We start from the raw sequence: 109831 nt of genomic DNA, 5'->3' as shown, positions 1-109831 counted from the left end.
GGGCATCGTCCACGCGAACGAGTCGAGGGTGTCGTCGAACCCGGGGGCGTCCCCGAGCGCCTGGACCGCCGCGAGCAGCGCCTCGGCGGAGAGCCTGGACGGATGGGCCACCATCACGCCCGCCCCGACCAGGCGGCCCAGCGGGCTCCGCGCGGCGGCCAGGGCCCGCTCCGGCGGCGCCGTCCGGGCCGAGGCCCCGGCGGCGCGGGCCGAGGCCCTGGCCGCCCGGAGCACGGCCCGCGCGTAGGCGAGCTCTCCACGGCTCCAGAATCCGGCCGGGGACAGCGCGGTGGCCGAACGGACCGCGCCCCGGGCGGCCAGCTCAAGGGCGACGTATCCCCCCAGGGAGTTGCCCGCCACGTGGGGGGTGTGCAGGCCGAGCATCGCGCAGAACGACTCGATCGCGTCGGCGAGGCTCTCCGCCGTGTACGGCGAGCCGGGCGGCAGCGGCGGGGAGACACCGAAGCCGGGGAAGTCCACGGCGATCACGTCCCGCTCGGCGGCGAGCCGGTCGAGCACCGGCAGCCACGCCTGCCAGTGGTGCCCGATGCCGTGCAGCAGCACCAGCGGCGGGCCGGCCCCGCGCCGTTCGAAGGCCAGTTCCATGCCCCGAGTCAAGCACCGATCGGTGCCTTCTCCTAGCCCCGCCGTGGCCCGGCCGGCCGCGTCGCGGCCGGCCGGGCTCACCCGAGCCGGTGTGCTCAGCGGGACTTGGTGGGGATCTCGAACCAGACGGCCTTGCCCTCCTTGGTGGGACGCGAGCCCCAGCGCTTGGCGAGCTGGTCGACGAGGTAGAGGCCCCGGCCGCCCTCGTCGTTCTCCCCGGCGCTGCGGATGCGGGGCAGCCGCAGGTCCTGGTCGAAGACCTCCACCCAGACGGACTCCCCGCCCCGGCGGAGCCGGAGCGTGAACTCCTTCTCGTTGACGATCTCGTTCTCGAAGCCGGGGAGGTCGTCCCAGGTCTCGTCGAACGGCATCGGGGCGTCCACCATCAGCTCGCGGCGCGGGATGCTGGCGCTGGCGGCGTGCAGCACCACGTTGGTCACCACCTCGGAGACCAGCAGGCAGGCGAGCTCGGCACGCTCCTCGGGGACGTTCCAGCCGGTGAAGGCCTCCGCCGCCATCCGGCGGGCCTCACCGACCATGATCGGCTGAGCCGGGAAGGTGCGCTCCTCGACCTCCAGGTCGGCGGGGGCGGACCTGACCACGAGGATGGCCATGTCGTCGTCGATCTCGCCGGGCACGGCGACCGTCGCGGCCTCGGCGATCTCCTCCACCGAGGAGTCGGAGACCTCGACGAGCTTGCCGGCCAGCAGCGCGAGGGTCTCCTCGTCGCTGGGCGACCTGCCGCCGTCGGCGTCGCGGACGGGACGGCGGTCCACCAGGCCGTCGGTGTAGAGGAGCAGCACCGCGCCCGGGGGCAGCGTCCGCGTCTCCTCCTTGTAGACCAGGTCGGCGTGGAGCCCCTTGGCGCGGACGCCGAGCGGCTGGCCGACCTCCTTGATGTCGAGCTCGGCGCAGACCCCGTCGTTGAGCAGCAGCGGCGGGGCGTGGCCGGCGTTGGCGAAGGACAGCTGCCGCGACCAGGCGTCGTAGACCAGATATTGGCAGGTGACGATCGGCGGGACGCTGATGTCCTCGCCGCTGTCGTCCCGCTCGGGGGTGGCGATGATGCGCGTCCACTCGTCGAGCCGGGCGAGGATCTCCGCGGGCGGCTTGTCGTCCTGGGCGAAGGCCCGCAGTGCGGCCCTCAGCTGGCCCATGACCGCGGCGGCCTTGGCCCCGCGGCCCTCGACGTCGCCGATGACGATGCCGACCCGGCCCGCCGACAGCGGGATGACGTCGTACCAGTCGCCGCCCACCTGGGTCTGGATGCCCTGCCCGTGCGAGGCGAGCGGCGCCGCCGGGTAGTAGCGGACCGCGATCTCCAGCCCGTCGAGCTCGGGCAGCGGAGCGGGCGGCAGCAGGTATTTCTGAAACGACTCGGCGGTGTGCCGCTCCTCCTCGAACAGCAGGGCGTTGTCCACCGCCAGCGCGACCCGGGTGGCGATGGCCCCCACGAAGTCGCGGTCGAAGGCGTCGTAGTGCGGGCTGCGCCGGTCGGTCAGGTTGGACAGCCCCAGGTACATCAGCCCGAGGACCTCGCCGCGCACGCACAGCGGCGCCACGATGGCCGAGGTCATCCCGATCTCGGCTGCCAGGCGGGTGTTGGCCTCGCCGGGGCTGGGATAGTTGGTCTGGGAGAAGTCCTCGACCAGGATCGTCTCCTGGCGGCGCAGCGCGATGTCGGCGTAGTGGCCCACCGGATAGCGGATCTCGGCGCCCAGCGGCGCCCAGGTGTTGGGCGGCGGGCTCCAGCCCTGGACGTGGGTGGAGACCCTCCGGGTCATCCGCTCGCCTTCCATCAGCTCGATGAAGCAGTGGTCGGCGAACTGCGGGACGAGCATCTCGGCGACGCGTTTGAGCGTCTCCTCGACGTAGAGGGAGCCGGCCAGCCGCTCGCCGATCCGCTCCAGCAGACCGAAGCGGTCCTTCTCCCGCTCGTTGCTGCGCATCGCCTCGCGGGCGGTGATGACGATGCCCGTCACCGACCCCGACGGGTGGCGCAGCGGCACGGCCTGGGCGCGGACGTAGACGATCGTCCCGTCACCGCGCCTGACGTCGAACGTGCCCTCCCAGACCCCGCCCTTGAGCACGTGCTTGGCGAGCTCGATGGCGAGCGGATGGTCCTTCTCCATGATCCCCAGGGAGAGCGCCTGGTCGCGCGACCCGGGTATCCCGGGGCGTCCGAACAGCTTCTCCGCGAAGGGGTTCCAGTAGAGCAGGTTGCTGAACCTGTCGGTGACGACCACCGCCATCTCAGCATGATCAAGAACGGAACCCGCCGAAAGGTGGTCGGCGGTGTCCTGGGTCACATCCCCCCACCGCTTCATCCGGTGACCACCCCTCGGGGACGGGTGTGCGCAAAGCGAACCACGGTTGCTCCTGCTGCAGTCTCGGCCGGGGAGTGAAGGGGCTCCCGAGGGGGATCCAACCAAGCAGAGGGGCCCAGGTCAGCGAGTGGAGACGAAGACGTGCGCGGCGATGTCTCGCGGAAGGTCCGCAAGAGTGCTCTCCGCTTCGTCGTCACCTGTCACCCGCACACCGTTGTCGCTCGCCGCGAGCATTACCTCGCGTCCGGGTTGTATCCCAACTTGCTTGAGTTTAAGCATCACAGCCGGATCGCTTTGCACTTGTTCGCTAATTCGCCGCACGACAACGGGTATATCTCTGGGTCCGGCCACGGCGGCCATCGACGGCAGGGACTCCCAGCCGCCGCCCTGGACGCCCTCGACCCCGAGTTCGTCGAGGCCGGGGATGGGGTTGCCGTGCGGGTCCTCGGTCGGGTTGTTCAGCAGCGTGACCAGCCGGGCCTCCACGGACTCGGACATGACGTGCTCCCAGCGGCACGCCTCGATGTGCACCTCCTCCCAGGGGAGGCCGATGACCTGGGTGAGCAGGCATTCGGCGAGGCGGTGCTTGCGCATGACCCGGGTGGCGAGCGTGCGGCCCAGGTCGGTCATGGTCAGGTGCCGGTCGCCCTCGACGCGGACCAGACCGTCGCGCTCCATCCGGGCGACCGTCTGGCTGACGGTGGGACCACTCTGCTGCAGCCGCTCGGCGATGCGCGCACGCAGAGGGACGATCCCCTCTTCTTCCAGCTCGAAGATCGTGCGGAGGTACATCTCCGTGGTGTCGATCAGGCCGTGTGCGGTCAAGGCTCCTCCCGTCCTATCTCGATGCCGTGTCCGTCGCGCGGCGTCCCCGTGAGAGCCGTGCGGGACTGAAGTCTCGGACCTCGACCCTATTGTGAGATCCGCCCACGGTGACAAAGGACGGCAACACCGGGGCTTGCCGAATCCTTCCCGAGCTGCTCAAATGTCGCGCGCGAGGGGACGGTATTTCCTGAACGCCGGTACGGCCAGCCCCACGGCGAGCACCGCGACCGCGCAGGCGACCCCGCCGCCGATCCACGCCCCGGTGGCCCCGAACCAGCTCGCCGTGGCCCCGGCCCGCAGGTCCCCCAGCCGGGGCCCGCCGGCGACCACCACCATGAACACCCCCTGCATCCGCCCGCGCATGTCGTCGGGCGCGTGGGTCTGCAGGATCGTCTGCCGCCATACGGAGGAGACCAGGTCGGCGGCGCCGCCGAGGGCCAGCAGCGCGACCATGGCCCACAGGTGGCCCACCAGCCCGGCGGCGGCGACGCTGATCCCCCAGGCCGCGATCACGAACGTGAGCGCCAGGCCCTGGCGGCGGACCCGGCCCACCCAGCCCGACATCAGGCCGCCGAGCACCGAGCCGATGGCCATGCTGGCCGACAGCCAGCCGAACGCGGTCGGCGAGCCGCCGAACCGCTCGGCCACGATCTCCGGGAACAGCGCCCTGGGCAGCGCGAAGGCCATGGCGATGATGTCCACGACGAACGACATCATCACGATCGGGTGCCCGGCGACGTAGCTGAGGCCGTCGACGACCGACCGGAGGCCGGGGCGGGACACCTCGCCGACCGGTTTGAGCCGCGGCAGCCGTACGGCGGCGTAGAAACCGGCGCCGAACAGCAGCGCGTCGATCAGGTAGGCGGGGGCGTAGCCGCCCTGGGCGAGCACGACCCCGCCGACCAGCGGGCCGGCGACGGTGCCGAGACCGCCCGACAGGTAGTTGAGCGTGTTGGCCGCCGGGACGAGCTCGGCCGGGACCAGCCGGGGGATGATCGCGCCCCGGGTCGGCCCGGTGATGGCGAACCCGGTGGCGTGCACGGCCACGGTGGCCAGCAGCAGGCCCACGTTCGTCATCCCCAGGGCCGCCTGGACCAGCAGCGCGAGCGTGGCGGTCCAGGCGATCAGCGCGCCGACCAGCAGGAGCCTGCGCCGGTCCACCGCGTCGGCGACGGCCCCGCCCCACAGCCCGAAGACCACCAGGGGGACCAGGTTGGCCGGGCCGAGCATGCCGACCCAGAACGACGACTCGGTGATGTCGTAGATCTGGGCGCTGACCGCCACGGAGGTGAGCTGGAAGCCGATGAACGACACGCCCTGGCCGGCCCAGAGCCGCCGGTACGCGGGGACACCCAGCGGACGGGTGTCCACCGCGAGCCGCCGTACGAAATCCCCGAACCCCACACCGCCCCCTACATCCGCCGGACATATGCGGATATATCAGTAAAGGTCGGGTAATAGGGTCAGGGGGCCAGGCGCTCCACGACCCAGGAGGCGCCCGAACGGCGGTATCGGAGGCGGTCGTGCATGCGGTCGAGCTGGCCCTGCCAGAACTCCACCTCCGCCGGCACGACCCGGAACCCGCCCCAGAAGTCCGGCACGGGCGGATCCTCCGGCCAGCGGCCCGCCAGCTCCGTGTAGCGGGCGTCCAGCTCCTCCCTGGAGTGCACGACGGCCGACTGCCGCGACGCCCAGGCGCCGATGCGCGAGCCGTACGGACGGGACCCGAAGTAGGCGGCCGACTCCTCTCGCGGCGTCCGCACCACCGCCCCCTCCACCCGCACCTGGCGGCGGATGGCGTGCCAGGGGAACAGCAGGCTGGCCCGCGGGTTCTCGGCGAGGTCGCGGCCCTTGCGCGACTCGTAGTTGGTGTAGAAGACGAACCCGTTCTCGTCGTAGTCCTTGAGCAGCACGGTCCGGGCCGTCGGCCGGCCGCCCGCGGAGGAGGTCGCGACCACCATCGCGTTCGGCTCGGGGAGCCCGGCGTCCACGGCCTCGCCGAACCAGACGGCGAACTGGGAGATGGGGTCGGGTGCGAGGTCGGCCTCCAGCAACGGCAGGCCCTGATAGGTGCGGCGAAGCCCCGCCAGCGACGGCGGGCGCGATGTGGCATCCACGGGAAGGTATTCTCCCGTGCTTGACGGAGAACGTGCGCACCGCCCCCACCTGGGACGATCGCGTTCCGGCGGGTCCGGCGGCACACCGCTGTGCCCCGCAGGGTTGAATATGACCCGCCGGTATCTCGACATCAAGGCTTTGACTTCAAGAAAGGGAGGCGGCCGAGAATGTCCGACTTCAAACCCGGGCTCGAAGGCGTAGTAGCTTTCGAGACGGAGATCGCGGAACCGGACAAAGAAGGGGGCGCCCTTCGTTATCGGGGCGTCGACATCGAAGAGCTGGTCGGCCGCGTGTCCTTCGGGAACGTGTGGGGCCTGCTGGTCGACAACAAGTTCCAGCCGGGTCTCCCCCCGGCCGAGCCGTACCCCATTCCTGTCCACTCCGGTGACATCCGCGTCGACGTGCAGAGCGCGCTGGCCATCCTGGCCCCCGCGTACGGCTTCAGGCCGCTGCTCGACATCGACGAGGAGCAGGCCCGCGACGACCTGGCCCGCGCCAGCGTGACCGCGCTCAGCTTCGTCGCCCAGTCCTCTCGGGGCCTCGGCAGGCCGATGGTCCCCCAGAGCGAGGTCGACAAGGGCAACAGCATCGTCGAGCGGTTCATGATCCGCTGGCAGGGCGACCCCGACCCCAAGCACGTGAAGGCCATCGACGCCTACTGGACGTCCGCGGCCGAGCACGGCATGAACGCCTCCACCTTCACCGCCCGCGTCATCGCCTCCACCGGCGCCGACGTGGCCGCGGCGCTGAGCGGCGCGGTCGGCGCCATGTCGGGACCGCTGCACGGTGGCGCCCCCGCCCGCGTGCTGCACATGATCGAGGGCGTCGAGCAGGTCGGCGACGCCAAGAAGTATGTCCAGAGCGAGCTGGACAAGGGCCAGCGCCTCATGGGCTTCGGCCACCGCGTCTACCGCGCTGAAGACCCCCGTGCCCGCGTGCTCCGCCGTACCGCCAAGGAGCTCGACGCGCCGCGTTACGAGGTCGCCGCGGCCCTGGAGAAGGCGGCCCTGGACGAACTGCACGCCCGCAAGCCCGACCGGGTGCTCGCCACCAACGTCGAATACTGGGCCGCGGTGATCCTGGATTTCGCCAAGGTCCCCTCCTCCATGTTCACCTCCATGTTCACCTGCGCCCGCACCGCGGGCTGGGCCGCCCACATCCTGGAGCAGAAGCGCACGGGCAGGCTCGTCCGCCCCAGCGCCAACTATGTGGGTCCGGCACAGCGCTCGGTCAACGACGTCCCCGGCGCCGCCGAGGTCCTCGACTCCGTCTGACCGACGTCCCGTACGGCTGTCGCGCGATGTCCGCGCGGCAGCCGTTCCGCGTTCCGCGGCCCGGGGCACCGGGTCCCGGATTCCAGACTCGCCCGTCTCACAATCCGGACTTCGACCTGGGCCGGCCGGAAGGCTCAGTAGGCTGGTCAGGTGGCTGACATCGTGATTCCCTCTGACATCAAGCCCGCCGACGGCCGATTCGGCTGCGGGCCCTCGAAGGTGCGCCCCGAGCAGCTCTCGGCTCTCGCCGCCTCCGGGTCCAGCGTGCTGGGCACCTCCCACCGCCAGAAGCCGGTCAAGTCTCTCGTCGGGCGGGTCCGCGCGGGCCTGTCGGAGCTGTTCTCGCTCCCCGAGGGATACGAGGTCGTCCTCGGCAACGGCGGCACCACCGCCTTCTGGGACATCGCCGCCTTCGGGCTCGTCCGTGAGAAGTCGCAGCACCTGCACTTCGGCGAGTTCTCCTCCAAGTTCGCCTCCGTCGTGGCGAAGGCCCCGTGGCTGGGCGACCCGACCGTGATCAAGTCCGAGGTCGGCAGCCACCCCGAGGCCCGGCTCGAAGAGGGCGTGGACGTCTACGCGCTCACCCACAACGAGACCTCGACCGGCGTCGCGATGCCGATCAGGCGCGTGGGCGAGGACGGCTCGCTCGTCCTGGTCGACGCCACCTCCGGCGCCGGCGGCCTGCCCGTCGACATCAGCGAGACCGACGTCTACTACTTCGCCCCGCAGAAGAGCTTCGCCTCCGACGGCGGCCTGTGGATCGCCCTGATGTCCCCGGCCGCGCTCGCCCGGGTCGAGGAGATCGCCGGCGGCGGCCGCTACATCCCCGAGTTCTTCAGCCTGCCGGTGGCCATCGACAACTCCTCCAAGGACCAGACCTACAACACCCCGTCGGTCTCCACGCTGTTCCTGCTGGCCGACCAGATCGAGTGGATGAACGGCAACGGCGGCCTGGCCTGGACCACCGCCCGCAGCGCCGAGTCGGCCCGCCGGCTCTACACGTGGGCGGAGAAGACCTCCTACACCACGCCGTTCGCCGCTCCGGAGTTCCGCTCCAACGTGGTCGCCACCATCGACTTCGCCGACGGCGTCGACGCCGCGCAGGTCGCCAAGGTGCTGCGCGCCAACGGCATCGTGGACACCGAGCCCTACCGCAAGCTCGGCCGCAACCAGCTCCGCGTCGCGATGTTCCCGGCCATCGACCCCGACGACATCGAGGCCCTGACGGTCTGCATCGACCACGTGGTCGAGCGTCTCTAGCCGGTCCGCCCGTGCCCCGGGGGGAGGCGTACGGCCTGCCCCCGGGCACCGGGAACGGCGAAGATCGTTGCTGAATCCCCGATTCGTCCCCGAGTGATCTATATCCGTAGAGTGTCCCCAAAAGATCGTCAAGGGGAGTTCTGCGCGTGAGTTCGACCTCGGAGACCGCCTCGTCCCAGGCCCGCAGCCTGGGCTATCTGATGTTCGCCAGCCGGTGGCTGCAGGTCCCGCTGTATCTGGGTCTGATCGTGGCCCAGGGCATCTACGTCTACCAGTTCATGGTCGAGCTCTGGCACCTGGTGTCCGAGATCGCACAGGGCGCGCTCCCTCCGGACTACACCCCCGAGGTCGCCGTGATGCTGGCCGTACTCGGCCTCATCGACGTGGTGATGATCTCCAACCTGCTGATCATGGTGATCGTCGGCGGCTACGAGACCTTCGTCTCGCGCATCAACCTCAACGGCCACCCCGACGAGCCCGAGTGGCTCTCCCACGTCAACGCGAACGTGCTCAAGGTCAAGCTGGCCACCGCGATCATCGGCATCTCCTCGGTCCACCTGCTGCAGACCTTCATCAGGGTCAGGGAGACCCCCAACGACAAGATCATGTGGCAGACGCTGATCCACCTGGCCTTCGTCGCCTCCGCCATCGGCCTGGCCTTCATCGACCGCCTGCTGCGGACCTCCCCCGCCGAACGCGTCCACGCCTGACGCCGCCACCGGCCGCCACGCCGGTACGGCCCGCCGCCGGGGCCCCGCGCCGCCGGCCCGGACCCCTGCCCGGCGGGCAGAACCCGTCGCCCGGCGGTCAGAACTCGTCGGCCCCGGTCACCTGGGCGATGGGGAAGACGTGCCGGGAGGCGGCACAGATCGTCTCCAGCGTGTGGACCGGGGTGCCGTCGTCGCCGTAGCCGGCCCGCAGGACCTGCACCACCCATTCGCCCGGGTCGAGCTGGAGGGTGCCGGCCTCGGACCCGGCCGGCGGGCGGGCGACGAGGTGCTCCTCCGCGTGGCCGAACCGGTGGCCGAGGGCCTCGATCCCGGCCTGCAGGCTCGGCCGTACGAAATCGGGGGCGGCGATCGGGGTGCCGCCGAACAGGTCCAGGCGGAAGAAGCTGGTGGCGATCCGCACGGGCACGTCGTCGGCGAGCAGCAGCTTGCGGCGGGCCAGGACCTCGGTGCCGGGCTCGACGCGCAGGGCGGCGGCGACGTGGCCGGAGGCCGGCTCGGGGCCGACGTAGAGCATGCGGCGGCCGGCCCTGATGCCCTGCCGGTCCGCCTCCGTCATGAAGAGCGACGCGGAGCCGCGCACCGCGGGCTCTGTGGGGAGCGCGCGCCGGACCACCACCCTGGGCCCCCGGGGCGGCCCTGCGGGGCCGTCCACGGCCTCTCTGGCGCCCGCCGGCCTCATCTGTGACACCCGGCCGGGGGTGACTCCGAGCCGCCGCGCTATCGCCTCCTGGCGGACCCCCGCGGCCCGTGCCTCGGCGACGGCCTCGCGGCGGAGCCGGGCCAGCCCGGCGACCAGGTCCTGCTGGGCGGCCATGGCCAGACCGGCCGCGTGGGCCCGTTCGACCGGGTCGGCGATCGCGGTGATGTCTTCGAGGGGCATGTCGTCCACAGGTGATCTCCTCCCGGCCGGGCGGCCGTCCCGCCGACTTTAGTCCCCCTAAAGTCATGGGCTGCCTGCTGGGGGGCCATTCCGTTGCGGGCGCCGCGGCACAAGACGATAGTGATACGCCAGATGACCGCGGGTACTTCCGAGAGGAGACGCCCGGGCGGACGGCCGCCCGGCCGCATGGTGGAGACGGCCGGACGTCCGGCCGGACGTGTCGAGAGCTCCGGGCGGGTGCCCGCCCGGCCGCGTCGAGACATGCAGGAGCGCCGGATCGGACGGCCGTCCGGCCGCGACATGACGAGATCCCCTCGCGCTGGGAGAGCCATGACCACGCTTGCCGACAGGACCATCGCGGCCCTGCGCACCAACAACGACGACCTGGCCGCGCTCGTGCGCGGCCTGGACCCCGCCGGCCTCGCCCGGCCCTCGGGCGCGTCGGAGTGGACCGTCGCGCAGGTGCTCAGCCACCTCGGCAGCGGCGCGGAGATCAGCCTGGCGGTCCTGCGGGCCGCGCTGGCCGGCCACGACGCGCCCGGCCAGGACTTCAACGAGTCGGTGTGGAGCCGCTGGAACGCCAAGGCCCCCCGGGAGCAGGCCGAGGACTTCCTGGAGGCCAACGCGGAGCTCGTCGCCGCCTACGAGGGCCTCGACGCCGGCACCCGCGAGCGGCTGGAGATCAGGCTGGGCTTCCTGCCGTCGCCCGCCGACGTCACCCTCGCCGCCGGGATGCGGTTGAACGAGGCCGCCCTGCACGCCTGGGACGTCAAGATCGCCTTCGACCCCCGGGCCACCGTCGCACCGGACGCCGTCGAGGCGCTGACCGACCTGCACGCCGGGCCGCTCGGCTTCATCGTCGGCTTCGTCGGCAAACCCGACGCCCTCGACCCCCGGCAGGCCACCCTCCGCGTCGAGACGAGCGAGCCCGAGCGCGTCCTCGGCCTCACCCTCGGGGAGACCGTCGGCTTCAGCCAGGTGGCCGAGCCGGCGGACATCGTCCTGTCCGCCCCCGCCGAGGCGTGGCTGCGCCTGCTCAGCGGGCGGCTGGCCACCGAGCACACCCCCGCCTCCGTGACCGTCACCGGCGTCACCCTTGACGACCTGCGCCGGGTGTTCCCGGGGATGTGACGCCCGCGCCCGCCGTACCCGCCCGCGCCCGCCGTACCCGCCCGGACCGGCCGTTCGGGACCGCCGCACCCGGGACGGCGAGGCCCGGGACCACCGGGCCCAGGACCACCGGACCCCGGACGGCGAGGCCCGGGACCGCCACATGTGGCGGGGGCGGGATCCCGGGCGTCCCTACCCCGCCGTCCCGAGGAGCACGGCCGCCGCCCCCGCGGCCACCACCAGCGGGTAGGCCCACCACTTGGGCGCCGGGCCGTCCTTCAGCACCTTGACGCCGGACGGCACCAGCGCGACGCACAGGCCGGCCGCGGCGAGGACCGACATCGGGCCCGTGCCCTTGAGGACGCCGAGCGGCATGGCCGACATGAGCCCGAGCGCGACGGACCGCGCGATCCCCGGCACGCCGGCGCCGAACATCTCGGCCCGCCAGGCGCCGACGGCCAGCACGATCCACCCGGCGAGGACGGCGACGTTGAGCGTCTGGAAGACGTGGAAGGACGTGTACTGGTCGCTCACCGCCTGCCGCGCGGCCTCCAGCCCCTGCACCTCCACCAGCTGGGCGGCCAGATGGTTGACCCCCGCGTGGAAGACGCGGGCGAACAGCCCCGCCACGGTCAGCGCCCCGCCCCACAGCGCCCAGCGGGGGTGCGAGGCCCCGATCCGCCTCGTCACGGCCAGGACCGCGGGGCAGAGCAGCACGACCCCGGCGACGAACGCGCTGTAGGAGGCGGTCATCAGCGCCGGGCTCCGGGCGAAGGCCGCGAGCTGGTCGGGGAAGAAGTCGCCGGGCCCCATCTTCAGCAGCACGCCCACCAGGATCAGGACCGGCCCCAGGACCAGCCCGGCCCCCTCCGGCCAGCGGCCGGGGAACCGGAAGGCGGAGGCCGCGCCCCCGGTCGTCGCCGTGTCGGTCGTGGTGCGGGCCGTCGCCGTGTCAGTCGTCGTCATGCCTTCGATCCAACCGGCGCGGCCCGGCCGTCACATTGGCGCTGGAGCGAGGATCCGGGGTAGACCTGGCACTACCCCGGTGGCTCAGTAGGCGGCGACGGCCTGGCGCCTGCGGCGCAGGACCCAGGCGGCCACGACCCCGCCGACCAGCCCGAACAGGTGTCCCTGCCAGGAGATGCCGGCCTCGCCCGGGAGCACGCCCCAGATGATCGAGTAGTAGGCCACGGCGACGCCGATGCCGATCACGATGTCGAGGGCGCGACGGTCGAACAGGCCCCGGGCGACGACGAAGCCGAAGTAGCCGAACACCAGCCCGCTCGCGCCGACCGTGACGGTGGTCGGCGAGCTGGTGAACCAGACGCCCAGCCCGCTGACGACGATGATGATCAGGCTGGCGGCCAGGAAGCGGCCGATCCCGCGCAGCGCGGCGAGGAAGCCGAGGATCAGCAGGGGCAGCGAGTTGGCCATCAGGTGGCCGAAGCCCGCGTGCAGGAAGGGCGCGACGACGACGCCACTCAGACCTTCGAGGTCCCAGGACCGGATGCCGTAGGCGTCGAAGTCGACGGGCAGCACGTAGTCGGCCACCTCGATCGCCCACATGCCCGCGACGAGGACGATGACGAGCATCGCGGCACCGGCCGCGCCGGCTGCCAGGCTGCCGGCCTTGCGCTTGAGGCGCTCACCCGTGGAGGGGGTGGTCGGGGTGATCCGGGTCGCGTGATCGTTCATGCACTCTCCTGGCCTCGGAGCGGTCGCGTGGACGGCAAGTGCCCCCGCCGCACCTGTCCACACCTTTACCGTACGCACTCCCGGCCATGAATGGGCCGGGCGTGACCATCCCGATCACACCCGGCCGCGGACCTGTGACCTCCGGCCGCCGGACCGCCCGCACCCGGTGGCCGGCGCCACCCGGCGGCCGCCGACCACCGGGGGCGCCGGTGACCGGGGGGCCGGTGACCACCGGCCACCGACTACCGATCACCACCCGGTCTACCGATCACCACCCGGTGGCCGCCGATCACCGATCACCGATCACCGGCCGGTGACCACCGGCCACCGGCCGCCGGAGGGCTACTCGCCCTTCCACTCCGGAGCGCGCTTCTCGGCGAAGGCCGCCGCGCCCTCCATCGCGTCCTTGGAGCCGAACACCGGGTTGATGATCTCGCCCTGCTTCCGGAACATCTCCTCCCCGCTCCAGTCGGCGGACTCGACGATCACGCGCTTGGTCGCGGCGAGCGCGAGCGGGGCGTTCGCCGCGATCTTCTTCGCCAGTTCGAGTGCCCTGGCCAGTGCCTCGCCCGCGGGCGTGACGTGGTTGACCAGCCCCACCTCGTACAGCCGGGAGGCCGGGAAGTGGTCGCCGGTCAGGGCGATCTCCATCGCGATGTGGTACGGGATGCGCTGCGGCAGCCTCATGATGCCGCCCGCCCCCGCGACCAGGCCCCGCTTGGGCTCGGGCAGGCCGAACTTGGCCTCCTCGGAGGCCACGATGATGTCGCAGGCCAGCGCCAGCTCGCAGCCTCCGGCCAGGGCGTAGCCCTCGATCGCGGCGATGATCGGCTTCTTCGGCGGCGCCTCGACGATGCCGCCGAAGCCCCGGCCCTCGACGACCGGGAAGTCGCCGGTGAGGAAGCCCTTCAGGTCCATGCCGGCGCAGAAGGTGCCGCCGGCCCCGGTCAGGACGTAGGCGGAGACGTCCTTGCGCTCCTCCAGCTCGTCCAGCGCCGCGGCGATGCCCCGGGCGACCGCGCCGTTGACGGCGTTCCTGGCCTGGGGGCGGTTGATCGTGATGACGGCGACGCCGCCGTCGACGTCGACCAGAACCTCGTCAGACACCGGTGACTCCTACTTGGGCTGGAAGCGGATGCCGCCGTCGAAGCGGATGGTCTCGGCGTTCATGTAGTCGTTCTCGATCAGCGAGCGGACCAGGTGGGCGAACTCCGACGGCTGGCCCATGCGCTTGGGGAAGACCACCGGCGCTACGAGCTTGGCCTTGAACTCCTCGGCGTTGGGCGAGAAGCCGTAGATGGGGGTGTCGATGATGCCCGGGCAGATCGTGTTGACGCGGATGCCGACGGCGGCCAGGTCGCGGGCGGCCGGGACGGTCATGCCGACGATGCCGCCCTTGGACGCCGAGTACGCGACCTGTCCGGTCTGGCCCTCCAGCGCCGCCACGGAGGCGGTGTTGACGACCACGCCGCGCTGGCCGTCCGCGTCGACCGGCTCGGTCTTGGCGACGGCCGCGGCGCCGATGCGCATGAGGTTGAAGGTGCCGATCAGGTTGACCTCGATGACCTTGCGGTAGGACGCCAGGTCGTGCGGCGAGCCGTCGCGGTTCACCGTCCGGGTGGCCCAGCCGATGCCCGCGCTGTTCACCACGATGCGCAGCGGCCTGCCGGTCGCCACGGCCGCGTCCACGGCCGCCTGCACCTGTTCCTCGTCGGAGACGTCGGTCTTGACGAAGACCCCGCCGAGCTCGTCGGCGAGGGACTTGCCGCGCTCCTCGTTGAGGTCGGCGATGACCACGGTGACGCCGTGCGCCGCGAGGTCGCGGGCCGTGGCCTCGCCGAGGCCGCTGGCACCGCCCGAGATGATTGCTGCTGCTCCGTTCAGGTCCATGAGCGGACTTTAACGCGGATACCGAATGAAGTTCTACTCGGGGTGGGCTAAATCTCTCCCACGGCGCTGCCGACGTCGGGGTAGACCTTTATCCGCCGGTCGAGCCCCGTCGTGCGCAGGATCCGCGCCACCGGGCCCTGCGGCGCGGCCAGGCAGACCCCGCCGCCCTCCCCCGTGGCCAGCCGCCATGCCTCGATCAGCACCGACAGGCCGCTGGAGTCCATGAACGACAGCGCGGCCAGGTCGAGGACCAGCCTCGGGCTGTCGAGCTTGATGGCGTCACGGACCTCGTCTCGCAGGAACGGGGCGGTGAACAGATCGAGCTCCCCCTCGACTGCCACCACCACGGCGTCACCAACGGCGCGGCGAGCCAGCCGTAGCTTCATCAGTCCTCCTCGCGCCCATGAGGCAGACCCACTTTACTTCGCCATCACCGTACGCGAGGTCATGCGACCCGCGATCATTGATCCGGATCGGCGTGCCGGGGACGGCCGCCGCGCACCGCCCCGTGCGCCGCGGCCCCGCGCCACGGCCCGGAGGAGCCGGTCAGGGCGGCGCGAAGCCGTACGGCAGCTCAAGCCGGTGGGCGGCGAGCAGCCCGGCGTCGGCGAGGATCTCCCGGGTCGGCCCGTCGGCGGCGATCACGCCTCCGGAGAGGATGAGCGAGCGCTCGCACAGCTCCAGCGCGTAGGGCAGGTCGTGGGTGACCATCAGCACCGTCACGTCCAGGCCCCGCAGGATCTCGGCGAGCTCGCGGCGGGAGGCCGGGTCCAGGTTCGACGACGGCTCGTCCAGCACCAGGATCTCCGGCTCCATGGCCAGCACGGTCGCCACCGCCACCCGCCGGCGCTGGCCGAAGGACAGGTGGTGCGGCGGCCGGTCGATCGCCTCCAACATGCCCACGCGGTCCAGGGCGTCCTTGACCCGGCGCTGCAGCTCCTCGCCGCCGATCCCGAGGTTGGCCGGGCCGAAGGCCACGTCCTCCCGGACGGTCGGCATGAAGAGCTGGTCGTCGGGGTCCTGGAAGACCAGCCCGACCCGCCTGCGGATCTCCTTGAGCGAGCGCTTCTCCACCGGCAGCCCGGCCACCGCCACCGTGCCGTGCCCGGCGGTCAGGATGCCGTTGAGGTGCATCACCAGCGTCGTCTTGCCCGCGCCGTTCGGCCCGAGCAGCGCGACCCGCTCCCCGCGGCCGATCGTGAAGTCGACGCCGAACAGCGCCTGCGTGCCGTCCGGGTAGGCGTAGGCCAGGCGGCTCACCTCAAGAGAGGGCGTCATGCCAGTCCCCAGCCTCCCAGCAGCACCACCAGCGCCGCGCCCGGCAACATGCCGGCGGCGAGCCACTGGCGCGACGAGGCGGACATGTCCTGGATGACCGGCATCGAGCCACTGTAGCCGCGGCTGAGCATCGCCAGGTGCACCCGCTCGCCCCGCTCGTAGGACCGGATGAACAGCGCGCCCGCCGACCTGGCGATGACCGGGATGTGCCGGACGTCTCGGGCCGCGAACCCCCGCGACTCCCTGGCCACCCGCATCCGGCGCATCTCGTCGATGATCACGTCCATGTAGCGGAGCATGAACATGGCGATCTGCACCAGCAGCGGCGGCAGCCTGAGCCGCTGCGCGCCCAGCAGCATCAGCCTGGGCTCGGTGGTGGCCGCCAGCAGGACGCTCGCGACCACCCCCAGGGTGGCCTTGGCCAGGATGTTCCAGGCGGCCCACAGTCCCGCGACGCTGAACGACAGCCCCAGGAAGGACACCCGCTCGCCGATCCCGATGAACGGCAGCGCCACCGCGAACAGCACGAACGGGATCTCGACCGCCATCCGCCGCAGCAGGAAGGGCGGCGGGATCCGCGCCGTCAGCGCCACCGCGGCCAGGAGCAGGGCGTAGAGCCCGAAGGCCCACAGCCACTCGCGCGGAGTGGCCACCACGACCAGGGCGAAGCAGGCCACCGCCGCCAGCTTGCACTGCGGCGGCAGCCGGTGGACGGTCGTGTCGCCCGGCAGGTGGAGCTGGTGGTGGTGGCCGGCGCCCACTAGGCCGAGACCTCCTCGCGCCTGTCGCTGTCGCCCTTGGTACGGCGGCGCACCGCGAAGAACAGCCCGCCCCCGGCCGCGAGGGTCACCCCGACGCCGATCAGGCCGGCCACGCCGACCGGGATGCCGCCCACGTCGCCGTAGTCGGCCAGGGGCTGCTCGCCGAGGGCGTGGTCGGTGGCCTGGCTGATGAAGCCCTTGTCCTCGGCGACCCTCTCCAGGCCGTCGGGTGAGGAGGAGGCATAGAAGCTGACGATCCCGGCCAGCAGCGCCGCGACCACGACGCCGGCGGGCAGGAACCAGCCCGGCCGCCGGGCGGCGGCCGGGGCCGGGGCGCCCTGGGACACCACGGCGTCGCCGTCGGCGCCGCGCAGGACCAGCGGGGCGGCCAGCCCTCGCGCGCCGTAGACCAGGTCGGGCCGGATCGCCAGCACGGTGCTGACGGTGACCGCCGTGATCAGGCCCTCGCCGATGCCGATGAGCACGTGCACGCCGCCCATGGCGGCGGCGACCGTGCCGACCTCGATGGGCGCGGTGCCCCCGAGCCAGAACAGCAGGGTGAAGGCCAGCGCGGAGGCGGGCACCGAGACCAGCGCGGCGGCGAAGGAGGCGGCGACGACGGCGGGCCTGCTCCGCGCGCTCCGGGTGATCAGGCGGAAGACCGCCCAGCCGGCCAGGACGGCGACGATGCCCATGAGGGTGATGTTGACGCCCAGCGCGGTCAGGCCGCCGTCGGCGAAGAAGAAGCCCTGCACGAGCAGGACCACGGCCACGCACAAGACGGCCGTGTAGGGCCCGACGAGGATCGCGGCGAGCGCGCCGCCGAGGAGGTGGCCGCTGGTGCCGGCGGCCACCGGGAAGTTGAGCATCTGCACGGCGAAGACGAAGGCGGCGACCAGGCCCGCCATGGGAGCGGTCCGGTCGTCGAGCTCGCGGCGGGCGCCGCGCAGGCAGACCGCGACGCCGGCGGCCGCGACGGCCCCGGCTGAGAGCGACACGGCTACGTTGAAAAAGCCATCGGGTACGTGCACGACAAGCCTCCGAAGTGCGGAATCGCCCCTTACTTTAGGCCATGGGCTTGTAGTTGCAAGAAGGTGGCATTAGCGCAGTATCCGCTCCATGAACGTGCGGGGCGTGAACGTGCGGACCACCGCGCTGAGCCGCCCCTTGCCCGCCGTGGCGTACGGCCGCACGCTCCGCCGCACCAGCCCCCGCCACCACGTGCGCGGCGGCACGATCGCCTCCGCCTCCGCCTCGATCCGGAACCGGGCGGGCGGACCCCCCAGATCCAGCTCCAGGTAGGCGTCCCAGGTGCCCGGCCCCAGCCGGCCCGCCGCCTGCCGGGCGGCGAACACGCCCCCCGCCCCGGCCGCGACCCGCTCGTGCCGCTCCCGCCCCGACCACCGCTCCCGCCACACCAGACGGCGTACGGCGTGCGCCCCCGGCGCGCCCGTGCCGACGGTGACCTCCCCGTCGAGCATCAGCCGGTGGCCGAGCGACCAGCGGGTCCGGGTCAGCCGCACGCTGGCCGGCACGCTCATCACGTGCCCCCCGACGTCGAGGCTGAGGTTGCCGTGCGGCCGGGTGAAGTAGGGCAGGGCGATGACGTCGCCGACCAGGCGGGGCACCGGCTGGGCGATCCGCCCGTCCCGGCCGGCGCCGAGCCGCGCGAGCCGGGTGATCCCCTCGCACTCGACGGTCACGTGGACGTCCCAGACGCCCGGGGGCAGCTCCCCGACGTCGACGAGACCGGTGAACCCGTCGCAGCCGCCGCTGACGGGGACCACCAGGTCGGCGGCCGGCTCGGCGCCGTCGCGCCGCATCCGCAGCACCAGGGCCAGGCCGCCGACGACGAGCTCCGGGCGGTCGCCCTGCCCCAGCGCGCTCAGCCCGACCCGGCCGGAGATCGCCAGCCGGCCCCGCCCGTCCCAGCGCAGCTCGGTGAGCTCCCGGCGGACCGCGGCCGACTCGATGTGCGCCAGCCGTACCAGGCGGTCGATGTCCTGGAGGGCGGCGATGCGGCTGCGGTCGATGGGCGGGAGCCGGTCGCGGACGCCGTCGGTCAGCCACCGGTCGCACATGTCGGCCACCTCGGCGACGATCTCCTTGCGCTGGACCTCCCCCGCCTCCAGGAAGGGCCTGCCGAGGCTGCCGAAGGCGTCCAGCCGGAAGTGGCGGCGGAGCAGGTGGTCGCGGAGGGCGCCGGGGCGCACGTGGGCGACGACCAGCTCGATCGGCCGCCTGATCATCCGCAGCCAGGAGACCGGGTCGCGGCTCCCCGGCCGCTGCATGATGCTGCTGCCGTCGGGCCGGGCGACCAGGTGGTAGCAGTCGTAGTCGGCGACCACCGAGATCACCCTCGCGTGGCAGTAGGCGTGGGCGGTGAAGACCACGTCCTCCCCCACCAGCAGCGTCTCGTCGAAGCGGATGGCGTGCCGCTCCAGCATCTCCCGGCGGAACAGCTTGAAGCAGCTCAGGCTGTTGTAGACCGAGCTCTCCCCGAGCGGCGCCCGATCGGCGCTCTCGCGGAACATCGAGACCGGCGCCCTGCGGTCATGCCCGACGATCTTCCCGAGGACCATGTCCGAGCCGTTGCGGTCGGCCATCGCGAGCATCCGCTCCAGCGCCTCGGGGCCGAGGTAGTCGTCGGCGTCACAGAAGAACACGTATCTGCCGCGCGCGTGCGCGATCCCGACGTTGCGCGGACGGCCGGCGCCGCCGGAGTGGCGCTGCCGGACGATCCGGATGACGTTGCGGTGGTGGGCGGCGTAGAGGTCGAGCAGATCGGAGCTGCCGTCGGTGGAGCCGTCGTCCACCACGACGATCTCCCTGCTGACCCGCTGGATCAGCAGGGAGGTCAGGCACCTGTCGAGATAGGGACGGCAGTTGTGGACCGGAACGATCACACTGACGTCTATCTCGGACGGCTCGGATATCTCGGGTGGTTCGGATGTCCCGGACCGGCCCGCGCCTTCCTCCGTGCGGACTCGCTGAAGGATCATCCCCGTCACCGCCGCGCCCCTCGTCGGTCACTATCGGCTTGCATGCCGCTTCAGTATGTGACCAAGAGCCCTCCGTGCGCGGCGGATCCAGCGTCTTGGTCACCCCACCTCCACGCCGGGATCGCCGCACCCGGTGGAAAGCGGCCGGTTCGTACGGCTTGCCCCGCGCCACGGCCACGGACGCGCCACGCCCGGGCGTCTTCGGTAAGGTACGGCCGCGTCCTGGAGGAGAATCATGCTGAACGAGTCGACCGAGCTGACCGAGCTGAACGCCCCGGGCGCCGGACTCACCGCGATCCCGGCGCCCGCCGGCGACCCGGCCCCGCTGCGCCGTGTCGACCTGGCCTGGAACGAGCTGACCGAGCTGCCCCCGTGGGTCGGGTGGCTGCCCCGGCTGGAGCACCTCCAGCTGGACGGCAACCGGCTGCGCGACCTGCCCGACCTGCGCGGCCTCACCTCCCTGCGCGACCTCCACCTCGACGGCAACGCGCTGACCCGTTTCCCGGAGAGCGTCCCCGAACTGACCGGGCTGCGGACGCTCTTCCTGTACGGCAACGCGATCGACGAGCTGCCCGAGACCATCGGCCGGCTCCGGAACCTGCGGCACCTGGCCGTCGGCGGCAACGCCCTGACCTCCGTGCCCGCCGCCCTGTGGCGGCTGACCGGCCTGCGCTCCCTGAACCTCGCGGAGAACTCCATCACCGAGGTGCCGGAGGCGATAGGCGGGCTGACCGAGCTGCGCATGCTGGACCTGGGGCACAACGCGCTGACCCGGGTCCCGGAGGCGATCGGCGACCTCCACGGCCTCACCGACTATCTCTACTTGAGCGACAACCGCTTCACCTCGGTCCCGGCGTCCCTGGGCGGGCTCACCCGGCTGACCTACCTGAACCTGACCGACAACCGCCTCACCGCCCTGCCCGCCGCCCTCGGCGGCCTCACCGCCCTGCGGGAGCTGCGGCTCTACGGCAACCGGCTGCGCGAGCTCCCCGAGACCATCGGCCGCCTCCGCGAGCTGCGCGAGCTCCACCTGATGAACAACGCCCTCACCGGCCTGCCCGCCTCGATCGGCGACCTGTCGCGGCTCAGGCAGCTCGACCTCAGGAACAACGCGATCACCTCCCTGCCCGGCTCCCTCGCCGGGCTGCGCGGCCTCACCCACCTGGACCTGCGCAACAACCGGCTCCGCGAGCTCCCCGACAACCTCGCCGACCTGCCCGCGCTGGAGAAGCTCGACCTCCGCTGGAACAAGCTCGACGGCGACCCGGAGGTCCTGCACCGCCTGAGCGGGCGCGGCTGCGCCGTACTGCGCTGACGCCGAGGGCCCGGCGGGCCGCCGGGACGCCGGGCCCACGGGGCGGGGCCGATACCACTGGCTTCCAAGAGATCGACAAGGCGCCTTGACCAAGCTGTCCGGCGAACCTCATCGCCGTTGACAGGGGAGAGCATGCATCGCCTATTCGCCCGGGCCTCGCTGAGCGTCGCGGTCATCGCGGGATCGCTGCTGGCAGGGGGGACCGCGCACGCGGAGCCGGCGCCGATGGTCAGGGTCGTCCTGGAGAGCTTCATCGCCTACAACCTCGAGGAGAGCGGACACGACGAGATCTACGTGCAGACCCAGCGCGACGGGAGGACCCGTCAGCTCTTCCCGACCAACACCGGCGCCCTGTCGGTCGCCGTCAACGACTGCGTCTACATCAGCGGCGACGGCTGCCCTCCGGGGACCAACTACCGGGGCTACTACAACGCCAACAAGCCCAGCTACACGGCCGACGGCAAGCTGCTGATGGTGACCCTCTACGACGACGACATCTCGGGGGACGACCCGCTGGTCAACGTGCCGATCTGGCCCCAGCCGATCAGCGAGAACCAGTACTTCCGCGAGGACGCCGACATCAACGGCTATCACTACGCGCTCAATTTCCGCCTAGAGCCCGCTTACTGACGGAGGATCACGTGCGTACCATCCTGTCCAGAATCGTCACCACCGCCGCCGCGCTGACTCTGGCCGCCGCCCTCGCGCCGCCCGCCCAGGCCGCCGCGGCCGCCGCGGCGCCCATGAAGCTCGTGTTCGGCTCGCTGCAGGCCATCGACCTGGAGGAGAGCGGCGAGGACGAGATCCGCGTCGAGGTCAAGGAGTCGAACGGCGACCACTACTACATCTGGCCCACCAACGGCGACGAGGCCGACACCAAGGTCGGGACCTGCTGGGTGTGGACGAGCGAGGCCTCGGCGTGCTCACCCGGCTCCTCCTCGCGCTCGGCCGGGCCGTACGTCCACCTGACGGTCTACCCCGGCGCGTCGTTCACGATCGAGGTGTGGGAGGACGACCACATCGGTGACGACCTCCTGCTGCGCATCCCGGTGACCCCGACGGAGGGGACCCAGTACATCGACGCCTCCTCCCCGGCCGGCAAGGGGTTCTCCTACCGGCTGGTGGCCCGCCTGGAGCCTGCCTGACGCCGGCGTCCCGGACCGCCGCGGCGCTCCGGGACCGCGCCTGAGCCGGTGATCTCCCTCCCTCCGGCGGGGGAGGGAGATCACCTCAGGGTGGGAGGTCCCGGACGGGACCCGACGTGATCATCGGGGGTATGACGGATTCACAGGTCGACGAGGCGACGGCGGCGCGGTCGCGCCACGCGGCATGGGCGGGGTACGGCGCGGCGGCGTGGGGGTTCCTGTTCGCCCTGCCCAGCTTCTACTGGGCACTGGGAGGCACCGCCGGCGTCACCACGACGATCTCCCCCTCGCTGGCGCGGCTGGCGCAGGACGGGGTCACCTGGTTCATCGTGGTCCTGTGGGTCACCGGCGCGCTCAAGATCGTCGGCGGGGTGCTGGGGCTCGCCCTGGTGCGCCGCTGGGGCACGGGCACGAGCCGGCTCCTGCAGTTCGCCGCCTGGGGCGCCGGGGTGCTGCTGCTGTGGCACGGCGGGCTGTTCGTCGTGCAGGGGCTGCTCCTGCAGCTCGACGGCGCCGGGATCGCGGCGGAGCTGCTGCCGGTGATCCGCTGGTACACCTACCTGTGGGGGCCGTGGTTCATGGCCGGCGGCCTCCTGTTCGTCCTGGCCGCCCGCGTTCAGCGGCGCGGCCTGGCCGACCGGCGCGGCACCGCGGTCGCCGGCGCGGCCGGCGGGGTCGGCGCGCTGGGCCTGTCGGTGGCGATGACGGTCATGGGCATCGGCTGACCGGCCCCACCCGGCGGAGAGCCGCCCACGGACGGCTCCCCCTCCGAGCTTCCCTGATCTGCCGACAGGTCCCCCTATGAGCCCCCTGATCCGCGGACGGGTCCCCTGCGAGCCCCCTGACCCGCGGACGCGCTCTCCGGCTCCGGCGACGGCGCTCCCCGGCCGGAGGGGCGGGCGAGCCGGTTCAGCTCGGCGAGGGCGAGCCCCCACGGATAGGTGTCGGTGCGGTCCTCCCCCGAGTCTGGGTCGTGCGGCTCGAACTCCCCGGGGCCGAGAAGCACCCGCACCCCCTCGGCCCGCAGCCTCTCGACGCTGTGCCGGAACGGGAGGCGGGCGGCGAGCGCGCTGTTGAGGCACGGCAGCACCACGACGGGGATGCCCAGCCCGGTGGCCTCGGAGAGGAGGCCGAGGGCGTAGGTGTCGGCGATGCCCTGGGCGCTCTTGTTGATGGTGTTGTAGGTCGCGGGGGCGACGATGACGGCGTCGGGCCGCGGCGGCTTGGGCTCGCCCGGCTTGCGGTACCTGCTCCGTACGGGGCGGCCGGTCTGCGCCTCCAGCGCGCCGGCGTCGACGAAGTCCAGTGCCTGCGGGGTGGCGACGATCTGAACGGCCCAGCCTTCCTCCTGGGCCATCGTGACGAGACGGCCGACCCCGGCGGCGGGGCCCGCGGCGCACACGATTACGTAGAGGACCTTGCCGGTGGGGCTCACGCGCGCTCCAGACGTCTCGGCGGGCCGGCGGGCTCGGTGGCGGACGCCGGCCGGGGGTTCGGGCGGGAGGTCACGGACGGCCCGGAGGGCGCCGGAGCGGTCGGTGTCCACCCGGCGAGCGTATGCGACACCCGTCCGACCGCCGCCCACGGGTCCGACGGCGGGAATCCGGTGTTTCCCGGGACCCCGGCCGGTGTTTCCCGGCGACCCGGGAGCGCCGCGGACAGCCCCCGTGTGTGGAGGCTCCCCCGGCCGGTGTGTGGAGGCTCCCCCGGCAGGCCGGCCCGCCCGGTCACTCCCGCGCCGGACGCGCGTACCACCGGCGGACGGAACCCAGGACGGCGACACCGCCGAAGTAGGCGGCCAGCACCCGCACGGGCAGGCCCGTCACCCCGTGGTAGTCCAGGCCGGCGAGCGCCAGGGACAGCAGCCCGGCGAGCACGGCGCCGACCCCGGCGATCGTCAGCGCGGCGGGCCACACGCCCCTCACCGCGCCCACGGGATCGGCCCGGGGCCCCGTACGCCGCTCGAACCGCCCGAACACCGCGACGAGCAGGGCGAGGATCAGCGCCAGACAGGCGAGCCAGGGGACGCGCAGGAGCAGCCAGAGCGCCGACCCAGGCGGGGCCTCGGGCATCACCGCCGTCGCGTGGAGCACCAGGACGCCGATCACCACGGCGGTCATGTGCCAGAGGAAAAGCGTCATGATCACCATGTTGACCGCCACCACGACGGTCCACGGGCCCGGCCGCCGCAGCCACCGGTTCCCCGGGTCCCGCGTCCACAGGGCGATTCCCGTCTGGGTGACGGCCAGGGCGAGGAGGGCCAGCGTGGGCGGAGAGGTGTTCTCTATCTTCTCCCCGAACCCCACCATGCTGACCGGATAGGGGCCGACCACCGTGAGGAGCACGAGGATGACGGCCCCGGCCGCCGCCATCGGCAGAGCCACGCTCCGCCGGGACGGCAGGCGCCCGTCCTGCCAGGCGAAGCCGAGCTGGTGCACGGCCAGCCAGCCGAGCAGGTAGTTCGCCTGACCCACATAGGGGACGTTCAGCACCAGACGGGCCAGGTCGCCCACGCCGACCAGGACCGCCAGGACGATCGGCACGGCCAGACCCGCCCGCCGGTGCAGGGCGTACATCGGCGGGGTGAGGACCATCACGGCGAGGTAGGCGACCAGGAACCACAGCGGGATCCCGGCCAGCCAGACCGCCGCGCCGATCAGGGCGGGCGCGGCCCCCAGGAGCCCGGCCGTCACGGCCGCCGCCGTTAGCCCGCCCAGCAAGATCGTCGTCGGGCGCAGCAGCCGGGCGGTCCGGACCAGCACCCAGCCCGTGGCGTTGCCGCCCCGCTCGAGGTGGGAGACGAAGGACGCGGCGTTCGCGAAGCCGCCGACCAGGAAGAACAGGGGCATCACCTGGAACAGCCAGGTCAGCGGACGGGCCCACGGGGCGACCTCGAGGATGTTCCCGCCCTGGAAGCCCGCGCCGTCGCGGGCCACGTAGATCACCAGCCAGTGCCCGACGACGACCACCGTGATCGCGACGGCGCGCAGCAGGTCGACATGGCGCTCCCGCTGCGGCGGCGTCCGCTCGGCCAGCCGCCGCACCCGCCGCGTCATCCGCTGAACGGCCCGGACAGGCTGCGCTGCCATGCCACCGACGCTTGACATGATGAGAGCATTCCTCCATCCACGTCATGTCAAGCGGCTTGCCCGGCTGTCATCCACGTCATGTCGGCTGGTCACCCGCCGTGCCGCCCGCTATCCGCGGGCGGCGCCGTCCCACAGGTCGGCGCTGTGCGCCTCGACGAGAGCGCCGATACGGGTGAGGGCGTCAGCGGCGGGCCGCGGGTCGAGGCGGCGTCCGTCACGCAGGCGCAGGGCGACGTGGCCGTCGGCGGCCTCCCTGGCGCCGATGACGGCCTGGTAGGGCACAAGGCGGGCCTCCCGGATGCGGGCGCCCAGGCTGCCGCGTTCCGGCCCGGCGAGCTCGGCCCGCAGCCCGAGCTCGGCGCATCGCCGGGCGAGCGCCGCGGCGTCCGGCAGCTCGGCCTCGGAGACCGGGAGGATCACCAGCTGGGTGGGGGCGAGCCAGGCGGGGAAGGCGCCGCCGTGCTGTTCGACGAGGTGGGCCACGGCCCGCTCCACGCTGCCGATGATGCTGCGGTGGACCATGACCGGCCGGTGCTTCGCGCCGTCCGCGCCGATGTAGTGCAGGTCGAACCGCTCGGGCTGGTGGAAGTCGACCTGGACGGTGGACAGGGTGGACTCCCGGCCGGCGCCGTCGGCGACCTGGACATCGATCTTGGGGCCGTAGAACGCGGCCTCCCCCTCGGCTGCCTCGTAGGGCAGGCCGGAGCGGTCGAGGACCTCGGTCAGCAGGGCGGTGGAGCGCTGCCACATCTCGGGAGCGGCGACGTACTTCCCGCCGGGGCCCGGGAGGGAGAGCCGGTAGCGGGCCGGGCTGATGCCGAGCGCCTCGTACGCCCGGCGGATCATCTCCAGGGCGGCCCGCGCCTCCTCGGCGACCTGGTCCAGGGTGCAGAAGATGTGCGCGTCGTTGAGCTGGATGGCCCGGACGCGGGTCAGCCCGCCGAGCACGCCCGAGAGTTCGGAGCGGTACATGCCGCCCAGCTCGGCCATGCGCAGGGGCAGCTCGCGGTAGCTGTGGGAGCGGGAGCGGTAGATCACCGCGTGGTGAGGGCACAGGCTCGGCCGCAGGACGACCTGCTCACCGCCGAGGTCCATCGGGGGGAACATGTCGTCGCTGTAGTGCGACCAGTGTCCCGAGATCTCATACAGCTCCCGCTTGCCGAGCACCGGCGAATACACGTGCCGGTAGCCCGCCCGCCGCTCCGCGGTGCGGATGTACTCCTCCAGGGTGTGCCGTACGGCCGCGCCGTCGGGCAGCCAGTACGGCAGCCCCGCGCCGATCAGCGGGTCGGTGTCGAACAGGCCCAGCTCGCGGCCGAGCTTGCGGTGGTCGTGCATTGCGGTCTCCTCGCGTACATCGGGCGAGTGACCGCAAGACGAAGCCCCGGGGCACTCGCCCCGGGGCTTCGGACTAAGTCAGCTGTCAGCGCGCCGGGACACTCTCCGGCGTCGTCGTCATGGCAGCGCGCTTCATGCGGGTAACGGTAACAGAAGCCCGGTGATCTTCACAGGGTCGTTCTCCGGCGGGCCCGGGCGCCGGAAGCGGGACGGGGGCGGGTGCGTCCTCAGGCCCGCCGGGCGATCATGAGGATCACCCGGCTGCCGTCCGTGATCGGCCCGCGCGTCCAGTCCCCGAACTGCTCCTCGACCACGAACCCGGCCTCGTCCAGGAACCCGCGCAGCTCGGGCACGTCCAGAAAGCGCAGGTTGCCCCGATCGACCCAGAGCACCTCGCCGTCCGCCTCGCTGGTCGTCTCGGTCAGGGACACGACGCCCCCGGCCACCGACTCGACGGAGTGCGACACCCGGAGCCTGCGCCCGGCCCCGTCCACCACCTCGGTGGCGTTGCCGGGGTTCCACCCCTCCCAGGCCCTCGCCTGCGGATGGCGCGTCTCGAACACGAACCGCCCGCCCTCCCGCAAGGCCGCCCGGATCGCGACCAGGGACGAGCGCACCTCCTCATCGGTCACGAAGCACTGGAAGGCGTTGCTGGCCATGGTCGCCAGCTCGAACTCCCGGTCCCAGGCCGCGTCCGCCGCGACCCCTTCGACCCATTCGACGTCGGCACGCCGCCGGGCCCGCTCCAGCGCCGCCCGGTCCGGGTCCAGCCCCACCAGCCGCCCGACGTGACCCATCTCCCGGGCCTGGTGCAGCATGCTCCCCGTGCCACATCCCACATCCAGTACGGCCTGCGCGGACATCACCAGGTCGTCGAAGAAGGCGGAGTCCGGCCGTTCGGCGTTCCATGGATTGAGCACGTCATAGAGCGCCGCGACATCAGCATCGGTAAACACCCGCAGCATTATTCAGGCGGCCCCTGTCCGGCCCAACCGGTTTACGGAACGGAGCGCGCTACGTCGCCCGTGTCCGTTCTCCGAGCACCTCAGCCGCTCCGGCCGCCCAGTGGCCCTCCGGGGCGGACGATGCCCGACTCGTACGCGTACCGGACGGCCTGGGCACGGTCGCGCAGGGCGAGTTTGGCCAGCAGGCGGTTGATGTGGGTGCTCACGGTCGCTTCGGTGATGAACAGCGTGCCGGCGATCTCGGCGTTGGACAGTCCTTGCGCCACCAGACGCAGCACCTGCTCCTCCCGGGCGGTGAGCCCGGTGACCCGCGGCGCCGGCGGCGCCGTACGGCGGTAGGCGTCGACGACCCGCCCGGTCACGGCGGGGTCGAGCAGGACGTCCCCCCGCGCGGCGCTGCGGATCGCAGCGAACAGATGTTCGGGCGGGGACGCCTTGAGCAGGAAGCCACCGACCCCGGCGTGCAGGGAGCTGTCGAGGTTCTCGTCGGTGTCGTACGTCGTCAGCATGATCACCCGCGGCGGGCGCGGCATGGCGAGGATCCGGCGGGCCGCCTCCAGCCCGTTCAGCCGGGGCATCTCGATGTCGAGCAGCACGACGTCGGGACGCAGGCTCCGGACGCGCTCCACCGCGTGTTCCCCGTCGGACGCCTCGCCGAGCACGGACAGGTCCGGCTGGGAGTCGATCACCAGCCTCAGCCCGGCTCTGATCATCGCCTGGTCGTCGGCGATCAGGATGCCGATCCCGCCCGCCCCGCCCGCTCCGGCAGCCCCGGCACCGGAGCCCGCCGGAGCCGGCGGGCGAGAAGGGGGTGCGGAGCGTTCCGGGCCGTCTGCGGCGTCCACGGCGTTCACAGGGGGAGCACCGCCCGCACGCCGAAGCCCCCGGAGTCGAGCGGGGCGGCGGTGAACGTGCCCTGGAACAGCGCGACCCGCTCCCGCATGCCGATCAGGCCGTGCCCGCCCTTCCCGGACGTCCCCGCCTGCGCACGCGTCTCCCGCGGACCCCGGTCGAGAATCTCCAGCCGGAGCTGTCCCGGGTCATAGGCGACGCTCACCGTCACCTGCGTGGGGCCGGCGTGCTTGAGCGTGTTGGTCAGCGCCTCCTGGACGATCCGGTACGCCGACAGGTCAAGCCCGGCGGGCAGCGGCACCGAATCGCCCCGCATCTCGAGCGTCACGTCGAGCCCCGCCGACCGCACCTGCTCCAGCAGTTCGTCCAGCCGGCCGAGACCGACCTGCCGCGACGGCTCGTCGGCCTGCGGCCCGCGGAGCAGGCCGAGCATGCGATGCAGTTCCTCCAGCGCCCCCCGGCCGGTCTCCTCCACCGTGGCGAGTATCCGTTTATCCCGTTCCTGGCCCTCGGGCAGCGTCAGCCGTACGCCTGCGGTCTGCAGGGTCATCACGCTGACGCTGTGGGCGACGATGTCGTGCAGTTCGCGGGCGATGCGGGCACGCTCATGCGACACGGCCTCGCGGGCCAGCAGTTCCCCCCGTTCGGCCGCCTGCACGGCGAGCACCCGGTGCCGGCGTACGGCCAGGCCCGCCCCCGCCGCGATCGCGCACATCACCAGGGCCACGGCGACGTCACCCCATCCGGCCGGAGGCGACGAGGTGAGGATCATGAAGGTCACGTACACCCCGGTCGCGGCCAGTCCGGCGGCAGCCTTCGCGCTGCGCGGACCGACCTCCGACAGGAGCGTGAACAGCAGCACGAGCTGGGTGTAGAACTGCCAGGCCGCGCCGTTCTCCCACGACAGGGCGAGCACCGCCACGTTGGCGGCCGAATAGACGGCCAGGATCGCGAAGGGGGCGCGGCGCTGGAACAGCACCCCGGCGGCGGCGACGACCCCGGCGGCGATCCACAGGGAGAAGTGCTCCCTGGAGGGGGTCATCGGGCGTCCGCTGGCCTCCTCCGCGACCGCGAACAGGGCCACGACCGCCGCGACGAGCCAGTCGACGGGCGTGGGGGGACGACGGTAGCGCACCCTCCGAGGGTAACCGCGGCCATGACGTGCGCCATTCCGCCGTCCCTCTCCTGAACGCGTCCCCCGGCCCGGGCATCCGGTTACGACTGTGAGGATGAAATCAGTCCGCAGGGGGACGACACATCAAAGACCGCTTTGACGACGGAACGGAGGACCGGTCCGTACGGTCCACCGCATGCTTTCCAATGCCGGCTCCTTCCGCCGCGTCGCCGCGGGCACGAGCCTCATCCTCGCCCCGCTCTGCCTGCTCCTCGGCATGATCACCGACCCTTCCGAGCCCGGGGTCGACGACCCCCTGGTGTACGCGCACAACCCGGGTGCCGTGGGTGTCAGCGCGACGCTCCTCCACTACGCCTGGGTGCTGTTCGTGCCCGGCGTGATCGGCCTGGTCCACCTCGTACGGGGCAAGGGCGCGGGGCTGGCCAACATCGCGGGCGTGGTCGCGGTCATCGGCCTCATCAACTTCTCGTCCCTGATGATCTCGGACTTCTTCGACATCGTCCTCTTCCAGGCCCTGCCGGTGGCACAGGCCGAGAAGCTCATGCAGGACGCGGCACAGCCCGCGATGATCGCCGCCTGGCAGATGCCCGGACTGATCGGCTCCTTCCTGGGGCTGGTCCTCATCGCGGTCGCGTACGCCCGCTCCGGCCGGGCGGGATGGTGGTTCCCGGCGAGTGTGCTCGTGGGCCTCGTCGTCTGGGTCTTCGGGGCGAGCGCGTGGAACCTCATCCTGGGGCTCGGCGGCCCGGTCATCCTGATGGTCGCCTTCGGCGCCGTCGGTGTCGCGATCATCCGCATGTCCGACACGGAGTGGTCCCCCGCGGACGCGTGATCCACGCCGCCGACGGACCCCGGCGTGCCCCTCGCCCCGGACCGGCGGGTCACAGCACGGCCGAGACGGGGGCGGGACGTCAGCCGAGAGTCGAAAGCCCTGAGGCCGAAAAGTCCCCCTGGCGGATGACATGGAATCAAAGACCGCTTTGACGTCCGGGCAGGGGGACGGCTTCTACCGTTCGGTCCATGACCTTCCATATGAACACGCTCCGCCGCGCAGCCGTGGGCGTCGCCCTCACCTTTGCCACTCTCGCCGCCACCCTCGCCGTCCCCGCCACGGCGCAGGCAGCCACCTACGGTCCCTACTGGGACCTGCGCCAGTGCTCGATGGCGGCCTCAGCGTACGGCGGCGTCCAGAACGGCGCCTACTGCTTCATGCGCAACGGCCGCTGGTATCTGTACGCCCGGTAGTAGCCGACACACACGAGGAGGCCCCGGAGCCCGAGAACGCTCCGGGGCCTCTGACCGCGTCCACGGAGGTGGTGTACGGGTTTCCCCAGCGGGATGACGAGGTCCAGATCGGCCAGCCGTCCAGGACGGTGACGACCTGCACGTTGCCGGGGGTGTGGCGCGGAAAGGCTCAAGGCGCGGTCCTGCCCAAGAGTTCACGCGTTGAAGGTCAAGGAGAGTCGCTCGCTGCGGGTGCGCAGGAATCCGGTCATCGCGTCGACGCCAAGACCGATGGCGCGCTCGTCCACCAGGAAGTCGGAAGCATGCGGAAGCCCCTGCTCGCCCACTCCGAAGAAGAACATCGCTCCCGGCGCCCGCTCCAGGAACAGCCCGAAATCCTCCCCGCTGAAGGGATAGGACGCGTGGAACAGAGTGGCGTTCAGGTGGCGCGCGCCGGCCAGCGCGTGTTTCGGTGAGTTGACCAGGGTCGGATGGCGTTCGAGGAACCGTACGCGTGGCCCGGCCTGCGAGCGGAGCAGCGTCCGGATCTCCTCGTAGCGGCTGTCGGGCCAGGCCCGCACCCAGCCCTGCACGGCGTCCTCCTCGCGGTGGACCTGGGCGTAGACGAAGCTCGCCAGCGGGCCGTCGGGGGTCTGCAGGTCCTCCGCCAGCCGGGCGAGGTCGTCGGGGCTGGTCGCCGGGGTCACCGTCGACAGGCCCTCGATCAGGCTCTCGAATCGCCGCGCCTCCTCGGGCGACAGGCCCTCGATCCGGAAGATGTCCTGGCCCGGATACCCGAACCCGGGCGCCACCCCGAACTTCCCGACGGGCAACGGCCAGGAGTGCAGCGCGTAGACCTCCCGCGGCGGGACCGGATCCAGGGCGCCGTCGCCGATCATGGCGCGGGCACCCTCGCAGGTCTCCTCGGCGGGCTGGAAGAAGAAGACCGCCCGGCCTGAGGTCTGCTCGCGCGCCAGGGCCCGCGCGACGCCCACCCCGATCGCGGTGTGCACGTCGTGCCCGCACAGGTGGGCCGCCCCACCCGGTACGGCGACCGCGTCCAGGTCGGCCCGGTAGCCGATCGCCGGCCCGTCCCCGGCGTCCAGGATCGCCACCACGCCGTGCCCACCCACGTCCGTCCGGACATCCAGGCCCGCTTCGCGCAGGGCATCGGCGACCAGGGCCGCGGTACGTCGCTCCGCACCGGCCAGCTCGGGGTGCCGGTGGATCTCGCGCCGTAATTCGATCAGTCCGTCATGCCTCATGGCTGGATGTTGTCACAGGGAATCCGCCGGCCCCTTCGACGTGCCCTCATCCACCAGCCCACCTCCGGCGAGAGGGGCACACGAGCGGTGAGCCGGACGCGATGACCAAGACCGTGCATTCGGGGTTGGTCGTTGATCGTTCGTGGCTGTGTTCCTCCAACGGCTGGCGCCCGATGACGCGACGCCGACGGCCGACCAAACTCCATGACGACAAGGGCTACGGACACCACACCGATCACTTCGCGTCCTCGGTCGCCATCGCCGCTGCCCTGATCTGCTACCGCCGACTCACCGAATGAGTCACGGTCTTGGCAACAGGAGTCAGCAAGATCGCGAAATGACACCGGCAGAGGAAAGGCTCCCGGCGGCGTGATGCCTGTTCAGGAGCCTTCTTCGCGACGAGCCGACGGGGGAATCGAAGCCCTGGCCTTCTGTTTACGAGTTAGATCACGACCGTCCAGGACCATCCACCTGGTCGAGGGCGCTCGGTATCGATGTGTGACGGACGACCTGAACACCCTCGCAACGGCACTCTAAGTCAAGATCGGCGACGCGCTGAAGGCATCGCCGGACCTGGCCCCCTGGCGCCCGAGGTTCGGCATCTCGCCCACACTCAGCGGCGCTGAACTGGTCACGCCGGCGGTGATGTCGGCGCTGCTGGGCTTCACCTCCGAACGGCGCCGGCTACGCCACGCCCATGCCCGGCTCGGCGGCATGTTCCCGTATCCGCCCGGCCAGTCCGGCTACGGCAGGCGACTACGCAAGGCATCCGGCTCGGCATCAAGCATGATCAGGGTGCTCGCCGCCGACACGTCGCCGTGGAGCGACGATGTGCGGGTGGTCGATTCCACCCCGGTGGAGTGCGGCCGGTCGAGGCAGACGGCCAGGCGCAGCGAGCTGGCCGGGTGGGCCGAGGACGGCTACTGCGCCAGTCACTCCCGGTATTTCCGGAGGTCGCGGCTGCATCTTCTGTGCACGCTGGGAGGACCGCCGGTGGCGTCCGCGCCGAGCGGCGCCAAGGCCGACGAGCGCGGCACGCTGCCCGGATGCTCGACGATGCTCCCGAACTGCCAGCCGGCCGGCCATCCGCATCAGACGATCATCGTTGACAAGAGCCACTACGGCCGCGCGTTCGAGCGGGCTGTCACGGGCCGTGAGCTGACCTTGTTGCGTCCGGCCCGCTGGGCGAGGCCGAGCGGGCCGGAGCACAGCTGTTCAAGCCGTTGCGCCAAGTCATCGAGTCGATCAGTCAAACCTTCAAGGCGCAGCTTGATCTGGAGCGTCACGGCGGTCGCACCCCTCGTGGGGTGGTCATCCGTGTGCTTGCGCGGATCCCCGTACTGACCGCCGCGATCTGGCACAGCGGCAAAACCGGCCAGCCGGTCAAACGATCCCTGATCGCCTACGACCACTGAGCGTGATCGCACCCTTTGGACTCATACATCCAGAGGACCGATGATCGATCACATCCGGGGGCGCGTGCACATCCGGGGGCGCGGGCTTTTACCGTCCTCGCGGTGAACGGCCCGGCTACGGCGGCCGGGGCGGGCGGTGGCGAGCCGGTCAGGCGGCCGCGCCGCTGATCCGGAACGGCAGCACGGCGACGTTCGACGCCACGCCCAGCTCACGCAGGTCACGGGCGTCGATCCGGCCGTCGCCCGTGACGTCCTTGACCACGTCAGGGGCATCGTCGAGCACGCCGTTGCCATCGAGGTCCTTCACGACCGCGACGGTTACCACGCTGTCGACGTCCTTGCCGAACAGCGCCTTGCCGACCAGCCAGGAGTCCCAGATCCTGGTCCCGCTCTGGCCCCGCTGGGCCACCCCGGTGACGTTGAACAGGTTCGCCAGATTGGTTCCGGCACCGGAGAAGCCTGTCGTGGTGGAGAGCAGGACGACAAGGCCCGGCAGCTTGTCGTCCTTGCCGGGCCCGAACGTGCCGGTGCCGCCCTGGGGGCCGGTGACCTGCGGCCCGCTCCATCCCGCCGCCTTGAGGCCGTCGCGGTAGTCGACGGACAGCTCCATCGTCCAGGCCGCCCCCTCCACCCCGGTCGACGCGCCGGCCCTCGGCGACTGGATACGCACGTGGGCGCGCTGCTCGGCCCCGGACGCCGTGTCCGCCAGCGCGGGAACCGCTGACACCGCGGTCACCGACAGTGCCGCCCCGAGCGCCGCCGCCCAAACACCTCTACGCATGTCGTCTCCTCCGTCGGTTGCTGATGTCGCTGATGACGGGAGGGGATACGGTGCCACCGCACGTCGCGTTCACGCGAAAACGGATGAACACCGCAGCGATCCATTCCGTATGCCCCGGAAAACGAGAGGAGGATGCGTGCGGTTGGATGACGAGGCCACATTGCGGGCGGTCTACGACGATCACGGAGGCGAGCTGTTCGCCTTCGCCAGCCGGTCGCTGGGTGATCCCGGGCTGGCAGAGGACGCGGTGCAGGAGACCTTCGTCCGCGCCTGGCGTACCGCGGCCCGGTATGACCACCGGCAGTCGTCCCTGCGCACCTGGCTCTTCGCGATCTGCAGGAATGTGGTGATCGACCTGATACGGGCGCGGTCCGTGCGGCCTCAGCTCGCGGCCGGGCAGGGGGAGGACCGGCCGACGGGCAACGATCTGGAGGGGCTGCTGCTCGGCATGCAGGTGGAGGAGGCGCTACGGCGCCTGTCGCCGCAGCAGCGGCACATCCTGGTGGAGGTCCATCTGCGTGACCGGGCGCCTGCCGAGGTCGCCGCCGAACTGCGCATTCCTCCGGGTACGGTGCGAAGCAGGGTGTTCTACGCGCTCAAGGCGCTCCGCCTGGTCATGGAGGAGATGGGGTGGGACGGTGACTAGCTGCCGCGACTATCAGCCCCTTCTTGGGATGCACGCGCTCGGCCGCCTGCCGAAGACCGAGACCGCCGCGCTGCTCGCGCACACCGACGGCTGCCCGGGCTGCCGGGCCGAGTTGGACGGGCTGCGCGCGATGGCCGGCGCGCTCGGCCATGCCGACCCCGACCGCGTGTCCCCGCCGCCCGCGCCGCCGCCCTGGCTGCGCGAGAGCGTGCTGACCGCCGTCGGCGCCCGGCACGCGCGCAGGCGCCGGCGCGGGCTGGCCTGGGCCGGCGGGCTGGCGGCGGCGGCCGCGATCGCGGGGGTGACGCTGTTCTCCGGGTTGTCCGGCACGGACAGGCCCACGGTGGCGTACGGATCGGGCGGCATGCAGGTCTCCGCCGAGTTGGACGCCCGCCAGTGGGGCACGGCCGTGGACCTGTCGGTCAGCGGCCTGACCACAGGTCAGCGCTACCTTGTCTGGCTGGAGCACCGCGACGGCAGCCGGATCCCGGCGGGGAGCTTCACCGCCAGGGGCATGGGGCTGACCATGGAGCTGTCGGCGGCCGTGCGGGGTGAGGAGGTGGTCGCGCTCGGCCTGAGCACCGTACCCGGCGGTCCGGCCGTGCTCCGCGCACCGATCAGCCGTTGATGGTCCGCGCTCGACGGGACGCGGACCGTCCTCGGCTCAGCGGCACGGCGCCCGGCCCCTGGGCAGGTCCCACTCCGTGCCGCACGCTCGTCGGACGACCTGACGGGCGACCGAGTCACACCCCCCGAGGATCATGCGAAACCAGGAGTCTCGGCCGCCCGCTGTCATGGGCGGGAGGCGAGGCCGATCACTCGGGCCCGGAGTCGGTCGTGGAGGCCGTGTCGTTCTTGGCTCTGCCGAAGCCGATCATGATCATTTCGGTGGCGTCCGTCTTGCCCGGGACACGACCGGTGCTGTCCGGGAAGTTGTTGTCCTGCATGATGAGGATCCGGTTTCCCGGCAGGGGAAGCAGCGCCTCCACGGACTGCAGGGGGAACTTGAAGGGGTTGCCGAGGCCGTAGCCTCCGACCGGGTCGTGCGAGCCGATGAGGGCAGGGTTGCGCAGGTTGAGCAGATCCGCGACCTCGGTCTTGACCAGGAAACCGTCGGCGTCGACATGGCGACGGTCGATGAGGTAGACGCGCTTGAAGGTGGCGGCCGGCCCCTCGTCGTCCTCCCGCTCGATCAGGACGGCCCGGTTGGCGTCAAGAGACTGCATGTCGGCGATGCGATAGTCCTCGCCGTCCGTCCGATACTGCCAGGTGCGACCGGTGTAGCGGTTCGCGCGGGTGTCGAACTCGTGGATGTGGCGCCGGAGCCGGTTGTCGTCGCCCGGCAGGGCTCCTTCCACGGCGGGATAGAGGTAGCGCCCGTCAGGGGAGGAGGCGAGGGCCTCGTAACCGCGGCTGCCCTGCACCGTCGGCGTCTCTCCGGGGGCCAGGTTCGGGTTCGACGGGGTCTTGAGCGCGGGGTGGGCGACCGGTGCCTGCAGCAGTTTGCCGGTGCGGTCGAAGTGCAGGAGGAACGGGCCGAACTCGTCGCCGATCCACATCGATCCGTCGGGCACCCGGGTCACCGACTCGACGTCGAAGTCGCCGCCGGTGAGCAGCCGATCCGCGGTGTTCTCGTTGACGATCGGGAAGGGGATCCGGTGATCCGGGTCGCGGAGCGAGAGGAAGCGGCCCACGTCGATGGTCCCGGCGCCGCCGCGTTCCGTCTCCCAGTGCGGGGTGAAGCGGTAGAGCCGCAGCAGGAAGTCGACGGAGTTGCCCTTCGTGCCGAACCCGTTGTCCGGCATGGCCCAGTAGGAGCCGTGGTCGGCGGGAAGCATGGAGGAGATGCCCAGGACGACCTGGCTGGGGTAGGGCGGGGTCATACCGTTGTTGGGGTCGCTGAAGGCTCCGGAGGCGGGGCCGGGGGCCAGCGTGTAGGCGGGGAGCGTGGCGCGCGCCAGCAGGACCGCGCCGGCGGGGTCACCGGCGGGGGAATGGTGCTTGACCTGAGCGAACGCGGACGGGCCGGCCAGCACGATCGCCGCGGCGGCCAGGAGAGCGAGTGGGCGATATCGCATATTTCCCCTAAAGGGTCGAATCGGCATCAATAAGGTGTGTGTCCGCTGGATCAAATCGGCTGATGATTAACTGCTGTTGCGGGTCAGATGGCGGCCGGCTGTAGCGTCGGCGAAATGCCGTGGTGTCCGCGGGGACCCTCGCCGCCGCCGACGCGCAGTTCCGCGCCGCGTACGGCGAGGGCGGGCCCGTCGAGGCCGGGTTGATTCCGCTGCGGCTGTTCGCCAACCCCGCGCCGCGCGTCGCCCTGCCCGCCACCTCGCTGCTCGGTGGCTCGATCGTCTACCTGCCCACGTATCTGCAGGCCGCTTACGGGATGGGGTCCACCCGGTCCGGCCTCGCGCTCGATCCGTACGTCCTGGCGTTCATGGCGGTGTCGTCTCCGGCCGGTGCCCGCATCGGCGCCGGCGGCCGGTTCAAGCCCTACCTGCCGGCGGGTGACCGAGGGCGGCCGGTCCCGTGTGGTGAGCGTCGACGCCGGGACAGCCGATCTTCTCTGTCGACGCCGTGAACAGCGGCAGGCCGACCGAGACAAGGTCAGGGACCTGGAAGGGGACCGACGACTATGTGTTCACCACCGGATGGGGCGAGCCGGTCTACCCCGACACCGTCAGCTCCCTCATGCCGAAGCCGATCAAGACGCACAACAGGGCGAGGCCGGACGCGCCGCTCCCCCACGCGCGGCTGCACGACCTCCGTCACGTCCACGCGACCACGCTCCTCCTGACCGGCGTCCCCGTTCACGTGGTCGCGGCCCGCCTCGGGTACGCCGATCCGGCCATCACCCTTCGTGTCTACGCCCACGTCATCCACGAGCAGGCCGCCACGGCCGCGGACGTCTTCGCCCAGGCCGTCAGACTCGGACCGAGATCTTCGCCCCCTCAAGGACTCTCCTGCATAGGGAGAGTCCTCGCTCATGTCCGGGTTCCTCCACTACTCCCCGGGCCATGCGGCGAGGATCTCGATGCCGATCACCTTGCCATCCTTGTCCAGATCGAAGTTCACCATCGCGTCGTCCGCCGTGACCGTCCGCACCGCGCCGCCTGAAGGGATCGGGCCGCGCAGGTAGACATAGGTGCCCTCGGCTTCCGGATCATAGGTCCACGTGCCTGGATGCTCCTCCAGAGCCACCGAGCCTCCCGCTGTCAGCAAAGGTGTTGGCAAGATCGGGAAATGATACCGGCAAAAGGAAGGCCCCTGACGGCGTGATGCCTGTTCAGGGGCCTTCTTCGCTGCGAGCCGACGAGGGGAATCGAACCCCTGACCTTCTGTTTACAAGACAGATGCTCTGCCGATTGAGCTACGTCGGCATGGTCGCCTGATGAGTGTAGTCGGCTTATGCCCCGGACGTCACCGAGCTGAGGGGAGGAGTCGGAAAGAACGGGCGAGTTCCGCTGGCGCCTACACCGGCGCCGCCTACTGGTCGACCTCCAGCACCAGCTTCGCCGACCCCGCCGTGACCCTCGGCCGCATAGTCACCGACAGCTTCGCCGGCATCGCCTCGGCCTCGGTGCCCGGCGTCGTCGCCGCCCAGCTCGTTGGCGCCGCGCTCGGCCTGGCCCTGATCCGGCTGTCGTATCCAACCTCGGCCCCGCCACCGGCCGCCGGACCCGAGCACCTGACCGCCGACTCCGCGACGGCCGCCCGGACATGACGAAGGCCCCGTGCCGCCGTTCCAGGCGGCCGGGGCCTTCCACGTGCGTACCGGTGTGCGTGTCGCCTCTCGGCGAAAGGCGCAGCGCGGCTCCAGCCGAACGGTGATCCGCGAAGGCGAAAGGTGAGGCCCGGGACACTGGGCACACCGGTTACGGCAGATGTAACCAGATGGGGCCGCTGGATGTTCCCCGGGCCTTCCGGCTCAGGTTCCGGCCACGCTGCTGCGACGTTCCACCAGTAGTACGTCCCGCCACACACCGTGGTGGCGGCCGGGCCGCTCCCGGGTGCCGACGACGTGGAAGCCGACCGCCTGACGCAGGGCCAAACCGGCGGCGTTCCCGGCGAGGACGCCGGCCTGGACCGTCCAGACGCCGGCGTCCTCGCTGACCGCGATGAACGCGCTCAGCGGGGCGCGGCCGATATCGTGCGCCCGGCAACCGGGGTGGACGTAGACGCTGTGCTCGACGCCCCCGGCATGGACGCACCGGGACAAGCCCGGCGAGGCGGCCACCCAACCGACCACCTGCCCGGTGTCGGCGTCGGCGGCCACGTAACGCAGGTGTGGCAGCCTGCCGGCGGTGAACCCCCCAGCTCGTCGCGGTGGTCTCGAAGCCGGCCTGCCCGGTGCCCAGGCCCGCCTGGTAGACGGCCAGCACCTGTGCCGCGTCCGACTCGCGCATCGCCCGGATCTCCGGACCCGGGCCGACCGCTGATCTCTGTACTCAACCTCCTCGAAGGCCGATCGGTTCGGAGACGGCGGGGCGATGTGACGCTCACTGACGAGTGACTTGGTCGAGGGCGGCGGAGAGCTGTTTGAGCGCCTCGATGATCTGCTTCAGCCCGTCGAGGCCGAGCTCGTCCACCACCCGGTTTGCCAGTGCTTCCAGGTCGGGGTCGATCCGCTCTATCGCGGCCACGCCCTTCGCGGTGGGCCGCAGCAGCTTGGCTCTGCGATGGGCGGGGTTGGGCTCGTACTCGGCCAGGCCCTGGTCCACCAGCAGATCGGCGGTCCGCTGCACGCCCTGCCTGGTCAGCCCACGGAGCCGGGCGATCTCGGCCACGGACATGGGCTTGTCGGGGACCGCGCTCAGTACCTGCCACCAGGCGACGGTCATCCCCGCCGGCCTGGCGAGCGTGTCGCCGGCGCCGAGGAACTGCCCGTTGAGGCGGTAGACGGTGAGCGCGGCCTCCGACAGCAGATCTCCTGTCTTGCTCATACGTCCGATAGTGCCATCAGCGCTTCGAAGGCCGAGGCGTCGTTGTGTGCGAACAGCCGGTACCAGGCGTCCAGCACCTGGGGGGTGTACAGGTCCAGCTTGGCGAAAATCTCGCGGGCGAAGTCGACCGGTGCGGTGGGGGTGCCCGTGATGAGGTCTCCGTCGGTCACGGCGAGCGCTTCGACGTAGCGCTCCGCGCCGCCGTAGCCCTGCTGCGCCTGCAGGTACGGCAGCGCGGCGCTGGTGTGGCCCCGAGTGTCGAAGATCCCTTCGCGGGCCAGCCCTGCCGTCGCGCCGCAGATGGCCGCGACCGACACGCCCGCTTCCAGCAGGTCGCGGGCCTTGCGGGCGAAGGGGGAGAGTTCGTCGCCTTCATCCCAGAGTGCGGCGCCGGGCAGGATGAGCATCGCCGCGTCCTTGATGGAGTCGAGCGAGACGTCGGGGGTGACGCGCAGGCCGCCCATGGTGGTGATCGGGTCGGTCGTGAGGCCGACGGTGACGAGCTCGTAGCGGCCGGGCTCCCTGTGGTAGTGGCCGTTTCTGATGTGGGCGGTGGCGTGCCCGGTCTCCCAGTCCGCCATGGTCTCGTATACCGCGTGGTAGATCTTGTTCATGACAGCATCTTGTCATAATGACAACATACTGTCAAAGGGCCGCCGGAAGACGGGGCCGGCCGAGGGACGGGGGAAGCGGCCACGGATCGCCCCTTGAGCCGCCGAGCCGGGAAAACTGCACGCCCCCACTGGGAGCCGTACAGCCTGGGGGTGTCGTTGACGCCCGTGTCACCAGCCCCGAACGAGCGACCTTGCCGAGGTCAGGCCCTCCGAGTGAGGGCCGGCCGCCGTCCTGAGCGAAGTTCCCGGAGATCGGGGATGCGGCTGTAGAGAGTGCCCACGTTGACGCCGCACAGCTCGGCGATCGAGGCGACCGACCACTCGGGATCGGGCGGCGGGTCGCGGGCGGCCTTGACCTTCACAAGAACAATCCGGCAACCGGCTCATGCTGTCCGCCGGGGAGCGACGCCATGCCGGGATCCGGGTGCGTGCGGGCGCAAAAGGGTGTCGAAGTGCCGTCAGGGACGTAAGTGAATTCATGGCGCGAAAGGGATGAACATCCCCGGCAAGGCTCGATCCCGGCTGATCAACTTGTCTAGCTTTGTGCCATGTCACACACAGAGCATTATTTACCCCGGGCCATGCGTGCCGTCGGCGTGTTCGCCGTGGCGCTGACCGTGACGCTTGGCATCTGCGCTGGTCCCGCGTCCGCCCATCTGACCCGTAGCCATGCCGAGCTGGTCGTCGGCACGACGGCCGGACTAACAAGCGGTCGCTTGGTTGTGCACAAGGACGTCGTTTCCCCCGAGCGCGCCGGAGCCTGGGCGAGGGGCCTTCTGGGAGGTGGATGCCCGGTCAGCGCTCAAGGGGTGTCCGGCGACGCCGGCGGCATCCCCGGCGGTGTGGTCGTCGAGCTCGCGTGGTCGTGCACGGTGGACAGCCTGGACCTGGCCGGGTTGCTGCGCGCAGGCGGGCTGTCGGAGATCGTCACGGAGTTCGACGGTGTCACCTCGAACGCGACGAACGCCCTCCCCGTCGTCGACGCCACCGGTTCGCACGCGCCCGCCTCACCGTGGCCGACGCCGTACCTCGTGGCGATGCTTCTCGGCCTGGTACTGGCCGCCACCGGATTGATGTGGCTGCGTCGCCGTAAGGGATGGTTGGGCGTCGTGGCGGCCGCGGCCGCGATGGCGATGCTCGCGCCGAGCACCGCGCTGGCCGCCGTGGACGATCCGGGGAGCGCCACCGAGGCGGACCCCGCACCCAGCCAGACCACGCAACCGAGCGCCGCTCCGAACGTGGCCGCCCCCACCGGCACGCTTGCGCTCACCACCGTCAGCCCGAAGGCCGGCGAGCCGGTCACCTTCCGCTACACCACCGACAAGCCGAACGCGCTCAACTGGGTGGGCCTTTACGGCACCGCCGACAAGCCCGGCTCTGTCGCGTCGAAGACCTGGGTGAGGGCACCGCTCGCCTCGGGAACCGTCACGCTGGACACCGGTGCCCTCGACGAGGGGTCCTGGACAGCGCACTTCCTGGCCAACGACGGCTACGACCCGCTGAGCACCCCGGTCACGTTCACCCTGACGGGCGCCGGCTCGGACCTCGTGACCGTCGAAGGCACGGTCTTCGCCGACCAGGACGGCGACGGCGTCAGGGATACCGGGGAAAAGGGCCTGCCCAGCGTGTCCGTCACCGACGGTGCGGTCTGGGCGACCACCGCGGCCGACGGCGGCTACACGTTGGCCGTCGACCGCAGGCGCAGGGAGACCGACCTGGTCAGCGTCGTCTCGCCGAACGGCTATACGCCGGTCCTGCGCGACGACTTCGTGCCGGCTTTCTTCCGCGAGGTGCCGGGTGGACAGGGCCCCCTCAAGGGGCTCGACTTCGCGCTGGTTCCGGACGCCAACGCCGTCAACCCGAAGGAGAAGTGGCTGATGGTCTCCGACGTCGAGGTGGGCAACCGCACCGACGCGGAGGCGAAGAACGCGCTGCCGCGCTGGCAGGGCCAGGTCGAGGCGATGTCCGAGGTGCACGGCGCCACGCTGACCATGACCACGGGCGACCTGACCGTGACCGACTACGCGGCCGAGCCTCGCCGCCAGGGCGGCTACGACATCCTGCGCGAGGGCCTGAGCAAGGGCTCGCTCGGCCATCCGTACTATCCGGTCATCGGCAACCACGACGTCGGCGGCACCGCGACCTCCACCGGCTACGGCGGCAGCCTGGAGTACTGGCGCAGGAACATGGGCCCCGAGTGGTACAGCTTCGACCGCAACGGACGACACGTCGTGGTCCTGGAGGACAACTACGACTCCAGAGGCCTGGCCCCGCAGCTGGAGTGGCTGCGTGAGGACCTGCGCAGGCACGCGACCGGCAAGCAGGTGCTGGTCTTCGCGCACCGCTCGCTGTTCACCAAGTGGGGTCCCGGCGCCGGCATGCAACCGACCGTTGACGAACTGGCCAAGTACGACGTGCGGATGTTCGCCGCCGGCCACAACCAGCAGGCCGAGTATCGGCGCGGCGCGTTCGCCAGATCGGTCGAGGTCAACAACATGGGCGTCTACGGCATCGACTCCGCCAGGCCCGACTACAAGATCCTCGACTTCAGCGGCATCACCGACGACCCGAACACCAAGCACAACGAGGACATCGGCTACATCGCCGGCACGCACCGCCAGTTCGAGATCGACGACGACGTCGCACTGGTCAGCCCGGCCCAGGGCAGCGTGCACGGCGCGAAGAGCGGCGTCCCGGTCGAGCTGTACGCCGAGGACGACGGCCGCACCCCCGCCACTGCCGCGCTGACCATCCGCGCCGGCAACGGCAGGGTGGTCCACCAGGACCGCGACCTGGAGTTCGGCCGCGCGGCCAAGCCCACGGGCCGGGTCAACTGCTACACACCCCCGGGCGGTACGGCGGAGCCGTGCCCCGAGGCGCATGTCTCGTGGACCAGGGTCAGCTCCCGCATCACCGGCCTGCACCCGGGCACCTACACCGCGGAAATGGTCGCGGTCGACACCGCGGGCAAGGCCTGGCCGGCGGTCAAGACCACCTTCGAGGTAGTCGCCGACTCCCGCCTCAGCCGACCCGGCCTGGGTCAGGACTGGACCAGGCAGGGCGGTGACGAGGAGTCCCGCTCGTCAGCCAAGGACGACCCGGGCGCCAGGCTCGACCTGCGCTGGGCGGCCAACACCGGCGAGCAGTTCCACCTCAACGGCGCGGCCGTGTCAGGCGGCAAGGTGATCGTCGCCTCGCAGGCGTTCGACTCGCCGTACAGCATGATGCTCGCCTACGACGCGCTGACCGGTGCGGAGCTGTGGCGCACCTACCTGGACGGCGACGCCGAGTCCTTCCCGACCGTGCACGGTGGCAAGGTGTACCTCACCACGGGCGTCGGACGCGTCTACGCCCTCGACGCGGGCACCGGCAAGGTGGTGTGGGAGACGATCGACGACGAGCACGCCACGGGGTCGACCGTGCGCCGCTACGGCCGAGCAGGCGGACCGGTGAGCGTCTTCGACCTGCCCGGCCGCACCGTAGCGGTCTACCAGGCGTGGGACACCGTCCTCTGCCGCGACGCGAAGACCGGCACCCGTCTGCCGGGCGGGTTCGGCGCGCCCGGCGGCTGGGGCGAGTTCCACAGCGTCGCCGTACGGCGGCCCGGTGCCACCACCGCCTATCTGCACTCGGGGTCCAGCCAGACGCTGATCGCGATGGATCTGACCACCTGCGAACAGCAGGCCTCGGTGAACACCGGGGGCGACCTCTTCACCCAGTCCTCGCCCGCCTTCACCGACACGCAGCTGGTGACCGCGACCACCTCCGGCGTCCGCGGTCACGACCCGCAGGCGGGCGCGAAGGTGCTGTGGCACGCCAAGCTCGGTACGGCGAGCGCCTGCGAACCCGGGCCGCCCCCGGCGACCAGCCCGGCGACCCGGGGCGCGATGGCGTACGTCGCGAGCGTCGACGGAGTGGTCAGGGCCTACGACACGGCCTCGGCGGACCCTGCCAAGCCGGTCTGGGAGACGCCCTTGGGTTATCTGCCCGGTGAGAGCCCGATGGATGACAAGTGGCGGGTCGCCGCCGGGTGCGCGGCGGCCGGCCCCGGGTCTCCGGCGATGCACGCGCTGGCGACCGAGACCGTGGTCTACGCCACGACCTGGGACGGGCGTGTGGTGGCGCTCGACCGGGCGACCGGCCGCAAACTGACCGAGTACAACCTGGGCGCGGGCGTGGCGTCGGCGCTGTCGGTGAGCGGCGACCTGCTGTTCGCGCTCAGCGACGACGGTTCGATCCACGCGTTCGCGGCCACGAGGGTCCGCGGCCATGGCGGTTCCGGTCAGTGATCGTGGTTCTGACACGGGTTCTGGTCCGCCTGCTCGCGACCGCGAGCCTGGCGACGCTGATCCTGCTGGGAGCGGCGGGTCCGGGGTGGGCACACCCCTTCGGCCCGCCGCTCGCGGCGAAGGTCACCGCTCTCGGCGACACGGTCGAGGTGACCTGGTCGGCGGCCGCCGACGACCTGGCGAGGCTCGACGAGACGGCCGCGGATCGGGGCGAGCGGGTCGGCGACTACCTCGGCGAGCACGTCGAGGTCGCGCAGGACGGAACGGCATGCGCGCTGGAGGCGGTGCGGGCTGAGGCTCTCGCCGCCTCGGGCGCGGTCCTGCGCTTCCGGTGCCGGACCGAGGTCCGTGCCGTCACGCTCAAGATCACCGCACTGATCGAGGCCGACCGGGCGTACCGGACGGTGTCCACGACGCCGGAAGGCGGGGGCGCGCTGCACACCGCGACGGCCCCCGCGCACGTGCTGCGCTTCGACGGTGAGGCGAACGCGCCCGGTTCGCCGATCGCGTTCGCCGAACTGTGGACGGCCGAGCTGTTCTCGCTGGTGGACAACGACGTCGTGCCGCCCCTTGCGTTGCTGGTCGCACTGGCGGCGGGAGCGGTGCACGCCTGCGCGCCGGGACATGGCAAGACGTTGACGGCCGGATATCTGGTCGGCGGCAACGGCCGGGCTCGTGACGCGGTCCTGCTGGGCGTGGTGGTGGCGGTCATGCACACCGTGTCGGTGGCCGTGCTGGCCGTCGGCTGGTGGCTGGCCGTGGACAGTGCGCCCTCGCTGGGGACCGTGACGAGGTGGCTGCAGCTCGCGGCCTCGCTCGTCGTTCTCGGAGTCGGTGTGGGCCTCCTTCTGCGGCACTTGCGCAACCGCCGCCGAGAGCACGGCCATGGGCACGGGCACGGGCACGGGCACGGCCATGGGCATGGCCACGGGCATGGTCATGGGGACGCCGCCTCGTTGCTGACGTGGCGGGGCATCGTGACGATGGGCGCGTCGGGCGGGCTGCTTCCCTCGCCCTCGGCCTTCCTGCTGCTGCTCACCGGCCTGCTCACCGGTAGGGCCGCGTTCGCCCTCGCCATGGTGGCGGCGTTCGGCGTGGGAATGGCGGGCACCCTCGCCGGGATCGGCGTCGCCGTACTGCGAGGCAGGAACGCGCTGGCGAACGTGACGGGATCGCCGCGGCTGCGGGAGTGGAGCCGGCGCCTGCCACTGATCGCGGCGGCCCTGGTGGTCGCGGGTGGTTTCGTCGCCTCGGTGCTGGCGGCCGTCGCCGTGGCGACCCTGTGAGGGCTCAGCCTGTGTGTCACCGAGGACGCAGGCTCCCCTCCTCTCCACATTGACAGGCAAGTGACGGCTTGCCTATCCTCGCCGCATGGGCGATGTCTTCAAGGCCCTCGCCGACCCCACCCGGCGGACCATCCTCGACGAGCTGACCGAGCGCGACGGCCAGACCCTGTTCGAGCTCTGTGTCCGCCTGACGGGTCGACATCAGCTGAGCCTGACCCGGCAGGCCGTGTCCCAGCATCTGGCGGTGCTGGAGGAGGCCGGGCTGATCACCACGCGCAAGCAGGGGCGGTACAAGTTCCACCACCTCGACACCACTCCCCTGGCCGCCATCTTCGAGCGGTGGCCGGTCACCAGGAAAGGACAGTCATCGTGAAGATCTACGTCACCAGCGTGTTCGTGGACGACCAGCAGAAGGCCCTCGACTTCTACACCGAGGTGCTCGGCTTCACCAAGAAGCACGACATCCCAGTGGGCGGGGCCCGGTGGCTGACGGTCGTCTCACCGGAGGACCCCGAGGGCACGGAGCTGCTGCTGGAGCCGGGCGGACACCCCGCGGTCGGACCGTACAAGAAGGCGCTGGTCGCCGATGGCATTCCGGCCACCTCGTTCCAGGTCGCGGACGTGCAGGCGGAGTACGAGCGGCTGCGCGGGCTGGGGGTGACGTTCACCCAGGAGCCGATGAAGGCAGGGCCGGTGACCATGGCGGTCTTCGACGACACCTGCGGAAACCTGATCCAGATCGTGACCCCGGCCTAGGGATGTCCGGCAAATGATCACAGCGGGTGCGGTTAGTTGATCGTTCGTGGTGCGACGAGGTGAGCTGACCGACAAGGCCTGGCAGACGACAAGCCCTCGGACGCTCCCGAGGGGGACTGACCACCGAACTCCACCTGATCACCGAAACCCGCGGCCGGGCCGTCGCCCTCCACCTGACCGGCGGCAACATCGCAGATCGCACCGCCTTCGAAGCGATGATGGCCGCCCTCCGGCCACGCCGCCCCATCGGGCGCCCGTGCACTCGCCCCGACCGGCTCCTGGGCGACAAGGGGCACTCCTCCAAGGAGGTCCGCCTGCACCTGCGACGGCGTGGCATCCAGGCGGTCGTCCCCGAGCGGAAAGACCAGATCGCCAACCGCAGGCGTAGGGGTGGCCACGGAGGCCGCCCCTTCACCTTCCGATGCGGTTGCCTACAGAGCCCGCAACCTGGTCTAACGGTGCTTCGCCAAGCTCAAGCAGTGGCGAGCCGTCGCCACCCGCTTCGACAGGCTCGCCGGCCGCTACCTCGCGGACGTCACCCTCGCATCCGTCATGCTCGGGCTCCGCCACATCGAATTGTCGGACAGGCCTTAGCGACGGCGGTGGCGGGCCACTTCGTAGAGGGCGACACCGGCGGCGACGCCCGCGTTCAGGGACTCGGCCGCGGCGTTCATGGGGATGCGGACGACCAGGTCGCAGGACTCACGGACCAGGCGGGACAGGCCCTTGCCCTCCGAGCCCACGACGACGACCAGCGGGCCGTCGAGGAGGTTGGCGTCGCCGATGTCGACCGTGCCCTCGCCGTCGAGGCCGATCACGAACAGGCCGGCCTCGCGGTATTCGCGCAGGGTCGCGGTCAGGTTGGCCGCGCGGGCGACCGCCATGTTGGCCAGCGTGCCCGCGGAGGTCTTCCAGGCGCCGCCCGTCACCCCGGCCGAACGGCGGGAGGGGACGACCAGCCCGTGGGCGCCGAAGGCGGTGGCGGAGCGGGCGATGGCACCGAGGTTGCGCGGGTCGGTGACGCCGTCGAGGGCCACGATCAGCGGCACCTCGGCGGCGTCCTGGGCGATGCCGACCAGGTCCTCGGGGTGGGCGTATTCGTAGGGGGGGATCTGCAGGGCCAGCCCCTGGTGGATCGCCCCCTCGGTCAGGCGGTCGAGCTTCTCCCTGCCGACCTCCAGCATCGCGATGCCGCGGTCGGCGGCGATCCGGACGGACTCCTTGACCCGGTCGTCGTTGTCGATGCGCAGGGCGACGTAGAGCGTGCTCGCCGGCACCCCGGCCCGCAGCGCCTCGACGACGGGGTTGCGGCCCCCGATGTATTCGGGGGCGTCCTCGCTCCGCTTGCCGCGGACCGGGGTGCGCGGGGAGGAGGGCCGGCCGCCCCGCTCCTCGCGCTCGATCCGCTCGGTGCGCGCCTTGTCCTTGTGCCAGTGCCGCATGTGCGCCGGCGGGGTCGCCCCCTTGCCTTCCAGGCCACGGCGGACGTTGCCGCCCGTGCCCTTGGTCGGACTCTTCTTCTTCGCGGGTCGCCCGGACCCTCTACCCCCACCAGCCATGCTGTCTAGGGTACGGCCTGCTTTTACCGCGAAAGCTCCCAGCGAGGACCCTGGGGGGTGTCCTCCACGAGGATCCCGGCTCCGGCGAGCCGGTCGCGGATGCTGTCGGCCGCGGCGAAGTCCTTGCGGCTGCGGGCCGCCTGACGCTGCTCCAGGGCCACGCTGACCAGCGCGTCCACCGTCGAGCGCAGGCCCGCGTCCCCGCCCGAGGAGCGCCACTGCTCCGAGCGCGGGTCCAGCCCGAGCACGTCGAGCATGTTCTGCGTCTCGGCCAGCAACCTGGCGACCTGTTCCTTGTTGCCCTGCGCCAGCGCGACGTTGCCCTCGCGGACCACCTCGTGCACCACGGCGAGCGCCTGCGGGGTGCCCAGGTCGTCGTCGAGCGCGTCCACGAACGCCTGGGGCAGCGGCGCGTGCGCGTCGACGTCGTGGATGACCTCGGCCGCACGGGTGACGAAGCCCTCGATGCGCTGGTAGGCCGCGGCGGCCTCGGCCAGCGCCTCCTCGGAGTAGTCGATGGACGAGCGGTAGTGGGGGGCCGCGAGGTAGTAGCGGAGCTCGACCGGGCGGACCTTCTTGGTCACCTCGGGGATCAGCAGGGAGTTGCCGAGCGACTTGCTCATCTTCTCCGCGCCGATCTTGAGCATGCCGTTGTGCATCCAGTAGCGGGCGAAGCCGTCACCGGCGGCCTGCGACTGGGTCAGCTCGTTCTCGTGGTGCGGGAAGATCAGGTCGACGCCGCCGCCGTGGATGTCGAAGGTCCCCCCGAGGTATTTCGTCGCCATGGCGGAGCATTCGAGGTGCCAGCCGGGACGGCCACGGCCCCACGGGGTCGGCCAGGTCGGCTCGCCGGGCTTCTCGCCCTTCCACAGCGCGAAGTCACGCGGGTCCCGCTTGCACGTGTCGGTGTCGGTGTCACCGGCGGCCCGCAGGTTCTCGAGCCGCTGGTTGGACAGCGAGCCGTAGCGGTCGGCGTAGGACATCACGTCGAAGTAGACGTCGCCCTCGGCGGCGTAGGCGTGGCCGGCGGCGATCAGCCGCTCCATCAGCTCGATCATCTCGGGCACGTGGCCGGTGGCCCTCGGCTCGACGGTCGGCGGCAGGCAGCCGAGCACCTCGTAGGCCCAGGTGAAGGCGCGCTGGTTACGCTCGGCGACGACGAACCAGGGCACGCCCTCGTCCGCCGCGACTCTGATGATCTTGTCGTCGATGTCGGTGACGTTCCGGCAGAAGGTCACCTCGTAGCCCGAACGGGTCATCCAGCGGCGCAGCACGTCGAAGTTGACGCCGGAGCGGATGTGCCCGATATGCGGGGGAGCCTGCACGGTCGCGCCACACAGGTAGATCGACGCCCGGCCGGGCTCGACCGGGACGAATTCGCGGACCGTACGTACGCTGGTGTCGTATAGGTGCAGGCTCACGAAGGAAAGGCTAACGCCTTACCTCACCTCATAAGCCGGGTTACGAGACGTTGAAGTTGCCCAGGGGTGTCTTTTGTAGTCATTAACGGCGAATGCCACCCCGGCCTCATGACGGATCAGGCCCCGGCGTCTCGACGGCTCACCCCTGGTCCCTTGACGGATCGGCCGCGTCCGGCGCCCGCGACGGATCATCCGCGCAGGTAGACCCGCTCGGGTATGACGCGCACGATCAGCCGCTCGGCTCCCGGGTGCGCCTCCGCCCAGGACTTGCCGGTGTATTTGTGCGACAGCTCGTCGATGAGCCCGCCGGTGGGGTCCTCGGTCACCGTGACCTTGCCGCGCACCTCCGCGTAACGGTAGGGGTTGGCGTGGTCGACGACCACGATCGTGGTCCGCGGGTCACGCGCGAAATTGCGGTCCTTGCGCCGCCCCCTGACCGTGGAGAACACGATGTCGTCACCATCGGTCTTCACCCAGACCACGCTCGCCTGCGGGCTGCCGTCGGCGTTCAGGCTCGTCACGGTGGCGAAGTTCGCCCCGTCGAAAAGCGTGCGCACATCAGCGGACAGTTCTGGCATGTCTCTCCCCAATCCCAACTTGGCTCCATCGATCATGCCAGGTGCCGATTCTGTAGGCTCGAAGCGCCATGGACGTCAAATCCCCCGCGGCGGCAGGCTCGGTCTCCCGCCCGTCCCCCACCCCGTCCCAGCCCGCCGAGCCGAGCCGGGCCGCCGTGGCCCTGCGCCGCGCCGGGATCGCCGTCGCCGGAGTCGGCGTGGCCGGGCTCACCGCCGCCGCGTGCGTGCTCTCCTTCCAGGACCTGCGCGCCCTCGCCCTCGCCGGCGAGGCCGACCCGCGCTTCGACTACCTCTATCCGGCGGCCTTCGACGCGCTGCTCGCCATCGCGATGATCGGGGTGCTGCTGCTGCGGGGCGGGCGGTGGCTGGTCCGCCTGCAGGCGGGGGTGGTCCTGACGCTGCTGTTCGCCGCCGCGGCCGCCGCCGAGGTGACCACGGCCGTACGGGCCACGGTGGACGCCCGGCAGGCGGCCGTGGTGGTGGCCGTCGCCCCATGGGTGATGCTGCTCCTGGCCCTGTGGCTCTGGCTCCTGCTGATCAAGCACGCCGCCGCCCGGCGGACCGCCGCCGACGCGGCGTCGGCGGGCCACGGCCGTGACATCGTGCCGTTCCCGGAGGCGGACCTGCCGACCGCGGAATACCCGGCCCAGCCGGACCGGTCCGCCCGGACGCGGCCCGCACCGCCGGCCCAGCCGGACCAGTCCGCCCAACCCGCCCGCCCGGTCCAGCCCGGTCAGCATCCCTCGGCCGAGGTCGCGCTCGACCCGCAGGCCGCCCCTCCGCTGGAGTCCGTCCCGCACCACGACCTCCCGCCCACCGAGCCGGTGGTCGGCCCCACCCCCGCGCCGGAGACCCCCGAGGTCGACGAGCTTGCGGAGGCCCCCGGCGTCCCCGCCCCGGCTCCCGGACCCGCCAAGCCCATGCGCTGGGGCGATCTGGTCCGGCCACGCCAGGGAGATCTGCTCGTCCACCCGCCCCGCCCCGCCGTACCGGAGCAGCCCGAGCCCGAGAGCCGGGTCAGCGAGCGGGTGGAGACCTGGGACGCGGGTGTGGAGCCCGCGCGGGAGCCGGAGGCCGAGGTCGGCGACCTCGACGCCGATACCCAGCCGATCCGCGCGATACCCGGAGAGCGGTCCCCTTCCCGATCCTCCGCCCAGTCCTCTGACCCGGACCCGGACCCGGACCCGGACCCAGACCCGGATCCCGCGCACGGCACCGAGGCCGCCGACCATGAGGAGGGCGCCGCGGCGACGGCCGACGTGCCCGGTCCGCACGACGAGGACGACACGGAGACGGCGGCCGGGCACGGAGCAGACGGGAAGAACGAGAAGGACGAGAAGGACGAGAAAGGCGGGAAGGGCGGGGACGCGGCCGCGCCGCCCTCCGGGCGGATGCGCAGCACGCCCACGCCACCGGAGGAGTGAAAACCTGCCCCGACCGTGCTCCACGCCCATGCCACCGGAAGAGTGGGGGCCTGATCCCGGCGGCCCGCACCACCCCCTGACCCCGACGGGGACCAGGCGGGCGCGGGGGTGTCTCGGAGTGCCCGTGGACCGGTACGGCAGGGCGTCTCGGAGTGCCCGCCGGCCGTACGGCAGGGCCTCAGCGGGATACCCGCCGGCCGGTACGGCAGGGCGTCTCGGGATGCCCGCCGGCCGTACGGCAGGGCCTCAGCGGGATACCCGCCGGCCGTACGGCAGGGCCTCAGCGTGGTGTCCGCCGGCCGGTACGGCGGGGCGTCAACGTTGGGCGGTGCGGGGGTGCCGGCCGTGGGGGGGGGGGGGGGGGGGGGGGGGGGGGGGGGGGGGGGGGCCCCCCCCCCCCCCCCCCCCCCACGGCCGGAGACGGCCCGGACAGGGCCACTCCCCGGGATCTCCCGCCGCCCTGCCCGGAGACCGGGTCCGAGGCCGGGCGTCATCGTCGCGGGTGGAGCCGGCCGTGTCCCGGCCGGCGTTCTCCGCCCGGTGCTGGACCGGCCCGCAGCTATTCGCTCACACATCGGTGAGCGGCGCCCCGCTGCGGACCGGCGCTCTGCTCACCTCCGGGCCCGTGCCGGGATCGGCCGGCAGCCGGACCGGCATGTCTCCCGGGCCGACCTGGAACGGCCGGGACCCGCTCGGCATGTCTGACGGGACCGAGCGGGCCTTGCTGGAGGACGGGGACGTCGTGGGCGTCACCGCGTCCGCCTCCGGACCGGAGGGCGTTCAGTTGGGACCTCGGTGAGGTCGTCGGGATGGTTCACCCCGCTGTCTATACCCTGGACCGCTTCAGCCCGGCGACCAGGCCGACACCGACGATCGCCAGGACGACCTGCATGACGAGCTCGATCCAGTCGATGCCGTTGGTGGTCGCGACGCCGAGGACCTGGGCGATCGCGGTACCGATGAGAGCGGCGACGATGCCGACGACGATGGTCAGGATCCATCCGATCGCCTGCCTACCGGGAAGCAGGAGACGACCGATTGCGCCGATGACGGCGCCGATGACGATGGCCCCGAGGATGGACTCGATAGTCATATCAACCTCCCAGTGAAGTGAGGTGAGCCCTTCACTCTCACAAGAAGGTGGCTACCCCCTAGGTCAGGGATATTCCTGGAGACGGCAAAATTTCGGCTCAGCGTGCCTTGCCGGCGCGCATCTGGACGACGAGCAGCACGCCGAGCACCGCCAGCGCGAGCTGGATGATGTGCTCCCACCAGTCGATCCCCCGCGTGTTGGCGATGCCGAGCAGGGCGGCGATGAGCGTGCCGACGAGCGCGGCGACGATTCCGACGACGAGCGTCACCCCTATCGAGAGGTTCTGCCGGCCCGGAATGATAAGACGTGCCAGTGCTCCGACGATGGCCCCGATGACGATCGCGGAAATAATCGATCCAATCATGCCTTGCTCCCCCGGTGACGAGACATGGTCAATAGGGAGCTACCCAGGGCATTCACAGATCATTCGATAAAAAAGGGGTGGCCCGTACCGCGCCAGTAAACGGGCCACCACCTGAATGTGTCGACGAGCATTCCACGCCGCCCGCCGGAACGCTTTCGCGTTCCGTATTAGATGACGCCTGAACCCGGCCGCAGGTTCACCACAATCGCGGTCGCCATGGCCGCCACGCCCTCGCCACGCCCGGTGAGCCCCAGGCCGTCGGTCGTGGTGGCGCTGACGCTCACCGGGGCGCCCACGGCCGCGCTGAGGGCCTTCTCGGCCTCCGTACGGCGGGGCGCCAGCTTCGGCCGGTTCCCGATCACCTGGACGGCCACGTTGCCGATCTCGAAACCGGCGGCGCGGACCTTCCGGGCGGTCTCCTCCAGCAGGGCGGTGCCGGAGGCCCCTGCCCATCGGGGATCGGAGGTGCCGAACAGGCCGCCGAGATCGCCGAGACCCGCCGCCGACAGCAGCGCGTCACAGGCGGCGTGGGCGGCGGCGTCGCCGTCGGAGTGACCGGCGAGGCCCGTCTCGCCGGGCCAGTGCAGGCCCGCGAGATGCAGCTCTCGGCCGGATGCGAACGGGTGGACGTCGACTCCGACGCCCACCCGTGGAAATGTCGTGTTCAGGAGTTGAGAACCTCGTCGAGCAGGGCTTCGGCCTTGTCCTCGTTGGTCTTCTCGGCGAGCGCGAGCTCGCTGACCAGGATCTGCCGGGCCTTGGCCAGCATCCGCTTCTCTCCTGCGGAGAGCCCGCGTTCCTTGTCTCGTCGCCACAGGTCGCGAACGACCTCGGCCACCTTGTTGACGTCACCGGACGCCAGCTTCTCCAGGTTGGCCTTGTAGCGGCGGGACCAGTTCGTGGGCTCTTCGGTGTGAGGCATGCGAAGCACGTCGAAAACGCGCTCAAGGCCTTCTTGGCCGACGACATCGCGAACACCCACGAGTTCGGCGTTGTCAGCCGGCACCTGGACGGTAAGGTCGCCCTTGTCGACCTTGAGAACCAGGTAGGTCCTTTCCTCACCCTTGATGGTCCGGGTCGTGATTGCCTCGATCCGAGCAGCCCCGTGGTGGGGGTAGACGACAGTGTCGCCGACCTGGAAAGTCATGTGACAAGTACCCCTTCCGCTGTACTCAAGAGTACCACGTATCCACAGCCTCCCGGAACAGTGAAATCACCATAACTGCAGGTCAAAGCGGCATTTTAAGGCTTGACAAGCGCTCGCCTGTATGAATCAAGGGTGAGAAAAGCGCCTATGACCTGCGCTCCCCGCCTCCCGACGATCAGGTGGGCCGCCGGAAAACCCGGCAAAGACCACGGATAGGGTTGGCTCTGCCCTACCTCTTGTGTGACAAGGAGAACTCGCACCGTGACCCGCAACAGCCGTCACTGGGCGATCGCCGCCGCCGCGTTCCTCGCAGCCGCCCCGGTCCTGGCCGGCTGTGGGGCCGGATTCGACGCGATTACCAACAAGCCCTACTCCCCGACCGAGGCGCTCACCGTCAAGGTCCAGGGGATCGACATCTCCCAGGCCTTCTTCCTGGGCCCCGACTCCGGCGCGGCACTGCCGGCCGGCGGCACGACGCCGCTCTACCTGTCGGTGGTGAACACCAACCAGGGCCCCGACCGGCTCCTCGGCATCGGCGTCGACCCCGCCCTCGGCACCGCCAAGGTCACCGCGGCGGTCGACCTCCCCGTCGAGCAGCGCGTGAGCGTGGGCAAGCCCGCGCCCACGATCACGATCGAGGGGCTCAAGAAGCCGCTCCGGGGCGGTGAGAGCATCCCGGTGCAGCTGCAGTTCGCCAACGCGGGCCTCATCCCCCTCAACATCCCGGTCATCACCCGCAGCCGTGAGTTCGCCCAGCTCCCGCAGGCTCCGGGCGCCACCGCGGCCCCGACGCCGACGCCGACGCCCTCCGCCACCGAGGAGCACGCCGAGGGCGACCACTGAGCAGCCCGGCACGCCGGGGGCCGGTCCCGAAGGGGGGCCCGCCCGCACGCGCGTGTGAGGGCCTCAGACAAGGCGTGAGGCCCTCGGACAGACAGGAGGGGGGTGTGCGGCCCGCGGGCCGTACACCCCCCTTTTCCATGTCCGGGAGGCCCTCCGTGTCCGGAAGCCCCCCGGCGGAGGCTCTCAGTCCTCGGCGGGGTCGAACTTGTAGCCCAGCCCGCGGACGGTGAGGATGCAGCGCGGGTTGGAAGGGTCGGACTCGACCTTGGCGCGCAGCCGCTTGACGTGCACGTCCAGGGTCTTGGTGTCGCCCACGTAGTCGGCGCCCCAGACCCGGTCGATGAGCTGGCCGCGGGTGAGCACCCGGCCGGCGTTGCGCAGCAGGACCTCCAGCAGCTCGAACTCCTTCAGGGGGAGCTGCACCTGCTGGCCGCGGACCGCGACGATGTGCCGGTCCACGTCCATCCGGACCGGCCCGGCGGCCAGCACGGCCGACTCCACCTCCTCCACGTCCCCCTGACGGCGCAGCACCGCGCGGATGCGGGCCACCAGCTCCCTTGAGGAGAACGGCTTGGTCACGTAGTCGTCGGCGCCGAGCTCCAGCCCGACGACCTTGTCGATCTCGCTGTCCTTCGCGGTGAGCATGATGACGGGGACGTTGGAGCGCTGGCGGAGGGAGCGGCAGACCTCGGTGCCGGGCAGGCCCGGCAGCATCAGGTCGAGCAGCACCAGGTCGGCGCCGTTACGGTCGAAGGTGTCCAACGCCTCGGGGCCGGTGGCCGCGACCGCGACCTCGAAGCCCTCCTTGCGCAGCATGTACGACAGGGCGTCGGAGAACGACTCCTCGTCCTCGACAACAAGCACGCGAGTCACTGCGCGGCCTCCAGGGGGATGGTGGTGGTACCGGGTACGGCTACCGCCATGCCGCCGAATGCGGGCAGGCGGAGAGTGAAGGTGGAGCCCGAGCCTTCCTTGCTCCACACCGTGACCGCGCCGTTGTGGGCGGCGGCGACGTGCTTGACGATGGCCAGGCCGAGGCCCGTGCCGCCGGTGGCGCGCGAGCGGGCGGCGTCGACGCGGAAGAAGCGCTCGAAGATCCGCTCCTGCGCGCTCTCGGGGATGCCGATCCCCTGGTCGCTCACGCTGATCTCGACGGATTCGGTGTGGGCGCCCGCCGCGCGCGCGCTGACCACGACCCGGGTGTGCTCGGGGCTGTAGGCGACCGCGTTGTCGATGAGGTTGCGCAGCGCGGTGACCAGGAGCTCGTCGTCACCCCAGACCTGCAGCCCCTCGGCGCCGCCGGCGACGAGCGTGATGTCCTTGGCCGCCGCCGTGGTGTTGCAGCGGTCGATGGCCTCGTGCACGGCCTCGTCGATCGGGACCGGCCCCGGGGTGGGGATGGGCTCGGCTCCCTGGATCCTGGAGAGCGTGATGAGGTCCTGGACCAGGTAGGTGAGGCGGGCGGCCTCGTGCTGCATGCGCCCGGCGAAGCGGGTGACCGCCTCGGGGTCGTCGGCGGCGTCCTGGATGGTCTCGGCCAGCAGCGACAGCGCGCCCACCGGCGTCTTGAGCTCGTGGCTCACGTTGGCGACGAAGTCGCGGCGGACCGCCTCGACGCGGCGGTGCTCGGTCTGGTCCTCGGCGAGCACGAGCACCTGGCCGTGCGACCCCAGCGGGGCGACCCTGACCGCGAAGTTGGTCGACTCCTGGCCGAACTTGTGCCCGGCCACCTCGATCTCGCTCTCGCGGATCTCGCCGTCCCTGCGCACCTGCCTGGCCAGCGCGAGCAGTTCGGCCGCCATCATGTGGTCACCTCTGACCAGGCCGAACGCCCGCGCGGCCGAACTGGCCCGCAGCACCCGGTCTTCTTTGTCGAGCACGACCGCCGAGGACGGCAGCACGGCCAGCACCGAGGCGACACCCTGGGGCAGCGCACCGGGCTCGACGCCGTCCACCGGCGTCATCACCCGTCGCTGGCCCACGTTATGGCGGACGACCATCACGGCCAGCGCTCCCACGACGAAGCCGGCCAGCGCGGCCAGACTCGCCATCAGCTCACTCACGTGGTCCTCCTGTCGGCTTCACGCCCTTGATGGTAGGCGCGGGTTCAACCGTTCAGGCAGCTCACGAGGGCGCGACCGTCGCCTTTCCCACAAAGTTCACTTTACGGTCGAGGTTCGTTCACTGTCGCGCGCGTACGTTGAGGCTCATGCGCGACGTCTACCACGAAGAACTCGATGCCCTCACAGACCGGCTGGTCGAGATGACCCGTCTGGTGAGGTCGGCGATCTCCCGGGCCACCACCGCCCTGCTCGACTCCGACCTCCAGCTCGCGGAGAGCGTCATCTCCCATGACGAGGAGGTCGACCGGATCTTCGCGGAGATCGAGGCGTCGATCTTCGATCTGATGGCCCGGCAGCAGCCGGTGGCCGTGGACCTCCGGATGATCATCGTGGCCCTGCGGATGGGCACCGACCTGGAGCGGATGGGCGACCTGGCCGAGCACGTCGCCAAGGTCGCCCGGCTGCGCCACCCGGACTCGGCGATCCCCCCGGAGATCCGCTCCACCATCCTGGAGATGGGCCAGATCGCCGAACGCCTGATCACCAAGACGGGCAGCTGCATCGCCTCGCGCGACGTGGAGTCGGCCCTGGAGCTCGAAGGCGACGACGACGCGATGGACAGGCTGCACCGCAGGCTGTTCAAGATCCTGATGGACGAGGACTGGAAGTACGGCGTCGAGCCGGCCATCGACGTGACGCTGATCGGCCGTTACTACGAGCGCTACGCCGACCACGCGGTCCGCGTCGCCCAGGACGTGGTCTACCTGGTGACCGGCTCCCGGACACAGGACCTCGACGCTCTGTGAGCCCCCCGGGGCCGCCTCCCGGAGCCGCGGGGGCCCGCTGAGCCCCGGTGGGAGCCCCCGGGAGACCCGGAAAGCCCCGACCGCTCCTACAGCCCGACCATCCCGAGAAACCGCCCCGAGAACCCCGAGAAGCCCAGAAAAGACAAGAGGAGAAGGGCCCGCCGACCGGCGGGCCCTTCTCCGTCTCTGTCGCGTCTCGCGCCTCTGTCGCCCGCTCCGCGCGGGCCCGCCCGCCGTGCGGCCTACTTGCCCTGGTTGGCCACGGCCTCGATGGCGGCCGCGGCGGCCTCGGGGTCGAGGTACAGGCCGCCCTTGGCGACCGGCCGGAAGTCGTCGTCCAGCTCGTAGCGGAGCGGGATGCCGGTGGGGATGTTGAGAGCGGCGATCTCGTCGTCGCCGATCCCGTCGAGGTGCTTGACCAGCGCCCGCAGGGAGTTGCCGTGCGCGACGACCAGGACGGTCCGGCCCGCCGACAGGTCCGGCACGATCTGGTCGTACCAGTAGGGGAGCATGCGCTCGACGACGTCCTTGAGGCACTCGGTCCTCGGCAGCAGCTCGTTCGGGAGCGACGCGTAGCGCGCGTCGCCGAGCTGCGAGAACTCGTCGTCGTCGGCGATCGGAGGCGGCGGGGTGTCGTAGGAGCGGCGCCAGAGCATGAACTGCTCGTCGCCGAACTCGGCGCGGGTCTGCGCCTTGTCCTTGCCCTGCAGCGCGCCGTAGTGGCGCTCGTTGAGCCGCCACGACCGGGTGACCGGCAGCCAGAGCAGGTCGGCGGCGCCGAGCGCGAGGTTGGCGGTCTGGATGGCCCGGGTCAGCACCGAGGTGTGCACCACGTCGGGCCGCACTCCGGCGTCGAGCAGCAGCTGCCCGCCGCGCCGCGCCTCCTCCTCGCCCTTGGCCGAGAGCCCCGCGTCCACCCATCCGGTGAACAGACCCTTAGCGTTCCACTCGCTCTCACCATGCCGCAGCAGCACCAAAGTCGCCATACGGACAGCTTAGTGGGCGGCCCGTTCAGCGCTCGGGGTCGGCGAACCGGGCGAACGCCTGGAGGTTGGCGAGCGACTCGCCGCGCTTGGCGCGCCACTCCCACTCCCGCCGGATCGAGGAGGCGAAGCCCAGCTCCAGCGCCCGGTCGAAGCCCTCGTCGGAGTAGGTGAGCACGCAGCCGAGCAGCCGGTCGATCTCCTCCTCCGAGATCGCCGCCAGCGGGACGCGGCCGACCAGGTAGACGTCGCCGACCGGGTCGAGGGCGAAGTGCACGCCGTACGTGGAGCCGTTCTTGGTCAGCAGCCAGCGGTAGAACTCGGCGTGGTTCTCGTCGGGCTGGCGGCAGAAGAACGCCTCCACGTGCAGGGCCCGGCTCCCCAGGATCAGCCACGTCATGGTCGCGAGTTTGTGCTGGCCGGGGAGCTTCACCAGGAAGGATCCCGGCCGGGGCTCCTCGTAGGAGACCTCCGCGCCCTTCAGCGCCGCCTCGATCACATCGCGCATGCGCTCAGCCTACGAGGCTCCCCCGGCCGGCGCGCACCGCCCTCCGCGCGCCGGCCCCGGCCGGTGCCCGCTACGAGTTGACCGCGATCGGGGTGTGGTGCAGGTTCGCCATCGCCCCCGCGTACACCTCGGCGAGCCGGGCCGCGGTGGCCGACCAGCCGAAGGCCGCGGCCTGGGCCACCGCCCCCGTCGAGAGCGTGTCGCGCCAGGCCGGACGGTGGACGAACCGGCTGAGCACCCGCGCCCAGTCGTGCGGGTCGTGCCCCTCGACGAGCACCCCGGAGACGCCGTCGCGCACGGCGGTGCGCAGCCCTCCCACGGAGGCGGCGGCGACCGGCGTGCCGCACGCCTGGGACTCCAGGGCGACCAGACCGAACGACTCGTTGTGCGAGGGGACCACCGTCACGTCGGCCGCGCGGTACCAGTCGGCCAGCTCCTGCTGGGGCGCCGGCGGGACGATCCTGACCACGTCGGAGATGCCCAGCGAGGCGGCCACGTCGGTGAGGTAGGAGGGCCGGGCCAGGCCGTTGCCGCTGGGGCCGCCGACACAGACGACGACGAGCCTCGGCCGGAGCGAGGGGTCGTCGATGAGCATCCGGGCCGCGGCGCGCAGCAGCACGTCGGGGGCCTTGAGCGGCTGCACGCGTCCCACGAACAGCAGCACGTGTGCGTCCTGCGGCAGGTCGAGCCGGTGGCGGGCAGCGCCTTTGGACGCGGGCTGGAAGACGCTGAGGTTCACTCCGGGGTTGACGACCTCGACGCGGCCGGGGGCGGCGCCGTACAGGTCGATGAGCTCCTGGGCCTCGGTCGGGGTGTTGGCCACCAGCCGGTCGGCCACCTGGACGACCTGCTCCTCGCCCAGCACGCGGGCGGTCGGCTCGGGCCTGTCGTCCTCGGCGAGCAGGAGGTTCTTCACCTTGGCCATGGTGTGCATGGTGTGCACCAGCGGCACGCCCCAGCGTTCCTTGGCCAGCCAGCCCACCTGGCCGGACAACCAGTAGTGGGAGTGGATCACGTCGTAGCGGCCGGGGTCGTACATGGCCTCGGTGCGCAGCACGCCCGACAGGAAGCCGCAGAGCTGGCCGGGCAGGTCGCCCTTGTCGAGCTCCTCGTACGGCCCGGCGGTCACGTGGCGGACCGACACCCCCGGGGTGATCTCGGCGACCGGCGGAAGGTCACGGGACGTCTGCCGGGTGAAGATCTCGACCTCCACCCCGAGCTGGGCCAGACGTTTGGCCGCCTCCACGATGTAGACGTTCATGCCGCCCGCGTCTCCGGTCCCCGGCTGGTCCAGGGGGGACGTGTGCATGCTGATCGTCGCGACCCGGTTGACCCGCCGTCGCCTCACCGACACCACCTCCGAGGGGGATATAACCACCCAATAGTTCGCAACATTCCCGTCATGTGGACGCGCTGGGATGGACGGCAGGCGGCCCTGGCAGGATTGGGGGCCATGAACAGGACAGCAGTGGTGACGGGCGCCAGCAGCGGGATCGGCGAGGCGACGGCACGCCGCCTCGCCGCGGAGGGGTTCGACGTGGTGGCCGGCGCGCGGCGCCGGGAGCGGCTGGACAAGCTGTCCGCCGAGGTGCCCGGGATCCGCGCGGTGACGCTGGACGTGACCTCGCAGGAGTCGGTCGACGAGCTCGCCGCCTCCCTGGACCGCTGCGACGTGCTGGTCAACAACGCCGGCGGCGCGGTCGGCCTGGAGCCGGTGGCGAGCGGGGACGTGGCCGACTGGCAGATGATGTACGACACCAACGTGCTCGGTTCGCTCCGCGTCACCCAGGCGCTGCTGCCCCGCCTCGTCGAGTCCGGTGACGGCGTGCTGGTGATGCTGACCTCGGTCGCCGGGCTGGTCTCCTACGAGGGCGGCGGCGGCTACAACGCGGCCAAGCACGCCCAGACCTCGATGGCCGAGGTGCTACGGCTGGAGCTGTGCGGCCAGCCGGTCCGGGTGGTCGAGGTCGCCCCCGGCATGGTCCACACCGAGGAGTTCTCCCTCAACCGCTTCCGGGGCGACTCCGCCGCCGCCGACCGCGTCTACCAGGGTGTCCCCGGCCCGCTGTCGGCCGACGACGTGGCCGACGCCATCTCGTGGTGCGTCACCCGCCCCGCCCACGTGAACATCGACCGCCTGGTCATCCGCCCCCGCGCCCAGGCCGCCCAGCACAAGATCCACCGCGTCTGACCGTGCGCAGACCGGTCGGCGAGATCACCCGGGGGACGACGGGCCACAACCGGCTACGGCGGGCCGACCGGTGGATCGCCGCCGTCCACGGCCGCCTCCTGCGCTCGGCGGACCGCCCGCTGGTGGTCGACCTGGGGTACGGGGCCTCGCACACCACGACCCTGGAGCTGTTCCTGCGGCTGCGGAGGGTCTGCCCCTCGGTCGAGGTCGTCGGCATCGAGATCGACCCGGCCAGGGTGGCCGCGGCCAAGCCGTACGAGCGCCCCGGGCTGTCCTTCGCGCTCGGCGGCTTCGAGCTGCCGGTGAGCCGGCCGCCCCTGCTGGTCCGGGCCTTCAACGTGCTCAGACAGTACGGCGAGGCCGAGGCGTGGGACTACTGGGCGATGCTGCGGGGGAGGATCGCCCCGGGCGGGGTGATCGTCGAGGGCACCTGCTCGGAGGTGGGCCACCGCGCGGTCTGGGCCGGGCTCGACGCCTCCGGCCCGCGGACCCTGACCCTCTCCGCCCGGTTCGACGCCTTCGAGCGCCCCTCCGACCTCGCCGACCGCCTGCCCAAGACGCTGATCCACCGCAACGTCCCCGGCGAGCCCGTCCATGCCTTCCTGCGCGACTTCGACCACGCCTGGGCGGTCAACGCCCCCCTGGGGTCCTACGGCTCCCGCCAGCGCTGGATCGCCGCCGTGCGGATGCTCTCCGGGACCTGGCCGGTGGCGGCGCTCCCCCCGCTCGGCGGCCGGTCGCGCTGGCGACTGGGCGAGCTCACTCTCCCCTGGGAGGCCGTCGCCCCCGGCCCTGTCAGCCGGTCCGATTAGGGTCGGTTCCATGCCTGAATTGCGTTTTGTAACTGACCCCGAGCTCACCCCCGAGCTGATCGACGAGCTCGTCGACTGCTGGACCGACGTGAGCAACGCGGGCGGATCCGTCGGCTTCGTCCCCCCGGTCACCGCCGACGACATCCGGGCGACGGCCGAGGCCGCGTTCGCCCGCTGCGGTGACGACGATCACCTGGTGGCCGGGTTCGACGCCGAGGGCCGGGTGGCCTGCTGGCTGGTCCTGGGCGACGCCGGGTCCTGGCTGCGGGCCCACTGGCGCTGGGTGCTGCGCGTGATGGTCCACCCCAAGCACCAGGGCAGGGGCTACGGGTCCCGGCTCATGGAGGCCGCGGACGCCGCCGCCCGCGCCCTGGGCGTCGAGGCGCTACACCTGACCGTCCGCGGCGGCACCGGGACCGAGCGCTTCTACGCGGGGCTGGGATACGTCGAGGCCGGCCGCATCCCCAGGGCCATCCGGCTCGCCCCCGGCGACGACCGCGACGAGATCTACATGGTGAAGTCCCTCTGAGGGGCCTTCTCCCGGAGGCCGGGGCGGGCGCCCTCCGGCGGCGCCGGCCGTACTGACCGCGGAGGTCGGGTGCGGCTAGCCGAGCGCCCGCTCGAAGACGGCGTGGGCCACCGCGTCGAACAGCACGAACCTGACCTCGACGACGCTCGTGGACGCCCGCCGTACGGTGGACAGCGCGATGCGGGCGCCGTCGTCCATCGGCCAGCCGTAGACGCCGGTGGAGATCGCGGGGAAGGCCACGGTCGCGGCGCCCAGCTCGTCGGCGACCCGCAGCGACTCGCGGTAGCACGAGGCGAGCAGCTCCGAGCGGTCCTCGGCGGCCGAGTGGACCGGGCCGACGGTGTGGATCACCCAGCGGGCGGGGAGCCTGCCCGCAGTGGTGGCGACCGCCTGTCCGGTGCGCAGTCCCGCGCCGTAGTGCGACGCCCGCAGCGCCCGGCACTCCTGGAGGATCTCCGGGCCGCCGCGGCGGTGGATGGCCCCGTCCACGCCTCCGCCGCCCAGCAGGGAGGAGTTCGCCGCGTTCACCACGGCGTCGACGGCCTGCTCGGTGATGTCCCCCCGGACCAGTCTGATCTCCATGATGATTCGACCCTACGCGACGGCCGGCCACCTCGTCGGATCCCGCCCCCGCCCGCTCCGCGCCTGCGACCGGCCAGACTCGACAACCCGTAGTACTACCCCTCGTGGTGCGGGAGTTAGGCTTGTTCTCGTGAAGGGTCTCGGCGAGCTTGAACGCAGCATCATGGACATCATCTGGGCACAGCCATCCGCGGTGACCGCGCGCGAGGTCGGGCGTCTGATCGCCGACCGGGATCTCGCGCCCACGACCGTGATGACCGTGCTCGACCGGTTGACCCGCAAGGGGTTCCTGCTACGGACCCGTGACGGGCGCGCCTGGCGGTACGAACCGGCCGAGAGCCGCGACGCATACATCGCTGAGCTTATGCTGGAAGCACTCGACCTGACCGGAGACCGGTCGGCCGCCCTTACCCGATTCGCCCAGGCCGTCTCCGGCAACGAGGCGGAGATCCTGCGCAGAGCCCTGACGGAGCTGGAGGACGAGTGATAACCGCGGCAGCCCTGGCGACACTCGCCCTGGTCTGCGCGGTCGGAGCCTGGCGGTTCACGCGGGCGCGGTGGACTTACCGTGCCCCGCACGTGGCCATCGTCCTGTGGCAGGCGCTCGGCGTCACCTGGGGCCTGGCCGGGACCGGCGCGCTGCTCGCCTACGCCCTGGAGCCCTACGGCCAAGGGGTGCTGCACGGTCTGGCCGCCTTCGCCTCGGCCGCCTTCGACGGCGGGTACGGCCCGCCCGAACCCTACGATCTGCCGAGGATCGTGGCCCTCATCACCGGGCTGACCGCATTCGCCGTGCTCGTCGTGGTGCTCCTGACCGCGGGCGTGCAGACCTTCCGCGCCCGCCACCGCCACCGCACCCTGCTCGCCCTCATCGCCCGCGAGGACCCCGAGGTCCCCGGTGTGCGGGTGCTCGACCACCCGGGCGCCACCGCCTACTGCGTGCCCGGCCTCCGCTCCCAGGTCGTCGTCAGCGCGGGCACCCTGAAGCTGCTCTCCCCCGCCGAGCTGAGCGCGGTGCTCGCCCACGAGGCCGCCCACGTCCGCGAGCGGCACGACCTGGTGCTGCTGCCGTTCGCCGCGCTGCGCCGGGCGCTGCCCTGGTCGAGACTCGTCGCGACCGTGCAGTACGAGGTCAGCCTGCTGGTGGAGATGGCCGCCGACGACGTCGCCCGCCGCTACTGCTCCCCCCGCCGCCTGGCCACCGCCCTGCTCCGCTTCGGTACGGCGGGCGCCGTGCCGACCCCGAACGGGGCGCTGGGCGCGGCGAGCTCGTCGGCGGCGGTGATGGCCCGGGTCGAGCGCCTCGTCACCCCGGGTCCCTGCCTGTCACGCGGGGTCCGCTACAGCATCGTCGCCTTCTCCGTCACCCTCACGGTCTCGGCCCCGCTGCTCTGGCTGGTCCCGCACTGACCCCACCCAGTGCTTGCAACCGTTAGCCGCTGCGTTTGCAATTGCAAGCACTGTCGGGCAGACTGGAGGCATGGCACTACCCAAGGTCGGCTCGATCGGCGAATACATCCGCGAGCAGCGCACGCAGGCGAAGATCTCCCTGCGCCAGCTCGCCGCCGCGGCTGGGGTCTCCAACCCCTACCTCAGCCAGATCGAGCGGGGGTTGCGCAAGCCCAGCGCGGAGATCCTGAACCAGATCGCCAAGGGCCTGCACATCTCCTCGCAGGCGCTCTACGTCCAGGCCGGTCTCATCGAAGACCGTGAGCCGGACAGCGACGTGCTGACCGCGATCAGGGCCGACCATCTCATCACCGAGCGTCAGCGCCAGGTGCTCATCGACATCTACGAGTCGTTCCGCAAGGAGAACCGGGCCGGGACCCCGGACGGAGACGCGCAGACCTCCCAGAAAACGCGTTCCGCACCGGAGCCCCATGGGGGCGACGCCGACTCCTCGCCGAACGGCGAGACGCCACTGCCCGAGGAATATCTCGCCGCGCTCAAGCCCTATGCGGCGCCTTCGGACAGCAGCCACGTCACACCGGAAACCAAGGAAGGTTAACCCATGACTCTCGCCACCGAAGTCAAGAAGCTCGCCGAGTCCAAGCCGTTCTACGCCGTCGCCGGCGCCGGCGACTTCGCCGTCGAGAAGCTCCGCGAGCTCCCGGAGCAGATCCAGAAGCTGCAGAGCCGCCGCGAGGAGATCCGCGAGGCCGCCAGGGACCTCCCCGAGAAGGCCAGGCTGTTCGCCGGCAAGGCCGAGGTCTACGCCAAGGACTTCGGTGACAAGGCCGAGGTCTACGCCAAGGACTTCCCGGAGAAGGCCCGCACCTACGCCGACCAGTTCACCGGCAAGGCCGTCGAGATCTACGAGGAGTTCGCCAGCCGCGGCCGCAAGGTCGTCTCCAAGGCGAGCGGCGAGGCGGCCCTGGAGCTGGAGGAGGTCTCCGAGGCAGCCGAGCCCGCGATCGCCACCCAGGCCACCAGGAAGAACAGTCGCACCACGAAGACCACCTCCACCTCGAAGACCACCTCCACCCCGAAGGCCTGAGCTTCCTCGCCCCGGAGCCCGAGGCTCCGTCTCGAAGGCCCGAGACTCCGTGCGCCGGCCCCTCACCACGAGGGACCGGCGCACACTCGCGTTCCGGCAGCCGCCCGCGCTCCGGCGCTCCCGGCGGGCCGCCTCCCACGCCACCACCGACACCGGCCGGTCCCCGCGCATCCACGCTCCGGCACACCCCCGTTCCCGGCGGGCCGCCCCGCGCGGCCGCCGGCACCGGCCCGCCGCCCTGCGGCGCGGCGTGGCGTGGCGTGGCGTCAGTCCCGGCCCTGCCAGGTGGTCACGCACGCCTCGTTGCCCTCGGCGTCCGCCAGCACCCAGAAGGAGGGCGCCGCGGCGTCGGACAGCAGCACCCCGCCCGCGGCCAGCGCGGCCTCGATGCGGTGGGGCGCCTCGTCGTGCGGCACCGAGACGTCGAAATGGATCCGGTTGCGCTGCGGCCGCGGCGCGTCCATCTGCTGGAACCAGATCGCCGGTCCCTGGCCGACGGGGTCGACGAGCGGATCCTCCTCGCCCGACGCGCCGGCCTCGTCGCCGTAGCCCATCACCGCCTTCCAGAACGGGCGGACCGCGGCGATGTCGAGGGCGTCGATCGCGATCTCGAGGAGTTGGACCGACCGCGCCCCCTGGCCGCCGACCTCGGCGTCGGTGCGCAGCCCGAGCTCGCCGACGGCCCCGGAGATGCGGCGGGCGAGCTCGATCTCCAGCGGTGTCACGTGGGCGGCGGCCAGCGACTGCAGCGTGAGGACCACCCGGTCCCGGCGGACGTCCATCCACAGGCTCCCGTCGCCGTCGTCACCGGCGGCGGCCACCGCGCGCGCGGCGACGTCGGCCGCCTGCGCCAGCGACGCCACCGGCACCGACGCGCGCACGGCGCCCAGGACGTAGCGCCACCCCAGCCCGTTGACGGCGTCGGAGATCTCCTGCCGGCTGAGCCTCCTGCCGACATCCGCAACATTCTCTGTCATTCCGACATGATCGCAGCGATCCGTGGCGGAGGCCGGGATACGAAGATCGGAGCCCGGAGCCCGGAGCCGCGAGGGCATACGGCTCGGAGGCGACGCGGAGGGGGATTTCGGCGTTAGGCTGACAAGCACCAGTGAGGCGAGCGTTTTGGAGAGACGATGTTTCAGATCCACGGTGTTCTGGACCTGATCTTCTGGATCCTGGCCATCGCCGCCTTCATCATGTCGGCCTGGGCGCTCGTGCACGCCCTGCGGACCCCGGCGCGGGCGTTCGCGGTCACCGGCAAGCAGAGCAAGAAGCTCTGGCTGGTCATCCTGGGGCTGGCCGGGCTGTTCTCATTCGCCTCGGCCGTGGGTTACTTCGGGATCGGTCTCGGCCAGCTCAACCTCTTCTCCATCGCCTCCGTCATCGCCGCCGGGATCTACCTGGCGGACGTGAAGCCGGCCGTCAGCGAGATCGGCAAGGGCGGCAACCAGGGCCCCTACGGCCCCTGGTGAGGAAACCCGCTTGCCCGGCCGGAGCCGGGGCGGATAGACACTGCGGGTGATGTTCGCCAGCAAGCCCACCCTGTCCGGGGAACGAGTGACGCTCCGCCCCGTCGGCCCCGAGCACGTCGACGGTCTCTGGGAGCTCGTCAACGATCCGGAGACCACCCGCCTGACCGGGTCGCACGGGAAGATCGACTACGCGGCCACCAAGATCTGGTACGACTCGCGCGCCGCCCATGACGACCGGCTGGACCTGGCGATCTGCGCCGCCGAGGACGGCGCCTACGTCGGCGAGATCGTGCTCAACGAGCTCGACACGCACAATCTCTCCTGCAACCTGCGCATCGCCCTGGTCGGCCCCCGCGCGTTCGGCAGGGGCTACGGCACCGAGGCGATCCGGCTGGTGCTCGACCACGTCTTCGCCACCACCGAGCTCCACCGGGTCAGCCTGGAGGTCTTCGACTTCAACGATCGGGCCGTCCACGTGTACCGCAAGGCGGGCTTCGTCGAGGAGGGCGTGCGCCGCGACGCCCTGCGCTGGGACGGCGGATGGCACCATTCGATCATGATGTCGGTGCTCGCCCCTGACTGGGCCGTTGTCCGGTCCGGTTGAGGGTCTCCACTGATCGCGATGGAGAGCCGGGGTTGAGAGGCCGGGCCGGACCGATGGTCCCGGACTGCCCGGCCCCACCTTTCGATCTCGGTGAGGCGGGACGACGACACGCTCGCTACCGGGCACACGACCTACGTGGCCGTCTCGGCGGCCGGCGCGGCGCCACTCCCGGAACCGCTCCGTGCGGCGCTGCGCGGGGCCCGACCGGCGGTCAGATCATCAGGCCACCGGAGACACGCAGGTTCTGACCCGTGATCCATTGCGAGTCGGGTCCGGCCAGGAAGGCGACGACGTTGGCGATGTCCTCCGGGCGTCCCAGCCGTTGCAGTGGCGTCAGGGCCACAACGTGCTCGATGGCCTGCTCCAGGTTCTCCCCGGCTGCGGCGCGCATCATGTCTGTGTCGGTGGCACCAGGGGACACGCTGTTGACCGTGATGCCCCGGGGACCGAACTCACGGGCGGCGACCGCGGTGATCGACTCCAGTGCCGCCTTGCTGGCGAAGTACAAGGCCAGACCCGGCACCGCACCGGCGGAGGAGATGTTGACGATCCGCCCACCCTCGCCGAGCCTTTCGGCAGCGGCTTGGATGACGAAGAACGGCCCCTTGGCGTTGACGGCCATCACCTCGTCGAAGTCGCTCTCGGTGGCGTCGCAGATGTTCCCCATCGGATTGATCGCCGCGTTGTTGACCACCACATCCAGACCGGTCAGGCTCCGGTCGACCTCACCGAAGAGGTGCTTCAGGTCCTCCAAGCGCCCCTGGTCCGCCCGTACCGCGATCGCCTGCCCGCCAAAGGCCGCCACTTCGGCCACCACGTCCTCAGCCGCCGCCTGGTCGCGGTTGAAGCTGAACATCACTGCCGCGCCCTCACGGGCCAGCCTCACCACGATCGCTCGCCCGATCCCCCGCGACCCGCCGGTCACCAGTGCGGTCTTCTTCTCCAACGTTCCCATGTCAACTCCTGGCCATCGGCCGCTCCCCTGACGGGAGCGGCTCACAGCAGAGTCGTAACAACCGTGTCAGTCTTGACGTCCACGCCGAAGAAAATCCGGGAAAGGGGCAGCGGCACCGGGCCCTGCCGCATTCACCTCCGCGCGACGGAGGACGGCGTCAGGCGACACCGCGCCCGAGGGCGTCGTAAACCATGTTGATCTTGATTCGTGCCCTGCGCCGTTGATGTGGGCGGAGCCGCTCGGCGCTCTCCATGAGCCGCTCGTGCCGGGCGGGGTGGTCGGGGCGGTCGGCGCGCGGAACGGAGTGATCAGAGTGATCAGAATTGGACGTTGGTCATCATGTACCACATCGGAGCGAACACCAACAGGGCCAGTGCGCCGAGGACCGCGCACGACTGGAGCGCGCGTGCGGTGGTGGTGATCGTGGGTGCGATGGGCCTCAGCCTCCACCGGCCGACCGCGATGAACGCCGCGACGCCTCCCAGCAGGAGATTGGCCGGCACCAGTCCGTATCTCGCCATAATACCTCCCCGGGGTATCTGAGAGCGGGTTCTTCTCACGCAAGGGCTGCCGGCTGCTGCGCCTCCTGCGCGACGGCCTTGGGCCGCCTCATGAACGCCACCGTGGCGACCGCGCCGATCGCCGCGACCACTGCCGCGCCGACGAAGGCCGCGTTGGTGGAGCCCTGGCCGGTGGCGATGGCCGTCATCACGGCCAGGCCGAGCGCGGAGCCCACGTTGTACGTGGTGTTCACGATGCCGGAGGCCAGGCCCGCCTCTTCCGGCCGCACGCCGGACATGGCTGACATCATCGCGGGGATGTAGGCCAGCGACATGCCCACCGCCGCGATCAAGCTCGCGGGCAGCACATCGGTGACGAACGAGCCGTCCGCACTGACCAGGCTCAGACCGGCGATCCCGACAGCGAGGACGCCCAGGCCCAGCACGATGAGCGGCTTCGCGCCGAAGCGACCGAGCAACCTGGCGGTGATGCCGACCATGAAGATCATAACGGCGACGGTCATGGGCAGTAGCGCCGCGCCGCTCGCGAAGGAGCCGTAGCCGAGGGTCTTCTGCAGGTAGAGGTTGAGGAAATACCACATCGGGATCCACGCGGCGCCCAGGAGCGCCATGGCCAGGTTGGCAGCGGTCAGGCCAGGGGTCTTCCAGATGGCGAGCGGCATGAGGGGTTCGCGGACCGAACGCTGGATGATCAGGAAGGCGACCAGGAGAACGGCAGCGCCGGCTCCGGCGAGCCAGTCGGCGGTGACGATCGCGTAGACGGCGAGGGCGATGCCCGCGGTCACCGCGATTGCGCCGAGCCAGTCGACCGACCCGCGCTTGCCCTCGGTCCTGGGCAGCAGCGCAGGAATAGCGGCCAGCGTGGCCAGGCCGATCGGGATGTAGATGATGAACACCCAGGGCCAGCTCAGGTACTCGGTGATCACTCCGCCGAGGAACACGCCTGCCGTACCGCCCGCGGGTGCGGCGGCGCCGTACAGGGACATGGCCTTGCCCAGCTCACGCGGGCTGTGCCCGAACAACATCATCAACAGCGTCATCGCGGCGGGGGCGATGAGGGCTCCGCCGACGCCCTGGACGGCGCGCCCCAGGATCTCCACCCACGCGGTGCCTGCCGCTGCGGCGATGACCGAGCCGGCGGTCAGGACGGCCCAGCCGGCGGTGAAGATCTTGCGGGCGCCGACCAGGTCGGAGAGCTTGCCACCCAGGAGCAGCAGGCCGCCGAAGGCGACGACGTAGGCGTTGAACACCCACTGCAGGCTGCTGTCGGTGAAGCCCAGCTCGCGCTGCATATCCGGCAGGGCCACTCCGATGATGGACGTATCCATGATCACCATGAACTGTGCGGCGGCAAGCACGACGAGCGCCCACCACCGACGCGGATTGACGGTAGACACGACGTTCTCCTTTCGTTTGATACCTGGGAGGGGTATCTGAGGCGCAAGGAACGTAACATACCCCCCAGGGGTAAGACAAGGCGGCGATGGCGGGCCGGTTCAGGCCGGAGGCCCCGTGGCCTCCGGCGTTGGGCCGCTGTATCGCCTCAGATCCAGTGCAGGACCGCCCCGGCGACGAGCTCCACGGCTATGGCCGCGGCCAGAAGCCCCATGATCCGGGTGACCAGGTTGAGCCCGTTGTCCTTGAGCAGCCGCCCGATGAAGGGCGAGAAGTGCAGAGTCAGCCAGGTCAGCAGCAGTGCCGCCGCGAGGGCGAGGGCCACCGCCACCACGGCGGGGGCGCTTGCGGCCTTCTCCACGTAGAGCATGGTCGCCGCGATGGCGCCGGGTCCGGCCAGCAGGGGCGTGCCGAGCGGGACGAACGCCACGCCACCGCTCTCGGCCGCGGCGCGGTTGCGTGCGCGGTCCGCCTTGAGCAGGTCGAGTGCGATCAGGGCGAGCAGGGCGCCGCCGGCCACCTGGAGCGCCTGGAGCGAGATTCCGAGTGCGTCGAGGAGGCTCTTCCCGGCGACGGCGAAGACGGTCACGATTCCGGCGGCCACGAGCACCGAGACCCGAGCTGTTCTGCGCTGTCCGGATGGGCTCTGGTGCCGGGTGAGAGTGAGGAACACCGGGATGGCGGCAAGTGGGTCGAAGATGACGAGCAGGGTGACGAAGGCCTGCGTGAACAGGGCCGACATGATGGGCCTCCACGGGTGGGTCTGATGTGCCCCGCCCCTGGAGTCATCAGAGGGGCGGGATGGACTCGGCAGCCGTGGAGAAGCAGGGGATCGTCCAGCGCAGCCACACCGCGACCATGTCCGTCCCTCCTTTCGAGCAATCCGGTGTCCGGTGGCCCGGGATTCCCGGGCCACCGGCGTCTTGTTACTTGAAGCTGCGCAGGCTTACTTGAAGCTGCGCAGGCGCAGGCTGTTGGTGACCACGAAGACGCTGGAGAAGGCCATCGCCGCTCCCGCGATCATCGGGTTGAGCAGGCCCAGCGCCGCGAGCGGCAGGGCGGCCACGTTGTAGGCGAAGGCCCAGAACAGGTTGCCCTTGATGGTGCCCAGCGTCCGGCGGGAGAGCCGGATCGCGTCAGCGGCCACTCGAAGGTCGCCGCGGACCAGGGTGAGGTCCGAGGCCTCGATCGCCGCGTCCGTTCCGGTGCCCATCGCCAGGCCGAGGTCGGCCTGGGCGAGCGCGGCGGCATCGTTGACGCCGTCACCCACCATCGCCACTGTCTTACCCTCGGCCTGGAGCTTCTTGACGACGTCCACCTTGTCCTTGGGCAGGACCTCGGCGATCACCTCGTCGATGCCGACCTCGGCCGCGACGGTCTTGGCGACCGCCTCGTTGTCGCCGGTGAGCAGCACCGGGGTGAGGCCGAGCGCCCGCAGTTGCCGGATGGCCTCCTTGCTGGTCGGCTTCACCACGTCGGCTACCACGAGGATGGCCCGGGCCTTGCCGTCCCAGCCGACGGCGACCGCCGTACGGCCGGCCGCCTGCGCCTCCTGGAAGGCGCGCTCCAGCTCGACGGACAGGTGCTGCGACCACTCGGCCAGCAGCTTGGGCCGGCCGACCAGGACGGCGTGGCCGTCCACGATGCCCTGGACGCCGAGACCCTCGACGTTGGCGAAGTCCTCCACCGTGGCGGTGGACTGCGCGGCGCGGGCGATCGCCTGGGCGATCGGGTGCTCGGAGGCGTGCTCCAGGGCTCCGGCGAGCTTGAGGACCTCGTCGCGGTCCTCGCCCTCGGCCAGGTGCACGTCGGTGAGGGTCATCTTGCCCTCGGTCACGGTGCCGGTCTTGTCGAGGACGATCGTGTCGATCTTGCGGGTGGACTCCAGCACTTCCGGGCCCTTGATCAGGATGCCCATCTGAGCACCCCGGCCGGTGCCGACCAGCAGCGCCGTCGGCGTCGCCAGGCCGAGCGCGCAGGGGCAGGCGATGATCAGTACGGCCACCGCGGCCGTGAAGGCGGCCGCCGCGCCGGACCCGGTGCCGAGCCAGAAGCCGAGGGTGCCGAGCGCCAGAGCGATCACGATCGGGACGAAGATGCCCGAGATGCGGTCGGCCAGCCGCTGGACCTGGGCCTTGCCGGTCTGGGCCTCCTCCACCAGCTTGGCCATCTGGGCCAGCTGGGTGTCGGAGCCGACGCGAGTGGCCTTGACGATCAGCCTTCCGCCCGCGTTGACGGTGGCGCCGGTGACGGGGTCGCCCTGCCGTACCTCCACCGGGACCGACTCGCCGGTCAGCATGGAGGCGTCGATGGCGGAGGTGCCCTCTTCGATCACGCCGTCGGTGGCGATCTTCTCGCCCGGGCGGACCAGGAAGAGATCGCCGACGCTGAGCTGGTCGGTGGGGATCCGCCGGCCGTCGACGAGTTCGACCTCCTTGGCGCCCAGTTCGAGCAGGGCGCGCAACGCTGCTCCTGCGCGGCGCTTGGATCGCGCCTCGAAGTAGCGTCCGGCCAAGATGAACGCGGTCACACCTGCGGCGGCCTCGAGATAGATGTTGCCGGAGCCGTCACTGCGGGCAATCGTGAACTCGAACGGGTGCGTCATACCCGGTACGCCTGCCGTACCGAAGAACAGAGCCCACAACGACCAGCCGAGCGCGGCCAGCGTGCCCAGGGACACCAGAGTGTCCATGGTCGCCGCGCCATGCCGCAGGTTGGTCCAGGCGGCCCTGTGGAAGGGCCAGCCCGCATAGACCACCACCGGAGCGGCCAGCGTCAACGACAACCACTGCCAGTAGGTGAACTGCAGCGGGGGGATCATCGCCATCGCGATCACCGGAACGCTCAGCACCAGGCTCGTGATCAGGCGGTTGCGCAGCGGACGGAGCTCGTCCTCCGGCTCCTGGACCTCCTGGCCCGACTCCGCCTTCGGCGGGGCGGGGAGAGCCGCGGTGTAGCCGGCCGACTCCACTGTGGCGATCAACTGCTGCGGGTCGACGCCCTCGGGAAAGGTCACCTTCGCCTTCTCGGTGGCGTAGTTGACCGTCGCGGTGACGCCGTCCAGCTTGTTCAGCTTGCGCTCGATCCGGTTGGCGCAGGACGCGCAGGTCATGCCACCAATGGATAGCTCGATGGCGCCTTGGCGCTGGTCATCGGTAAGCGGAGACATCACCGCTCCTTTCTGTGCGTCCTGCGATCAGTGCTTGTGGTCGTCGCCGTGCCCGGTGGAGCTGGGCGTGGGCTCCGCGCTCGGCTTCACGGTGGAGTCCTGTCCGGCGCCGAGGGTGAAGTCGGCGGTCCGGACCTTGCCCTCATGCTGGAAATCGAGGAAGAGCCGGTAGTCGCCGCGGCTGGGCACTTCGGCGTAGAAGACGATCTCCGGGCCGGGCTGGGTCTTGCCGTCACCGGGCTCGCCGTCGGGGTGTACGTGGAGGTAGGCCAGGTCGCTGCCGCGCAGGGCCACCAGGTGCCCGTAGGCGCCGAGGTAGGGCTGCAGGTCGGTGACCGGCTTGCCGTCCTTGCTGACCTTGAGGGTGAGCCTGCTCTGCCGGCCGGGGAGCAGCTCGCCGTCGAGGGTGACAGTGTAGCCGTCGACCTCGGACGTACGGCTGGCCGCGGGCAGCGCCTTGGGCGTGTAGTCGCCTGCGACGAGCAGGTCGCCGCCGAGCGTCAGGGCCTGACCGCCGGTCGGCGCGAAGTCGGCGAAGGCCCGGTAGGCCCCCGCCTCGGGCAGCGTCAGCTTGACCGACCAGACGCCGCCGCCGGCCTCGACCGGGTGGAGATGCTGAAAGGTGCCCAGGTCACGCGAGACGACGATGAAGTGGAGCTTCTTGTCGTGCTGGACCTGGTATTCGGTGACCGCCCTGCCGTCAGGGCCGGTCACGGTGAACTGGAAGTCTGTCGGCTCGCCCGGCTTGATCGCCGCGGTGAGCGGGGTGAGGGTATAGCCGTTCTCGGACACTTGGAGCCCCCCAGGGGTATTGTTCTCGGCCTGTTGCGCAGGAGCGGCGTGCTCTCCGTGGCCTGCGGTGACTTGTGGAGCCGGAGTTGCCGCGGCGTGGTTGCCGCTGTCATGGCTCGGCGCCGCCGGCTCCCCGCCCAGCGGTCCGATGACGTTGCCGAGCCCGAGCGCTCCGCCGAAGATCACGGCGAGGCCTGCCACGTAGACGCCGAGCTTCACCGCGGTGTTCATGGGTTCACCACTTCGTATCCGGCCGCTTCGACCGCGGCGCTGATCCGCGCCGCGTCGACCGGGCTCTCACTCGTCACGGTCAGCAGCCCGGTGGCCAGGTCGACTTCGACCTCGGCCACGCCGGCGACCTCGCCGACCTCCTCCTTGACGGAGCTGACGCAGTGTCCGCAGGTCATGCCCTTAACGGTGTAGGTGGCGGTGGCCATGACAATCACCTCTCGTCTTGTGACTCTTATGAACGGACCAGGCGCGCGATCGCGTCGGCCGCTTCCTTGATCTTGATGTCCGCCTCGGCGCCGCCCTTCCGCGTCGCCTCCGCGACGCAGTGGGCCATGTGCTCCTCCAGGAGGGCCAGGGAAAAGGACTGCAGGGCGCTGGTGGCCGCCGAGACCTGGGTCAGGACGTCGATGCAGTACTTGTCTTCGTCGACCATCCGTTGCAGGCCCCGCACCTGCCCCTCCACCCGGCGCAGCCGCCGCAGGTGAGCCGCTCCGTCATTCATCGGGCTCGAGTCCGATCAGCAGGTTGAAGGCGCCGGTCAACAGGTTCAGCGACACCAGGCCGACGATCTCCGCGATCACCCGGTCGCTCCAGCCATGGGCTCGCAGCTCGGCCACGTCCTCGTCAGAGAGGGACGAAGGCTCGGCCAGCACCCGCACGGCCACGGCGATCAAGGCGGCCTCACGCGCGTCGGTCGAGGTGCCCTGACGAGCCAGCTCGATGTCCCCTTCGCTGAGCCCCGCTGCCCGCGCCGCCTTGGTGTGCGCCGACAAGCACATCGCGCAACCGATCCACTCCTGCACCGCGAGCGAGATCTTCTCGCTCAGCGGGCGGGGGATCTTCACCCGCTTGATCGCGCGGGAGAAGTCCAGGTAGCCCTGGAGCAGTGCGGGCGAGTGGGCCATCGTGGCCACCATGTCGCCCACCCCGCCGCGCCTGGCGACGATGTCACCCAGGATCTCGCGGGACTTGTCGGGGGCTTCCGACGGATCAAGTGCTTGAAGGCGTCTCATCGTGTCCTCCTCGTCTGCCGCCAACAATATACCCCTGAGGGGTATTCCGGAACCCCCTATGGGTATATCTGACTTGAACATGAGTGTTCGGTTCATTGGGTGCACGAAGAGCCGAGGCTGGGGCCGTACCGGTCCTGCCGTGCCTGGCGCAGTTCACGTTGATCATCGACATCGCCGTGGCACAGGTCGCACCACCTGCGATCGGCAGCGGACCAGGGCTCGATCGAGGAGCCCTCACACGGGTCGCCACTGCCCGCACACTGCGCTTCGGCGGACTCGTGGCGCTGAGCGGCAGGCCGGCCGCCGCCTCCGTCATCGGTAGCCGGGCGTCGGGCCCGAGACACGCCGCGCCCGACGCCGGCCGATCAGACCAGAACTACCTCGTACCCCGTCTCCTCGATGGTGTCCATGATGACGGCGTTGTCGATGGGGTTCTCCGTGGTCACGGTGACGTGACCGGTGGCGAGCTCGACGTCCACGCCGCTGACACCCGCGACCGTACTGATCTGGTTCTTCACCTTGGTGGCGCAGCCGTTGCACGTCATGCCCGTGACCTTGTAGGTGGCGGTGCTCATTTCGTCCTCCTTGCGAGGATACCCCCCATAGGTATCGCCCTGTGCACCATATGCCGATCTCCCTCCCGTGTACATGTGATCCACATCACGCCCATCCACATACCCCCGTAGGGTACTTTCACTCCATGAACCGAATCACTGTGGTTGGTGCGTCGCTGGCTGGGCTGCGGGCGGTACAGGCCCTTCGACGAGAAGAATTCGACGGCGAGGTCACGCTGATCGGCGCGGAGACCCATCTGCCTTACAACCGCCCTCCGCTGTCCAAGAGCGTCCTGCGGGGTGACGACGACGTCACGCTGCCAGGAGCCGAGGAACTCGGCGACCACTGGCTGCGAGGGCGCCGGGCTGCCGCCCTCAACGCAGCCGACAAGATCGTCACGCTCGACGACGGCTCGGAGATCGGCTACGACGGGCTTGTCATCGCAACCGGCGCACGGGCGAGGCGACTGGCTGAGCATCCTGCGGGCGTGCACACCCTGCGTACCATCGAGGACTCCCTGGCCCTCCGTGCCGAGCTGGAGGGAGGACCGCGGCGGGTCGTTGTGATCGGCGGCGGCTTCATCGGCGGTGAGGTGGCCTCCACTGCCCGGTCACTCGGCCACCAGGTGACTCTGATCGACAGTGCTCCCCATCCCATGCTCGCCACCGTGGGATCCGACACCGCGCTCTGGCTTGCCGTTCATCACCGTCGCAACGGTGTGGAACTGGTGTCCGGGGTCCGGGCGATCGGCTTCGAAGGTGAGACGCGGGTGGAAGGAGTACGGCTGAGCGACGGCGTGACCGTCCCCGCCGATCTCGTGATCGCCGGCATGGGCGTCGTGCCCAACACCGAATGGCTCACGGGCAGCGGCTTGACCGTCGAGGACGGCGTGGTCTGCGAGCCGACCTTGTACGCCAAGGGAAGCACCGACGTCGTGGCAGCCGGGGACGTGGCCCGTTGGCCGCACGGCCTGTATGGCGACTCGCTGGTCCGGGTCGAGCATTGGGCGACGGCCAACGACCAGGGCGCGGTGGCCGCTCTCAACCTGCTGGCCGGACCGGAGAACGCGAAGCCGTACGCGGACCTGCCCTCGTACGCCACACACGTGCACGGAGCCCGGATCCAGACGGCGGGTCTCCCGCACCTGGCCGACGAGGCCAGGGTGCTCGCGGGCTCGGTGGAGGAGGACAGCTTCGCGGTCGGTTTCGCTCGGAATGGTCGCCTGATGGGCGCGGTGGCCGTCAACGCCCCCAAAGAGCTGATCCGCCTCAAGCGCCGGGTTGTCGCCGGTGAAGCTCTCTAGCTCCGCATCTACGATCCTCGTCAGCGTTGACGGATGCGCCGCCTGGGTGAACTCGAGTCCGCGATCACGGAACGCATGTGGTCGTACAACCGTCCGGCCTCGGTGCGCGACGTGGTCGAGGACCTCCGCATCGACCGGGAGACCGCCTGCACGACGGTGACGACCGCGACAGACAAGCTCCACACCAAGGGCCTCCTGAAGCGCCGGTCCGCCGGCAAGGCGTACATCTACGAGACGGCGTCGTCGAAGGAGGCCCACACCGCAGAGCTGATGCGGGACTCGCCGGCCGGCAGTGGCAACCGGGCGGCGACGCTGATCCACTTCCTGGAGCGGCTGGACGCCGAGGAGGCGGGAGCCCTGGAAACGGTACGGCGGCGGGCGGTGTGGCCTGTGCCACACGGCAGGCGCCGGTCACGCCGTCCCGCCTCGCCGATTGCGTCAGAGGCAAAGACTCCTTACTGACGTTTCACTGGTGGTCATCCACCGGCCGCGCCTGACCAGGGCCGTCAGGGTGTCGGGCGTGACCTTCGCCGCCGTGGCGCTGGTAGCGGGGGGCCTGGGATACGGCTCGCTCACCAGCCGCTGGCCGGAACGCCACAAGATGACGGGCACCGGCTCGGCACACGGGCACAGCGACCGGCGGCCTCCCTCCGTCGCTCTCACCACCCTGACCGGACCCCGCACCGGTACTCCCGACCGCAGCTTCACCCTCACCGCGGCCGAGACCTCGATCAGGCTCACCTCCGGCGCGCTCGTCGCCGCCTGGACGTTCAACGGTCAGGTCCCGGGCCCGGAGCTCCGCTTACGGCAGGGTGACCTGGTCCAGGTCACGCTGGTGAACAGGCTGCCGAGGGAGGGTGTCACCCTGCACTGGCACGGCGTCGACGTGCCCAACGCCGAGGACGGTGTCGCGGGCCTCACGCAGGACGCGGTCCGGCCGGGCGGCACGCACACCTACCGCTTCCACGCCGACCGGGCGGGAACCTACTGGTACCACACTCACCAGGCGTCCTCCACGGCCGTGGTGCGCGGCCTGTTCGGCGCGATCGTCGTCCAGGCGTTCAACGGGAAGCTCTACCCCGACATGCCCATGCAGATGGTCCGCGAGGGCGTCGCGACCCCCTTCGAGAGCGGCAGAGCGACGGGCAACATGCCGGAGTGAGCGAGAGAGCACACGTGAGACTGGATCTGAACCTCCTGCTCGCGCTCGACGCGCTGCTGGAGGAGGGCAGCGTCACCGGGGCGGCGGCCAGGCTCGACACCTCGGCTCCCGCGATGAGCCGCACGCTGGGGCGGATCAGGCGGCAACTGAACGACCCGATCCTCGTGCGGGCGGGCCGCAACCTGGTCCCCACGCCGCGCGCGATCGAACTGCGCGACGCCGTCCACGGTCTCGTACGGCAGGCCGCCACCCTGCTCGCCCCCACGGGCGATCCCGAGCCGGCCACCCTCACCAGGACTTTCAGCCTCCAGGCGAGCGACATGCTGCTGTCCGCCCTGGCCGCGCCGCTCGTCCACGCCGTCGGCGAGCGGGCTCCTGGCGCGGTGCTGCGCTTCCTGCCCGACACGCTGGAAGGCACGTCGGCACTGCGCGACGGGCGGGTGAACCTGGAGATCGGCGTCATCGATCACGCCGACCCCGAGACCCGGGTCGAGCGCCTGGCGACCGGCCGCGCCGTCGGCGTCGCCAGGCGGGACCATCCGCTGGTGGCCAAGGGGGCGACACTGCGCAGACTCGCCGACGCCAGGCACATCGGGGTGTCCAGGCACGGGCACCTGCACGGGCCGATCGACGACCTGCCGGCCGTGCGGGGACTGCGCCGCCGCACGGTGGTGACCGTGCCGTCGCACTCCATGGCCCTGCTCCTGGCCGGGCGGAGCGACCTGGTGTGCATCGCACCCGCACCCGACGACGACGACGTGCCCGCGGCGCTCGGCCTTGGCACCTTCGAGATTCCGCTGGAGCTGCCCGAGGTCGGGGTGGCGATGGCCTGGCACCCGCGCAACGACGCCGACGGCGGACAGCGCTGGCTGCGTGACAGGGTGCGCGAGGTCGTCACCCCGTGGGCGGGCGCGGGTGCTCGCGCCGTGGCGCCGACAGGCGGCTCACCAGTGCCGTAGCACCCGCCGGAGCCTGGTCGCCGCGGAGGCGACCACAGCGCGGGGCTTGCCCGGAAAGAATCTTGCCTCCCTGACAGCTGTCAGAGTTAACTTGACTCACATGTGGTGATTTTTTGGAAATATCTTTTGACACTTCCGAAACAATGCTACGTTCACTGGGAGCGCTCCCACCTGTGCGGCATCTTGGTGTGGAGGAAGTTATGTCTGATCTACCCACACTTGCCCAGGTCGCGGCAGAAGCAGGGGTCTCCCCTGCCACCGCCTCCCGGGTACTCACCGGTTCAGTCAGGGTCAGCACATCGACCCGCAGGCAGGTGCATGACGCGATCTCGCGTCTCGGTTACGTACGGCACCGCGCGCCCCGGGGCGGGGCCGGTCGCCGGCCCGACCAGGTCGTGGCCGTCGTGGTCTGCGAGCCCGCACACCGGCTGTTCACCGAGCCTTTCTACGCGAGGATGATCACGGCGGCGGAGGAGGTGCTCACCAGCCACGGCATCCCGCTCGCGGTGATGACGGCCACCGCCGCCACCTCCACCATCGCCACGCCCCCGCTCGTCGCCGGCGGGGTCGACGGCGTCCTGCTGATCGGCGCGCGGGACCGGCATCCGCTCGCGGTGACCCTGGCCGCCTCCGGCATCCCCGTGCGGAGCGCGGGCCGCCCGCCGGACGGCATCGACATACCGCACGTCGACATGGACAACCGCGACGGCGGCAGGCAGGCGGCCGAGCACTTCCTCCTCGGCGGCCGGCGGGCCGTCGGCGTCATCGCGGGGCCGCCCGGCCTGCCCGCGGCACGGGACCGGCTCGACGGCTTCGTGCAGACCCTCGCCCTGGCCGGGATGACCGGCGTGCCGGTGGCCTACGGCGACTTCACCCACTCCTCGGGGGTGCACGGCACGCAGTGGCTGCTGCGCCGGATGCCGCACGTCGACGCCGTGTTCGCCGCCTCCGACGTGATGGCCGCGGCGGCCGTCCAGACCCTGCGCCGCACCGGGCGCCGGGTGCCCGACGACGTGGCCGTGATCGGCTTCGACGACGCCCCCGTCGCCCGGCGGACCTCTCCCCCGCTCACCACCGTCCGCCAGCCCGTGGAGGAGTTCGCCGCGCTCGCCACCCGGCTGCTGCTGCTGTCGATGGCCTCGCCCGACGCCCCCGGGAACAATCCGATGCTCCCCACTGAGCTGGTGGTCCGTGAGTCCGCCTGAGCCCGGCGGACTCCGCGCGGGAGAGGTGCTCACCCGCCGGTACCTGCTGCTGGAGCCCATCGCGTCGGGCGGCATGAGCGTCATCTGGCGGGCCTTCGACCAGTCCCTGCAGCGGCTGGTCGCGGTCAAGGTGCTGGACGGCGAGATCGGCGCCGACCGCGGGGGCCGCGAACTCATCCGCCGCGAGGCCCGCGCCACCGCGCGGCTCATCCATCCCGACGCGATCGAGGTCTACGACTACGGGGAGACGGTGACCCCGCACGGCCGCCTCGCCGCCTACGTGGTGATGCGGCTGCTTGAGGGGCGCCCGCTGTCCGACCGGATCGCCGAGGGTCCGTTGCCGTGGGCGGAGGCGGCACTGATCGCCGCCCGGCTGGCCAACGTGCTGGCCGCCGCCCACGAGCGGGGCATCGTCCACCGGGACGTCACCGCCGAGAACGTGCTGCTGACCGCGTCCGGCGCCAAGCTGCTCGACTTCGGCATCGCGGCGTTCATCGGAGAGGACGGCGAGGACGGCACCTCCGACTACGGCACGCCCCCCTATGTCGCCCCCGAGCGGCTGACCGGCAGGACCGCCGACCCGGCGAGCGACGTCTACGCGCTCGGCGTGCTGCTGTTCGAGATGCTCACCGGCAGCACGCCGTACCCGGAGCGGACCTGGGAGGAGATCGAGAGCGTCCGGCGGGTGGGGCCGCCGCCCGCCGCCTGCGCCCCGGGGCTGCCCGCCGAGGTCGCCGCGCTCTGCGCGAGCTGCCTCTCCCCGGAGCCGGAGAACCGGCCGAAGGCTCAGGAGACGGCCACCGCCCTCACCAAGGCGCTCGCCGGGGGCCGCCGGGGCACGGGCATCCCGGTCATGCGCTGGACGGTGATGGCGGCGGGCGCGGTGCTGGTCGCGGGAGCTCTGGCGTGGAACCAGCTCACCACCGTCCTGGGCCCCGGGGCCCTGGGCACCGCGCCGGCCACCGCGACCACCACGACCCTGGGCCCCACCCCGGCCGTCCCCGCGCCCAGCACCACCCTTGCCCCCACCGCGCGCCCCGCCCCGGCCGCGACCTCCGGCCGGGGCCGGGACCTGCCCGTCCCCCGGATGTCCGAGACGGAGAACGCCCCGCGGACACCCCCGTGGGTGAAGGTGATCCGATCCTCGGTGCCGAGCCTCGGCCAGAGCGTGCGGCGCTTCAACGCGCTGCTGGCCGAGGGCGAGGACAAGGGCGGGATCCGCCCCGACGTGGCGCTGGACCTGCGACAGGTGCTGGCCAACAGCGTCTGCTGCTCCCGCGATCTCACCCCGGTCCGGGGGAAGATCGCCGACCGGCACCGGGAGGGCTCCCTGTCCGACGAGTTCCGCCAGGCGCTGGAGTCGCAGCTCCAGCTCGTGGCGGTCGCGCTGGCCGGGTGAGCGGGGCGGCCCGGCGGCTCTCGGCGGTCAGCTCTTGACCGCCCCGCTGGTCAGGCCGCCGACGATGAAACGCTGCAGGAACTGGAAGAGCACGAGCACCGGCAGCGCGCCGATCAGCGCGCCGGCGGCGAACACCCCCCAGTTCTGGCCGAGCTTGTAGGAGACGAGCTGGTACAGGCCGACCGCGAGCGTCTGCTGGTCGGGGTCGGTCAGCACCAGTCCGGCGATGACGAAGTCGTTGAGCGTCGCCACGAACGAGAACAGCGCGACGACGACGAGGATCGGCGCGACCAGCGGCAGCAGCACGCGGAAGAAGACCTGGACGTGCGAGGCCCCGTCGATCTGCGCTGACTCGTCCAGTTCCTTCGGAACCGTGTCGAAGAAGCCCTTCATCAGGTAGGTGTTCACGCCGAGCGCGCCCCCCAGGTAGACCATGACCAGGCCGAGCCTGCTGCCGAGGCCGATCGCGGGGAAGACCTCCTTGAGCTCCGACAGCAGCAGGAAGATCGCCACATAGGCGAGGAGCTGCGGGAAGAGCTGGACGAACACGAGTCCGAGCAGTCCGGCCCGGCGGCCCCTGAACCGGAAACGGGAGAAGGCGTAGGCCGCGCAGGCACCGAGGAAGACCGACCCCGCCGCCGTGGTCACGCCGACGACCATCGAATTGGCGAACCAGCTCCCGAACGGATGCAGCGGATCGGTGAAGAGGGTCCGGTAGTGCTCCGCCGTCGGGTCGGCGAACAGGTCGTTGGACCCGGTCAGCGTGCCGCTCGGGTTGACCGAGGCGGCGGCCACGAACACCAGCGGGAACAGCGCCACGACGACGGCGGCGGCTCCGACGAGGTGACGCCAGCCGTACCTGAGGAACCAGCGGCCCATCTCAGCTCGCCTCCAGCCTGCGCGCCCTGCGGAAGCCGGCGAGCGAGATCGCCGCGATGACGGCGAAGATGAGGATGGAGACCGCGCACGCCAGCCCGTAGTTCCGGGCGCTGCCGCCGAAGGCCAGCTTGTAGACCAGCGAGATGAGCAGGTCGGTCGAGCCGACGTCGACGGGCGAGCGGGCGTCCCTGGGCCCGCCGCCGGTGAGCATGTAGATCACGTTGAAGTTGTTGAAGTTGAACGCGAAGGTCGCGACCAGCACCGGTGCGGTCGAGGCCAGCAGCATCGGCAGCTTGATCTCGCGCAGCACCCGCCACGGGCTCGCGCCGTCGATCTGCGCGGCCTCGGTGAGCGCGGGCGGGATGGCCTGCAGCGCGCCGGTGCAGATGAGGAACATGTACGGGGAGCCGATCCAGACGTTGACGGCCAGCACGCTGAGCTTGGCCAGCCAGGGGTCGGTGAGCCAGGGCAGGTGGCCGCCGCCGAGCAGCACCGCGTTGACGAAGCCGTGGTCGGGATTGAGCAGGCCCTGCCAGAGGATGGCGGCCATGAAAGCGGGGAAGGCGTAGGGCAGGACCAGCAACGATCGATAGGCCCGCAGCCCCCGCAGCCCCGGGCGGCCCAGCACCAGGGCCAGGCCGAGCCCGATGGCGAAGGTCAGGCCGACGGAGAGCGCGGCGAAGGCGAAGGTCCAGACGAGGACGCCGAGGAACGGCCCCCTGATGCCCGGATCCGTCAGGACGGTGAGGAAGTTCTCGAACCCCACGAACACCTTCCAGCCCGGGCTGAGCACCGCGCCGCCCGGCGCCGCGAACCGGCCGTGGCCGTCGTCGCGGTAGGTCACGCCGGTGCGCGGGTCGGTGACGGTGTCGGCGCGCCCGTCGTAGCGGAGCGTCGAGCGGTACAGCGCGGCGGTCACCGCGTCGGAGGTGCGCAGGTTTCCCTCACCGGGGACGGGCACGCGCAGCGCGGTGATCTCGGCCTGCCTGGCGACGATCTCGCCGTAGGGCAGCGTCCGCCACCCGTCGGCCGCCGCGACGCCGCCGCCCGGGGCCGCGACGGGTTCCAGCGGCCGTACGGCGGAGCCGACCCGGGCGCCGCCCGGCCCGTCCACCAGGAAGCCGAGCTCCCCGCCGCGCTCGACCACCCTGATCGGCCGGGCGGCGGCACCGGGGACCCGGGTCTCGCTCGCGGCCAGGATCGCCGCGACGGCGTCCTGCTTGGTGCCGTTGTGCCCGTCGCCGTAGTTCGTGAACGCGGCGTAGCCGGTGTAGAGGACGACGTACACCTGGTAGACGAGCAGCAGGATCACCCCCGGCGCGAGATATTTCGCCGGGACCCGCCGGCCGCCCAGGTAGATCACGTTGACCGCGGCCGTGCCCGCGAGCATCGCGGCGAACAGCCACCACGACCGCCGGCCGCCCAGCGCCACCAGCCCGTAGACCGCGAGCGCGTCGACCACGCCGAGGACGGCCAGCTTGGCCGCCACCGCGCCGCTGAGAGTACGTGCCGCCACCGTCAGTTCGCGATCTTCGCGCGGATGCGGTCGGCGGCGCCCTCGGTCAGCTTGGCCGGGTCGCCGTCGCCGGTGATGACGGCGAGCTGCGACAGCCCCCAGTCGCCCCAGACCGCGTCCATGGCCGGCACGTTCGGCGCGGGTTCACCGGCCAGCGTCGCGTCGGCGAAGCCGGTCATCACCAGGTCGCCGCGGAGCTCCTCGCGCACCGACGTCATCGCCGGGGGCCGGCCACCCGCCGCGTACAGCGCGCGCTGCGCCTCGGGGGTGGCCAGGTAGTTGAGCAGGAAGTCGTTGGCCAGGATCGGATTGGCCGACTTCGCGCTGACGTAGAACCCCTGGACACCGACGAAGGGCCTGGCCGGCTCCGGTCCCGCCGGCGGGACCGGCTCGACCGCGAACGGCACCCCGGCCTTGGCGAGCGCGGGCGCGTCCCACGGCCCGGTGATCAGGTAGGGCGTCCGGCCCTCGCGGAAGGCGTTGGTCGCGATCTCGCCGCTCAGCGAGGTGGAGATCACCTCGGCCTCGGCGAGCCGCCGGAGGTAGGCGGCGAACTTCAGGCCTCCGGGGTTGTCGATCGCCAGCTTGTCACCGTCGAACACGGAGGAGCCGAAGGAGGTCTGCAACGGGTAGAGATGGTACGGCGAGCCCGCCTTGGGGTCGACGGGCAGGCCGACGGGGAACTTCGCCTTGCCCTCCCGCACCAGCTTGCCGCCCGTCGCCACCAGTTCGTCGAACGTCTTGGGCCGCTCGGGGGCGAGCTTCATGTTGCGCAGGAGCGCGACGCTCTCGATGCTGTACGGCAGGCCGTACGTCTGGCCTCCGTAGCGCATGGCGTCGAGCGCGATCTTCGGGAACCGCGAGGCCGTGGCGCCGAGGTCGATCGGCGCGACGACGCCGTTCTGGACGAGCTTGCCGAGCCAGTCGTGCGGCCCGACGATCATGTCGGGCCCCTGGCCCGTCGGCGCCTGGGAGACGAAGTCGTCGCGGAGGCCGCCCATGCCCTTCTGCACGATCTTGACCTTGACCCCGCGGTCCCGCTCGAACGCCGCGGCGAGGTCCTGGAGCGGCTTGGCCCGGCTGTCGTCGGCCCAGACGGTGAGCGTCGCGGTGGCCCGCGCGGGCACGGACGCCTGATCCGACCGGCCGGGCTGGACATCGGCGGCGCACCCGGCGGTCAGGAGCGCGAGCCCCATCAGGGTCGGAGCTGTGATGCGCATCGGAGTCCTCCTCATGATCCGGAGCGGGGGGTGTCGGTTTCGGAGTCCGGGCCGGACGCGTCGGGTCCGTTCACGGAGTCAAGGCCGGACGCGTCGGGTCCGTTCCCGGGGGCCGGGTCCCGGCGCGGATCGTCCTGCTCGGGCCCGCCGGTGAGGGTCGAGCCCCGGTGCGGGTCGTCCCACTCCGGATCGCTCCATCCCTCGACCTTGACGGACAGGCGGCGGTCGGCGTCGTGCCTGAGCGGCCCGCGGATCGGGAGGCCGTCCGTGTCCAGCCCGTCGCAGCGCCAGCCCCTGCCGACGGTGCCGTTGAGCCCGAGCCCGCGGGGCAGCCGCCACCGGCCGTGGTGGACGCCGGGGGCGACCCGCGTGGTGACGAGGCCGGAGAAGTAGACGGTGTCCCCCTCGGGAGTGCCGGGCGGGGTGACGACGGTGACGTCGAGCGTCGCGGTCGGCCCGCCGTCCACGACAGTGATCATCTGGCGGGCCGTGAGCGCGCCCACGGTGGCCGTGACGTCGGCGGTGCCGGGGTCGGTGGCCGCGAGCAGCGCGGCGCCCACGGGTTCGAGCCGGTCCGCGGGATGCCAGGTCACCTCGGCGCTGAGTGCCGAGTAGGCGCAACCGTCCGCGCGCACGACGACGGGGGCGACGTCGATCACCTCGCCCACGCCGGCCGTCAGCGCCTCGGAGGCGGCGGTGATCTCGACCGGCGGCCCCTCGGTCCCGAACAGGTGCAGCAGCGCGCTGGCCGCCCGCGTCCGCCACGCGCTCTCGTGGTGCGGCGCGCCGGGCTCGTGCCGGTAGCGCAGCTCCGCGTCGGGCGCGTAACCCAACTCGACGAGCCGGCCGGCGAGCTCGCGGGCGTGGTGGACCATGATCAGCCCCTCCATCCCGCCGATGTCGATCCACACCCGGCCGGGCCCGCGTTCGGTGAAGCGCCGGTAGACGGACGTCTCCGCCAGCGTCTCGGGATCGACGAACACCAGGAACGGCGAGAGGATCGCCGCCAGCCCGAACACGTCGGGACGCCGGAAGGCCAGGTGGTAGCTGACCAGCCCGCCCATCGACGAGCCCATGACGGCGGTGCCCTCGGCCGAGCCGGTCACCGCGTACCGGGACCGGATGAGCGGCATCAGCTCCTCGATGAGGAATCGCTCGTACAGCTCGCCCCTGAACAGGCCACGGGGGTCGCGCGGGTAGGGCGCGATGTGGGAGTACTCCGCGCCCCGCTCGTCACCGGCGTTGGAGACCCCGACCGCGACCAGCGGCGGCAGCGCCCGGCCGCCGATCAGCTCGTCCAGCGTCTCGTCGAGCCGCCAGCTCGGATCGAGGCCGGCCCCGGCGAACACGTGCTGGCCGTCGTGCAGGTAGACCACGGGGTACGGCCCGGCGGCGGGGTCATAGCCCGGCGGCGTGTAGACGAAGACGTCGCGGGCGTTGCCGAGTGCGGCGGAACGGACTCCGCGCAGGACGTCGATCATGCTTCGAGCTCCCAGACGTGGAAGGCGGGCCCGTCGGCGGGCATGGGCAGGCCGGGCCGGAGCGAGGGCCCGCCGGTGAGGCTGGCCCCGGCGGCCGGGGCGGCGATGGGCGGGTGGGAGGCCCGGCTGACCTGGACGAGCAGGGTCTGGTCCGGGGTCGCGCGCTCGTAGACGACGGTGTCGTCGGCCACGTGCAGCCAGCGCAGGCCCCCGGTACGCAGCGCCTCGTGCGAGCGGCGCAGCCGTACCAGATCGCGGTAGACCTGGTAGGTGCCCCGGTCCCAGCGGGTCCCGTCCCAGGGGAAGGGACGGCGTCCGTCCTCCAGGTGCACGCCCTCGACGCCGACCTCGTCCCCGGCGAAGATCATCGGCAGGCCCGGCAGCGTGAACAGCAGGGCGGCGCCGAGGTGCTGGTGCTCGCGCCCGGCGACCGAGCGGAACCTGGCCGTGTCGTGCGAGTCGAGCAGTGTGAGGTTGTGCGTGTAGGCCCGCCACGGGATCAGCGCCGAGTAGCGGCGCATCACCTCGGCCAGGTCCGCTCCGCCGTAGTGCGGGATCGGCCCGGGCACGCCCCAGAACTCGGTGGACCGTTCCCGCGCCAGCCACGACCAGACCGGACGGGCGAAACCGGCGTAGGACATGGTGCCGTGCCAGCCGGTGCCGCGCAGCGCCCGCGAGGCGTCGAACTGGTGCTCGGCGAGCAGCAGCGCGTCGTGACCCGACATCGTCTCCCGGGTGAGCGTGGCCACCTGGTCGTTCAGCTCGATCCCGCCGTGCCGTCCCGCCGACTGGGCGACGTCGACCCGCCAGCCGTCGAGACCGAACTCCTCCAGGTAACGGGCGATCACCGAACGTGGGCCCTCGTAGAGCCGGCGGCGCAGCTCCGCCGAGCGGTGGTCGAACTTGGGCAGCGTCCGCACCCCGGCGAACGTCGCGTAGTCGTCGCCGTCGACGTAGTAGAAGTCGTCACGCACCGCGCTCTCCGCGGCGAACCACTCGTGCCCGTCACCGGAGTGGTTGAGCGTGATGTCGCCGATCACGCGCATGCCCCGCGCGTGCGCGGCGCCGGTCAGCGCGCGCAGCGCCTCGTCCCCGCCGAGCAGCGGGTCCACCCGCTCGAATGTGGTCGCGTCGTAGCGGTGGTTGGACCGGGCGGGGAAGAACGGCGTCAGGTAGAGGAGGTCCGCGCCCAGCTCGGCGATGTGGTCCAGGCGCTCGGCCACACCCCACAGGTCGCCGCCGTACAGCTGCTGCAGCGCGTGCGGGCTGCCCCACGGGATCGGGTCGTCCCACTCGGCCTGCCGTACCCAGCCGGGCACGGGACCGGAGACCCGCCCGGAGCGGGCGAACCGGTCGGGGAAGATCTGGTAGATAACCGAACCGGCGGCCCACGCGGGCGGCGCGGGGTGGGTGGTCAGCATGAAGTCGGTGGTGTCCGGCACCTCCAGCGCCGAGAGCCCGGCCGCGGTCAGCCAGAGCGGGCCCTTGGCGGTGTGCAGCAGGAAGCGGTAGCCGCACTCGGGGTTGACCATCTCGACGGCACAGCGCCACCACGTCTCGGAGTCACTCACCCTGTCGATCGACGCCTCGGTGAAACGCGGCTCGCCGTCGGGGGCGGTGCGGACGTACACCCGGCGGACGCCCAGGGCGTGGGCGGTGCGCGCCGACAGCTCGACCCGGTCACCGAGACGCGGTGCGGGGTCGGCGACGTACAGCGGCGAGCCGTCGTGGTGCGCCCAAGTGTTGCAGAGTGTTTCTCGATAGCCCATGCTGTTATTGCTCCGAAACATGCTGTTCACGTGGTTCGATGTGTCCGCGAGCCTAGGATCCGCCGAAACGGCGTCGCAACATCTCGCAACATGTTTCAATGGTTTCCCGAAGGGTCTCCCCATGCCTCGACCTTCAGTCCGCACGATCGCCTCCCTGGTGGGAGTGAGCGCCGCGACGGTCAGCCGGGTGCTCAACGACAGGCCCGGCGTGTCCGAGGAACTGCGGGCCAAGGTTCTGGAGGGTATGCGAGAGCACGCCCTGGTCGCCCCGGCGCCCGTCACCGAACCGTTCGTCGGGATCATCGTCCCCGAGCTGGACAACCCGATCTTCCCCGTGCTGGCCGGCGCGATCGAGGCCAAGCTGGGCGGCCACGGCGTCACCGCGCTGATCGGCAGCTCGACCGCCAAGGGACCGACCGAGCTGGACTACATCTCCACCCTGGTACGGCGGGGCATCCAGGGGCTGGTGCTCATCTCGGGACGGCACGCCAACCCCGCGGCCGACCACGGCTTCTACTGGCAGCTCTACCAGCGGCGCATCCCCATGGTGCTGGTCGGCGGGCACGTGCCCGACCTGCCGGTCTCGACCGTCACGACGGACGAGGCCGCGGGGGCGGCGATGGCGGTGGCACACCTGAGAGAGCTGGGACACGTGCGGATCGGGCTGGCCGGCGGGCAGGGCTACCTCCGGCCCTCGCAGAACCGGCTGATGGGCTACCGCCGCGAGATGCGCAGGTCGTTCGGTTCGGTGGTCGACGCCCTCCACATCGAATCGGACTACTCGCTCACCGGCGGGCACGCGGCGGCCCGCCGGCTGCTGGCCGCGGGAGCCACGGCGGTGATCGCGGGAAGCGACCTGATGGCGCTGGGCGCGGTCGCGGGAGCGCGCGAAGCGGGGCTCCGCGTGCCCGATGACGTGTCGGTCGTCGGATATGACGACTCCTATCTGGCCGCGCACGGCGACCCGCCGCTGACGACCGTGCAGCAGCCGATCGAGCAGATGGCCTCCGCCGTGGCCACGGCGATGTGGCAGCGCCTGCAGGGCTACCACGCACCGCACGTGGATCATGTGTTCACGCCGCGGCTGGTGGTCCGCGCCTCGACCGCCCGGCCGCCGGCGCACAGGACGGCGGCGCACGGGACGGGCGGCGCGGGCCACAGAGGCGCGGGGGCCTGAAAGTTTCACGGCCCCGGGGTCAGCCCCGGCGGATCGCAGCAGCCTGGCGGCATGCCGTGTGGAACGCGGGCGTAACCCGAGCGCGCGCCATTGACATCCCGTGGCCCGTCCTCAGAATCCTGTTTGGGAGCGCTCCCACTCTTTCTCTCCTTTGCTTGATCCGGCGCGAAGCACCTACCAGCGGCTTCATGCCGGCCCCACTCCTGGAGGACTTTTTCGATGCCTCGATTCCGCACCAGAACGGGAGCGCTCCCACGTTTCCGGAAACGGGTCGCCGCGCTGGCGCTGCTCAGCCTGACGGCCGGGACGACCACCGCGCTGGCGGCCACACCCGCCCTCGCGGCCGTCTCCTGCGAGGTCACCTACACGACCAACGACTGGCAGGGCGGCTTCACCGCCAGCGTGTCGATCAAGAACCTGGGTGACCCGCTGAACGGCTGGACGCTCGGTTTCGCCTTCCCCGACGCCTCGCAGAAGGTCACCCAGGGCTGGAGCGCCACCTGGTCGCAGAGCGGCCAGGCCGTCACCGCCAAGAACCTGGACTGGAACGGCAACCTGGCCACCGGCGCCTCGACCGACATCGGGTTCAACGGGAGCTGGTCGGGGAGCAACCCCAAACCGACCGCCTTCACGATCAACGGCACCACCTGCGGCGGTACCGGCCCGGCCAACCAGCCGCCGACCGCGAAGATCACCAAGCCGGTCGCGGGGGCCACCTTCACCGCGCCCGCCACGGTGGACATCACCGCCGACGCCGCCGACGGCGACGGCACGGTCACCAAGGTCGAGTTCTTCAACGGCGCCACGCTGCTGGGCACCGACACCAGCGCCCCGTACGCCTACAGCTGGGCGGCAGTGCCCGCCGGCGACCACTCGCTCACCGCGCGGGCGACCGACGACAAGGGCGCGGCCACGACCTCCGCCCCGGTCGGGATCAGCGTCCAGGCGGACACCACCCCCGCGGTGCTCCTCACCCCCGCCACGCTCGCCGTCCCCGAGGGCGGGAACGCGGCCCTGTCGGTCAAACTCTCCAGGGCTCCATCCGCGAACGTCACCGTGACGACCGCCAGGACCGGCGGCGACACCGACCTGACCGTCGGCTCCGGCGGGTCGCTGACCTTCACCCCCGCCAACTGGAACACCGCCCAGACGGTCAGGATCGCCGCCGCCGAGGACGCCGACCAGACCTCGGGCAGCGCGGAGTTCACCGCCGCCGCCACCGGCCACACCTCGGCCAAGGCGACCGCGACCGAGGTGGACAACGACGGCACGGGCGGCGACAACGAGTACGTCAAGCGGTTCACCACGCTGTACAACAAGCTCAAGGACCCGGCCAACGGCTACTTCTCCCCGCAGGGGGTGCCCTACCACTCGGTGGAGACCTTCATGGTCGAGGCGCCGGACCACGGGCACGAGACCACCTCCGAGGCCTACAGCTACTACCTGTGGCTGGAGGCGGCCTACGGCAAGGTGACCGGCGACTGGAGCAGGTTCAACGACGCCTGGGCCTCGATGGAGAAATACATCATCCCGGCCACCGCGGACCAGCCGACCAACTCCTTCTACAACGCTTCCAAGCCCGCCACCTACGCCGGTGAGTGGGACGACATCAGGCAGTACCCGTCCAAGCTGGACGGCGGCGTGAGCGTCGGCAGCGACCCGATCGCGGGCGAGCTGAAGAGCGCCTACGGCACCAGCGACGTGTACGGCATGCACTGGCTGCTGGATGTGGACAACACCTACGGCTTCGGCCGCTGCGGCGACGGGACCACCAAGCCCGCCTACATCAACACCTACCAGCGCGGCCCGGAGGAGTCGGTCTTCGAGACCGTCCCCCAGCCCTCCTGCGACACCTTCAAACACGGCGGCAGGAACGGCTACCTGGACCTGTTCACCGGCGACAGCAGCTACGCCAAGCAGTGGAAGTACACCAACGCCCCCGACGCCGACGCCCGCGCCGTCCAGGTGGCCTACTGGGCGCACACCTGGGCCAAGGAACAGGGCAAGGAATCGCAGGTCGCCGCCTCGGTCGGCAAGGCCGCGAAGATGGGCGACTACCTGCGCTACGCGATGTACGACAAGTATTTCAAGAAGCAGGGCTGCACGAGCACCTCGTGCCCGGCCGGCACCGGCAAGGACAGCTCGGCCTACCTGCTGAGCTGGTACTACGCCTGGGGCGGCGCGCTCGACGCCTCCGCCGGCTGGGCCTGGCGGATCGGCTCCAGCCACAACCACTCCGGCTACCAGAACCCGATGGCAGCCTGGGCGCTGTCGAGCGTGGACGCGCTCAAGCCCAAGGGGGCGACCGCCGTACAGGACTGGACCACCAGCCTGAAGCGGCAGCTGGAGTTCTACCGCTGGCTGCAGTCGGCCGAGGGCGCGATCGCCGGTGGCGCCACCAACAGCTGGCAGGGCCACTACGCGGCCCCGCCGTCCACGCTGCCGACCTTCTACGGCATGACCTACGACTGGCAGCCGGTCTACCACGACCCGCCGTCCAACCAGTGGTTCGGCTTCCAGGCCTGGTCGATGGAGCGGGTCGCGGAGCTCTACTACGCGACCGGCAACGCCGACGCCAAGGCCCTGCTGGACAAGTGGGTCAAGTGGGCCACCGACCACACCACGGTCAACGCCGACGGCACCTTCCAGATCCCCTCGACCCTGGTGTGGACCGGCCAGCCCGACACCTGGAACGCCGCCGGCCCGGGGGCGAACGCCGGGCTGCACGTCAGCATCCGGGACTACACCTCCGACGTGGGCGTGGCCGGCTCCTACGCCAAGGTGCTGACGTACTACGCGGCCAAGTCCGGTGACGCCAAGGCCAAGAGCGTCGCCAAGGGCCTGCTCGACGGCATGTGGAAGAACAACCAGGACGCCAGGGGCGTCTCGGTGGCCGAGACCAAGGCCGACTACAACCGCCTCGACGACCCGATCTACGTCCCGGCCGGCTGGACCGGCAAGATGCCCAACGGCGACGTGATCGACAGCGGCTCGACCTTCCTGTCCATCCGGTCCTTCTACAACAACGACCCGGACTGGCCGAAGGTGGACGCGTTCCTGAAGGGCACCGGCCCCGCGCCGTCCTTCAACTACCACCGGTTCTGGGCCCAGGTCGACGTGGCCGTCGCCCTGGCGGAGTACGGCCGGCTCTTCCCCTGACCGGCTGAGCGGCCGGCCGGCTGACCGGCCGGCCGGCTCCGCCCTGAGACCTCGGGGCGTGGCGGCACCCCTGACCTGCCGCCACGCCCCGAGCACCACCTCCCGCACGCCCCGAGCACCACCTCCCAGAGGCACCCCGTCCCGAGCCCCCCTCCGAGAGGCGCTCCCTATGAAGAGATCCCTGGCGGCCCTGGCCCTGCTGGCCCTGGTGGGCCGTGCCGGTGCCCGCCGTCCAGGCCGCCGCGGCGACGTTCGGCTACGGCGAGGCACTGCAGAAGTCCATCTGGTTCTACGAGGCCCAGCAGTCGGGGAAGCTGCCGAGCTGGAACCGCGTCGGCTGGCGCGGCGACTCGGGGCTCGACGACGGCAAGGACGCCGGGCTCGACCTGACCGGCGGCTGGTACGACGCCGGCGACCACGTCAAGTTCGGCCTGCCGATGGCGGCCAGCGCGACGATGCTGGCCTGGGGCGCGGTGGAGTACCGCGACGCCTACGCCTCCTCCGGGCAGCTCACCCATCTGCTGAACAACCTGAGGTCCGTCAACGACTACTTCGTCAAGGCCCATCCGTCGCCGAACGTGCTCTACGGGCAGGTCGGCAACGGCGGCAGGGACCACGCCTGGTGGGGACCGGGCCGAGCCTGCTGTCGGGGAAGACCTACTACGTCACCGTCGACTGCTCCGGCACCTCGATCGCCCCCGCGGGCCAGTCGCAGCACCGGCGCGAGGTCCAGTTCCGCATCGCGAGCACCGGCACGTGGGACCCGTCCGACGACTGGTCGTACAAGGGCGTCGCCACCACCCCCGGCGCCACCCCGGTCCGCGTCTCGAACATGACGCTCTACGCCGGCACGGCCAAGATCTGGGGCGACCCGCCCGGCGACGAGCCGCCGCCGACGGAGGACGAGGTCGCGCCGTCCAGGCCCGGCAAGCCCGCCGTCTCCGCCGTCACCGGGAGCACCGCCAGGCTGACCCGGACCGCCTCCACCGACAACGCCGGCGTGCGCGGCTACGACGTCTACCGGGGCGCGGCGAAGGTCGGGACCGCCCCGTCGAACGTCTTCGACCTCACCGGGCTCACCCCCGCGACGGCCTACACCGTCCACGTCGTGGCCAGGGACGCGGCGGGCGACTCCTCGCCGGACTCCGAGAGCACCGCCTTCACCACGGCCACGGCCCCGGCGGGCGGCTGCACCGCCACCTACAGGGTGACCAACTCCTGGCGGGGCGCCTTCCAGGCCGAGGTGACCGTCAGGAACGAGGGCGCCACGGCCGTCAACGGCTGGAGCGTGACCTGGAGGTTCCCCGACGGCCAGACGATCAGTCAGCTCTGGAACGGCACGCACGCCCAGACGGGGGCGGAGGTGTCGGTCAGGAACGTCACCTGGAACGGCGCCCTCGCCCCGAACGCCACGACGTCCTTCGGCTTCACCGCGGGCCAGAACGGCGCCAACGGCATCCCTGCCCCGGTGACCTGCACCGCGAGCTGACCCCTCGCACCCGGGGTGCCGCACTCGGGCACCCCCCGAGATCCCCGGCCGGGCGTGACGGACCCTCGCCCGGCCGGCCGTCCCCCAACCGAGGTAGATCATGAGAACACGACTCGCGACGCTCGTCGCGCTCCTGCTGTCGTTCTTCGTCTCGATGCCGTCCGTCCCGTCGCCGGCCGCCCACGCCGCCACCGGTCTCCACGTGAGCGGCACGAGGATCGTCGAGGCGGACGGCACCCCGTTCGTCATGCGCGGCACCAGCCACGCGCACACCTGGTACCCGGCCCAGACCTCCTCCTTCGCCGGCATCAAGTCCCTCGGCGCGAACACCGTCCGCGTGGTGCTGAGCGGCGGACGCTGGAGCGCCAACGGCGCCGCCGACGTGGCCGGCGTCGTCTCGCTGTGCAAGCAGAACAAGCTCATCTGCGTGCTGGAGAACCACGACACCACCGGGTACGGCGAGCAGGGCGGCGCCTACACCCTCGACCAGGCGGTCGACTACTGGATCAGCGTGAAGGGCGCGATCACCGGTCAGGAGGACTACGTCGTCCTCAACATCGGCAACGAGCCCTTCGGCAACACCGCCACCACCCCGGGCTGGACCCAGGCCACCTCCGCCGCGATCACCCGGCTGCGCGGCGCCGGGTTCCAGCACCTGATCATGGTGGACGCGCCCAACTGGGGCCAGGACTGGGGCTTCACCATGCGCGACAACGCGGCCACGGTCGCCGCCGCCGACCCGCAGCGCGACACCGTCTTCTCCGTCCACATGTACGGCGTGTTCGACACGGCCGCCGAGGTCACCGACTACATGCAGCGCTTCCAGACCGCCGGGCTCCCCCTGGTGGTCGGCGAGTTCGGGTTCAACCACTCCGACGGCGACCCCGACGAGGACACGATCATGGCCCAGGCGCAGGCCAGGGGGATCGGCTACCTCGGCTGGTCCTGGAGCGGCAACGGCGGCGGCGTCGAGTATCTCGACCAGGTGACCAACTTCGACGCCGCCGGCCTGACCACCTGGGGCCGGCGGCTGTTCAACGGCCCGAACGGCATCGCCCAGACCTCGGTCGAGGCCAGGATCTACGGCGGCGGCACCCCCGACACCGAGAAGCCCACCAAGCCCGGCAGGCCCACGGTTTCGGCGGTCACCTCCTCCGGAGCGGCCCTGACCTGGACCGCCTCCACCGACAACCGCGCCGTCACCGGCTACGACGTCTACGCCGGCAGCACCGAACTGGGCTCCTCGGCCACCGCCTCCCTCGCCCTGACCGGCCTGGACCCCGCCACCGCCTACACCGTCCACGTCGTCGCCCGCGACGCCGCCGGCAACCTCTCCACCGCCTCCGACAGCGCCTCGTTCACGACGACCACGGCCCCGCCGAGCGGCTGCACCGCCACCTACCGCACGGCCAACTCCTGGCAGGGCGGCTTCCAGGGCGAGGTCACCGTCACCTGCACCACCGCCGTGACCTCCTGGAGGACCACCCTCACCTACCCCTCCGGCGTGAACGTCACCCAGTCATGGAGCTCCACCATGACGGCCGACCCACCCGCCTTCACCTTCACCGACGCCGTCTGGAACGGCACCCTCCCCGCCGGCGGCTCGACCACCTTCGGCTTCATCGGCTCCTGGACGGGCACCGGCACCCCGCCCACCCCTGTCATCTCCTGACCGGGTGAGCACCGGGCCGGCGGCCGCAGGCGGTCGCCGGCCCGGTGGCAGGCCGGCGTGGACGGGCCGGGCCGGCCCCGTCCCCCGGCGGGGTCAGGCGAAGACGTCCTGCTGGTAACGGCCCTCGGCCTCCAGGGCGCGCAGCCACTCCTCGCCGTCGCCGCCGGTCCGCTCCCGGTAGATCGTCGCGAGGGTCCGCCGTACGGCGGGCGCCATCCGGAGCCCGTCACCGCAGACGTAGACGTGGGCGCCCCGCTCCAGCAGCGCCCAGAGCGTGTCGGCCTCGGCGGCGACCGCCTCCTGGACGAACCGGAAGGGATGGCCGGCCACCGCGGAGAACGCCGGGTGCACGCGGGCGACCCCGGCCTCCTCCCAAGCCTGGAGCTCCGAGCGGTAGAGCCAGTCGTGCGAGGGGTGGCGGCAGCCGTAGAAGACCTCGGCGGGGCCGGTCGCCCCGGCCAGGGCCCGCTCCTCCAGGAAACCGCGGAGCGGGGCGAACCCGGTGCCCGGACCGATGAGGATCACCGGCGTCGCCGGGTCGTCGGGGAGGCGGAACGGCGGACTCGGGACCCGCACATACCCGTAGAAGACGTCACCGGGCTCCAGGCCCGCCAGGTAGGCCGAGCACATGCCCCGGTACTCGCCGCTGCCCGACCAGGCGGCTCCCTCCACCAGGCCGACGGTGATCCGGACCCGGCCGGGTCCGGCCAGCGGCGAGGAGGAGATCGAGTAGTAGCGCGGCCGGATCGGCCCCGTCATCTCCAGGAAGATCGACAGGGGCAGCGTGATCGCCGGGAACCGCTCCAGGAGCGTGAGCACCGAGACGCGCTTGGCGAGGATCTCGTCGGCGTAGGCGGTCTCCAGCTCCGCGAGCCGGCCCCGGGTCCACGGGCACTCCGTCTGCCCGGCCAGCACCGCCAGGTCGGAGCGCGTGGCCACCTCCTGGAGCTCGGCGAACTCGGTCAGCAGCAGCCCGGCCGTCACCGGGGTGTCCACGGGCAGGTGGGTCGTCCCGCGGGCGCGCAGCCGTACGACCTGCTCGCGGGGGAGGCGCAGGCAGCGCAGCGCCCACTCGACCAGCTCGGGGTCGTTCTTGGCGAAGACCGCCAGATGGTCGCCCGCCGTGTACGTCGTCCCGGCGGGCAGCTCGGCCACGATCGAGCGGACCCCGGGACGCGGCGCCTCCAGCGAGAAGTCCCACAGCCCGGCCGGGTCACCGATCAGCTCGTCGTTGGAGAGCACGGTCAGCGGGAACGCCTGCGGGGACACGACCGCGGGGCGGACGTCGGCCTCGGTGAGGACCTCCATCTCGTAGCGGGGCCCGCTCTCGGCGGCGGCCGTGCCGTACTCCGCCGCCAGCGCCGCCCAGAGGGCCGCGGTCCAGGCCGAGACGTCGCCGTCGAAGTCGCCGTCCGCGTCGGCCTCGCCGCGGTCGATGAGCGGCACGGCACCGGCCCGGACGAGCTTGTCGAAGGCCCGGCGGGGGAAGTCCTGGTAGGTGGGCCACTGTGTGTTGCCGCAGCCGAGCAGCGCGAGCCGTACCCCGTCCATGGCGGGCAGGTCGTCGAGGGCGTCGAAGCGCTGGGCGTTGTCGGGGGCCTTGCCGTTGTAGGTGGAGGTGACCACCACGAGCAGCCCGTCCTCGGGCGGGTCGAGCTCGTCCAGGGTCGTCAGCGTGGTCGCGAACCCGGAGCGCCCGGCGCGCTCGGCCAGCCGCTCGGCGACGTCGGCGGAGGTGCCCAGGTTGGAGCCGTAGGCGACGGTGAGGCCGACACCGGCGACGGCCACCTCCACCGGCTGTTCCTCGACCGTCTCCACCGTCTCGGCCGCGCCCCTCTCGTACGGCCTGCGCTCCCTGACCCGGAGCGTGAAGCCGTCGGGCTTGAGGGTGAGCGTCTGCTTGATCTGCATCCGGTATGCCTCCGGATCGGAGATCGCGAACCGCTGCAGGACGACGGCCAGGGCCAGCCGCGCCTCGGTCAGCGCGAACTGGCGCCCGATGCAGGCCCGCTCGCCGTTGCCGAACGGCTTGTAGGCGGCGGGGTGGTGATCGGTCCTGTTCTCGGGGAGCCAGCGGTCGATGTCGAACTCCTCCGGCCGGTCCCACGCCTTCGGGTGCCGGTGCAGCGGCGGCAGGAGGACGACGGCCGTCTGGCCCTCGCGCACCAGATAGCCGCCGACGGTGGTGTCGGCGAACGCCTTGACCGAGAACGCCGGGATGGGCGACCAGATCCGCAGCGTCTCCTCCAGGATCCGCGGGATCACGTCCAGCTTCATGATCGTTTCGTAGGTGGGGACGGTGTCCCCCGGCAGCATCCGGTCCACCTCGGCGTAGGCCCGGGCGAGCACGTGCGGGTTGCGCAGCAGGTTGTACAGGGCGAAGGAGAGCAGCCCGCTGGTGGTCTCGTGCCCGGCGATGAGGAAGGTCAGGACCTGGTTGCGGATGTTCTCATCCGACAGCCGCTCGCCGCTCTGCGGGTCGGACGCCTCCAGCATCAGGCCGAGCAGGTCCTTGGTGTCGCTCCGGCCCGCGGCCCGGCGCTGCCTGATGACGTCGTCCACCAGGTCCTGCATGGTCAGGATGTCGGCCCGGTAGGTCTCCTCCTGCCGCTTCTTGAGCTTGGTGACCAGGGGGAGCTGCCGGTTGCGGAACATCGCCTCGGTCAGCGCGCGGCCCATCGCCTGCAGGAACGGGTGCAGCTCGGGTGAGTCGAAGGAGTCGAACCGGTAGTCGAACCCGGTGAGGGAGATCGTGTCGAGCGTGAGCCTGGTCATGTCGTCGGGCACGTTGACCTCGTCCGAGACCGCCCACTTGGCCGCGAGGGCCTGCGCCACCTCCAGCATCTGCGGGAAGTACGCCTTCATGGACCGCTGGCTGAAGGCCGGCATCAGGATGCGGTGCGCGTGCCCCCAGACCGGCTCGTCGCGGCGGGCGGTGAACAGCCCGTCGCCGCCGAAGTCACGGACGATGGACAGCGGCGGGTCGATGCCCTTGTAGAAGCGCGTCTCGTCGCAGAGCTCCGCGACCAGGTCCGGATCGGAGACGAACAGGACCTTACGGCCCAGCAGATCGAGCTGGTAGATGCCTTCGTCATGCTCCGCGGCGAGTTTTTCGAGGAACGCGTTGGGCGCGTGCGCCGGTATCTGGAGCGTGTTGCCGACGAAGGGCAGCCCCTGCGGGGCGGGGATGGACCGGACGGCCGACATGGAGAACTCCTCCCTTGGCCGACGATCTCCCGATACCGCCAGCCATACACTGTATGTTTGACGCTACCATACGGTGTATGGCAGTGAGTGCGCGCAGGGGACGGCCCCTGACACCTGAGGAGATCTACGCGACCACGCTGCGTCTGGTCGACGCCGCCGGAGTGGACGGGCTGTCCATGCGCAAGCTGGCGGCCGAGCTCGGGGTCAACCCGATGTCGCTCTACCACCACGTGGAGAACAAGACGGCACTGGTGCGCGGGGCCTGCGCGGCCGTCGCCTCCCGGCTGCGGCTGCCCCCCGACGACGGCGCCCCGTGGCAGGAGCAGCTACGCGCGCTGGCCCACGCCTACCGCTCCCTCTCGCAGTCGCACCCGTCGCTCTGGTCCTACGTCAACCACCACCCCGACGTGATCGATCAGGAAGGCGACATGTGGGTGGTGTTCAACCGGGTCCTCGCCGCGGCCGGGGTCCCCGCCGAGGAGCTGGTCCACACCCGCAAGGCGCTGTTCACGTTCGTCTTCGGCTTCCTGTCCGCCGAGACCAGCGGGCTGCTCACCGAGTTCGGCGGCACCACGGACGCCGGCGACACCTTCGAGGTCGCCCTCGACCTCATCGTCGCCGGCCTTGAGGCCCGCCACTCCTGACACCCCCGCGGGCCGCCGCGCGGGACGTCACCGGGGCGCCGGGCCGTGCCCGCGCAGCGCCGCGACCAGCCAGCGCGCGAGGCGGAGATGCCCCTCATGGGTGGGGTGGACGCCGTCGCGCAGGAGCGTCCCGCGACCCCAGCGCCGGCCGAGCGGGTCGAGGAAGGCCGTCCCCTCCTCGGCGGCGGCGGAGGCGATGGCGTCTCTGACCCCGTAGGCCCATCGGGGGGCCCGCGCCATCCAGATGGGGCCGATCACCACGGTCCTGGTCCGCGGCCAGTGGGCGCGGACCAGCCCCAGCAGGCGCCTGGCGGCCCCGTTGACCGCGCCGGGCCTGGTCCGGCGGTCGTTGTGCCCGCCGGAGACGATCAGCAGGTCGGGCGCGGGCCGCCAGGAGAGCTCCTCGGCGAAGGACCGCTGGAAGGTCCGCTCCACCGACCCGGGGTTGACGAAGCCCGTCCCGGCCGCCCCGGCGGTGACCAGCTGCCAGCCCAGCTCGCGCGCGGCCCGCGCGGCGTAGGTGTCCCACCGCTGGACCGGGCCCGACCCGACGGTGAAGCTGTCTCCGATGATCATGACCACCGGGGCCGCGGCCCGGCACGGCGGCGGGCTCGACGGCGGGGGTGAGCCCCCCGGACGGGGTGGGCCCGCCGGCGGGGACGGGGCCGGCGTCGCGCCCGGCCCGGCCGCGATCATGCCGGCCGCCGGTACGGCCTCACCGCCCGCCCCGGTGGTGCATCCTGAAATAAGGCAGTAAATCGCTACAAGAATGGCGGCTGTGGATGCTCGGGGTCGTCGACGCACAGGCCCGTGCATGCCACCTCGGGGGCTCTAGGCTGCCAATCGGGGACTCTAGGCTAACGATATGAGCGGTGACCTCTACGGGCGTACGCAGCGACTTGAACTCGCCGACCAGAACCTGCGCTCCTTCGACGCGGTGGTCCTGGCCTCGTCGCCCGACGGGATCGTCTTGAGCAAGTCGGCATTCTATCCAGGTGGGGGCGGCCAGCCGGCGGATCACGGAGTTCTCATCTGGCTGGGAGTGGAGACCCGCATCACCGGAGTGCGCAAAGGTGACGAGCTATACCTGATCCCCGCCGAGGACGACCCGCTCCCGCCGCCGGGGACGGCCGTGCGGGCGGCCGTCGCCGACGAGAGGCGCTCGGCCCTGATGCGTACCCACTCGGCGCTGCACGTGCTGTGCGGGGTGGTCTTCCGTGACTTCGGCGCCCTCGTCACGGGCGGCAACATGGAGGAGTTCAAGTCTCCAAAAAGGCAGACTACCGGCTTGCCCGTAAAGGTCTCCCACTGATCTAGATGACGGGCGGTCAGTCGCCCGCACCCTCGACTTCGCGCCCATCCTGCGGCACCACGAACGTCCCCATCGACCGGACCGGCCGGACCAGTCCTTGATCAGTGAGGCTCTCCACCACGTGCCGGGCCGTATTCATGCCAACCTCGAACTCTTGTGCGATTTGCTTGAGGCTGGGAATCTTGGCACGGGGCGGATAGGTGCCGTCCTGAATGCGCCCCCGGATGATCTCCATCACCTGTATCCACACAGGCCGCTCGGGCTCCGGATCGAACTTGATCATGGGGCAGACGGTAGTGCGCCCCGGCCTACCCCGGCCTACCGGGGACTGCCCAGGCATACCCGGGTCTGCCCCGGCATGCCCATACGAATATGGGGTATAACGGACCAGCGGCGGCGCGGAACAATCCTTCGTCGGGTTGTCGGGCCGCGCCGCCGCCCTCCATTGAGAAGTGGAGCCCCAACTACCTAGGGCGATCCACAAGCTGCGGCCGCTACATCGACGCACCCTCGACGTCATGAATGCCTACCGCCTCTACACCAGCAAGGAAGCCGCCGAGCGAGCAGGCGGGGGACTCAGCCCCAGCTTCTTCGACCGGCTCGCCGCATCCCGGCAGGTCGAGCACACTTACGCTGCCCGCAAAATCCGCTGGACCGACGCGCAGATCGCTGCGGCCATCGCGTACCACGCCCGCGGAGGCACGCCTTCGAGCACACCTCAGCCGGTCACCCCTTCCGCCCGCTCCCTGCGCGTTCCAGGCGCAGTGACACCGCTGCGCGCCAAGCCCGGCAAGCGCTACGCCGAGAGGATGGACAGGCCGGCAACTACGTTGCGAGCCCGCCCCGAGGCGGCCCGCTCCTACGGAAAGCAGGTGGCCCCCTGATGACCCAACGCCGCCCCTCCCCCGAGGAAAAAGCCCGCATCGCCGAAGAGAAGGTAGCCGAGCGCCGGGCCACGATCAGAAAGATCGTAGATCAGGCCCCGCCCTTCTCCATGCATCAGATCGCCGTGCTGTCGCGGATCTTTGAAGGATCCGCCGAGTGGATGCGTCGGCGGGCCGCAGAGAAGGCCGCCGGCCGCGCCACTGAAGCCGAGACAACATGAGCTCCGACAAACAGGATCCGCAGGACACCCCCAAGGTCATCAATAAGCATCAGCTAGCTGCGCTTATCGACATGAAGGTCTCTTGGGTTGAGAACAAGTGCCGAACCAGGAAGATCCCTCACCTGCTGATCGCCAATCAGTATCGATTCACACAGGATCATGTGGCCGAGATCCTCGCGATGCACGAGCGCCGCCCTGCCGAACAGCCATCACCCGCCAGCTCAGAGCACGCTCTGGACGCCCGGCCACTTCGACGTGGCCCCCGAAAGCCTCTCCCGCCGCCGGCCGCCACCAAGGTTGCGCCGCTGCGTGATCGCGGACTCCCAACGCACCGTCTGCGTCGCCCGGCTGTTGGCTCGTAAAGCACCAATGGCACGAAGAGGCCCCGTCTCCCTGCTGGGAGACGGGGCCGACCCTCGCCACAGGGCACCCAGTGCATGAGTGGGACGCCACACCCGCCTCATAGGTTCACATCCGCCTCTTACCTAAAGGTAAGGTTCGGGTTTTCGCAGCTCAGCCCTTGCCTACGCGAACACGCCCTGGGCACTATTTCGCATTACGGACCGCCCTATCTCCTGCGAGTAGTGGTTCCCACAAACCCCTACAGGTAGGGCGGTCCCTCAAAATCAGGCGTCGGCCGGCTTGTCAGGGTTGGCGACGAACGTTCCCATGCCGCGCACCGAGTAGGCCACGCCCTCCTCGCGCAGCCGGGTGAGCACTTTCTGGGCGGTGTTCGGCGCGATCTCGAACTCGCGGACCAGGTCATGCTGGGACGGCAGTTGAGTGTCGACCGGGTAGGCGCCGTCTGCGATCCTCCGCTTGAGGACCTCGGCGACCTGGGCCCACTTGGGTGCGTTCTGCCTCCACTCGATCATCACAAGTGCACCGTATAAACCCATGCTGACCTGCGGATACTCATGGTTACCCAAGGCTAGGCATGGTTAAGTGTGGTTAAGTCGTCTACTCTGGCGGGAGTTGCTCAAAGTAACGAGCCCGCCACGACGCCGAGAACGCCGAGACGGGCCCTTGGACGGACGATGGAGGTCCGACCCATGGCACAGCCTAAATCCGACGCAACCGTCGGAAAAGCGCCCGTTGAGATTGCCGAGTCCGCGGCCCGCGACTGGCGCACCGGCCACCCCGACTCTCCCGAGATCCGCGCCGCCGTAGTGGAATCGACTCTTGCGGCATGGCGGGAGGCGTGGGGATGACTTCCGAAGAGTGGATCGCCTGGTGCAGAAGAACGCTCTGCGCCCACTGCCGCCAGTACATCCTGTACATCGACTCAGGTGCGTTCGGGCGCCTGTACGTCAACTCCAACTGGATGAGCCAGTGCATCGGATCTCCGAAGGGCATGCACTGGCCATGAGCACTACTACGAAGCGGCAGCGTCCTCAGCGCAAGACCCTGACCGTCATCTGCACCACGGAGATCTCATGCGATGGGGAGAGGTGGCAGGAGCACGGGGCGACGTCTCGTGGTATCCGACCGCGAGACGAGCCGGCGTCGGCCGCTCAGGAGGTCCTCGGCCGGGTGGCCGCGAGCTCGCCTCATCACTGGTGGCGGGTGCAGTGGGCGCTCACCCAGCACAGCAGCGTCGAGGCCGGCCGCGTGACCTACGAGCCCAGCACTCCTGGATGTGAGTGCATCCAGTACTAGACCACCTGGCTGCCGTAGTCGCTGCGGCGCGGCAGCCAGGTGTACCACCTCGGGGTCGTGGCGGGCCAAGTCGTCCACATCCCGAGCAGGTGGCTCGCGTTGAGCTTGGAGGGGCGGACGCGAGGCCACCCATAACGTCCGGCAGGTGAGACCACACCCGATCCCCACCTGCTGGACAGAAACAGAAAGCGCCGCCCTCCCACGGGGAGGGCGGCGCTTTCGCATGCCTGAGCTAGTCAGCGGCCGGCGGACGCTCAGGAAGCTCAGCGTCAGGCTTGCCGAGGTACCAGTCGATGAAGCGGTTGATGGCCTCAGCGCGGTTTGTTCCTTGGCCGCGGGTGGCTTCGCCGAAGGCGCCCCACTTCTGCTCTTCGACCCGCACGTTTCGGGTGGGGGTCTTGGGTGCGTTCGGCATGCGATCACGGTACGCGGGTGTAGGTGCAGTAATCAATTTAGCTCCCTGGTTGCGGTGTAGCTACACCCGAGAGTACGGTGTAGCTACACCCGATGGCAATGAGGGAGAACAACATGGCCTACGCCGAGTACGCCGCCCACGACACCGTCAACACCCCTGGCGTGCACACGGTCACCCACGCCCCGGGCAGCGACCGGGTCGAGACGATGCCCAGCGCCCTGCACATCGAGGCCGGCTACTCCACCTGCACCCACAACCGGGCCGCCGCGCTGTGTCTCGCCTGCAACCTCGCGTCCGCGACTGGCGCCCCCGCCCTGATCCCCGCCGCCTGACACCGCACCCAACAGAAGAGGAACGACATGAAGACCGCCACGACCGAATGGCCGGAAGGCGTCATTGCCCGCTACCTCACCGTCGGCGGCGCCCACGTGGACATCCGCATCCCCACCCAGGAAGACGACTCCGAGCAGCAGGCCACCACCACCTGCGGCGGCTGCACCGAGGTGCAGCACAACTACCGGTCCACCTGGGGTTCTTTCCCCGCCGACAATCCTCAGCACGCCCGCGACTGCGTGCTCACCAAAGCCCGCGAGTGGGCGCAGGACCACGCCGAGCACTGCCGCGCCATGCCGAAGCCGCAGAACTGATGTTGCGGATGCCGCCCGGCCCCGCGGTCGGACGGCGTCCGGAGCAGCAGCTCCATGACACGAAGGAGAAGCACGTGAACAAGACCGAGCTCATCGCCGCCGTTGCCGAGCACGCCGACCTCCCGAAGAAGACCGTCGCCGACGTCCTGGCCGCCGCGTTCGACGTCATCCCCATGGCCGTCGCCGCCGGCGACTCCGTGGCCATCCCCAGCTTCGGCACCTTCGAGGCCGTCGACCGCGCCGAGCGCGCCGGCCGGAACCCGCAGACCGGCGCGGAGATCCTGATCCCCGCGTCCCGGGTGCCGAAGTTCCGCCCCGGCTCGGTCTTCAAGGGCCTGGTCAACGACAGCAAGTCGCTCGTCACCGCCTGACCGGCGCTGACGTTGCGGATCGCGCCCGGCCCGTCCGGGCGCGTGTCCGGAGCACCAGCTCCCACCACACGAGATCGGAGATGCGGATCATGCGCCCTACCGCTTTCAACATGATCGCGTTCGCGTTGGTGTTCGTTCTCGCCAACGTCGGCCTGATCGCGCTCGCGTACACGCTCGTCAAATAGCCCGTCCGTCGACACGCACGCCGGTCCCGGACCGCGACTCGACCGCGGTCCGGGACCTCGATCCCGCACCTGCCTGACAGGAGAAGGACATGACCCAGATTTCCATGCCGCCGCCCGACCCGCCAGGCGAACCCACCCCCCAGGACATCACCCGCGGCCTCGCGGAGCTGGAGCGTCTCGTCGCTGACCACGCGCCCGCGGCCCCGACCGAGTCGGCCCCGCTGTACGACCCCGCCGACGGCGAGACCAAGCGCGTCCGCCAGCTCCGCGCCGAGGTCGCCGAGGCCCACGCTCTCGCCAACCTCCAGGACGACGAGACGCCCCTGCTGCTCGACACCGACCGGGTCCGCCGCCACCGGCGCCGCACCTGGGAGGCCGCCCGCCTGCACCAGCTCGCGCAAGACCCCGCAGCGGTCGCCTACCGCGACGCCCGGGTCCGCCGGATCACAACCACCATGACGCTGGGCGCCGCCGGCATCGCGCTGGCCGTGTCGTCCATCGGTGTGCAGGCGTCCGTCGCGAAGGCGCTCAAGCTCCGAAGCGGGGACCTCGGCTACTGGGCGGCGTTCGGCGTCGAGGCCGTCCTGAGCCTCCCGCTGCTCGCCGCGGTCGGGGTGCAGGCGTACTCCGCGATCCGCGGCCGGGTCGTCGACCGGCGGAGCCCGGAAGGCCGGCGGCTGTTCCGGGTCGAGCTGACGCTGCTCTCCCTGACCCTGGTGCTCAACTGCTGGCCCGCCCTGAAGTGGTCCGGGTTCAGCCTCCTGGACCTGATCGTCCACTCGCTCGGACCGGTCGCCGCGGTGATCGCCGTGTGGGTCCTGCCGACCCTGTGGAAGATCCTCTCCGACTTGCCGGTGCCGTGGCGCAGTACCCCCGCCAGTAAGGGGGGTACTGGCCGAAAGTACAGGGGAAACGTGCCCGGCGACCCCTCCGGTGAGTACCCCCTCGGTACCCCTTACGGGATGACGCCCGAAGACCTCGACATCGAGATGAAGGCCGCCCGGATCCGGGCCATGGTCGCCGCTGGGGAGCTCCCCGAGGACGTCGGTGTGAAGCGGATCCGCGAGGCCCTGCGGTGCGGCACCGAGAAGGCTCAGGCCGTCCGTGACCGGCTCGCCGAGGGTGGCGGCTGGAACCCCGCGATCGACGAGGAGTACCGATGACCGCCCGCTGCCCGCGCTGCCGCGCCGCTCTGATTGGCGGCCCCGTGCTCTACCACTGCACCACCTGCCGCCGGCACCTGTACGCCGCCGACCTGACAACCGAGTTCACCCCCCGGAGGACCCGATGAACGCCGCCGCGCCTGCTGCCGTCGCTACGTTTGCCGCCGTCTTCGCCGCCCTGTACGCCGCCCACTCCTTCGGTGACCACTGGGTGCAAACCCACCGCCAGGCGTGCGGCAAGGGCACGCCCGGCCCCAACGGATGGCTGCTGTGCAGCAAGCATGTCGCCACCCTCACCTGGACCAAGGTGCTGGCCCTTTGGCTGATGCAGCAGGCCACCGGCCTCCACATCGATCCCGTCGTCAGCACCATCGCTCTCGCGGTCGACGCCGCCAGCCACTACGTCATCGACCGGCGCACCCCGCTCCTCGCACTGGCCGACCGGCTCGGCAAGGGCGACTTCGCCCGCCTCGGTGACGGCATGGCCGCCCCGACCGGCACTGGCGCCTACGCCCTCGACCAGTCCTTCCACGTCCTGTGGCTGTTCATTGCAGCTCTGATCATCGCGAGCGGTGACGTGTGATGAGGACCGTCTACGTCGTCACCGACGCCCGCTACCCGCTGCGAGAGCGCGTCCGCACCCTGCTGGCCAACGCCATCGTCTGGGTCCTGCTCGCCCTCGCCATCATCGGCCACACCATCGTTCTGATCGCTGGCGCCATCGACGCGCTCATCACCGCCGCCATCGGCACCCGCCGCATCGGCTACATCTCCGGCCAGTTACGCGACGCGGTCCGGGAGACCTGGGAGGAAGACCGTGAGTACTGACAGGCCAGGCCGTAGCCGGATCCCCGAGCTGTCGAACATCCCTTGGGGTGGCCCCGTCGCGATCACCCAGTACGCCAAGGTCGGACGCGACCTGTGCCGCGACCTGGGCGAGGAGTTCAACCTCGGCTCCGACGAGCTGTATGCCGTCCTCATCCGCAGCTTCAAGGGCCACCCGATTCTGTCGGTGTTCGGCGCCCCGGATGTGCGGATGCGGGCCCGCCGCGTGGTGCGCCGCCTCAAGCGGGCCGCCGAACTGCAGAAAGCCAGCGGCGTCGAGCTGGTGAAGTTCCACGCCCAGTTCCGTAAGGAGTTCATCGACATCTTGCCGGCGGCCAAGCCCACCGCGCGTAAGCCCGAGTTCAACTGGAATGACGTCTGATGGCCACTAAGCAACTGGCGCCCATCGCGCCGGACACGTCGGCTGGCTCATGGGAGCAGGTCGCCACCCGCGAGGTCTCCAAGGCGCTGCTGTACTTCCCGCCGTGGATGGTCGGCGCGTTCCTGTTCGGCCTCGGTTGGGTGTTCCACGTGAGCCTGGACTCCGATGACCCGCAGGTCATCGCCTGGACGACCGTGTTCATCACCACGTGCGCCCTGGCCCTGACCGCCCTGACCTGGCATCAGTCGCATGCGCGCAGCCTCACCGGGCGCCTGCACTCGACGCTGACGACTCTGGCCGGCGGCCTGTGGGTATGCGCGGCCACGATCAACGGCCCCACCTCGACGATGACGGGCCGGCTGATCCTGATCGGCGGGGTCTCCATGGCCCTGTCGTTCAACATCCGCACCGTCATCCGGACCAAGCAGATCGACGTGCAAGGCGCAGTCAACGACCCGTTGAAGTTCCTGTTCGGCCAAGGCGCCGAGCGTGCGGGCATGCCCGCGATCGAGGCCCGCACCACCGCGGCGACCGCGCACAAGGTCGAGGGCGAAGTGCAGTTGGAGCCGGGCCGCCAAACCGCTGATGACCTGCAGAA

Annotated in this window: 116 protein-coding genes, 1 tRNA gene and 6 pseudogenes (1 of these 123 cut by a window edge); 59 read left to right on the top strand and 64 right to left on the bottom strand. The window is 71.1% G+C overall.

What is annotated here, in order from left to right; all coding sequences use genetic code 11:
• From ACZ6R6_RS25030 to pdxH, 5 genes are all read right to left on the bottom strand, one after another.
• Nucleotides 1-606 carry the 5' portion of an alpha/beta fold hydrolase gene (locus tag ACZ6R6_RS25030; RefSeq protein ID WP_470097094.1) on the bottom strand. Its footprint begins 189 nt before the window's first position, so only the first 606 of its 795 coding nucleotides appear in the window; the start codon lies at nt 604-606; its stop codon lies beyond the left edge, outside the window.
• Between the two features lie 95 nt (nt 607-701).
• Nucleotides 702-2933, bottom strand: coding sequence for an ATP-binding SpoIIE family protein phosphatase (locus ACZ6R6_RS25025; protein WP_470097092.1), 2232 nt, complete (start codon nt 2931-2933; stop codon nt 702-704).
• 120 nt (nt 2934-3053) lie between these two features.
• On the bottom strand, nt 3054-3758 hold the full coding sequence (locus ACZ6R6_RS25020) for a metal-dependent transcriptional regulator (RefSeq protein ID WP_451927643.1): 705 nt from the start codon (nt 3756-3758) through the stop codon (nt 3054-3056).
• 156 nt (nt 3759-3914) lie between these two features.
• A complete protein-coding gene (locus tag ACZ6R6_RS25015; protein ID WP_470097089.1) occupies nt 3915-5162 on the bottom strand; it encodes an MFS transporter in 1248 nt (415 codons plus the stop codon).
• 59 nt (nt 5163-5221) lie between these two features.
• Nucleotides 5222-5875, bottom strand: a complete 654-nt coding sequence (pdxH, locus tag ACZ6R6_RS25010; protein ID WP_470097087.1) for a pyridoxamine 5'-phosphate oxidase — start codon at nt 5873-5875, stop codon at nt 5222-5224.
• A 168-nt stretch (nt 5876-6043) separates the two neighbouring features.
• On the opposite strand from pdxH, the gene ACZ6R6_RS25005 reads away from it, so the two are divergent.
• The 3 genes from ACZ6R6_RS25005 (at nt 6044) to ACZ6R6_RS24995 (ending at nt 9120) form a co-directional block, all read left to right on the top strand.
• A complete protein-coding gene (locus ACZ6R6_RS25005; RefSeq protein WP_470097085.1) occupies nt 6044-7150 on the top strand; it encodes a citrate synthase 2 in 1107 nt (368 codons plus the stop codon).
• Nucleotides 7151-7300: 150 nt separating this feature from the next.
• Entirely contained in the window at nt 7301-8410 is a 1110-nt protein-coding gene (serC, locus tag ACZ6R6_RS25000) for a phosphoserine transaminase (protein WP_470097083.1), read from the top strand.
• Between the two features lie 146 nt (nt 8411-8556).
• Nucleotides 8557-9120 (top strand): TIGR00645 family protein, encoded by a 564-nt coding sequence (locus ACZ6R6_RS24995; RefSeq protein ID WP_470097081.1) that lies wholly within the window; start codon nt 8557-8559, stop codon nt 9118-9120.
• 97 nt (nt 9121-9217) lie between these two features.
• Here ACZ6R6_RS24995 and ACZ6R6_RS24990 read toward each other — a convergent pair whose 3' ends face one another.
• Complete coding sequence (locus tag ACZ6R6_RS24990) at nt 9218-10021, bottom strand: GntR family transcriptional regulator (protein ID WP_470097205.1); 804 nt, start codon at nt 10019-10021, stop codon at nt 9218-9220.
• Nucleotides 10022-10351: 330 nt separating this feature from the next.
• Here ACZ6R6_RS24990 and ACZ6R6_RS24985 point away from each other — a divergent pair, with 330 nt between their 5' ends.
• Nucleotides 10352-11152, top strand: a complete 801-nt coding sequence (locus tag ACZ6R6_RS24985) for a maleylpyruvate isomerase family mycothiol-dependent enzyme (RefSeq protein ID WP_470097079.1) — start codon at nt 10352-10354, stop codon at nt 11150-11152.
• A 171-nt stretch (nt 11153-11323) separates the two neighbouring features.
• On the opposite strand, the gene ACZ6R6_RS24980 is transcribed toward ACZ6R6_RS24985, so the two are convergent.
• The 9 genes from ACZ6R6_RS24980 to ACZ6R6_RS24940 all read right to left on the bottom strand — a co-directional run bounded on the left by ACZ6R6_RS24980 (nt 11324) and on the right by ACZ6R6_RS24940 (nt 19661).
• Complete coding sequence (locus ACZ6R6_RS24980; RefSeq protein ID WP_470097077.1) at nt 11324-12097, bottom strand: hypothetical protein; 774 nt, start codon at nt 12095-12097, stop codon at nt 11324-11326.
• 84 nt (nt 12098-12181) lie between these two features.
• Nucleotides 12182-12826 carry a rhomboid family intramembrane serine protease gene (locus ACZ6R6_RS24975; protein WP_306859765.1) on the bottom strand — a complete coding sequence of 215 codons (645 nt, stop codon included), beginning with the start codon at nt 12824-12826 and terminating at the stop codon, nt 12182-12184.
• 342 nt (nt 12827-13168) lie between these two features.
• Nucleotides 13169-13933 (bottom strand): crotonase/enoyl-CoA hydratase family protein, encoded by a 765-nt coding sequence (locus ACZ6R6_RS24970; RefSeq protein ID WP_470097075.1) that lies wholly within the window; start codon nt 13931-13933, stop codon nt 13169-13171.
• A gap of 9 nt (nt 13934-13942) precedes the next feature.
• The gene (locus ACZ6R6_RS24965; RefSeq protein ID WP_470097073.1) at nt 13943-14716 is read right to left on the bottom strand and encodes an SDR family oxidoreductase; all 774 of its coding nucleotides are present in this window, start codon (nt 14714-14716) and stop codon (nt 13943-13945) included.
• A 47-nt stretch (nt 14717-14763) separates the two neighbouring features.
• Nucleotides 14764-15102, bottom strand: a complete 339-nt coding sequence (locus ACZ6R6_RS24960; RefSeq protein ID WP_306859771.1) for an STAS domain-containing protein — start codon at nt 15100-15102, stop codon at nt 14764-14766.
• A gap of 160 nt (nt 15103-15262) precedes the next feature.
• Nucleotides 15263-15994 (bottom strand): energy-coupling factor ABC transporter ATP-binding protein, encoded by a 732-nt coding sequence (locus ACZ6R6_RS24955; protein WP_470097071.1) that lies wholly within the window; start codon nt 15992-15994, stop codon nt 15263-15265.
• On the bottom strand, nt 15991-16755 hold the full coding sequence (gene cbiQ / locus ACZ6R6_RS24950; RefSeq protein WP_470097069.1) for a cobalt ECF transporter T component CbiQ: 765 nt from the start codon (nt 16753-16755) through the stop codon (nt 15991-15993). The genes ACZ6R6_RS24955 and cbiQ overlap by 4 nt, the downstream gene beginning before the upstream one ends.
• Nucleotides 16755-17786: an energy-coupling factor ABC transporter permease gene (locus ACZ6R6_RS24945; RefSeq protein ID WP_470097067.1), complete on the bottom strand. Its 1032-nt coding sequence runs from the start codon at nt 17784-17786 to the stop codon at nt 16755-16757. The genes cbiQ and ACZ6R6_RS24945 overlap by 1 nt, the downstream gene beginning before the upstream one ends.
• Before the next feature lie 69 nt (nt 17787-17855).
• The gene (locus ACZ6R6_RS24940; protein ID WP_470097065.1) at nt 17856-19661 is read right to left on the bottom strand and encodes a glycosyltransferase family 2 protein; all 1806 of its coding nucleotides are present in this window, start codon (nt 19659-19661) and stop codon (nt 17856-17858) included.
• Between the two features lie 331 nt (nt 19662-19992).
• Here ACZ6R6_RS24940 and ACZ6R6_RS24935 point away from each other — a divergent pair, with 331 nt between their 5' ends.
• From ACZ6R6_RS24935 to ACZ6R6_RS24920, 4 genes are all read left to right on the top strand, one after another.
• Nucleotides 19993-21072 carry a leucine-rich repeat domain-containing protein gene (locus tag ACZ6R6_RS24935; RefSeq protein ID WP_470097063.1) on the top strand — a complete coding sequence of 360 codons (1080 nt, stop codon included), beginning with the start codon at nt 19993-19995 and terminating at the stop codon, nt 21070-21072.
• A 132-nt stretch (nt 21073-21204) separates the two neighbouring features.
• Entirely contained in the window at nt 21205-21702 is a 498-nt protein-coding gene (locus ACZ6R6_RS24930; RefSeq protein ID WP_470097061.1) for a hypothetical protein, read from the top strand.
• An 11-nt stretch (nt 21703-21713) separates the two neighbouring features.
• Entirely contained in the window at nt 21714-22217 is a 504-nt protein-coding gene (locus ACZ6R6_RS24925) for a hypothetical protein (RefSeq protein WP_470097059.1), read from the top strand.
• 131 nt (nt 22218-22348) lie between these two features.
• Nucleotides 22349-22942, top strand: coding sequence for a DUF3995 domain-containing protein (locus tag ACZ6R6_RS24920; RefSeq protein ID WP_470097057.1), 594 nt, complete (start codon nt 22349-22351; stop codon nt 22940-22942).
• Nucleotides 22943-23016: 74 nt separating this feature from the next.
• Here ACZ6R6_RS24920 and ACZ6R6_RS24915 read toward each other — a convergent pair whose 3' ends face one another.
• The 6 genes and pseudogenes from ACZ6R6_RS24915 to ACZ6R6_RS24890 all read right to left on the bottom strand — a co-directional run bounded on the left by ACZ6R6_RS24915 (nt 23017) and on the right by ACZ6R6_RS24890 (nt 29596).
• The gene (locus tag ACZ6R6_RS24915; RefSeq protein ID WP_470097055.1) at nt 23017-23652 is read right to left on the bottom strand and encodes a flavoprotein; all 636 of its coding nucleotides are present in this window, start codon (nt 23650-23652) and stop codon (nt 23017-23019) included.
• A gap of 292 nt (nt 23653-23944) precedes the next feature.
• Nucleotides 23945-25306, bottom strand: coding sequence for an acyltransferase family protein (locus tag ACZ6R6_RS24910; protein WP_470097053.1), 1362 nt, complete (start codon nt 25304-25306; stop codon nt 23945-23947).
• Between the two features lie 108 nt (nt 25307-25414).
• Nucleotides 25415-26647 (bottom strand): annotated as a pseudogene (gene thrS, locus ACZ6R6_RS24905) (threonine--tRNA ligase); the annotation flags it as partial.
• A 224-nt stretch (nt 26648-26871) separates the two neighbouring features.
• A complete protein-coding gene (locus ACZ6R6_RS24900; RefSeq protein WP_470097051.1) occupies nt 26872-27609 on the bottom strand; it encodes a class I SAM-dependent methyltransferase in 738 nt (245 codons plus the stop codon).
• A gap of 80 nt (nt 27610-27689) precedes the next feature.
• Nucleotides 27690-28463, bottom strand: a complete 774-nt coding sequence (locus ACZ6R6_RS24895; RefSeq protein ID WP_470097050.1) for a response regulator — start codon at nt 28461-28463, stop codon at nt 27690-27692.
• On the bottom strand, nt 28460-29596 hold the full coding sequence (locus ACZ6R6_RS24890; RefSeq protein ID WP_470097049.1) for a sensor histidine kinase: 1137 nt from the start codon (nt 29594-29596) through the stop codon (nt 28460-28462). The genes ACZ6R6_RS24895 and ACZ6R6_RS24890 overlap by 4 nt, the downstream gene beginning before the upstream one ends.
• 175 nt (nt 29597-29771) lie before the next feature.
• Here ACZ6R6_RS24890 and ACZ6R6_RS24885 point away from each other — a divergent pair, with 175 nt between their 5' ends.
• Both ACZ6R6_RS24885 and ACZ6R6_RS24880 read left to right on the top strand, forming a co-directional pair.
• The gene (locus ACZ6R6_RS24885; protein WP_470097047.1) at nt 29772-30428 is read left to right on the top strand and encodes a hypothetical protein; all 657 of its coding nucleotides are present in this window, start codon (nt 29772-29774) and stop codon (nt 30426-30428) included.
• A 188-nt stretch (nt 30429-30616) separates the two neighbouring features.
• Entirely contained in the window at nt 30617-30841 is a 225-nt protein-coding gene (locus tag ACZ6R6_RS24880; RefSeq protein WP_470097045.1) for a hypothetical protein, read from the top strand.
• Nucleotides 30842-31035: 194 nt separating this feature from the next.
• Here ACZ6R6_RS24880 and ACZ6R6_RS24875 read toward each other — a convergent pair whose 3' ends face one another.
• Nucleotides 31036-32085 carry a M20 metallopeptidase family protein gene (locus ACZ6R6_RS24875; protein WP_470097043.1) on the bottom strand — a complete coding sequence of 350 codons (1050 nt, stop codon included), beginning with the start codon at nt 32083-32085 and terminating at the stop codon, nt 31036-31038.
• A 101-nt stretch (nt 32086-32186) separates the two neighbouring features.
• Between ACZ6R6_RS24875 and ACZ6R6_RS24870 the strand changes: the two genes are divergently transcribed.
• Both ACZ6R6_RS24870 and ACZ6R6_RS24865 read left to right on the top strand, forming a co-directional pair.
• On the top strand, nt 32187-32384 hold the full coding sequence (locus ACZ6R6_RS24870) for a hypothetical protein (protein ID WP_470097041.1): 198 nt from the start codon (nt 32187-32189) through the stop codon (nt 32382-32384).
• A gap of 244 nt (nt 32385-32628) precedes the next feature.
• Nucleotides 32629-33500, top strand: a pseudogene (locus ACZ6R6_RS24865) (transposase).
• A 148-nt stretch (nt 33501-33648) separates the two neighbouring features.
• On the opposite strand, the gene ACZ6R6_RS24860 reads toward ACZ6R6_RS24865, so the two are convergent.
• Nucleotides 33649-34281 carry a hypothetical protein gene (locus ACZ6R6_RS24860; RefSeq protein ID WP_470097039.1) on the bottom strand — a complete coding sequence of 211 codons (633 nt, stop codon included), beginning with the start codon at nt 34279-34281 and terminating at the stop codon, nt 33649-33651.
• A 136-nt stretch (nt 34282-34417) separates the two neighbouring features.
• Between ACZ6R6_RS24860 and ACZ6R6_RS24855 the strand changes: the two genes are divergently transcribed.
• Nucleotides 34418-34927: a sigma-70 family RNA polymerase sigma factor gene (locus ACZ6R6_RS24855; RefSeq protein WP_470097037.1), complete on the top strand. Its 510-nt coding sequence runs from the start codon at nt 34418-34420 to the stop codon at nt 34925-34927.
• Nucleotides 34920-35555, top strand: a complete 636-nt coding sequence (locus tag ACZ6R6_RS24850; RefSeq protein ID WP_470097036.1) for an anti-sigma factor family protein — start codon at nt 34920-34922, stop codon at nt 35553-35555. The genes ACZ6R6_RS24855 and ACZ6R6_RS24850 overlap by 8 nt, the downstream gene beginning before the upstream one ends.
• A 187-nt stretch (nt 35556-35742) precedes the next feature.
• On the opposite strand, the gene ACZ6R6_RS24845 is transcribed toward ACZ6R6_RS24850, so the two are convergent.
• A complete protein-coding gene (locus tag ACZ6R6_RS24845; RefSeq protein ID WP_470097034.1) occupies nt 35743-37005 on the bottom strand; it encodes an esterase-like activity of phytase family protein in 1263 nt (420 codons plus the stop codon).
• Nucleotides 37006-37127: 122 nt separating this feature from the next.
• Between ACZ6R6_RS24845 and ACZ6R6_RS24840 the strand changes: the two genes are divergently transcribed.
• Nucleotides 37128-37514: a hypothetical protein gene (locus ACZ6R6_RS24840; protein WP_470097032.1), complete on the top strand. Its 387-nt coding sequence runs from the start codon at nt 37128-37130 to the stop codon at nt 37512-37514.
• Nucleotides 37511-37798: pseudogene (locus ACZ6R6_RS24835) on the top strand (tyrosine-type recombinase/integrase); the annotation flags it as partial. The gene ACZ6R6_RS24840 and the pseudogene ACZ6R6_RS24835, both read left to right, overlap by 4 nt.
• Before the next feature lie 138 nt (nt 37799-37936).
• Here the strand turns inward: ACZ6R6_RS24835 and ACZ6R6_RS24830 are convergent.
• Nucleotides 37937-38134 carry a DUF2283 domain-containing protein gene (locus tag ACZ6R6_RS24830; protein WP_470097031.1) on the bottom strand — a complete coding sequence of 66 codons (198 nt, stop codon included), beginning with the start codon at nt 38132-38134 and terminating at the stop codon, nt 37937-37939.
• A 106-nt stretch (nt 38135-38240) separates the two neighbouring features.
• Nucleotides 38241-38313 (bottom strand) — tRNA-Thr (locus tag ACZ6R6_RS24825).
• 11 nt (nt 38314-38324) lie between these two features.
• On the opposite strand from ACZ6R6_RS24825, the gene ACZ6R6_RS24820 reads away from it, so the two are divergent.
• Nucleotides 38325-38657: a hypothetical protein gene (locus ACZ6R6_RS24820; protein WP_470097029.1), complete on the top strand. Its 333-nt coding sequence runs from the start codon at nt 38325-38327 to the stop codon at nt 38655-38657.
• Between the two features lie 204 nt (nt 38658-38861).
• Here ACZ6R6_RS24820 and ACZ6R6_RS24815 read toward each other — a convergent pair whose 3' ends face one another.
• The 4 genes from ACZ6R6_RS24815 to ACZ6R6_RS24800 form a co-directional block, all read right to left on the bottom strand.
• The gene (locus ACZ6R6_RS24815; protein WP_470097027.1) at nt 38862-39209 is read right to left on the bottom strand and encodes a GNAT family N-acetyltransferase; all 348 of its coding nucleotides are present in this window, start codon (nt 39207-39209) and stop codon (nt 38862-38864) included.
• Nucleotides 39210-39432: 223 nt separating this feature from the next.
• Nucleotides 39433-39876, bottom strand: coding sequence for a MarR family winged helix-turn-helix transcriptional regulator (locus tag ACZ6R6_RS24810; RefSeq protein WP_470097026.1), 444 nt, complete (start codon nt 39874-39876; stop codon nt 39433-39435).
• A complete protein-coding gene (locus ACZ6R6_RS24805) occupies nt 39873-40490 on the bottom strand; it encodes a DJ-1/PfpI family protein (RefSeq protein ID WP_470097024.1) in 618 nt (205 codons plus the stop codon). Before ACZ6R6_RS24805 ends, ACZ6R6_RS24810 begins: the two co-directional genes overlap by 4 nt.
• Nucleotides 40491-40690: 200 nt before the next feature.
• Entirely contained in the window at nt 40691-40852 is a 162-nt protein-coding gene (locus tag ACZ6R6_RS24800) for a hypothetical protein (protein WP_470097022.1), read from the bottom strand.
• A 447-nt stretch (nt 40853-41299) separates the two neighbouring features.
• Between ACZ6R6_RS24800 and ACZ6R6_RS24795 the strand changes: the two genes are divergently transcribed.
• The 5 genes and pseudogenes from ACZ6R6_RS24795 to ACZ6R6_RS24775 all read left to right on the top strand — a co-directional run.
• On the top strand, nt 41300-44779 hold the full coding sequence (locus ACZ6R6_RS24795) for an outer membrane protein assembly factor BamB family protein (protein WP_470097020.1): 3480 nt from the start codon (nt 41300-41302) through the stop codon (nt 44777-44779).
• A gap of 2 nt (nt 44780-44781) precedes the next feature.
• A complete protein-coding gene (locus ACZ6R6_RS24790) occupies nt 44782-46065 on the top strand; it encodes a hypothetical protein (protein WP_470097018.1) in 1284 nt (427 codons plus the stop codon).
• 85 nt (nt 46066-46150) lie between these two features.
• Nucleotides 46151-46438: an ArsR/SmtB family transcription factor gene (locus tag ACZ6R6_RS24785; RefSeq protein ID WP_470097016.1), complete on the top strand. Its 288-nt coding sequence runs from the start codon at nt 46151-46153 to the stop codon at nt 46436-46438.
• Entirely contained in the window at nt 46435-46821 is a 387-nt protein-coding gene (locus tag ACZ6R6_RS24780; protein ID WP_470097014.1) for a VOC family protein, read from the top strand. The genes ACZ6R6_RS24785 and ACZ6R6_RS24780 overlap by 4 nt, the downstream gene beginning before the upstream one ends.
• 116 nt (nt 46822-46937) lie before the next feature.
• Nucleotides 46938-47192 (top strand): annotated as a pseudogene (locus ACZ6R6_RS24775) (transposase); the annotation flags it as partial.
• Nucleotides 47193-47411: 219 nt separating this feature from the next.
• Here the strand turns inward: ACZ6R6_RS24775 and rlmB are convergent.
• From rlmB to ACZ6R6_RS24760, 3 genes are all read right to left on the bottom strand, one after another.
• Nucleotides 47412-48380 carry a 23S rRNA (guanosine(2251)-2'-O)-methyltransferase RlmB gene (rlmB, locus tag ACZ6R6_RS24770; RefSeq protein ID WP_470097013.1) on the bottom strand — a complete coding sequence of 323 codons (969 nt, stop codon included), beginning with the start codon at nt 48378-48380 and terminating at the stop codon, nt 47412-47414.
• Between the two features lie 23 nt (nt 48381-48403).
• Nucleotides 48404-49801, bottom strand: a complete 1398-nt coding sequence (gene cysS, locus ACZ6R6_RS24765) for a cysteine--tRNA ligase (protein WP_470097011.1) — start codon at nt 49799-49801, stop codon at nt 48404-48406.
• A gap of 188 nt (nt 49802-49989) precedes the next feature.
• The gene (locus ACZ6R6_RS24760; RefSeq protein WP_470097009.1) at nt 49990-50379 is read right to left on the bottom strand and encodes a PPOX class F420-dependent oxidoreductase; all 390 of its coding nucleotides are present in this window, start codon (nt 50377-50379) and stop codon (nt 49990-49992) included.
• A gap of 68 nt (nt 50380-50447) precedes the next feature.
• On the opposite strand from ACZ6R6_RS24760, the gene ACZ6R6_RS24755 reads away from it, so the two are divergent.
• The gene (locus ACZ6R6_RS24755; RefSeq protein ID WP_470097007.1) at nt 50448-51803 is read left to right on the top strand and encodes a DUF2637 domain-containing protein; all 1356 of its coding nucleotides are present in this window, start codon (nt 50448-50450) and stop codon (nt 51801-51803) included.
• Nucleotides 51804-52629: 826 nt separating this feature from the next.
• On the opposite strand, the gene ACZ6R6_RS24750 is transcribed toward ACZ6R6_RS24755, so the two are convergent.
• The 4 genes from ACZ6R6_RS24750 to ACZ6R6_RS24735 form a co-directional block, all read right to left on the bottom strand.
• Nucleotides 52630-52896 (bottom strand): GlsB/YeaQ/YmgE family stress response membrane protein, encoded by a 267-nt coding sequence (locus tag ACZ6R6_RS24750; RefSeq protein ID WP_189792333.1) that lies wholly within the window; start codon nt 52894-52896, stop codon nt 52630-52632.
• Nucleotides 52897-52993: 97 nt separating this feature from the next.
• Nucleotides 52994-53260, bottom strand: a complete 267-nt coding sequence (locus ACZ6R6_RS24745) for a GlsB/YeaQ/YmgE family stress response membrane protein (protein WP_306859822.1) — start codon at nt 53258-53260, stop codon at nt 52994-52996.
• 167 nt (nt 53261-53427) lie between these two features.
• Complete coding sequence (ispF, locus tag ACZ6R6_RS24740; RefSeq protein ID WP_470097004.1) at nt 53428-53907, bottom strand: 2-C-methyl-D-erythritol 2,4-cyclodiphosphate synthase; 480 nt, start codon at nt 53905-53907, stop codon at nt 53428-53430.
• 17 nt (nt 53908-53924) lie between these two features.
• Entirely contained in the window at nt 53925-54407 is a 483-nt protein-coding gene (locus tag ACZ6R6_RS24735) for a CarD family transcriptional regulator (protein WP_012887713.1), read from the bottom strand.
• Between the two features lie 261 nt (nt 54408-54668).
• On the opposite strand from ACZ6R6_RS24735, the gene ACZ6R6_RS24730 reads away from it, so the two are divergent.
• Complete coding sequence (locus tag ACZ6R6_RS24730; protein ID WP_470097002.1) at nt 54669-55250, top strand: copper chaperone PCu(A)C domain-containing protein; 582 nt, start codon at nt 54669-54671, stop codon at nt 55248-55250.
• A gap of 183 nt (nt 55251-55433) precedes the next feature.
• Here ACZ6R6_RS24730 and ACZ6R6_RS24725 read toward each other — a convergent pair whose 3' ends face one another.
• Together ACZ6R6_RS24725 and ACZ6R6_RS24720 are read right to left on the bottom strand one after the other, a co-directional pair.
• Nucleotides 55434-56114, bottom strand: coding sequence for a response regulator (locus ACZ6R6_RS24725; protein ID WP_470097000.1), 681 nt, complete (start codon nt 56112-56114; stop codon nt 55434-55436).
• A gap of 5 nt (nt 56115-56119) precedes the next feature.
• The gene (locus tag ACZ6R6_RS24720; protein WP_470097203.1) at nt 56120-57301 is read right to left on the bottom strand and encodes a sensor histidine kinase; all 1182 of its coding nucleotides are present in this window, start codon (nt 57299-57301) and stop codon (nt 56120-56122) included.
• 158 nt (nt 57302-57459) lie between these two features.
• Between ACZ6R6_RS24720 and phoU the strand changes: the two genes are divergently transcribed.
• Nucleotides 57460-58119: a phosphate signaling complex protein PhoU gene (gene phoU / locus ACZ6R6_RS24715; RefSeq protein WP_470096998.1), complete on the top strand. Its 660-nt coding sequence runs from the start codon at nt 57460-57462 to the stop codon at nt 58117-58119.
• A 242-nt stretch (nt 58120-58361) separates the two neighbouring features.
• On the opposite strand, the gene ACZ6R6_RS24710 is transcribed toward phoU, so the two are convergent.
• From ACZ6R6_RS24710 to mshA, 3 genes are all read right to left on the bottom strand, one after another.
• The gene (locus tag ACZ6R6_RS24710) at nt 58362-59105 is read right to left on the bottom strand and encodes a phosphoglyceromutase (protein ID WP_306859836.1); all 744 of its coding nucleotides are present in this window, start codon (nt 59103-59105) and stop codon (nt 58362-58364) included.
• 25 nt (nt 59106-59130) lie between these two features.
• Nucleotides 59131-59610: a type III secretion system chaperone family protein gene (locus ACZ6R6_RS24705; RefSeq protein ID WP_470096995.1), complete on the bottom strand. Its 480-nt coding sequence runs from the start codon at nt 59608-59610 to the stop codon at nt 59131-59133.
• A 70-nt stretch (nt 59611-59680) separates the two neighbouring features.
• Nucleotides 59681-60964 carry a D-inositol-3-phosphate glycosyltransferase gene (gene mshA, locus ACZ6R6_RS24700; RefSeq protein WP_470096993.1) on the bottom strand — a complete coding sequence of 428 codons (1284 nt, stop codon included), beginning with the start codon at nt 60962-60964 and terminating at the stop codon, nt 59681-59683.
• Between the two features lie 99 nt (nt 60965-61063).
• Here mshA and ACZ6R6_RS24695 point away from each other — a divergent pair, with 99 nt between their 5' ends.
• From ACZ6R6_RS24695 to ACZ6R6_RS24685, 3 genes are read left to right on the top strand one after another with little or no spacing between them, the layout of a single operon-like run.
• Nucleotides 61064-61801, top strand: coding sequence for an SDR family oxidoreductase (locus ACZ6R6_RS24695; protein WP_306859842.1), 738 nt, complete (start codon nt 61064-61066; stop codon nt 61799-61801).
• A 2-nt stretch (nt 61802-61803) separates the two neighbouring features.
• Nucleotides 61804-62613: a class I SAM-dependent methyltransferase gene (locus tag ACZ6R6_RS24690; RefSeq protein ID WP_470096991.1), complete on the top strand. Its 810-nt coding sequence runs from the start codon at nt 61804-61806 to the stop codon at nt 62611-62613.
• Between the two features lie 10 nt (nt 62614-62623).
• Nucleotides 62624-63142: a GNAT family N-acetyltransferase gene (locus tag ACZ6R6_RS24685; protein ID WP_470096989.1), complete on the top strand. Its 519-nt coding sequence runs from the start codon at nt 62624-62626 to the stop codon at nt 63140-63142.
• A 75-nt stretch (nt 63143-63217) separates the two neighbouring features.
• Here the strand turns inward: ACZ6R6_RS24685 and ACZ6R6_RS24680 are convergent, their stop codons facing one another.
• A complete protein-coding gene (locus ACZ6R6_RS24680) occupies nt 63218-63724 on the bottom strand; it encodes an O-acetyl-ADP-ribose deacetylase (RefSeq protein WP_470096987.1) in 507 nt (168 codons plus the stop codon).
• A gap of 130 nt (nt 63725-63854) precedes the next feature.
• Here ACZ6R6_RS24680 and ACZ6R6_RS24675 point away from each other — a divergent pair, with 130 nt between their 5' ends.
• The 4 genes from ACZ6R6_RS24675 (at nt 63855) to ACZ6R6_RS24660 (ending at nt 66221) form a co-directional block, all read left to right on the top strand.
• Entirely contained in the window at nt 63855-64211 is a 357-nt protein-coding gene (locus ACZ6R6_RS24675; RefSeq protein ID WP_451927670.1) for a BlaI/MecI/CopY family transcriptional regulator, read from the top strand.
• Entirely contained in the window at nt 64208-65134 is a 927-nt protein-coding gene (locus ACZ6R6_RS24670) for a M56 family metallopeptidase (RefSeq protein ID WP_470096985.1), read from the top strand. The genes ACZ6R6_RS24675 and ACZ6R6_RS24670 overlap by 4 nt, the downstream gene beginning before the upstream one ends.
• 70 nt (nt 65135-65204) lie before the next feature.
• A complete protein-coding gene (locus tag ACZ6R6_RS24665) occupies nt 65205-65732 on the top strand; it encodes a helix-turn-helix domain-containing protein (protein ID WP_470096983.1) in 528 nt (175 codons plus the stop codon).
• A gap of 3 nt (nt 65733-65735) precedes the next feature.
• Nucleotides 65736-66221, top strand: coding sequence for a hypothetical protein (locus ACZ6R6_RS24660; protein ID WP_470096981.1), 486 nt, complete (start codon nt 65736-65738; stop codon nt 66219-66221).
• A 266-nt stretch (nt 66222-66487) separates the two neighbouring features.
• On the opposite strand, the gene ACZ6R6_RS24655 is transcribed toward ACZ6R6_RS24660, so the two are convergent.
• Nucleotides 66488-67198 (bottom strand): VOC family protein, encoded by a 711-nt coding sequence (locus tag ACZ6R6_RS24655; protein ID WP_470096979.1) that lies wholly within the window; start codon nt 67196-67198, stop codon nt 66488-66490.
• 156 nt (nt 67199-67354) lie between these two features.
• Between ACZ6R6_RS24655 and ACZ6R6_RS24650 the strand changes: the two genes are divergently transcribed.
• Together ACZ6R6_RS24650 and ACZ6R6_RS24645 are read left to right on the top strand one after the other, a co-directional pair.
• Nucleotides 67355-67693, top strand: coding sequence for a DUF2516 family protein (locus ACZ6R6_RS24650; protein ID WP_470096977.1), 339 nt, complete (start codon nt 67355-67357; stop codon nt 67691-67693).
• A gap of 49 nt (nt 67694-67742) precedes the next feature.
• On the top strand, nt 67743-68297 hold the full coding sequence (locus ACZ6R6_RS24645) for a GNAT family N-acetyltransferase (RefSeq protein ID WP_470096976.1): 555 nt from the start codon (nt 67743-67745) through the stop codon (nt 68295-68297).
• A gap of 211 nt (nt 68298-68508) precedes the next feature.
• Here the strand turns inward: ACZ6R6_RS24645 and ACZ6R6_RS24640 are convergent, their stop codons facing one another.
• The 10 genes from ACZ6R6_RS24640 to ACZ6R6_RS24595 form a co-directional block, all read right to left on the bottom strand.
• On the bottom strand, nt 68509-69252 hold the full coding sequence (locus ACZ6R6_RS24640; RefSeq protein WP_470096975.1) for an SDR family NAD(P)-dependent oxidoreductase: 744 nt from the start codon (nt 69250-69252) through the stop codon (nt 68509-68511).
• A gap of 317 nt (nt 69253-69569) precedes the next feature.
• A complete protein-coding gene (locus ACZ6R6_RS24635) occupies nt 69570-69773 on the bottom strand; it encodes a hypothetical protein (protein WP_470096973.1) in 204 nt (67 codons plus the stop codon).
• A 35-nt stretch (nt 69774-69808) separates the two neighbouring features.
• On the bottom strand, nt 69809-71170 hold the full coding sequence (locus ACZ6R6_RS24630; RefSeq protein ID WP_470096971.1) for an MFS transporter: 1362 nt from the start codon (nt 71168-71170) through the stop codon (nt 69809-69811).
• Nucleotides 71171-71316: 146 nt separating this feature from the next.
• On the bottom strand, nt 71317-71910 hold the full coding sequence (locus ACZ6R6_RS24625) for a MarC family protein (RefSeq protein WP_470096969.1): 594 nt from the start codon (nt 71908-71910) through the stop codon (nt 71317-71319).
• 204 nt (nt 71911-72114) lie between these two features.
• Nucleotides 72115-74337: a heavy metal translocating P-type ATPase gene (locus ACZ6R6_RS24620; RefSeq protein ID WP_470096967.1), complete on the bottom strand. Its 2223-nt coding sequence runs from the start codon at nt 74335-74337 to the stop codon at nt 72115-72117.
• A gap of 27 nt (nt 74338-74364) precedes the next feature.
• Nucleotides 74365-75360: a hypothetical protein gene (locus tag ACZ6R6_RS24615; RefSeq protein ID WP_470096965.1), complete on the bottom strand. Its 996-nt coding sequence runs from the start codon at nt 75358-75360 to the stop codon at nt 74365-74367.
• Nucleotides 75357-75566, bottom strand: coding sequence for a heavy-metal-associated domain-containing protein (locus tag ACZ6R6_RS24610; RefSeq protein ID WP_470096963.1), 210 nt, complete (start codon nt 75564-75566; stop codon nt 75357-75359). Before ACZ6R6_RS24610 ends, ACZ6R6_RS24615 begins: the two co-directional genes overlap by 4 nt.
• A gap of 26 nt (nt 75567-75592) precedes the next feature.
• Nucleotides 75593-75862, bottom strand: coding sequence for a metal-sensitive transcriptional regulator (locus ACZ6R6_RS24605; protein ID WP_470096961.1), 270 nt, complete (start codon nt 75860-75862; stop codon nt 75593-75595).
• Nucleotides 75855-76373 (bottom strand): carboxymuconolactone decarboxylase family protein, encoded by a 519-nt coding sequence (locus tag ACZ6R6_RS24600; RefSeq protein ID WP_451933442.1) that lies wholly within the window; start codon nt 76371-76373, stop codon nt 75855-75857. The genes ACZ6R6_RS24605 and ACZ6R6_RS24600 overlap by 8 nt, the downstream gene beginning before the upstream one ends.
• 365 nt (nt 76374-76738) lie before the next feature.
• Nucleotides 76739-76948: a heavy-metal-associated domain-containing protein gene (locus ACZ6R6_RS24595; protein ID WP_470096959.1), complete on the bottom strand. Its 210-nt coding sequence runs from the start codon at nt 76946-76948 to the stop codon at nt 76739-76741.
• Nucleotides 76949-77073: 125 nt separating this feature from the next.
• On the opposite strand from ACZ6R6_RS24595, the gene ACZ6R6_RS24590 reads away from it, so the two are divergent.
• From ACZ6R6_RS24590 to ACZ6R6_RS24565, 6 genes are all read left to right on the top strand, one after another.
• Entirely contained in the window at nt 77074-78231 is a 1158-nt protein-coding gene (locus ACZ6R6_RS24590; protein ID WP_470096957.1) for an NAD(P)/FAD-dependent oxidoreductase, read from the top strand.
• 33 nt (nt 78232-78264) lie between these two features.
• Nucleotides 78265-78693, top strand: coding sequence for a BlaI/MecI/CopY family transcriptional regulator (locus ACZ6R6_RS24585; RefSeq protein WP_470096955.1), 429 nt, complete (start codon nt 78265-78267; stop codon nt 78691-78693).
• A gap of 10 nt (nt 78694-78703) precedes the next feature.
• Nucleotides 78704-79393, top strand: a complete 690-nt coding sequence (locus tag ACZ6R6_RS24580) for a multicopper oxidase domain-containing protein (protein WP_470096953.1) — start codon at nt 78704-78706, stop codon at nt 79391-79393.
• A gap of 14 nt (nt 79394-79407) precedes the next feature.
• Nucleotides 79408-80352, top strand: coding sequence for a LysR family transcriptional regulator (locus tag ACZ6R6_RS24575; RefSeq protein WP_470096951.1), 945 nt, complete (start codon nt 79408-79410; stop codon nt 80350-80352).
• A 200-nt stretch (nt 80353-80552) separates the two neighbouring features.
• Complete coding sequence (locus tag ACZ6R6_RS24570; RefSeq protein ID WP_470096949.1) at nt 80553-81557, top strand: LacI family DNA-binding transcriptional regulator; 1005 nt, start codon at nt 80553-80555, stop codon at nt 81555-81557.
• Nucleotides 81544-82956 (top strand): serine/threonine-protein kinase, encoded by a 1413-nt coding sequence (locus tag ACZ6R6_RS24565; RefSeq protein ID WP_470096947.1) that lies wholly within the window; start codon nt 81544-81546, stop codon nt 82954-82956. The genes ACZ6R6_RS24570 and ACZ6R6_RS24565 overlap by 14 nt, the downstream gene beginning before the upstream one ends.
• 27 nt (nt 82957-82983) lie before the next feature.
• On the opposite strand, the gene ACZ6R6_RS24560 is transcribed toward ACZ6R6_RS24565, so the two are convergent.
• Genes ACZ6R6_RS24560 through ACZ6R6_RS24540 form a run of 5 tightly spaced genes read right to left on the bottom strand, consistent with a single transcriptional unit; the run spans nt 82984 to nt 89821 of the window.
• On the bottom strand, nt 82984-83835 hold the full coding sequence (locus ACZ6R6_RS24560; RefSeq protein WP_470096945.1) for a sugar ABC transporter permease: 852 nt from the start codon (nt 83833-83835) through the stop codon (nt 82984-82986).
• 1 nt (nt 83836) lies between these two features.
• Complete coding sequence (locus ACZ6R6_RS24555) at nt 83837-85351, bottom strand: ABC transporter permease subunit (protein ID WP_470096943.1); 1515 nt, start codon at nt 85349-85351, stop codon at nt 83837-83839.
• Between the two features lie 2 nt (nt 85352-85353).
• Complete coding sequence (locus ACZ6R6_RS24550; RefSeq protein ID WP_470096941.1) at nt 85354-86571, bottom strand: sugar ABC transporter substrate-binding protein; 1218 nt, start codon at nt 86569-86571, stop codon at nt 85354-85356.
• 11 nt (nt 86572-86582) lie between these two features.
• Nucleotides 86583-88052 carry an alpha/beta hydrolase gene (locus tag ACZ6R6_RS24545; RefSeq protein ID WP_470096939.1) on the bottom strand — a complete coding sequence of 490 codons (1470 nt, stop codon included), beginning with the start codon at nt 88050-88052 and terminating at the stop codon, nt 86583-86585.
• Nucleotides 88049-89821, bottom strand: coding sequence for a glycoside hydrolase family 13 protein (locus ACZ6R6_RS24540; RefSeq protein WP_470096937.1), 1773 nt, complete (start codon nt 89819-89821; stop codon nt 88049-88051). Before ACZ6R6_RS24540 ends, ACZ6R6_RS24545 begins: the two co-directional genes overlap by 4 nt.
• Nucleotides 89822-89942: 121 nt before the next feature.
• On the opposite strand from ACZ6R6_RS24540, the gene ACZ6R6_RS24535 reads away from it, so the two are divergent.
• The 5 genes and pseudogenes from ACZ6R6_RS24535 (at nt 89943) to ACZ6R6_RS24515 (ending at nt 97318) form a co-directional block, all read left to right on the top strand.
• Nucleotides 89943-90998, top strand: coding sequence for a LacI family DNA-binding transcriptional regulator (locus ACZ6R6_RS24535; protein ID WP_470096935.1), 1056 nt, complete (start codon nt 89943-89945; stop codon nt 90996-90998).
• Between the two features lie 219 nt (nt 90999-91217).
• Nucleotides 91218-94157 carry a glycoside hydrolase family 48 protein gene (locus ACZ6R6_RS24530; protein ID WP_470096933.1) on the top strand — a complete coding sequence of 980 codons (2940 nt, stop codon included), beginning with the start codon at nt 91218-91220 and terminating at the stop codon, nt 94155-94157.
• A gap of 70 nt (nt 94158-94227) precedes the next feature.
• Nucleotides 94228-94819 (top strand): annotated as a pseudogene (locus ACZ6R6_RS24525) (glycoside hydrolase family 9 protein); the annotation flags it as partial.
• 170 nt (nt 94820-94989) lie between these two features.
• On the top strand, nt 94990-95646 hold the full coding sequence (locus tag ACZ6R6_RS24520) for a cellulose binding domain-containing protein (RefSeq protein ID WP_470097201.1): 657 nt from the start codon (nt 94990-94992) through the stop codon (nt 95644-95646).
• Between the two features lie 100 nt (nt 95647-95746).
• On the top strand, nt 95747-97318 hold the full coding sequence (locus tag ACZ6R6_RS24515; protein ID WP_470096931.1) for a cellulase family glycosylhydrolase: 1572 nt from the start codon (nt 95747-95749) through the stop codon (nt 97316-97318).
• Nucleotides 97319-97411: 93 nt separating this feature from the next.
• On the opposite strand, the gene ACZ6R6_RS24510 is transcribed toward ACZ6R6_RS24515, so the two are convergent.
• Nucleotides 97412-100525 (bottom strand): bifunctional cytochrome P450/NADPH--P450 reductase, encoded by a 3114-nt coding sequence (locus ACZ6R6_RS24510; protein ID WP_470096929.1) that lies wholly within the window; start codon nt 100523-100525, stop codon nt 97412-97414.
• A gap of 77 nt (nt 100526-100602) precedes the next feature.
• On the opposite strand from ACZ6R6_RS24510, the gene ACZ6R6_RS24505 reads away from it, so the two are divergent.
• Nucleotides 100603-101169, top strand: a complete 567-nt coding sequence (locus tag ACZ6R6_RS24505; RefSeq protein ID WP_470096927.1) for a TetR/AcrR family transcriptional regulator — start codon at nt 100603-100605, stop codon at nt 101167-101169.
• A gap of 27 nt (nt 101170-101196) precedes the next feature.
• Here the strand turns inward: ACZ6R6_RS24505 and ACZ6R6_RS24500 are convergent, their stop codons facing one another.
• Nucleotides 101197-101745, bottom strand: a complete 549-nt coding sequence (locus ACZ6R6_RS24500) for an SGNH/GDSL hydrolase family protein (protein ID WP_470096925.1) — start codon at nt 101743-101745, stop codon at nt 101197-101199.
• A 289-nt stretch (nt 101746-102034) separates the two neighbouring features.
• Here ACZ6R6_RS24500 and ACZ6R6_RS24495 point away from each other — a divergent pair, with 289 nt between their 5' ends.
• Entirely contained in the window at nt 102035-102481 is a 447-nt protein-coding gene (locus ACZ6R6_RS24495; RefSeq protein ID WP_470096923.1) for an alanine--tRNA ligase-related protein, read from the top strand.
• 16 nt (nt 102482-102497) lie between these two features.
• On the opposite strand, the gene ACZ6R6_RS24490 is transcribed toward ACZ6R6_RS24495, so the two are convergent.
• Nucleotides 102498-102764: a GntR family transcriptional regulator gene (locus ACZ6R6_RS24490; protein ID WP_470096921.1), complete on the bottom strand. Its 267-nt coding sequence runs from the start codon at nt 102762-102764 to the stop codon at nt 102498-102500.
• 235 nt (nt 102765-102999) lie between these two features.
• Between ACZ6R6_RS24490 and ACZ6R6_RS24485 the strand changes: the two genes are divergently transcribed.
• Together ACZ6R6_RS24485 and ACZ6R6_RS24480 are read left to right on the top strand one after the other, a co-directional pair.
• Nucleotides 103000-103365 carry a hypothetical protein gene (locus tag ACZ6R6_RS24485; RefSeq protein ID WP_470096919.1) on the top strand — a complete coding sequence of 122 codons (366 nt, stop codon included), beginning with the start codon at nt 103000-103002 and terminating at the stop codon, nt 103363-103365.
• Nucleotides 103365-103586: a hypothetical protein gene (locus ACZ6R6_RS24480; RefSeq protein WP_470096918.1), complete on the top strand. Its 222-nt coding sequence runs from the start codon at nt 103365-103367 to the stop codon at nt 103584-103586. The genes ACZ6R6_RS24485 and ACZ6R6_RS24480 overlap by 1 nt, the downstream gene beginning before the upstream one ends.
• Before the next feature lie 626 nt (nt 103587-104212).
• Here ACZ6R6_RS24480 and ACZ6R6_RS24475 read toward each other — a convergent pair.
• Nucleotides 104213-104461, bottom strand: coding sequence for a GntR family transcriptional regulator (locus ACZ6R6_RS24475; RefSeq protein ID WP_470097199.1), 249 nt, complete (start codon nt 104459-104461; stop codon nt 104213-104215).
• Nucleotides 104462-104793: 332 nt separating this feature from the next.
• Here ACZ6R6_RS24475 and ACZ6R6_RS24470 point away from each other — a divergent pair, with 332 nt between their 5' ends.
• Together ACZ6R6_RS24470 and ACZ6R6_RS24465 are read left to right on the top strand one after the other, a co-directional pair.
• A complete protein-coding gene (locus ACZ6R6_RS24470; protein ID WP_470096916.1) occupies nt 104794-104955 on the top strand; it encodes a hypothetical protein in 162 nt (53 codons plus the stop codon).
• Nucleotides 104952-105245 (top strand): hypothetical protein, encoded by a 294-nt coding sequence (locus tag ACZ6R6_RS24465; RefSeq protein WP_470096914.1) that lies wholly within the window; start codon nt 104952-104954, stop codon nt 105243-105245. Before ACZ6R6_RS24470 ends, ACZ6R6_RS24465 begins: the two co-directional genes overlap by 4 nt.
• Before the next feature lie 232 nt (nt 105246-105477).
• Here the strand turns inward: ACZ6R6_RS24465 and ACZ6R6_RS24460 are convergent, their stop codons facing one another.
• Nucleotides 105478-105660, bottom strand: a complete 183-nt coding sequence (locus tag ACZ6R6_RS24460; RefSeq protein WP_470096912.1) for a hypothetical protein — start codon at nt 105658-105660, stop codon at nt 105478-105480.
• Nucleotides 105661-105752: 92 nt separating this feature from the next.
• On the opposite strand from ACZ6R6_RS24460, the gene ACZ6R6_RS24455 reads away from it, so the two are divergent.
• The 8 genes and pseudogenes from ACZ6R6_RS24455 to ACZ6R6_RS24420 all read left to right on the top strand — a co-directional run.
• The gene (locus ACZ6R6_RS24455; protein ID WP_470096910.1) at nt 105753-105992 is read left to right on the top strand and encodes a hypothetical protein; all 240 of its coding nucleotides are present in this window, start codon (nt 105753-105755) and stop codon (nt 105990-105992) included.
• Between the two features lie 27 nt (nt 105993-106019).
• Nucleotides 106020-106307, top strand: coding sequence for a hypothetical protein (locus tag ACZ6R6_RS24450; RefSeq protein WP_470096908.1), 288 nt, complete (start codon nt 106020-106022; stop codon nt 106305-106307).
• A gap of 74 nt (nt 106308-106381) precedes the next feature.
• Nucleotides 106382-106678 carry an HU family DNA-binding protein gene (locus ACZ6R6_RS24445; RefSeq protein ID WP_470096906.1) on the top strand — a complete coding sequence of 99 codons (297 nt, stop codon included), beginning with the start codon at nt 106382-106384 and terminating at the stop codon, nt 106676-106678.
• 274 nt (nt 106679-106952) lie between these two features.
• Nucleotides 106953-108026, top strand: a complete 1074-nt coding sequence (locus ACZ6R6_RS24440) for a hypothetical protein (RefSeq protein ID WP_470096904.1) — start codon at nt 106953-106955, stop codon at nt 108024-108026.
• A gap of 124 nt (nt 108027-108150) precedes the next feature.
• Nucleotides 108151-108609 (top strand): DUF3307 domain-containing protein, encoded by a 459-nt coding sequence (locus tag ACZ6R6_RS24435; RefSeq protein ID WP_470096902.1) that lies wholly within the window; start codon nt 108151-108153, stop codon nt 108607-108609.
• On the top strand, nt 108609-108854 hold the full coding sequence (locus tag ACZ6R6_RS24430; RefSeq protein ID WP_470096900.1) for a hypothetical protein: 246 nt from the start codon (nt 108609-108611) through the stop codon (nt 108852-108854). The genes ACZ6R6_RS24435 and ACZ6R6_RS24430 overlap by 1 nt, the downstream gene beginning before the upstream one ends.
• On the top strand, nt 108844-109233 hold the full coding sequence (locus ACZ6R6_RS24425) for a hypothetical protein (protein WP_470096898.1): 390 nt from the start codon (nt 108844-108846) through the stop codon (nt 109231-109233). Before ACZ6R6_RS24430 ends, ACZ6R6_RS24425 begins: the two co-directional genes overlap by 11 nt.
• Nucleotides 109233-109831: pseudogene (locus tag ACZ6R6_RS24420) on the top strand (hypothetical protein); the annotation flags it as partial. The gene ACZ6R6_RS24425 and the pseudogene ACZ6R6_RS24420, both read left to right, overlap by 1 nt.

It is taken from the genome of Streptosporangium sp. NPDC048886, from assembly GCF_055586905.1.
Note: the sequence above shows the minus strand (reverse complement) of the source record. Positions and strands in the feature narration are given on the sequence as shown.

Coding starts and splice junctions, on each gene's coding strand:
- ACZ6R6_RS25025 (WP_470097092.1), bottom strand. CDS start 2,933: ATGAAGCGGTGGGGGGATGTGACCCAGGACACCGCCGACCACCTTTCG.
- ACZ6R6_RS25005 (WP_470097085.1), top strand. CDS start 6,044: ATGTCCGACTTCAAACCCGGGCTCGAAGGCGTAGTAGCTTTCGAGACG.
- ACZ6R6_RS24990 (WP_470097205.1), bottom strand. CDS start 10,021: ATGCCCCTCGAAGACATCACCGCGATCGCCGACCCGGTCGAACGGGCC.
- ACZ6R6_RS24985 (WP_470097079.1), top strand. CDS start 10,352: ATGACCACGCTTGCCGACAGGACCATCGCGGCCCTGCGCACCAACAAC.
- ACZ6R6_RS24980 (WP_470097077.1), bottom strand. CDS start 12,097: ATGACGACGACTGACACGGCGACGGCCCGCACCACGACCGACACGGCG.
- ACZ6R6_RS24975 (WP_306859765.1), bottom strand. CDS start 12,826: ATGAACGATCACGCGACCCGGATCACCCCGACCACCCCCTCCACGGGT.
- ACZ6R6_RS24965 (WP_470097073.1), bottom strand. CDS start 14,716: ATGGACCTGAACGGAGCAGCAGCAATCATCTCGGGCGGTGCCAGCGGC.
- ACZ6R6_RS24960 (WP_306859771.1), bottom strand. CDS start 15,102: ATGAAGCTACGGCTGGCTCGCCGCGCCGTTGGTGACGCCGTGGTGGTG.
- ACZ6R6_RS24955 (WP_470097071.1), bottom strand. CDS start 15,994: ATGACGCCCTCTCTTGAGGTGAGCCGCCTGGCCTACGCCTACCCGGAC.
- ACZ6R6_RS24935 (WP_470097063.1), top strand. CDS start 19,993: ATGCTGAACGAGTCGACCGAGCTGACCGAGCTGAACGCCCCGGGCGCC.
- ACZ6R6_RS24930 (WP_470097061.1), top strand. CDS start 21,205: ATGCATCGCCTATTCGCCCGGGCCTCGCTGAGCGTCGCGGTCATCGCG.
- ACZ6R6_RS24920 (WP_470097057.1), top strand. CDS start 22,349: ATGACGGATTCACAGGTCGACGAGGCGACGGCGGCGCGGTCGCGCCAC.
- ACZ6R6_RS24910 (WP_470097053.1), bottom strand. CDS start 25,306: ATGGCAGCGCAGCCTGTCCGGGCCGTTCAGCGGATGACGCGGCGGGTG.
- ACZ6R6_RS24900 (WP_470097051.1), bottom strand. CDS start 27,609: ATGCTGCGGGTGTTTACCGATGCTGATGTCGCGGCGCTCTATGACGTG.
- ACZ6R6_RS24885 (WP_470097047.1), top strand. CDS start 29,772: ATGCTTTCCAATGCCGGCTCCTTCCGCCGCGTCGCCGCGGGCACGAGC.
- ACZ6R6_RS24880 (WP_470097045.1), top strand. CDS start 30,617: ATGACCTTCCATATGAACACGCTCCGCCGCGCAGCCGTGGGCGTCGCC.
- ACZ6R6_RS24875 (WP_470097043.1), bottom strand. CDS start 32,085: ATGAGGCATGACGGACTGATCGAATTACGGCGCGAGATCCACCGGCAC.
- ACZ6R6_RS24870 (WP_470097041.1), top strand. CDS start 32,187: ATGACCAAGACCGTGCATTCGGGGTTGGTCGTTGATCGTTCGTGGCTG.
- ACZ6R6_RS24860 (WP_470097039.1), bottom strand. CDS start 34,281: ATGCGTAGAGGTGTTTGGGCGGCGGCGCTCGGGGCGGCACTGTCGGTG.
- ACZ6R6_RS24845 (WP_470097034.1), bottom strand. CDS start 37,005: ATGCGATATCGCCCACTCGCTCTCCTGGCCGCCGCGGCGATCGTGCTG.
- ACZ6R6_RS24820 (WP_470097029.1), top strand. CDS start 38,325: ATGAGTGTAGTCGGCTTATGCCCCGGACGTCACCGAGCTGAGGGGAGG.
- ACZ6R6_RS24810 (WP_470097026.1), bottom strand. CDS start 39,876: ATGAGCAAGACAGGAGATCTGCTGTCGGAGGCCGCGCTCACCGTCTAC.
- ACZ6R6_RS24805 (WP_470097024.1), bottom strand. CDS start 40,490: ATGAACAAGATCTACCACGCGGTATACGAGACCATGGCGGACTGGGAG.
- ACZ6R6_RS24785 (WP_470097016.1), top strand. CDS start 46,151: ATGGGCGATGTCTTCAAGGCCCTCGCCGACCCCACCCGGCGGACCATC.
- rlmB (WP_470097013.1), bottom strand. CDS start 48,380: ATGGCTGGTGGGGGTAGAGGGTCCGGGCGACCCGCGAAGAAGAAGAGT.
- ACZ6R6_RS24760 (WP_470097009.1), bottom strand. CDS start 50,379: ATGCCAGAACTGTCCGCTGATGTGCGCACGCTTTTCGACGGGGCGAAC.
- ACZ6R6_RS24755 (WP_470097007.1), top strand. CDS start 50,448: ATGGACGTCAAATCCCCCGCGGCGGCAGGCTCGGTCTCCCGCCCGTCC.
- ACZ6R6_RS24750 (WP_189792333.1), bottom strand. CDS start 52,896: ATGACTATCGAGTCCATCCTCGGGGCCATCGTCATCGGCGCCGTCATC.
- ACZ6R6_RS24745 (WP_306859822.1), bottom strand. CDS start 53,260: ATGATTGGATCGATTATTTCCGCGATCGTCATCGGGGCCATCGTCGGA.
- ACZ6R6_RS24735 (WP_012887713.1), bottom strand. CDS start 54,407: ATGACTTTCCAGGTCGGCGACACTGTCGTCTACCCCCACCACGGGGCT.
- ACZ6R6_RS24720 (WP_470097203.1), bottom strand. CDS start 57,301: ATGGCGAGTCTGGCCGCGCTGGCCGGCTTCGTCGTGGGAGCGCTGGCC.
- phoU (WP_470096998.1), top strand. CDS start 57,460: ATGCGCGACGTCTACCACGAAGAACTCGATGCCCTCACAGACCGGCTG.
- ACZ6R6_RS24710 (WP_306859836.1), bottom strand. CDS start 59,105: ATGGCGACTTTGGTGCTGCTGCGGCATGGTGAGAGCGAGTGGAACGCT.
- ACZ6R6_RS24705 (WP_470096995.1), bottom strand. CDS start 59,610: ATGCGCGATGTGATCGAGGCGGCGCTGAAGGGCGCGGAGGTCTCCTAC.
- ACZ6R6_RS24695 (WP_306859842.1), top strand. CDS start 61,064: ATGAACAGGACAGCAGTGGTGACGGGCGCCAGCAGCGGGATCGGCGAG.
- ACZ6R6_RS24685 (WP_470096989.1), top strand. CDS start 62,624: ATGCCTGAATTGCGTTTTGTAACTGACCCCGAGCTCACCCCCGAGCTG.
- ACZ6R6_RS24680 (WP_470096987.1), bottom strand. CDS start 63,724: ATGGAGATCAGACTGGTCCGGGGGGACATCACCGAGCAGGCCGTCGAC.
- ACZ6R6_RS24665 (WP_470096983.1), top strand. CDS start 65,205: ATGGCACTACCCAAGGTCGGCTCGATCGGCGAATACATCCGCGAGCAG.
- ACZ6R6_RS24660 (WP_470096981.1), top strand. CDS start 65,736: ATGACTCTCGCCACCGAAGTCAAGAAGCTCGCCGAGTCCAAGCCGTTC.
- ACZ6R6_RS24655 (WP_470096979.1), bottom strand. CDS start 67,198: ATGACAGAGAATGTTGCGGATGTCGGCAGGAGGCTCAGCCGGCAGGAG.
- ACZ6R6_RS24650 (WP_470096977.1), top strand. CDS start 67,355: ATGTTTCAGATCCACGGTGTTCTGGACCTGATCTTCTGGATCCTGGCC.
- ACZ6R6_RS24645 (WP_470096976.1), top strand. CDS start 67,743: ATGTTCGCCAGCAAGCCCACCCTGTCCGGGGAACGAGTGACGCTCCGC.
- ACZ6R6_RS24640 (WP_470096975.1), bottom strand. CDS start 69,252: ATGGGAACGTTGGAGAAGAAGACCGCACTGGTGACCGGCGGGTCGCGG.
- ACZ6R6_RS24635 (WP_470096973.1), bottom strand. CDS start 69,773: ATGGCGAGATACGGACTGGTGCCGGCCAATCTCCTGCTGGGAGGCGTC.
- ACZ6R6_RS24625 (WP_470096969.1), bottom strand. CDS start 71,910: ATGTCGGCCCTGTTCACGCAGGCCTTCGTCACCCTGCTCGTCATCTTC.
- ACZ6R6_RS24620 (WP_470096967.1), bottom strand. CDS start 74,337: ATGTCTCCGCTTACCGATGACCAGCGCCAAGGCGCCATCGAGCTATCC.
- ACZ6R6_RS24615 (WP_470096965.1), bottom strand. CDS start 75,360: ATGAACACCGCGGTGAAGCTCGGCGTCTACGTGGCAGGCCTCGCCGTG.
- ACZ6R6_RS24610 (WP_470096963.1), bottom strand. CDS start 75,566: ATGGCCACCGCCACCTACACCGTTAAGGGCATGACCTGCGGACACTGC.
- ACZ6R6_RS24605 (WP_470096961.1), bottom strand. CDS start 75,862: ATGAATGACGGAGCGGCTCACCTGCGGCGGCTGCGCCGGGTGGAGGGG.
- ACZ6R6_RS24600 (WP_451933442.1), bottom strand. CDS start 76,373: ATGAGACGCCTTCAAGCACTTGATCCGTCGGAAGCCCCCGACAAGTCC.
- ACZ6R6_RS24595 (WP_470096959.1), bottom strand. CDS start 76,948: ATGAGCACCGCCACCTACAAGGTCACGGGCATGACGTGCAACGGCTGC.
- ACZ6R6_RS24590 (WP_470096957.1), top strand. CDS start 77,074: ATGAACCGAATCACTGTGGTTGGTGCGTCGCTGGCTGGGCTGCGGGCG.
- ACZ6R6_RS24585 (WP_470096955.1), top strand. CDS start 78,265: ATGCGCCGCCTGGGTGAACTCGAGTCCGCGATCACGGAACGCATGTGG.
- ACZ6R6_RS24570 (WP_470096949.1), top strand. CDS start 80,553: ATGTCTGATCTACCCACACTTGCCCAGGTCGCGGCAGAAGCAGGGGTC.
- ACZ6R6_RS24560 (WP_470096945.1), bottom strand. CDS start 83,835: ATGGGCCGCTGGTTCCTCAGGTACGGCTGGCGTCACCTCGTCGGAGCC.
- ACZ6R6_RS24550 (WP_470096941.1), bottom strand. CDS start 86,571: ATGCGCATCACAGCTCCGACCCTGATGGGGCTCGCGCTCCTGACCGCC.
- ACZ6R6_RS24545 (WP_470096939.1), bottom strand. CDS start 88,052: ATGATCGACGTCCTGCGCGGAGTCCGTTCCGCCGCACTCGGCAACGCC.
- ACZ6R6_RS24540 (WP_470096937.1), bottom strand. CDS start 89,821: ATGGGCTATCGAGAAACACTCTGCAACACTTGGGCGCACCACGACGGC.
- ACZ6R6_RS24535 (WP_470096935.1), top strand. CDS start 89,943: ATGCCTCGACCTTCAGTCCGCACGATCGCCTCCCTGGTGGGAGTGAGC.
- ACZ6R6_RS24530 (WP_470096933.1), top strand. CDS start 91,218: ATGCCTCGATTCCGCACCAGAACGGGAGCGCTCCCACGTTTCCGGAAA.
- ACZ6R6_RS24520 (WP_470097201.1), top strand. CDS start 94,990: ATGACGCTCTACGCCGGCACGGCCAAGATCTGGGGCGACCCGCCCGGC.
- ACZ6R6_RS24515 (WP_470096931.1), top strand. CDS start 95,747: ATGAGAACACGACTCGCGACGCTCGTCGCGCTCCTGCTGTCGTTCTTC.
- ACZ6R6_RS24510 (WP_470096929.1), bottom strand. CDS start 100,525: ATGTCGGCCGTCCGGTCCATCCCCGCCCCGCAGGGGCTGCCCTTCGTC.
- ACZ6R6_RS24505 (WP_470096927.1), top strand. CDS start 100,603: ATGGCAGTGAGTGCGCGCAGGGGACGGCCCCTGACACCTGAGGAGATC.
- ACZ6R6_RS24500 (WP_470096925.1), bottom strand. CDS start 101,745: ATGATCATCGGAGACAGCTTCACCGTCGGGTCGGGCCCGGTCCAGCGG.
- ACZ6R6_RS24495 (WP_470096923.1), top strand. CDS start 102,035: ATGAGCGGTGACCTCTACGGGCGTACGCAGCGACTTGAACTCGCCGAC.
- ACZ6R6_RS24490 (WP_470096921.1), bottom strand. CDS start 102,764: ATGATCAAGTTCGATCCGGAGCCCGAGCGGCCTGTGTGGATACAGGTG.
- ACZ6R6_RS24485 (WP_470096919.1), top strand. CDS start 103,000: ATGAATGCCTACCGCCTCTACACCAGCAAGGAAGCCGCCGAGCGAGCA.
- ACZ6R6_RS24480 (WP_470096918.1), top strand. CDS start 103,365: ATGACCCAACGCCGCCCCTCCCCCGAGGAAAAAGCCCGCATCGCCGAA.
- ACZ6R6_RS24475 (WP_470097199.1), bottom strand. CDS start 104,461: ATGATCGAGTGGAGGCAGAACGCACCCAAGTGGGCCCAGGTCGCCGAG.
- ACZ6R6_RS24470 (WP_470096916.1), top strand. CDS start 104,794: ATGACTTCCGAAGAGTGGATCGCCTGGTGCAGAAGAACGCTCTGCGCC.
- ACZ6R6_RS24465 (WP_470096914.1), top strand. CDS start 104,952: ATGAGCACTACTACGAAGCGGCAGCGTCCTCAGCGCAAGACCCTGACC.
- ACZ6R6_RS24460 (WP_470096912.1), bottom strand. CDS start 105,660: ATGCCGAACGCACCCAAGACCCCCACCCGAAACGTGCGGGTCGAAGAG.
- ACZ6R6_RS24455 (WP_470096910.1), top strand. CDS start 105,753: ATGGCAATGAGGGAGAACAACATGGCCTACGCCGAGTACGCCGCCCAC.
- ACZ6R6_RS24450 (WP_470096908.1), top strand. CDS start 106,020: ATGAAGACCGCCACGACCGAATGGCCGGAAGGCGTCATTGCCCGCTAC.
- ACZ6R6_RS24440 (WP_470096904.1), top strand. CDS start 106,953: ATGACCCAGATTTCCATGCCGCCGCCCGACCCGCCAGGCGAACCCACC.
- ACZ6R6_RS24435 (WP_470096902.1), top strand. CDS start 108,151: ATGAACGCCGCCGCGCCTGCTGCCGTCGCTACGTTTGCCGCCGTCTTC.
- ACZ6R6_RS24430 (WP_470096900.1), top strand. CDS start 108,609: ATGAGGACCGTCTACGTCGTCACCGACGCCCGCTACCCGCTGCGAGAG.